The following is a 115,343-nucleotide window of genomic DNA, read 5'->3' as shown; positions in this document are numbered from 1 at the left end:
TGACGTTAACCATTGCCGCTGCATCGGTGTATTCGCAGGAAAATCCATCACAATATTATTCCCAGCCTGTATCAATTGCTCAATATGGCCTTCTAATACTTGCTTCACTAGGGTACTTTTTTCAACATAGTGAGCCAGTTCAGTGATTTCATTAGGATAAAGGGCGGCAAGCCATTCGTCTTCACAGAGCAAAATAGTACGGGGGGCGTTAGCCAGTTGTTTTGCTAATGTCGATTTCCCTGAAGCAATTTTGCCACAAAGAAAATGCAAACGAGGCGGTTTTTTTAATGATGGTGAGGCTTCTGTTAAATTCATAAATAGCTCCTTACTGAAGAATTAACCAGATAAGGACAAAAAAACCCGCCTTATCTGGCGGGTTTAGGATGTAGCTTATCCCCACCACTATGTGATGGTAATAATAATGCTTAAGCTAACAGTGCCTTGTAACATATAAATTTCCTAAATAGAATTATTACTAACTTATCAGCAATCTATACAAACCGTCAAACCTACTTGAATGACATTCATAAAAAAATGACCTGAATAAATTCAGGTCATTTTTCTCTAACTAATGTTTACCATTTTTATGGTGATTAAGCGTTTCTTCTTTTAAATCAAGTTCATCACGTAAACGGTGATATACCCTTTCATTGATATTTTTGCTTTTACGCATTTGATATAACGCGTCCCGTTTCGCTTTTAACGCTGATTTGGACATCTCACGTTCCATATCAATCATTTTGTGTAAATCATAGACATCTGATTCAGTTTCATCTGAATTATCGAGTCGTCTACCATAAATTTCTAATAATTGAGCCCCAACCTCAGTACGCATGGCAATTTCATCCATATCATCCGATGGGTGATTCATCAGGTCACGTAAATGTGCCATTGCAGCTTCATTTAAGGCCAAGCGCGCTCGAATTTCGTCATTATCATAAGGTAAGTCTTGTACCAACCCTTTCGTTAAAATAGGCAGTGCAATACTGGCAATCAGTAGTGAACATAAAATCACCCCCATCGCTAAGAAAATAGCCACGTCACGATTCGGAAATAATGAACCATCAGGCATCAATAAAGGTAACGTGAGAATACCCGCTAATGTAATCGCTCCACGCACACCCGCTGTCGCCATCACCGCCATCATGCGAATATGCATAACATCCGCTTCTTTACCGCGACGGCGCTTATGGAAGACGGTTAAAGTCATCGAGATCCACACCCAGCTAAAGCGTAAAACGGCCAATGCCACGGTAATAATTGCCACATAAACAAATAGCATCCAAGGATGGCTCGCACCCGCGGCCTCTGCTACAGCAGGCATATTTGTCCACATACCCGGTAACTGTTCGCCTAACAAGATGAAAATCATCCCGTTCAACGCGGTTTGTACCGTATCCCACACCGCTTTACTTTGCATACGAGTGGCGGCTTGCATACGCCCTGCGATTTTTTCATAGTGCATGGCAATACCGGCAACCACTGCCGCTAAAATACCAGAAACATGTAAATGTTCAGCTAACAAGTAAGCCGTAAATGGCATCAATAAGCTGATCATTATCTGAATAGCAGGTTCTTCCCCTGTACGCTTAACCAATAATTGGTTTAACCAACCAATTGCCCAAGCCACTAGCAAACCAATTAAAATCCCGCCAAACGCCACGAATACAAATTGCCCAGCCGCTGAAGCAAGAGAAAATGTGCCAGTTAATGCAGCAACTACCGCAAAACTGAAACACACCAAACCCGTTGCATCATTCAGCAATGACTCCCCCTCTAGGATATGCGCCATTCGCGATGGCAATGGGGAATTGACCGTCATGGCAGACACGGAAACTGGGTCTGTAGGCGACAAAATAGCTGCCAACGCAAAAGCGACGGCCAAAGAAATAGCTGGAATTAACCAATGTATAAAAAAGCCCATACCAATAACCGTTACTACCACTAGACCAATAGCTAACGACATGATCGGCTTAATTTCTTGAAATAAGGCTTCTTTAGGAATACGCCAGCCATCAAGAAACAATAAAGGGGGAATAAATAAAAACAGAAATAGATGAGGTTCAAATTCAACTGTAAAACCGTATAAAGACAAGCCAGCCCCTAGTGCTATCTGGATCAGGGGTAATGGAATAATATCTTTGAGCAGTCGTGAAACAAAAACGCTCACAACAACGGCTAATAAAAAAACGAGTACAAGTGTCACTACTGACATTGATTGCTCCATGTTTAGCTAATCATTAATTATCAGTTATGAAGTAAATAGATAAATTGAATCAATGTAAAGTGGCAATTAATCAATCGATACAAAAATAATAAAATTAAGAAATAGCCTATCTATCATCAGGTTGCGAAAAATCATCACTGACTTAAATACCCATAAAAAACTTATTTATCTATTTGATAAATAGATAGTTAAACGCAATATCAATAATAAGCTGTGTATTGCCATCAAAAATAGGACTAAACCATCATTAATCGACTACTTTGTTGTTTCTTTGGATAAATTTTGACTGCCTGATTTTTTCCTTTTTACCATTTTTGCATTATTTTTATCCGAAGTACTTTTATCAGCTGTATTGGTGTTTTCTATACTGTGCCGCTCAACAAGTTCTTGTAGTACTTGCTTAAGGAGCTTACTTTTACGCAACCCCAAAGGGGCTAAAACGGCTTCTTCGTGTTGCTGAGCTGCAACAAGTAAACCATCGACCAGTGACATTCCACTTGATGTCACACTAACAAGTGTTATGCGCTTATCACTTCCATTATGGTTACTGTGGCGAACCACGTGTCCCTGCTGCTCTAACCGTTGTAGTACGCGAGTAATTGTCGGTTGTTTGCTGACCGTTTTTTGTGACAGCTCAGTGATCCCCATCGAGCCATTGCCTGCTAGTGTGGATAGCACTCGCCACTCTAAGACTGACAACCCTTTTTTTTCAACAATGGCATGAAATTCCGATGAAACTAACATCCAAGCCTGCCCCAACAGGGCAGGCAAGTAATTATCAACAAAAACCTTTGAGTTTGCCATTCGCTCCCCTTGATAAACTCTTGAATTATTGCATTTGATTACAACCGCTCAAGAGTAGCAGAAGTCGGCGATAATTCAGCTAAAACTTTCCACTCAACAAGGAACCAAACCCATCAACACGAGTTTCTAAACCCAGCTTTTTTAGCATCATATAAGTAGTTGCCACCGAAGAAGACAGTACTGGTAAACCAACTCGGTCTTCAATTAATTGTATTGAGGGTAGCGAAGGCATTTGTACACATGCAGAAGCCACAATTGCATCTACTTGGGTGTTGAGTTTTTTCGTAATTTCCACTGGTGCTAATGGGTTTTGCCGCCCCACGTCTAAATTATCTGGAATTTCCAATGAAATACTATCTACCACTTCAATGCCTTCGCTTTCAATATAATCAATCACTAACTGCGTCAACGGCTTCATATACGGCGTTAAAATAGACACTTTTTTAGCCCCCATCGCATGTAGGCCATCAACTAATGCCCCTGCACTCGTCACTACAGGTGCTGGATGGCCGTTATCTACCGTACGTTGAAATAAACGTTTTTCTGAAATGCGATGGTAACCTTTCCCCATGCTCATAATCGCAACTAAACAGGCATATCCCAGAACATCAACTGCAGCATCTGACAATTCAATAGCGCAGCGGTCACTATCGGAGTCCATTTTTGCCAACTCCTCTTTGGTAACTTTTTGCATACGCATACGGCTTGAATGAAAGGTAAAGCGCTCCGCAAACAGCGCTTCTCTTGCCCGTAATATAGCCGGAATTTCTGTTTCCATCGTGGTATTTGATGACGGGACAATCTGCCCGATACGATATGTACGTGCTAAACTCATATCTCGTTCTCCCCAAATGACTCACTTGATTCTGGAAATGTGTTTAAAGCTTCACTTTCTTGCCCATTACCGTGAAAACGTGCTGCCGTTAATGGTCGGCGGTTTACTTGTAAATCAAAGATATCAAAACGGTTATAATGCCCTGTAATATCATGCATTTGTCGTGGCTGAATACAGCGGTTCAAATCAATTTCACCGTAAACAATCCCTTCTTTGTCAATCAAAGGTTGGCCTACAACCCGCCCATCAGGACCGATGATCCCTGAGAAAGCACTGTTTGGTCGAGCCAGTAACTCACGTGCTTCTGGATGAGTTGCAGACATTGCATCAATAATTTCTTCTGACACTGTCGAACACGAAACAACCGTAAAGACTTTGCCTTCAAAACAGTGGGCTGAAGCACGTAAACGGATCGCCTCGGCCATGTCATAATCTTTTGGTGCAACGGGTAAGGCGATATAGCTCGCAATATGGACTAACTCGCCTTGCGCCAATAAGGCAAAGCGGGCCAATGTATTGGTATTTTCCCCACACGCCAACGCCCCAAGTGGCCCAATACTGGTTTGGTGAACTTTTAGTGAAGAGGCATCTCCATTTGCCCACGTCAATTTTTCTGCCCATGTTGGGACTAATTTACGATGACGTCCCAGAATTCTTCCTTCATCAGAAATTGTCACTAATGTATTATATAACGTAGCAATGCCATTAGGATTTCGCTCATTCACACCAATCACAACATTGATGTGATGGCGTGCGGCAGCTTGAGCAACTTTTTGTATTTCAGGCCCCGGGACTTCAATGGCAGATTTACACAGTTTTTCAAACCATGGGCTGCCATCTATCGGGTTCATCACCCAACTCCAATAAGGGTAACCAGAAATAAAAACCTCTGGAAATGCCACCAATTTTGCTCCGTTATCAGCCGCCTCTTCAATTAAATGGCAAACTTTATCTACCGTCGCATTGGTATCAAGAAACACCGGAGCAGCTTGTACCGCAGCGGCTTTAAATGTCTGCAAATTAAGCATGCTTCCCCCTTAAACGGCGACAACTGGATGGCGCAATTCACCAATATTCTCAACATATGCTTCAATCACATCGCCTGGCCATACCCATTCTTGTGGCGTTCTCCCCGCGCCGACCCCTTCAGGGGTACCTGTGGCAATAATGTCACCGGGTTCTAATGTGATCCCTTGGCTAATATCTTCAATCAATGTATTCACATTAAATAGCATATGGCGTGTATTTGAGGATTGTTTGGTTACACCATTCACCTTCAAGCTTAGCTCTAAGGTGTGAGGATCTGGGATCTCATCAGCAGTCACAATGCAAGGCCCAAATGGCGCATAGGTATCTTGCCCTTTTGAGTAAATCCACTGCCCTGCACGGCGGCAATCACGCGCACTCATATCAATCATCAAGCTGTAGCCAAACACATAATTAAGCGCATCTTTTGCCGCGACACTTTTCGCACGCGTGCCGATAATCACTGCCAACTCGACTTCCCAGTCTAATTGTTGGGTAATTTTGGCATTATGTTCAATAGCATCTCCCGGTCCAATCACTGTGGTTGGTGGTTTAGAAAAAATAACGGGTTGTTTTGGAAGCTCTTTTGAAGTGTCTAGTGTGCGGCTGGACTCCGCCACGTGTTCAACATAGTTCAAGCCAATACCAAAAATATTTTTACGTGGACGGGGGATCGGTGCCAAGATTTTCACATTTTGTACCGGCCACGCAGTCCCTGCGGGGAATTGCCCTTGATATGTATTTAGAAGTTCTGTACCAACACGCACACCTTGTGGACCTAAATCGATAAAATCCAACATGTTGTCAGGCAAGTACAACCCTTGCTCTTGAGCAAGAAGAGCTAAATCAACTACTTGATGGTTAACAATTGCTCCTAAACGAGCTGCCGCGGTCACATCAGAACGATAAGTTATTAAGCGCATTCTCTTTCTCCTTGAATGAGGTGGTTGCCTCACTCACTTCTTCACGTAAATTGGAATAGTAAAATAATTAAATTAATCAATAAGAAACATGACATTCACCTAGGTAACGACTTTCTGGTGCCCCTCATTTTCGACTAGAGCTTCTTCATAGTAGAGCCCCAAAGAGTGCATTACGGGTAAGTCATTAAAGCAAAACAGACATGCATCTTCGGTTTGTGAGGTATTCACATGTTCATGGAACATCCACGATGGCACGCAGAAAATATCACGCTCTTGCCAATCAAAACGTTGTCCATTAATCACGGAGTACCCTTGCCCTTTCGCCACTTGATAAATAAAACTCCCCGTATGGCGATGAGCCTTACCTACAAATCCCGGACGCAGTAATTGCATGCTTGCCCCAATAGTTGGCATCACAGGTCCGCCAGTTAGTGGGTTGGTGTAGTGCATTAAAATGTCATCAAATACTGAGCCATCCGCTGCTTTCGCCGCACGGCATAATGCCTCGTAGGTTGGCCCCCATTGGTATTTAAATAACGGTGAATAAGGTTTATCCCAGCCAATATCGTGAGGGCGTAATGCGGTTCCACCCCACATGCCAACTGGGTAGTCGATAGGTCGTGTTTGCACTTGATGCAAGTCAGGATGCACTTTATAAAACCCAGCTTCCATGGCATTGACTAAGGGGATATCTAACCCATCTTGCCAGATACAGGGTAAGCCATCCTCCGCAACACCGTGTTCATGCCATGTCCCATTCGGTGTCAGTACAAAGTCATTGGCTTCTAGCATCATTTTTTGCCCTTCGACAATAGTGTATGCCCCACGCCCTTCCATAATAAACCGCAATGCGGAGGACGAATGGGCATGAGCCGAAGCGGCTTCTCCTGGGTGCATGACTTGTAGACCTGAATATAACCAACCGACTGCAGCAGCGACATCTTGGCGGCCTGGGTTATTTAAATAAATCACGCGACGCCCCGCTTTTTCTGGTGTCACCAGTTCAACTGAGCGCAACACATGTTCGCGTAAATCACGGTAGCGCCACAACACAGGAACTGAGCTTGATTTGGGCTGCCACGGTTCAATCTTGTTTGCAACCGTCCATAATGCACCTGTCTTCAACGCATCTAGTTCTTGGTAATACGCCACTAGCTCAGGGGTGTCTGCCACATCAGCGCGCCCTGCCACATTTTCTCGATATTGGTCATGGGAGTGTGTACTCATGCTGTTTTCCTCTTTGTTTGCCAAAGCCTTTAACGCGATTTCAAGGATTGAACGAGTTGCTGACGCCCATATTCATACGATGCCGGCCAACGAGTTTCCCACCCATAACGCGCACATTCATGTAGGACCCATGCAGAGTCAGAAAGTAATGGTCGAGATAAAGCACATAAATCCGCCCGTCCAGCGGCAATAATGCTGTTGACTTGGTCTGCATCAGTAATAGCCCCTACAGCAATAACCGGTATTCCAGCTTCATTACGAATACGGTCTGCCATTGGTGTTTGGTACATCCGACCATAAACTGGTTGCTGTTGCGGTGACACTTCACCTGAAGAGCAATCAATCATATCGGCCCCCGCTTGCTTTATTGCACGACCAATTTCTACTGCGTCATCAACTGTCGTCCCACCATCCACCCAGTCCGTCGATGAAATACGAACAGTCAAAGGTTTTGACCACACTTGACGCACAGCACTAATGACGGCTAACGGAAAACGTAAGCGGTTTTCCAACGTTCCACCGTAGTTATCTGTACGCTGATTAGTTAACGGCGAAATAAAGCTTGAGAGTAAATAACCATGCCCTGCTTGCAGTTCAAGCCAGTCAAAACCCGCCATTTCCGCTCGTTTTGCTGCAGCAACAAATTGGTCAATCACCGTAGTCATTTGCGCCTCGGATAGCTCTACCGGTGTTTGTGAGATATTCGGTAAATAAGGCAATGCTGAAGCAGAAACTAACGGCCAGTTATCTGCATCCAGTGGGTGGTTTTCTTTCTCCCACCCACGCTGAGTTGAACCACGACGTCCCGCATGGCCTAATTGAATGCCAATTTTGGCATCCGTTTTTTGATGAACGAAATCAGTCACTCGCTGCCAAGCAATAACTTGTTCGTCATTCCAAATACCGGCACAGCCTTTTGTCACACGGGCATCGGGGGCTATAGCCGTCATTTCAGTCATCACTAGACCCACACCGCCTAATGCACGGCTACCCAAATGTACCAAATGAAAATCGTCGGGTACGCCCTGACTAGCGCAATACAATAGTGTCGGTGATGCAACCACTCGGTTATTAAGCGTGACACCCCGTACGTGATAAGGCGTTAGCATAGGCGGTGTTTTTGCCGTTGAAGTGACACCGGTTTGTGCTGCAAACCACTGCTCATAGTTTTCCAACCATACAGCATCACGCACACGCAAATTCTCATGGGATATACGCTGTGAGCGTGTTAAGAGGGAGTAAGCAAATTGCTCTGGTGCTAAGTTTTCATAACGACAGACATTTTCAAACCATTCTGTCGAATTGCGTGCCGCATTCTGAATTTTTAGTACTTCGACACTGCGAACCTTCTGGTAATGCTCAAGCCCTTTACGTAAATCACCCCCTGAAGTTTTCAAGCTTTCACACAGCTCGATAGCATCTTCTAGTGCTAATTTAGTTCCAGAGCCAATAGAGAAATGGGCGGTATGAGCGGCATCGCCCATCAATACTACGGGAACGTCTTTACCTTGTGTGGGCTGCGTCCAATGCACCCAATTTCCACAAATGACCCGAGGGAAGCGGATCCAAATTGCGGCACCACGTAAATGCGCTGCGTTAGCAATCAGTTTTTCACCATCAAGCCACGGCGCAAATAGTTTTTCACAATAAGCGATGCCATCCTCTTGGGACATTTGGTCAATACCAGCTTTAAGCCAGGTTTCTTCCGTCGTCTCCACAATAAAGGTCGATAACCCTTCTTGAAATTGATAGGCATGAACTTGAAACCATCCGTGCTCATTTTTAGCGAATAAGAAGGTAAAGGCGTCAAAAATCTTCTTTGTACCTAGCCAAACAAAACGGCAACGACGTTGGTCAATATCGGGTTTAAATACGGTTTCATAACGCGTACGTACCGCACTATTAATGCCATCAGAAGCGATAAGCAAATCAGCTTGGTACTCACGAGCAATCGCTTGGTCATCCGTTACTTGGGTTTCGAATACCAGCTCCACCCCCAATTCCACACAACGGTCTTGTAATATATTGAGTAATTTTTTACGCCCAATGCCGATAAACCCATGACCACCGCTGCGGTTACATACACCTTTAAAGTGCACATCGATATCATCCCAGTGACTAAATTCTGCAGAAATCGTTTTGGCAGAAACTGGGTCCGCTTGGCGCAAATTACTGAGCGTGGCATCAGAAAATACCACTCCCCAGCCAAAAGTGTCATAAGGACGATTACGTTCCACCACCACTACACGGTTCTTTGGGTTCTGTAGTTTCATCAGCAACCCGAAATAAAGCCCTGCGGGACCACCGCCAATACACACAATATTCATGGAACTTCTCCTTTACTTACACTGGTTGCTGAGCGGTTAATGCCTGATACAAGGCGTCTGGAATGGGGATGGCTTGATGCGTTTCTAATGACGTCGTGACATAAGTTTGCGTCACTTGCATGCGCAGTACTCCATCAACACCGACACAGCGTTGATGTAACGTCAGAGACTTGCGACCAATACGCTGTACATGCAGCTCTAGCATCACGTTATCCCCCATTTTGCTAATGGCCTTGAACTCCGCTTCTAGGTGTACCGTCGGCAAACCAAAGCGCTGTTCCATGATGTAACCCGCAAAGCCTTGAGGGACTAATTCATCAACCCAACGTTCAAGTAAATTGTTAAACATCACGAAATACTGGGGGTAAAACACAATCCCTGCGGGGTCACACTCCGAAAAATGAATTTTATGTGGCTTAGTAAATGTCAGTAAACTCATGATGTTATCCTTAATTCATCGCTAAACGTTGACGGCATTTTTCCAATTCTTTCCCATGTTCATCGGCCAATGCGGCTTCACGTAGTTCACGTAAATTAATGGGGGTGAGTTTGTTCCCTTGCTGCGCAACGATGTCCATTAAGATTTTAAAATTACGCAACCCTCTCGCATGAGTGTCGCTATACCCCTTAACCACGCGTTGGCATTGGGTAATTTCGGTTGCAAGTGCAGGGTTAGCTTTCGCTGCTTCAATTACAGCCGCTAGCCACTTTTCAATACGCTGCGTTTCTAGTTGATAACGTAATGTCGAACGCCGACCTTTTCGCCATGTGGCTAATACATACAACTGTAAAAAACCAAATAAAGAACTGGTAGTGATCGTGCGCCCTTTTTCGGTCATTTTGCGAAGCGCTTTGTGTAACCAATGTGGACGCATTAACCAACGACCTAAATTTTTGGGAAGCGTTTCGCAAATCTCTTCAATTCTTGGATGCATGAATTCATTGATATCCAACAATTGGTTATCTTTTGCCTGTACTTCATTACGAACGCGAGCAAAACGGCTATCACGAATTTTAAGATCAGCCACTCGGATAGTGTCTTCATAGGACATCCAAAGGGCTAAGTGGCGCGCAAGCGCACGTTGCAAACGCTCATCTTGCCCACCTTTTTGGGCAAAGAGGTTATTGAGGCGTTCCAAATACAAAGTGGCATAAGCAAGGTCTTGGTAATCGATAAGTCGTCGAGTCCCTTCAATCACGAGATACTGCACATGAGGAGAGAATTCATGTTGGATACGAGCTAATAATTGCGATACCTGTTTATTTTTTGGTGAATATATGATGTTCTTTGTGGATTCCGGCTGATATGCATCTTCGGGTTTAGCTGCTTTTTCTGCTCCTAATGTAAAAGCTCGCAAACTTGGTTTTACGCCAACGCCCCCACGTACAATCGTTTCTTCAAATTGTGCGCGGCTAAATGGTAAAACACCGGAACCAAACAGCGCACCAAATAAAACAGCACTAATCACACTGCCACTTTCTTGTGCTGCTTGAGCCATATCAAAGTAAATAAACTGACGCGCAGATGCCGCAGTGTGGCGAATTAATGCTTGGCTATCGACTCGCCCATCGCCCATAGCGGATTTTTCCGCGATGGAGTAAACGCGGTGTGTTGAACTAATCAATGTTGTGCGCTCTGGGGTAACAAAACCGCGCTGTACTGCTCTGCCTGCTTCCATTAACTCAGAGGCCAAAACGACATCAACATCACCGGGCATCGGCATAAGCGCTAATACAGGAGAAGGCGTTTGTGGGTTGTCAGCACCTGGGAATAATTCCACATAATAAATTGTGGCCCCCGTGCGCTGTGCCACGCCAGGCACTGAAGTCGTTTGAGCAAAATAACCGTTTTCTTCACCTAGGTTGACAACCCAGTCGGCAAGTACTCCACCACCTTCGCCGCCCATGGCTAAAATGGCAATTTTAATCGGCTGTAATGTGACTTTTGTTGATGGTAATGCAGTTGATAACGAATTCATGCATCCCCCTTAGAAACTAAATTGTTCACGACGACGTGCGTCACGACGCTGTAAATAGCCAATAAACCAACCACGTACACGATGGCGCAATTTGTCCCAACCATTAGGGTTAGTAATAATTTGAGCCTTAAAAAAAGAAGGGCACAAAACAGCAGCGTGAGAGACTTCGCCACATAGCCCACAACCAACACAGCTATCCATCACTGTTGCAACCGGGTCTGTTCTTAAAGGGTCTTGGCTGGGTTTAATTGATAAAGACGGGCAACCAGATAAACGAATACAAGAGTGATCGCCCGTACAGGTGTCAGAGTCGACACCAAAACGCTCACGTACCACTCGTTTGCCTGCGGCAACATCACTACGCACTTTTTTCTTTTCGCGGCGTTGTTTGTTCAACATACATTCGCTTTGCGCAATCAGAACCTTGGGCCCTTGCTCATCGGTTGTTAAAGCTTCACGTAACGTATTTGTCATGGTTTTTAAGTCATAGGTGTGTTTAATGGTTTTCACCCAATTAACACCCACGCCTTTCACCGCTTTTTCAATTTCATGACCAGTACTACGGGTTGGATTCAACGCCGTCGAAGAGAGAATATCTTGCCCTCCTGTCGCAGAGGTATAGCTGTTATCAACCACAATAGTTAAGTTATCACTGCGGTTAAAAACACTATTGGCAATACCACTGGTTAAACCGTTATGCCAAAAACCACCATCTCCCATCACTGAAATCGCGCGTTTCCCAGCTTTTGCATTCAAAGCCGCAGCCCCTGCGCCTCCTAACCCATAACCCATAGTGGTATTCCCCAAATTAAAGGGCGGTAGAATAGAGAATAAATGACAGCCGATATCTGCACTGACATGGTGTTCACCTAATTCACGCTCCACCAACTTCATCGCAGTGAAAATAGGCCTTTCGGGGCAGCCTGTGCAAAACCCTGGTGGGCGCGCATGGACAGACTCGTCTAGCGTTGGCTCAGCTGCATTCACATATTCAGGAAAGGATCCTTCAGATTTTTGAGTGGCAATATTAATCGTTGGAATACGGATCTGTTTTGCAGCCGCCTTGACTTGTGGAGCTATCTTTCCATAGCATTCAAAAAACGAACGTAAACCCGCAAGCACTGTTGCAGTATTATATTCCCCCGCCATTGGCAGCATATCTTTGCCATGTAGGGCAATATTAATCTTGCGTTGACGTAAAATATTCGCCACATTTTGCTCAACAAAATTTGGCTGGCCTTCTTCCAAGACTAAAATGGCTTTTTTGTGGCGACAAAAACGTTCAAATTCATCATCAATCAATGGATAAGCCACATTCATCACATATAAAGGAATTTGGCTATTACCAAAAACATCCGCTAGCCCTAGCTGATTTAATGCGCGGATCAACGTGTTGTAACAACCGCCTTGTAGCGCAATTCCAACATCATCCGAGTCTTCTGCAAAAAATTCATTTAACTTATGTTGTTGAATAAATTTAATTGCAGCGGGCCAGCGAGCTTCAATTTTTTCTTTTTCATGTAAGAAACTAGCGGGGGGTAATACTATGCGACTGACGTCTCGAGTTGGGTTCTCGAGTGCATCTTTCACTGTAAATTTAGGGGGTTGATTATCTGCGCAAACAAATTGTCCGTGAACATGACAAGAACGAATACGCATTTGTAACATAACAGGTGTATTACTGGCTTCAGAGAGTTCAAAGCCGTCTTTCACCGCTTGAACAATGGACGGCAAGTTAGGCCGAGGGTCGAGTAACCACATCTGCGATTTCATTGCGAAAGCATGGCTGCGCTCCTGCATAATAGAAGAGCCTTCACCATAGTCTTCACCAACAATAATTAAAGCCCCACCTAACACGCCACCAGAAGCTAAGTTAGCTAAGGCATCAGATGCGACATTCGTTCCCACGGTTGCTTTAAACGTCACAGCGCCACGTAGTGGATAATTAACTGAGGCAGCCAAAGTTGCCGCTGCAGTTGCTTCACTTGCGCTATTTTCAAAACGAATACCATATTCGGATAAAATATCTTGTGCATCAGCAAGGACATCCATCAAATGGGAGATAGGAGCACCTTGATATCCCGCAACGTAAGATACACCAGACTCTAACAGCGCTTTTGTGACAGCAAGGATCCCTTCACCGCTGAAGGTTTCACCTTGCCCTTGCCGTAATTTTTGAACTTCTTGTACAAACGATCGCTCAGCCATTTTAACCTCACCAATCAACATCAGAACGTTTTTATCTTTTTTGTGTTTCTTATTTGTATATCTTTTGTTAACACAAGGTCAATCCATGATTAATCATGGAAATTAGATTTATGCAGAGAGTGGATAAGGCTTGCAGATTGGGGACAAAACGAATTGAAACAGCTAGAAGGTAATCTCTTTCACAAAAATAGAGAAGAAAAGTTACCCATAGAAAATAAGTGAAAAGCATTCAAAATTATAAAATAGTAAGGGCTATACCCTACAAAAATAAAGGTTTCAGTTATTAAAACCTACATAAGCAAATTAAATAAATTATTGATTCAAAATATAGGCGAGTGACTAGGCAAATAGAAGCAACAATATGATAAATCATGAATATTTTACTATTCAAAAAATAAAATAACTTTATTTTTTATATTGTTATCAATGTCACAATAACCGTACAGTTTCTATTTTTTTGCATTATTTGGATAGTTTCTGCACACTTTTAGCTAGGTAACAAAAGTTGTTTATGTTATGTTCACCTCACATTAGGTTACACAATAATTAACAAAATGTTAAAAAACAAAGAGGGTTCTTAGATTATTTAGGCATCCCCTTACCTCTAACATAATCAGTCACTAAATTCTTTTCTACATATAATAATTATTTGAATTCATTGAGAAAACATATAATAAGCAATAAAGTCAGGCCAATACATGATCTTCTATGAAATAGGGCTGGCAAATAATTTTGGAGGTATCTCCGATGTTGAGCAACTCGTGGTCCCATTCAGCTGCACCTCAGATTGAAAATCAGCTCTGTTCTTCAGAGCGTTTACTATTTACATCGGCCGATCCTGAAGAGATAAAATCAATGGTTGGCCGAGTGATGAAACCACATCAGTTTAACTTACTCAATCCACACCAACGTCTCGATGCTCGGATGCACTATATTCCTATGGGGGATATTTCTCTAAGCCGTTTACGATACGGTGCTGATGTCTCTATTGCTCCGGGGCAATTACAAGATTTCTTTCTAGTTCAAATGCCGCTTTCAGGTAGCGCAATCATAGAAAGTGGTGGAAAATGCATAGAATCCACCCCACAAATGGCTTCATTACTCAGCCCTGAAGAGCCAACTACGATGCGTTGGAATAGCGATAATGATCAGTTGATGTTACGCATCTCTCGATCATTATTAGAGAGATCTTTAGTTGGCCAGCTTGGTCATACTTTAGATAAACCATTGGTTTTTGAACTTGGATTTGCATGGCAATCTTGTATTGCGTGGCGAACATTGATGAATTACCTCATTGAATGTGCTACTCGAACCCCAGATCTTTTACAGCATAAATTGATCGCCACACAAGTAGAGCAACTGGTCTCGGTGACACTTCTTTCTACTCAAGGTCATAATTATACTGAAAATCCCAGTTTGAGGAGAGCTACTATCCGACCTCGCCATGTTCGACGAGTTCAAGAGTATTTAGAAGCTCACGCACATGAACCTATCACTGTAGAGCAGTTAGCCCTTATTGCTGGTGTCAGCTTGCGTAGTTTATATGCAGGATTTAAAGAGTTTTTAGATATTAGCCCAATGCAATATTTACGTGATTTACGGATGGAGCGAGTCCGTGCTGAGTTACTTTCAGGAGAAGCTACCAGTGTCACTGGCGTTGCACTACGTTGGGGCTTTACACATATGGGGCGTTTTAGTGCTGAATATAAACAACGTTATGGTGAAACGCCGAGTAAAAGCATGAAAAAAGCCTAATTAGCTATAAGCTTAATTAGATATAACAGTCAGTTAACAACATAAAATTATTAATATCAAAAATACCATATATTATTTTCTATTTATAATATTAATTTAAAAAATATCCCCCCTTTCTAATTTATAGATTAAGGGGGTGATCGAAGGCCAAAAATGGAAAAGGACAACGTATATTCTTTATTTACTGGTATTATTACCTATATGAAATAGTCGTAATTGCAGAATTCATTGATATCTTAGATAAATTAATATCAGAGATTTTAACTGAATCAATCTTAGTTTCATTTTCATTTAATGAAGAAATTTGATAATAATGTTTTTTATTATTATCCCTCTCATTACAAGTTAATACTATATGGCTAACTGTTTTTTTATAATTACAAGGTTCTTCAAAGACATACCCACCGAAATAAACCTTCCCTCCACTACTTTCCATGCTGCATGTAAAAAAAGAAAACAAAAAAGAGAATAATATAACGATAACTTTCATTGTAACTCACTCTATTCATTGAATTAATTTTAAAAATCAGTTTATAAAGGCCGTATACAATCACATATAAAATTAAAAAAATAAAATTCAATGGTTTGAAAAAAACATTGCTGTGAAATTAAATTAACCAACAACCAAAAACGTATTTAAAAACTAAGTAATAATACGCTTTAAAATAGATTATATTTGACCTTAGTTAAGGCGAGTGGAATGATACTAAGTTAAATTTTCATGTCAACACACTTTTTAATAAATAATTACACTCTGTCGATTTAATTTATTTTTCAGAAGTAAAAAACACATTTATATTCAAATTACTAGACAAAAAAACATGCCTAAAAATAATTAAAAAAAATGGTTCTCTAATAAAAAGCTAGAGAACCACTCTCATTTAATTAATATAGATATATTTACTATAGATATATTTACTAATCGTAAGAAATATTAAAAATCATCTTAGCTTGTATTTTCCCTGGTGTTATTTCTTTTTTATATTGATAATATTTAGCTATGTAATTAAGATTTATTGCTTTTTCTTGAAGTATTCCCACGCTTCCTACCAAATATTTTTTATCCCATTCCAATGGTTTATCTTCTTTAGTCAGAACCTGTACCCCGACCCCATCCGCAGCTTGAAGCTCTGTTGAACTATTTTCAAGTACACCTTGAGTTTTATTTGTATCTGGTGCAAGTTCCCCATTAAATGACATATAAATATTAGATGTATTGGACGCATTAACACCACCACTACATAACATAGTAATCGCAAATGGTGTTAAACCTGCGGTTGATCCTAAACCTGTAAACTCACTTTTTTTCACTGATTTCATTATTACATTTTGGTTTACGCCAGAGGTTATTTTGCAGGAAGGAGAAACAATCGTGATAGCATCGGCATTCAAACGTGTAATCAATGCAGGAGATATCGAATCAGGTAAATAACCATAGCGGGTGTACTCTCCTTGATGGATTGACCCCGAGCCAGTGACATCTGCAATTTTAATCACTTGAATAGTAAACGTAGATCCTGCTAGTACAACATTTTTTGTACCTTCCCCAGGCACGGTATAATGGCCGGGATAAGTGATTTTTATCTTCCCGCCATCAGCATCACGAATAAACCGTAAGCCAATTCCAGGAACATTCGTTTCGATAATATTATCCCCAGACATAGGCTTACTTGCGACAACTTTCGCATCTAATACCGTACCGCCGCTACATTCGGCCCATACAGCTGTTGCCATATCCATATTCCATGTTCGCTCCCGAATTATAGTACCAACGGGTAATTCAGGGCTCACGACCACTCGACCTAACTCCATGTTAATATCTACGGGAGGCACTGAGGTACGAACACAGTCAGCCATCACAGGAGAGCTAATGCAAAAAATAGCGGAAAAATAATATAAATAAACTATTCGCATATTATGTTCCTATTCAATTCAATTTGTTTGTTAAGCAAGAATGAACACTCCCCCTCATGCCAAACAACCGTTGCCTTACCTTCATATTCATCATTAACAAATATATTACTACCTTGCCCAACACTGCCTATCGATGCACCCGAGTCCCCTTTGATTTCAGCACCAAATGGAAGTGGTTGATTGTTAATGCGTTTAACTTCAAATACTTTGCTCTTTTCAACTTTCGTACCAAAGCTGACTTTAACGATACTCCCTTCATAAGGAACTACGTTTTTAAGTGTATTTTGAAAAACAATATCTTCTGAGCTTCCTTTAGGATCGAGTTCAATAGTATTGACGCGATATGGGCGCATATAAGATGCGAGTGCATAGCCTTGACTATCGATATGAGTCCCCGGAGATCCTACAATTGAAGCTCCCTGAGCATCTTTCGCTTCTATCAAAGCCATCGTTTGGGATGTATTTGGCGAAAAAGTTACGCCATCAGCATGAAGCACCATTGAACCATTAGCCCCTAGGGCATACTGACGATAACGTTTTCCATGGCTATAACTTGCATTTAAAGAAGAGTAAGGGGTTCGATAAGCAGTATTTAATGCAATGTTATTATTACTATTATTTGAGAAAGAAGAGTTTATACCATAAACCCAATTGTTATCTTCATCGAGAGAGCCATTAATACCTAGTTGGGTTGCATCGAATGATGAGTTATTGAAGATAGTATTTGATGTCAATGAGATATGTTGGTTATCACCAAAATATAATGGATAACTAAGGTTAATACTTATCCTGTCGTCTTTACTGTTTTTATAATTGTCGGAATAAAGCCGTATAAAAGAAACGGAGTAAGATAACTTATCAAAATGATTATAATAGTTAAATTGGTATTGTTTTTCAGTGTCCCTATCATCCCAATAATCAACTATCCGCCCGGTAAAATAAAAACCGCCATAGCTTTCGGGAAGTTCTTGGTTAATTGTGTAATTGAGACTTTTCTTTTCATGCCGTAGTTGGCTAGTTGTTTGGCGCTTTTCATTATCAATAAGGTAAAGTGATTCATTCAGATCATAGTAAGACTCATTTGAGCGAATATTACCGCTAACAATAAAATTGGTTTTTGTATCTGAAAATAATTTATTCAGTGTTAATTGATGCTTAAAACCATTTTCTCGATGGTTTTGTGTTTTCACTCTTGCACTCGTAATGTCGTAAGCCAAAGCCCCGACTTGTGTATTAATAGCAGTACCCAGCATGTATGCTTGATAATCATCATACGCATTAACACCCGTATAGAATGTGAAATAATTATTGTAGCCATGCTGTAATGTCCCTTGAATAATATAGGGGCGATGGCGATAACTATTTTGATCTAACTTACCTGTTGCAACTTGGTAGCGGGTAAACTTAGGTCTTAAGAGTTGGGGTAATGAGGAATACGGAACAAAGAAAGAGCTTTCACTTCCATCCGCTTCTTTGATAGTCACTTCAAGGTCATTACCATAGCCTGACGGTGTCACATCTTGTAAATTAAATGGCCCGGGAGGAACAGTAGTTTGATAGATAACGGTGTTATTTTGTCGAACGGTGACTAGTGCATTACTTTGGGCTATTCCACGTATTTCCGGTGTATAATTTGTAACACCATCAAGGTACATACTGTCATCCGTTGCTATTTTCACCCCCCGTAAACTCACACTATCAAATAAGTTACCTTCGGTATAAAATTGCCCTACCGTCATGGTTGATTTCATAGAAACTAATGGCGCTTGGAGATAAGTTTGATTGCTATCCCATCGAAAACTGTCACCTTCCTGCCACGCGGCATTACCGATGTGTTTTAATTGCCAACCGTTATATGAAAAACCCGAATTAATGCCAAGATACATCGTGGAATAGCGTTCAATGGATGAGTCTGAAAGGTTATTACTATAAAAGTTAGCTTGATATGCTGTATTTAATGCAGGAATTCCTTTATCCCAGAATTCAGGCGGCACATAGCCAGCTTGCGACTGTATAATATAGAGTTGAGGTAGCGTTAAATCTAACCTGAGGCTGGTCGGGTCGAACGTTTCCTTAATATTTCTATCGTTGTTCCATTCCTTCAGAAAACCACACGACTGTTCGCTACGACTAAGTGTTGGGTTCAATGCGGCAGTGTTAATTGACAAGCTCATTAGCAAAGTATTTGAATAACATGCTGCTATATTTTGCTTACCTCTTTTGCTTAATTGAATTTCATGTCGACCTTTCCAATAGCCATTAACATAAAAATCAATCGAGTAAACCCCTTCCCTTAATTCATTTTCATTAAAATGGGTAAGATCGATACTTTCCTGGCTGCCTACAATAAAACCACTATTGAACTCATATATTTCATCTGAACTTTGCTCTTCAGCATGAGCCTCACTGGTTACAACCAATATAGGTATAATCGACAATGTGAAAAAAATAGTTTTATTTTTTTTAAATCGCATATTCATCCTTGCATCCGATCATTTCACTTTTATTTTTGCTGGAACCTCTGCACCATAATCATTGATATTATTGATTATTATATTATCTCCTGGATTTACGACTCCATTAATCTTGATAGTTTGAGATTCTCCCGGTGCTAACATAAATGCTTCTGTATTAAGTGTTGTCTTTTCGTCATTGATAGCAGTGATTGTAATAAAAAAGGGAGTGGGGTTTTTAACTTGGATATTTTGTTTACCTGCAAAAATCTGTAACTGTTCAGGAGCTAACTCTCTACTACCCAAATTTTTCGGACGATACATAAATTTAAAGCGAGAGCGGATTGCTAGTTGCAGCATATTTTGTGCAGCGTTTTTTTCTGATTTTGTAATTGGTGGAATATCCAATAAATTCAGCCAATATAAAGTCTCCTTATCTGTCGACAATAATGTTCTATCAACCAATTTTATTCGAATTGTTTGCCCGCCACTTGCAGAGATTTTTGATATTGGCGGTGTTATTTGAAAAGGAGTTTTAATTGTTTCAGGAAGGGCCTTTGGGTCACCTTCATCAAGCCAAACTTGAGCAACCGCAGGTCTATTTGCTGTATTATTTAGCTGGACCGTAATTTCTTTGTCATTTTCAGCGTAAATAAACCGAGTACCATTAACAATAATATTATTGGCAAAAGAAAAGTGACAAATAAATAACAAAAAAATATTTAATAAACTCAGTACTTTCATTTTCACCTCTTTTAAAGGCGGTAGTAAAACTACCGCTTGTTATAACAAAAATGCAAAAATTACTTATACGTTATTTCATAAGTTGCATAGCTATTAACTAAACCCGTTGTCACAATCGCAGGGTTTGGTGCCGAATAACCAATAAAATAAGTAAATCGAGCACCATCTTTAATCGATGTTAAGTCTGTAACAACTTTTGCTTGATTTGGATCACCAGGGATAATTTTAGTGCTGGATAAAGAAGAATCACCTTTTGTTGCTAACACAAGCTGGATATTTTTAGCTCCTGTTGACTCTGTATTTGCTAAATACCCTTCAGCTCCTGTAGGCGGATTCTGTAATATATTACCGCCATTCCAATATACACCAATTCGTTTCATATCTAATTTAACATCAACGTCTGCACGTGTTGATGTTGCTGTTTGAGTACAGTTTGTTACATCAATAACAAATGATTTCGGTTTTAAATATGTCAAAGCTGCGGCTGCTTTCACTTCTTTAATTGAAACTGGCGCTAAATATACGCTAGCGTTACTTCCTTGACCATCGACTGAAATAGTACAAGAAATATCAGTGACTTTACCAAAGAAATTCACCTGACCACCACCAACAGTATCTGTTGCGGCAAATGAATTTAATGAAAAACAACTTGTTGTAATCATCGCAGCTAATAATAGTTTTTTCATGATATGTTCCTCTAATTAAAGAGCAGTATTTACATTAGATTTTAATTAAACAAACTGAAGTAGGGTGTTTAATTATTAATAAATGTTAGCAAATGTTTCTTTATTAATACTTTGAAAACTAATACTAGATATTACTTCATGATAAAAAACCAGATTTAAAATAACCAGCGTCTGGATGACATTAATCATAATACATAAAATTACATCAAATAAAATGTTTTATTTGATATTTAATATTTATTTAATAGAATTTAAAAAATAACCAGAATAAACATAAAGATAAAAACTTAATTATTTAAGAAAATTAAATAGCGGAGAAAAACCCAGACAATAAATACACTAAAAACGGGTATAAGTTTAATATATCATTTAAGTTTTTATACATATAAAACACGTATATATACTTTATATTTAAAATAAGAATAAAGGGGATTTAAAATGCGTAGAATTACTATAAATTTAAGTATTAATAAGCATAACGCCGTATAATATTAAAACTATAAGGCGTTATAGAAAAAAGGAGTGTCTATAATTAGTTAGAATGGAATTGATGCTTTCAAATAAATTTGTGAACCTTCAGGCCGGTTTCTAACTTCAAAATCTTTTTCCCATTTTGCAGTAAATAACCACCCCTGAGGGTTTGCATAACGAATCGAAGGCCCTACTGAGTATGCGCGAGCTTTGCCTTGAGCTGAATTCGGGCCGCTATCATCAGTCATTTGCAAAAATGCATAGCCACCAATACCTGCCACCCAACCATTTCCAAACCCCCACCCTAGTGCATAATCAGCGTGAAATGCTTGCCCTGAGCGGGTTTTCGTATCGTTATTACGGAAGTTAAAGTCATACATCATTTTCAAATCTGCATTTACACCAACAGGCGGTATATAACTGATTGCCCAAACCGGTTGCAGCGCCCAATAATTTTTACCTAAACTTGATGGGTCTGTCTTGCTGTATTTACCTGTTGGGGCATACGCATCTAGCCCAACCACATAGTGTAAATCCGCCGATGGATGAAACCCTAATGCAGGGCCAAATGTGACATCGCCGAGACCCCGACTGGTCTCTTTTTGGCCTGCTGCTTTTGCGGTTACATCTAGCAACGGCACAATGGTATGGAAAGCCAGATCACCACCGAAAACTTTTTGATCAGTCACCCAAATAAAACGCGGTGCCAATACGTTAACATTCACACTAAAACCTGGAACCGGTATTTTATCCCCTTTATTATCACGAACGCTGTCATAATGTGCATTTCCCCCATACATCAGTACATGTACCCCTTGCGGTGGCAGTGCCCCTGACATAAAGTTTTCTAGCCCATCGGGATATACCCCTAAACCGCCACCTTCAGTGGCAATCGCACCAAACGAAAGTACGCTGAGACACGAACCTGCTACAAGCTTACTGATTGTTATTTTTTTCATCATATTTCCTGCCATAGTGGGTTGTCTTACTGTGTGTGCTTTACCTGTTATGTCGCAAATCCTTTGTCGATTTATTATGTCCTGCGTTTGACTGCTAATTTTTGGGCAACAAGGTAACCTGAACCGCCACCCAAACCGGGGCCGGGGTGCGTTGAAGCGCCAATATGAAAAAGGTTTTTGACTGCAGTTTGATGTGTTTTTGTCTGGCCAGTCGCTGCGAAAGGCCGCAACCAGAAGAACTGATCGGGGGAGCACGTCCCTGAATAAGGATCGCCACCAACAAGGTTACAGTTGTAGTTTTCTAAGTCAGCGGGAGAGATTGCCTTACGTCCCACTATCAAATGAGAAAAGCCAGGCATTACCAGCTCTAAACGCTGTTGAATTCGATCGGCAACAGCCTCTCGCACTTGCTCATTCCAACGTCCATCATCGGGTATTGAAATTTCACCAGCAGAATCCCCTTTTAAAATTCGAGGTAACTCTTGCATCTGGATCCATAAGATCCACCCACCATCGGGGGCTCGACTGGGATCAAGTGCAGTAGGTTGGCCAATACCAAATGTCGGTTTATCGGGTAAATAACCATTATTTGCCTGTGTCACCGACAAACACACCTGCTCCATGCTTTCAGTAAAATGCACCAGTGGTACATTTAACAGCTCAGGGTTGCACCAAGGGGGAGGGGCGCTTAAAGCAAAATGAATTTGCATGCCTGCACGCCCATAACGGTAACCTCTCGCTTTTTCCCTCACTTGTGGCGAAATATTTTCGAGTAATGAACCATACAACTGTGTTGGGGTAACGTTACAAACCACGCTTTCAGAGGCTGCAATGACTTGCCCATTCACCTTCACACCTGCTGCCCGTTGGTTTTTCCCCTCACCTGTGGTGATGATTTTTTCAACGTGCATACCCGTTTTTAACTGACCGCCGTGCGCTTCAATAACCTTTGCAAACGCTTCCACAATACGAGCGCTACCGCCTTTCACCACAGGCATGCCACCAGCGACCACCGCGGCAAAAGTCAATTTGCCAATTAATGCAGAACTGGCTTCATCCGGCCCAAGTCCGGTATGTAATACCCATGGCGCCATCAAAGCTCGGCTAAAATCGTGCTGTAATTCACGTTCTGACCAACGGCGAAAGCTTTCTATTCCAGCTTTTGCAAAATCAAGCAAGCCATCGACCCCACGTTTTCGCCATTCTGAAAATAATAATTTCAGCATATTGGCGCTGTATGGGTTTTGTCCCAATAGGCCAAATGTGAGCGCTGCATCTTGTGTAAATAGTTGTTCCGCCATCTTACGAAATGCAAGGCCATCCCCCGGAGCCAACTGGTCGAGCTGCTTGGCCGCTTCAGAAATATCGCGTTTTAGTGCTATTGATTGGCCATCCGGTTGCACTAGACCCGTTGAATAATCACATTGTGCAAATTCTAATCCATACTGCTTTAAATAGGGTTCGAGCTCTTGGTAGCCAGGGCTACCAACAAATAAGGAGTACCAACAAGAAAGGAGATCGTGGGTATAGCCCTCAAATAAATTTTCAGTGCGAATGCAGCCCCCTAAGCGATCATTTCGCTCAAGAACGAGGACGGATTTTCCACGTACTGCCAACAAGGCAGCACACATCAAGGAGTTCATCCCACTGCCCACCACAATGACCTGAGGGGTTGAGTTTGTTGTCATACCTCACCCCACAAGTGCGAGTACACGTAATGGGCTGCCTGAGCCACCTTCAATTTTAAGTGGCGCAGCAACAATCACGACACCAGTCGCAGGCAGTTTGTCGAGGTTCGTCAAACATTGCAGGCCATATTTATTGTGACCATGCATTAAAGTATGGCAAGGGTAAGGAACCGGCCAACTATATGACTGCCCTGCATCCGTATTTATAGTTTCAACACCAAACCCTTTAACATCACGCTGGTGAATAAGCCATTCTACCGCTTCTTGAGATGGCCCCGGCGTGTGCGCACCATCTTCACGCATACTGACGTAGGCAACTGGGTCATTCGCCTTTTTCGACCAATCAGTTCTAAAAAGTACCCAAGCGGCTTTAGGAATTGTGCCGTGCTTTTCTTCCCACTTTTGCAGAAACTCGACAGTTAATACCCAGTCAGGGTTTTGAGCCACTTCCGCACTGGCATCTACCACAACGGCTGGCGCCACAAAGTTTTCCACTGGAATGGTGTCCACCGTATTATTGATTTGGTCTTTACCGCTAATCCAATGAATTGGCGCATCAAAATGCGTTCCGGTATGTTCTCCGCAACTAAAATTATTCCAATACCATGCAGGGCCGTTATCATCGTAGCGAGAAATCTGTTCCATGCTAAATGACCAGACTTGCCCGAACTGTTCAGGCAATTGCAGAGCTGGAAATGAAGGCGATAACGTTTGTGTCAGGTCAATAACTTGAATGTTCCCTTCCTGCAATTGTGTTGCGAATGTCATTAATACTTGCTGGTTCATAGTCTCTTCCTCACTTAAGGCGCGTCATGTAATGCAGTAAAACTACCGCCATGGAACACTAGTGGCTTACCCGTTTCACTGCCGATACGGCGAACATGCCCCACCATCAATAAGTGGTCGCCAATCGTGTCTTGTTTATGGTTTTCACATACCAATGTCGCTATCGCTCCGTGCAATGCGGGAATACCTTCTGGTGTAAGGTGAGTCGCCACATCTTCAAATTTATTTTCGATACGCGGGTTCGCAAAACGCATTGCAAGTTCTTGGTGCCCGTGACCTAAGATATTGATAGTGAAATGAGAGCAATCACGAAATACGGATAAGTTTGGTGAATGGTTCACTAAGCTCCATAACACTAGCGGTGGGTCAAGTGATAGCGATGCAAACGAGTTGATAGTCAACCCAACATCACGGCCATCTGCAGTTCGAGTGGTAACAATCGCAACCCCTGTTGGATAGCACCCCAGCAGATTACGCAATATTTTTGATTCAAATTCGGTATCGCCCCATTCCCTATCACACATGAGTGTATCCTCTGCAATCATAGACATACTGATATCCCCCATTAAGCTCGAGCTTCTTCCATCATTTGCGATTGAATATAGGCCTCACAGGCAGCCCCATCTTTCCACCAAGGGAATAATACGGGCGGGTAATTAAAGGCATTGGCGATGGTGTGTGCTAAGGATGGCAACTGCTGGGCTGCATCTAATAAGTGTAAAATATGGGGCTCAGGAGGGGCGAGTAAGGAATTGGTCCATTCCACAACATGGCGGCCATACTTCCAGAACTGCTCAAATGTGTCATTCATCCACTCGGCAGTGTAAGGCTTATCACCATGGGCTAAAATAGCGTCATAATAGACTTTACAAGCCTTGGTGGCATTATTTGAACCTTGCCCCGTTAGCGGGTCATTGGTTACTAATGCGTCTCCTAGACCAAACACAATGTTGCCTGATGGTAGAGTTAACACCGGTTTTCTCACTGTTGGTGCAAATCTTCCGGCTAAAATGCCATTATCATCAGTTAACTCAACATGATGACAACGCTCTGCTTCCCAAGGTAAATAGGTATTGAGAATTTTTTTACTGTAAGCCAAGTGTTCCTGTGGAGTACGTGCGTCATTCCACTGATCCATCGGCCCTCCGGGGATCCCTTCAAACACCATAATGTGGCAATCACCGCTATTCGTCAGTGATGGGAATACAAAGTACTCACCAACACCGGGGATCAAGTTGAAAGAAACTTGTGAGAACTCTGGCGTTGGTAACATGCCATGCACATAAGTCAATGCCAAGGCGCGTTGTGGTTTGTCATAAGGTGAGCGGCTAGCATCGCGCTCAAGCAGTTTAACAATTTCCCCTTTTCCACCCGCTAACACGACTAAATCATGCGTTTGCGCTAAGTGTTCCAGTTCTGCGACACCAACATCTTCAATACGTAAATTACCGCCACGAGCAGCAAATAACTCCATCCAGTAAGGCATTTTGATACGTTGGTCGACCGCTTGGGCATAATTATCGAGGCGCGAACGCCAAGAAATCACTTTTTCCCCTGCTTTTTCGGGATGAGGAACGGTAAAACCAATGCCTTCAACTGGAGGGCACTGTTCTTCCCAAAAATTAATCCCTAAATCACGTTCAAATTGCAGTGAAATATCGAACATGCACTGGCTCGACATCACTCGGCCATTTTTAACATCATCTGGAGTGCGGTTTGTTGCAACCGTGACTTCATAACCTTTATTGAGTAGGCCTAAAGCTAATGGCATACCCGCTTGACCACCACCGACGATAGCAATACGACGCATAGTATTTTCCTCTACAAAATAGTTAAAGTGGTGTCTTACTGTGCAAGACGGGGAATTGCGGGTTTAGCCTGTTCAGGCCCCATAGCGGAATAACCGCCATCGACAGCGTAATCTGCACCTGTAACAAAACTGGCCAAATCAGACAGTAGGAATGCGACAACTTGAGCGACTTCTTCCGGGTCACCGACGCGTTTTAATAAGTGGTAATCAGCGGCAACACGGTCTGTTTTTTGACGGTCACCCCCCGTGATTTCATCCATAACTCGGGACCAAGTCCACCCCGGAGAAACGGAATTCACACGAATTCCTTCAGCCGCATAATCCATTGCTTGGCTGCGAGTTACCTCCAACATAGTGGCTTTAGAGGCGGGATAGAGCCAGCGGCCTGTTTGGGCGACAGAAGAAGAAATACTGGTAAAATTGACGATGGCGCCTTTGCCTGATTTTGCGAAATGCACTTTGGCAAACTGCGCTGCCATCACCGCACTCACCACATTGATATTCAACGCAGTAAGCCAATCCTGCCTTGTAGATAACTGGCCTTCATCAAGATAAGTGGCTGCCAGATTAACTAAAAAATCGAGTTGGCCATATTTTTGCGCAACACGATCAATGCCTTGTTTAAGTTGTTGGTCGTCAGTGATATCGACAGGAAGAAAATCAATATTGGGCTCACTTTGAGCTACCTTTTCACCATTCAAGGTATCAATGTCAAAAATCGTGACTTTAACGCCGTAGTCACTTAATACCTTCGCAACGGTTGCACCAATTTTGGTCGCTCCCCCAGTCACAATGGCAATCTTATTATTCAAGCCTTTCATCTTTGCTACCCTCTTTTCTTCTCACTTAGTTACAATGAGTTCACAAAAAATTAACATAACGAATAGTTACGCAAATATGTTGGAAAGGGGTAGCCGATGGACGCAAAAAATATCCACTATGTGCGGTAATTTAAATAGCAAGGTGATGATATAAATCGTTAAATAGCCACTTTCAGCAGTGGCTATCCAAATAATGAAAAGTATGATTAATCGCAGAAATTAATAAAGTAACTCATGGACGCTCTAAAATACGGGCACCGGGTCCTCTCCTACCAAGTACATCATCAGGGTTACGCAACGGACAGTCACTGAGTGATAAGCAACCACAACCAATACAGTTATCCAATTCATTACGTAAACGAGTCAATTGCCGAATACGCTTATCTAAAGACTTACGCCACTGTGTCGACATCTCCTTCCATTGCTCTGAAGTTAGTGCGCTATTTGCAGGGAAACGCCCTAATGCCTCTTGAATTTCATGTAATGGGATCCCCGTACTTTGTGCAACTTTAATAATGGCGATATAACGAAGGACAACAGAATGAAATCGTCGCTGATTCCCTTGAGTACGAGTACTTTGAATTAGTCCCTTTGACTCATAAAAATGGACTGTGGAGACAGGCACTCCAGCGCGTTTTGCCACCTCACCCACCGTTAATGCCCGCGTAAAATCAATTTTTCTCCCCTCATTTTTCTGAGGTTTTATCGTTTTTGTGTCTTTGTCCGCCATTTTAGCTCACCTTTGCTTGACCTCAACTTAACTTAAGGTTTTATAGTGCGACCCTGCTAGTTTGTCAATTGAGGTTATTTTTTAAAGGGGATAGGTTTATGCCATCGGTGATTACCAAAATGTTAGAAAGCAATAGCTTATGGCTTATTGCTCGCTTACTAATCTTGGTTTTATTTATTTCATCTGGTTTAGCCAAAGTTTTTGATTATGAAAATAGTCTGGCTGAAATGCGTGCTGCAGGTCTTCACCCAGATTGGTTTTTCAATATTGCTTCTGCTGCTGTCATGTTAGTTGGCTCCGTTCTTGTGCTATTTAATCGTCTTTTATGGCTTGGTACTGGGGCATTAGCCGTGTTTTTGTTCCTCACTATTGTGGTTGTCCACACCTTTTGGAGCTACACGGGAGAACAAGCTCAAATCGCGATGTTTTGGGCTGTTGAACATATCGCCGTTATTGGGGGCTTAATCGCTATCGCCATTGCAGGGCATTTTAGAGGTCTTTATTTCGCGCTAAAAGCGCAGAAATAGAAGGAAAATTTAATGAATAAAAAAACAATAATGACACTTTGTTCCGTTTTAGTTGCTGTTGGGGCGGGTAGCGCGATTTATTCGACCTATGCCCAAAATGAAGAAGACGAACAAGCAGCCTACCAGTATCCACCCGTAAAAGTGGCGTTGGCACCTGTTAGCTTAGATACCGCACCTCGCACTTTTTACGGTGTGGGTGAATTAGAAGCTGGCAGCCAAGTCTTAGTCGCGGCGGAAACCAATGGCCGTATTACGAAAATTGCATTTGAATCTGGCCAACAAGTCAAAAAAGGCCAATTATTAGTGCAACTCAATGATGCTGTTGAACAAGCTGATTTATCACGCTACCAAGCACAGTTGCGTAATGCGGCTCGCTTATACGAAAGAACCCGTTCATTATCTGCGCAACATTTAGTGGCAGAGGCTCAAGTAGATAGCACGCGTGCTGAACGTGATATTGCCCAAGGCCTGATCCGCCAAACCCAAGCATTGATTGCGCAAAAAACAATCCGCGCCCCGTTCGATGGGACAATTGGTATTCGCCAAGTTCATGAAGGACAATATTTAAACCCCGGTGAAGCCATTGCCAGCTTGGTGGATACCCAAACCTTAAAGCTCAATTTCTCTTTAGATGAACAGGCCTCACCGGAACTGCATCAAGGACAAATTGTTGATATTACGGTGGATGCTTATCCCAATAAAACATTCCCAGCCCGTATTACGGCCATTGACCCACTCATCGGTAAGTCACGCACTATCGCCCTGCAAGCCACTCTAGAAAATAGTGATGGCACATTAAGAGCCGGGATGTACGCTAATGTGAATGTGGTTCGCCAAGCCAGTAATGAAGTCATTACGATCCCAGAAACCGCTGTTACATATACCGCCTATGGCGATACCGTGTTTATTACACAAGGTGAAGGGGATGCGATGACCGTCAAGCGCGTATCTGTGAAAACAGGGCAACGTTGGGATGGCAAAATTGAGATAGAGCATGGCTTGAGTGCTAACGATAAAGTCGTCACCTCTGGGCAATTACGCTTAAATGACGGCTCTGCTGTCACCCCAGTTGCTCAAGATACATTGTCTGAACCTGTCGCTAACATGGCTCAAGGTTCATAAGGAAGGCGCAATGAAATTTACTGATATTTTTGTTCGCCGGCCTGTTCTGGCCCTCGTAGTCAGTGCGCTGATTGTCTTAATTGGTTTATTTGCGTTGAGTAAGTTGCCTATTCGCCAATATCCACAGCTAGAAAGCTCGACAATCACCATTGCTACGCAATACCCTGGCGCATCGGCTAAATTGATGCAAGGTTTTGTGACGCAACCCATCGCACAAGCGGTTTCCTCAGTGGAAGGCGTCGATTATCTGTCCTCATCTTCAGTACAAGGAAGCAGCCTTGTCACGGTACGAATGGAACTTAACCGAGACTCAACCCAAGCCCTTGCGCAAGTCATGGCGAAGGTGAACCAAGTTCGTTATAAATTACCGAAAGAAGCTTATGACCCTGTGATTGAGCTTTCCTCTGGGGAATCCACTGCGGTTGCTTATATCGGTTTTTCCAGTACCAATTTATCCATTCCAGCCCTGACAGACTATATTTCTCGCGTTATTGAACCAATGTATTCCTCAATTGACGGTGTCGCTAAAGTTCAAGTCTTTGGTGGCCAACAGTTAGCAATGCGTTTATGGCTGGATGCTGATAAATTAGCCGGCCGGGGGCTAACTGCGGCAGATGTTGCGCAAGCGGTTCGCCAAAACAACTACCAAGCAGCTCCCGGTAAAGTCAAAGGCGAGTTCGTAATTTCTAATGTTTATGTCAATACCGACCTCACTAATGTCGATGAGTTTCGTGATTTAGTGATCCGCAATGACGGTAACGGGTTAGTACGTTTAAAAGATGTGGGAACCATTGAATTAGGAGCCGCTTCCACAGAAACCAGCGGTTTAATGAATGGTGAACCCGCAATTTACCTTGGTTTATTTGCCACACCAACCGGTAACCCACTGGTAATCGTTGACGGCATGAATCAATTAATGCCAGACATCACCAAAACATTACCTCCCGGTGTTAAAGTCGAAATGGCATTTGAAACTTCGCGCTTTATTAAAGCGTCTATTGACCAAGTTATTAACACCTTAGTTGAAGCGTTACTGATTGTTATTGCCGTTATTTACCTGTGTTTAGGGTCAATTCGCAGCGTGATCATCCCAATTTTAGCTATTCCCCTATCAATGTTAGGTGCCGCAGCCTTGATGATGGCATTTGGGTTTAGTATTAACTTACTCACGTTACTCGCCATGGTATTAGCGATTGGTCTCGTCGTCGATGATGCTATCGTGGTGGTTGAAAACGTCCATCGCCATATTGAAGAAGGGAAATCACCGGTTTTAGCGGCTTTAATTGGCGCTCGTGAAGTGGCAGGTCCCGTTATCGCTATGACGATCACCTTGGCAGCGGTATATGCCCCAATAGGGCTAATGTCTGGGTTAACGGGTGCTTTATTTAAAGAATTTGCGCTCACGTTGGCTGGTGCGGTGATTGTTTCCGGTATTGTAGCGTTAACCCTCTCCCCTGTTATGAGTTCCTTCATGTTAAACTCAAAACAGAATGAAGGACGTATGGCGCGTATGGCAGAAACTTTCTTTTCTACCTTAGCCCACTACTATACCATTGTATTGAATTTCTCTTTGAAAAACCGTTGGTTAACAGGTGTTATTGCCATTGGTGTATTCATTAGTTTACCACTGCTTTATCAATCTGCTCCTCGTGAATTAGCCCCTGTAGAAGACCAATCTAGCGTATTAACCGCTATCAAATCGCCTCAGCACGCTAACCTCGAGTACGTAGAACGTTTTTCACGTAAATTACATGATGTTTTCATGGAGTTACCGGAAACGGAGAGTACTTGGATTATTAACGGAACCGATGGCCCTTCCGCCAGCTTTGGGGGAACTAACTTGACATCATGGGAGCAACGCGACCGCGTCGCGTCTGAGATCCAAGGCGACTTACAAGGGCGTGTTGGTGATGTCGAAGGGAACAGCATTTTCGTTTTCCAATTGCCCGCATTACCCGGTTCAACCGGTGGCTTACCAGTCCAAATGGTTCTCAGAAGCCCGCAAGATTATTCGGTACTCTATAAAACCATGGAAGAGATCAAGCAACAAGCACGTGAAAGTGGCCTGTTTATGGTGGTAGATAGTGATCTTGACTACAACAACCCAGTAGTAGAAATCCGCATCAACCGTTCAAAAGCGAATAGCTTAGGCATTCGTATGCAAGATGTCGGTGAATCGCTGACCTTATTAGTGGGAGAAAACTATATTAACCGCTTTGGGATGGATGGCCGTTCCTATGATGTGATCCCGCAAAGTATCCGTAGCCAACGCCTGACACCGGAAGCCCTTTCTCGCCATTATGTAAAATCGGAAGCGGGAACGATGATCCCACTCTCAACCGTGGTCGATATCAACACCCAAGTGGAGCCAAATAAACTCACACAATTTAATCAGCAAAATGCTGCAATTTTCCAAGCAATACCAGCTCCTGGCGTCACGTTAGGCCAAGCTGTTGCCTACTTAGACGAGATAGCCAATGAGCTACCCGCCGGTTTTAGCCATGACTGGCAATCCGATTCGCGCCAATATAAACAAGAAGGAAACACCCTCGCCTTTGCCTTTATGGCGGCGCTCATCATTATTTACTTAGTCTTAGCCGCACAGTATGAAAGTTTAGTCGACCCATTGATTATCTTGATTACTGTTCCACTTTCAATTTGTGGTGCGTTAATTCCATTGGCACTTGGCTATGCGACATTGAATATTTACACCCAAATCGGCTTAGTCACATTGATTGGCTTAATCAGTAAACATGGGATATTGATGGTTGAATTTGCCAATGAATTACAAACCAATGAAGGATTAGACAGGCGACATGCCATTCTCAAAGCGGCACAAATTCGTTTACGCCCAATATTAATGACAACCGCAGCAATGGTGATAGGTTTAGTTCCACTACTCTTCGCCACTGGAGCGGGAGCGAATAGCCGCTTTGGTTTAGGCTTAGTAATAGTCACCGGAATGTTAGTTGGCACACTATTTACCCTGTTTGTTTTACCGACCATTTATACCTTACTCGCCCGTAATCACAGTGCAACCGCGCTAACACCAAGGCGCTATGAGCTTGCCGAAGCGAATCGCCTAATCAAAGAAACTGAGGAGACGTCCCAATGAGAAATACGTTAACTAGCCGTCATCAACGTAACAACCGTACAATCGACGAAGTGGAAGTGAATGCGATGAGCAATAGCATGGCGATGCTATTAATTTATCATGGTCTCCCCGCGGGTCTGGGAAAACCCCATTCCACCTCAAACTCGAACACCTTAAATAAGCCTACGCGCTAAATGTAAATAGCCGCCAAACCTAAATGGTATGGCGGCTATTATCAAACAACATCCCAACCTACTATCGCTATTGGCCTTCATAAAAGGCTAAAACAAGATTACCTTCCCGAATAATAATTGGGTTGCCGGGTAATGCGTCCAACAATTCACGTTGGGAATTTTCTACGACAACCGCCACATCTTTATAATGATAATTTTTTAATAAATCAGGTAGCTGTTTTAAGCTATAAAACCGATTAGCGGCATCTGGGTATTTTAACCCGTAGCCTAACTCCCCAGTTTGGTGAAGCATCGTAATATCACTGCGTTTAAGTACCCATGCTAATGCCGTACCTAACCCGACATTATTGGTTAACAGTATAGGTTTATCCGCTAACTGACGATGATACTTCGCAATCACCTCTTGCGGGGTATTATTACTGGCAATACGCGATGGGATGATATGACCCACCGTTAAACTAATTGCCACCGTACACATTGCAGCTAAATACCAAAACCGTTGTTTGAAAGAGACCAAGGCAACCAATAACCAAAAAATAAACGCGCCCGCGGCTAACCATAACTTCCCACTTTCATCGGCCTGAAACACGCTCAATTTAGGGTAATAAGCAGAAGCAATAATTCCCCCAGCAATAACGCCACCTATCAGTGTGTTAATCAATGCATTCAAACGAATAGGCCGTGTTTTTTTCTCCGTAAGTATTTTTTCAATGTAGGCAGCCATAAGAACCGCAATTGGTGCAATACATGGCAAAATATAGGTCAGTAATTTCCCTTTAGTAATACTGAAGAAAACAAATGGCACAATAAACCACAATAGAAAATAAATATGTAACCCTTTTTGTTGCCATGCATGGCGTAGCGCACCAAAAAGGTAACCTAACCAAGGTAATACCGCGGCGAGCAAAATAGGAATATAAAACCAAAATGGGGATTTATTTTGCGCATTATTCGCCATAAAACGTTGAATATGCTCAACCCAGAAGAAATAATTCCAGAAATCAGGCTCACGGCTGGCAATAACAAAAGCCCAAGGCAAGCACACGACAAAAGCAGTAAATAGCGAGACAAATGAAAAAATAAACACTTCTTTGAATTGCTTAAAGTAAATAGCTGCAACCGAACAAACAAGCACAGGCAGCACTAACACAAGAAAGCCTTTTGTTAATACCCCTAACCCACAAGCTACCCCCATCATGATAAAAGCGAGCAATTGATGAGAGAAGGATTTTGTTGTTAACCCCCATTGGAAAAAGAAAATTACCATTGTGATAAATGCTGTCACGATGGGGTCAAGAATATTGTAGGTGCCGATAGTAAAAACCATCAACATGGAAAGATAAATAAACACCGCATTGAAAGCGAGCCGTGAGTTTTTCCAAGCCATTTTGGCACTGAGGTAAACAAATAGCCCGCTGACTAATGTGCTAAATACCACGCCAAGGCGAACCGAAACGTTGTTTTCACCAAATAACATTTGGAAAATAGCCCCGACCCAATAACCAAAAATAGGTTTTTCAAAATAGCGGATATCTAAAAGTTCAGGAACGCTCCAATTATAACTAATAATCAATTCCCGGCTAATTTCTGCATACCGTAGTTCATCCGGTTGCCACAATAACCTACCGTTTAACGGTAAAAAATAGGTTACTAGAACAAAACCAAATAACAGACACCATTTTAGGTAGGCAACTTTATTGTTTGCCATAATCATCTCATCTCAACCATTCTTGTTATTGATATTTAATAATTTTATTTCATCTGAACAAACATACTCTTTTTATGTAGCTATTATCGTTATGCCAATTAAACCCCATTTAAACAAGTCAAAAGTTGATTGGTATAAATATCGCTGTATATAAACAATTAATAAATGGAAACTCCATTTTATCGATAAAGAGATAAGAATTGCAGATTAAGACTAAATATATAAAGAATAGTTCAGTCTTTAAAAATAAGGTAAACATTAATGTGTTCTTAATATTAACCATTAATACAGAAATGTGTACCGCGGTCTATAAACAACAAAACCGGTCAGGGCATTCGCCATAACCGGTTATTATTCATACCAAATAGTTCTATTTAGCCGCGACGAGTGCTTGTTCAAGGTCGGCTAGAATATCATCGATATGCTCTATTCCAATTGATAAGCGGATCATGTCTCGGGAAACCCCTGCTTGTGCTAACTCTGCATCATTAAGTTGACGATGCGTCGTTGATGCAGGGTGGCAAGCGAGTGATTTAGCATCACCAATATTCACCAACCGCACAATCAGTTTCAAAGCATCAATAAAGCGCGCCCCCGCTTCTTGTCCACCTTTAATACCGAACGACATAATACTGGCTGGTTTACCGTTCATATATTTTTGCGCCAAACCATGTTCAGGGTTACTCGGTAGCCCTGCATATTTTACCCACTCTACTTGTGGATGATTTTCGAGGTAGTTCGCCACTTTTAGCGCATTTTCGGTATGCCTATCCATTCTTAGCGCGAGGGTTTCTAAACCTTGTAAAATCAGGAATGCATTAAACGGTGATAATGCAGCACCCGTTCCGCGCAATGGCGCAACACGGCAACGAGCAATAAAGGCCGCTGCGCCAAAATGTTCGGTATAACTGACGCCATGATAAGCCACATCCGGCTCTATCAATAACGAAAAGCGATTCGGGTATTTTGTCCATGGGAACTTACCTGAATCAATAACCATTCCACCAAGTGATGTGCCGTGACCACCGATATATTTGGTCAATGAATGAACCACGATATCTGCGCCATGTTCAAATGGACGACATAAATACGGTGTCGCCACCGTGTTATCGACAATCAAAGGAATACCATGGCGGTGCGCAACTTCAGCGAGTGCTGCAATATCAACAATAAAGCCCGCAGGGTTTGAAATCGACTCACAAAAAATAGCCCGCGTCTTATCATCAATCAGCGCATCAAATGCAGCGAGATCGTCATGCTCCGCAAACCGTGTTTCAATGCCTAAGCGCGGCAGAGCATGGGCAAATAAGTTATAGGTTCCACCATACAATTTAGCGACAGAAACAATGTTGTCCCCTGCTTGTGCGATAGTTTGAATCGCATAAGTAATTGCCGCCATACCGGAAGCAACAGCTAAACCAGCGACACCACCTTCAAGCGCAGCAACACGTTGCTCTAGAACATCATTCGTTGGGTTCATAATTCGCGTGTAAATATTACCCGCGACTTTTAAATCAAAGAGATCGGCACCGTGCTGAGTATCGTCAAAAGCATAAGAGGTGGTTTGGTAGATTGGCACGGCAACGGACTTAGTGGTAGGGTCAGGAGAGTAACCGGCGTGAATCGATAATGTTTCTAATTTCATTAGTTATCCTTGTTACGACGCACTGGAATAGGTACAGCCAGAGGTAGTGATTACGTTATTATGATGCTGTGATAACCTTAGATATTACCTAAGCCGCTACACCGAGCAACTACTTGCACTTGAAATTATTTCACATTGATAGATGTGGTGAGGGTGATTATCACACTCTTCAGCTTAAAAATTAGTTATATCAATGTCTATCCTTATAACCTATTTCATATTGATATAAAAAAAGCCACAACCTTTACAGGTCATGGCTCTGCGTCTTATAAAACTTTATTTATAATTATAGAAAAGCACCATAAATAACTGAAGTAATAGAAGCTAGCCCACAAATAAAGGTGAATATTTGGGCAGGCTTTGACGTACTGTATTTCTTCATTGCAGGAACAATATTCATCGACACAACAGGTAGAATGAATAGGATAGCGGCAATCATTGGTGCCCCCATCGTTTCAATCATGCCTAAAATACTTGGGTTACGAATAGTCACAATCCAGGTTGTAATCACAATAAACAACATGGATGCCATTTCAATTTTCTTCACAGAGAAAGAAGAACGAGATTTAATTAACCCAACTAAACCTTCGTGAGCCCCTAAGAAGTGACCAAAGTAACTCGATACAATCGCAGCAAAAGCAACAATTGGCCCTAAATAAGACAAGATTGGCGATGGATTGATATTCGCGATATGTGATAACACACTGATATTTTGTTCTTTCGCAACGGCAAGCTCTGCTGGGCTTAGTGATAACACCACAGAGAAAACGAAAAACATCACAAAGCCTGTCAGCATTAATGCAGCACCACCCGTGATCATATCTGTTTTCACAATAGCATTATTACCAAACTGCTGACGTTGGTCTTTAGTAAATTGACTGATGATTGGGCTATGGTTAAATGAGAATACGATTAGTGGGATCGCCATCCAAACAACCACAGGCATTGCACTCCAATCAGGAGCCACCTCTAACATTGACGTATTCCATTCAGGAATTAAATATAATGATAAAGCTAATAAAATGAACACCAAAGGATAAACCATTAGAGAAGTAAGCTTTAACATAAGCTCACGACCAAACACCACCCCAGCAGTCATTGCAGCAATCAGGACCCCAGACAGCAACCATCGTGGCAGTGGTTCTATTTCGAGTTGATTTACCAAGAACGAATCAACGGTATTTGTGATACCTACACCGTAAATCAATACGATAGGGTAAATAGCGAAGAAATAAGCAAACGTAATAATATTTGCGCCTACTTTACCAAAGTGCTCTTCTACCGTATCTGTAATATCAGCATTTGGATTTTTTGAAGATAAAACAAAGCGTGCTAGCCCTTTATGAGCTAACCAAATCATTGGAGTTGCAATTATTGCCAATATTACTAATGGCCAAAACCCCCCGGCCCCTGCTTTAATTGGTAGAAATAAAACACCAGCCCCCACTGCGGTACCGAATAAAGAAAGTACCCAAGTAAAATCCTTATAGGTCCACTTACTAACAGGTTTATCTGCTGTATCTACTGTTTTTTCAATTGTGCTCATCTTGTGTTCTTCATCATTAACGTTATTAAAATAAGATGTGCAGATTTTGCATTAAATAAGCAACAGTGCCTAATTTAATTACGCTATTTTTTTCAACTTTTTGGCGTAGATCTCGTTAATAACGTAAAAAAAATAAATACCACGTAATTATTCTGTGAATAAATAATTTCGCAATTAATTAAAAAAGTAAATTTTAGATATAAAGTATTTAATTTTTAATTTGAAAAATGGCTGAGCCATTTGCTCAGCCATTTTTTTACCTGAAAAACTGAAGTTTTATAGGTAGACTGGAACTAATATTTCTGTCGCAATCACCACCACAACCAATCCAACTAATACTGGAATTGACGTTCTTTTTACCACTTCAAAAGGAGAGATTTTTGCCATACCAGATACGGCCACGACCACACCTGATACAGGCGATAAAGTCCGTCCTAAGTTAGAGGCTTGCAACATTGGGATCACTAAATAAGCAGGATTGACGCCCATTTGTTTTGCTAAATGAGGGATTAGCTCAACAAACGCATAGAACGGTGCATTCCCCGAGCCCGTTGTCATCGCAGCTAACATCGTAATCACGACCAAGGCAATCATCATCACAATTGCACCTGAACCAAATGATTGTGCGAGGTCAATTAGCCCTTTGATGAAACCAATGGTGCTTAAACCCTGAGCAAAGACCCCAGCGGCGACTAACAACATCACAACCGTTGCAAATGCATCGGCCATTCCTCTATAACAAACTTCTAAACCACCATAGACGTGTTTAGCGCTGAAGCTGCGTAAGAACTCAATGACTGCCGCTAAAATAATGCAGCCAACAATAATAGTTACAATATGCAATTCAGGCGCCCATTTACCATCAAACACTTAAACACCGATAATTGGCGTAAAAGGTAAGATAGCGTAAAAAGCAGGTGCGTGTGTTTTGATTTCATTGACGTCTAACATTTCTGTTTTGACGTTCTCTTTTCTGTCTAAATAACGTTGCCAGAAGAAGTGTGCAATTGACATTGCCACAATTGCCGCAATAGAAATCGGTAAGGTTGTTTTAAACGCAAAATCAATTAATGGCATTTCAGCTGCTTTTGCCGCCAAAATAACGTCACCGGATGTTGGCGCTAAAATAATTGCCGCTGGCGATGCACAAATTGCCGCTGCTGCACCACGACTGATCCCAACATTCACCATGACAGGGAATAACGTCGCCATCAGTAATACACCAAGGCCTGTCGCAGAGGAAACCGCTAACGACATCAAGCATGCCACAATATAAGCGGCAACCATCAACAAATAGGGGGAGTTGATCATTTTTAATGGCTTAGAAGCAATTTTTACCACAACATCATTTGCCCCAATGTGAGTCATATAAGATGCAAACCCACATAACACCATGATCATCATACCAAGGTCGCCACCTCGGCTCATTAATAGGAATTTTATGTATTCCAGAATATCTGTTACGCGCCACCCCGTCGTCGGAACAGAACCTGGTAAAATACTTTTGCCCATAATCGCAGTAATGATCAGAAGTAAAATACCCCCTGTCATTAGCACACCCGTTGCGGAATATCCTTTTATGATATAACGCCCAACTCCAATGGCGACAATAACGCCGATTAAGAGCTCAATCATTTATTTCTCCTGCCTGTCTTATTTTGTAATTATAAAAAATCACTCTGCCTAATCATTAAGCAAAATTCACTGACTATGATCATATCAACAGATGATTTTTAATATAGAAATACGTTAAAACACAAGAGGAATAAATAAAAAATCTTTTTTAGGCGGCAGTTTACAGTCGATATCCCCATATATTAATAAAGAATAGGAAGATCAGCTTAGTTTAGCTATGTCATGTTTTTCACATTAAGGGGGGAAATTGATTAACTAAATAACTCATAAATCATATCACCAAAAAAACCGCGATATTGCAGATAACGAATTTGCTTACTTTTTTCTTTAAAGTCTTTAGGAATACTATCCCCAAATTTCTTACTGCGTACCAGTGCGGCCTTTTCAAACCAATCTACATCTATAGTGGCAAAATGTTTTTCCACAATCGTTTCAGTAAAACCTTTCTGTCGCATTTCTTGTTTTATCCGCAATGGCCCATATCCCTTGCGCAGATAACCTTGCATTAATAGCCCTGCGACACGGTCGTCATCAAGAAAATGTTGCTCACTTAATCTTTCAAGCACCAATTCAATTAAAGGCTCATCAATAATACCTTCATTTTTCTCATACATACGCCGTTTCATACGCGCAAATAGCTCAGCTTTCCCATAATCACGGCGGGAAAGCATAAACAAGGCATATTGGTAAAGCTCGGTTTCATTCATGGCGTTAAACTTTCATCATTAAATTGGGCGCATTGCGCGCCCAGTCTAACATAAACCTTTGTACTCTAGCTTGAATAAGTATGTGATTCGGATGGCGGAGCTCAGTCAACCCCCATGCAGTTTGAATCGTGACACGTATATACTCTAAATAATTCAAGTTGCATGTAGGCGACAAACGAAGACAGACCGATGAGCATACATAAGTATGTGATTCGGCTGGCTGAGCGCAGTCAACACCCATGCGGTTTGAAGTATGACGAGTATGACAAGTTAGTGAACTTGAGCGCCACTTAACAATTTATATATCGTATCAGGAGTATAACTGCCATCTTGGAAATAAATTGTCCAATCCGTAATATCGTCGCGCGTTAATGGATAAACTTCCCCTTCTTGCATATTTTTCACATAAAAAGGATGGTTAATTAAACGCCCTTCAAACTGGTCACCATTCCAAGAAACGGGTTCAAACCACATATGTTCATGACCATCGAAGTCTTCTTCTGCGTCATGATAGCCAATACCGCATTTCACCAAAAAGCGCCATTCTGAATCTTCAGCTTCCTCGTTTTTACCGAGGAATTTGGCAAAGAAACCTTTCTTCTGAGCCACTGGCTTTGGCCCGTAGTTATCTAACATATGCGTGAAATATTCCCAACGTAATTTGGCTTTACGGGACATATCAGCGGTTTCTTCATCTGTACGCATAAACATCATCGCGTTTTGGTCTTCAAAGCCTTCAAAGAAACTTTCTAATACAGGGTTTTCTTGTGTCACACGGAACAACATCGCGGATGGGTGCTGATGAGATTCATCTCTATCATGCCAATCTCCCATAAAGCGCTCTGATGACGCATCTCCAAACTCGAAATTCATCTCTTCAAGTGGCTTCAAGTCATCAATTGGCGTTGATTTACCCACGTGCAACAGACCTTCTTCGAACGGTACTGCAACTAAATACTCATAGCCTGCTTGGGTTTGACCAATAAAAATAGGTTCATTAAACACGATTTTTCCGTGAGTAATACTGTTATTTACGAAGCTCCAAAACAGTTCGGGAATACCATAATAAGAAGCGATCGGGTGAGGTATAATAATTTCCGCTTCAGATAAACCACAGCGAGCCAAACCGTGCGTATGGAACCAATACATGGTCGGGGCGCGCTCTTCTTCTGGCTTGTCTTCATTATCTTCTTGGTCATAAATGGCATGAACAACATATAAAGAATCAATACTTGGCATTAAGTCATCAATGAGTTGGAAATTAAGCCACTCACGAGTAAACACTTTCCCTGCGGCAGAAATATCCAGGCCCAGTAATAAATCGGGTACCAAGATTTGAATGACCTTCAGCTGCTGAAGGTAATTAACCAATGGTTGCCCTTGAAATAAGCACTCAACAATCACCGCTTGAGGGGCTGCGCTTGCCTCTGCGTACAGTTCGGGGCTGATTGGGTCAGTGGCAAAATAAGGGTTGATAGTATATTCCGGGTCGCTATCCACTAAAGCGATATAAAAACGTAATTCTTCTTCATCTTTTTTGCAGCTAAAGAAAAAGCCGCCGTCCTCTGGAATATAATCTATTTCGCCATCAGTAAAATACGTTTGCTCTTCTAAACGCTGCTCAAGTAATAAAGACGTCAGCTCAGAGCCTGGGACAGCAACCATCATTGATGCTTCTTTTTCGCCCTCACCTGCTGCGGTATCAAGGTAATATTGTTTATTATTCATTTTCAGACCTATTAATAAGTGACTCTGGCGAGGATATCAGCTTATATTCATTAAGAATATTGTGATTATTCTTAACAAACAGAGATTGTGATTTGATCCTTCATATTGTAACTAAGTTAATAAATAATCATTATTCGACAATCAGTTATTCTACTTTTCATACTGTATTGACTGAGGCACAATAATGCTCTTTCTTTAGTTTGCTTTAAATTGATAAAGCAAAAAGTTCTATTTCAATAAAGGTAATTCAAATATGGCTGATTTAACCAAAGCACAAAAAGAATATGTCGATGACCTCGCAATGCAACGTGTTTTCGATATGAACAGCGATGAAGTGTTGGTCAACGCCTTAGAACAAAAAATTCACCAAATGGAAGACCATTTGAAAGCCTATTTTCATGAGCGTGTTAAGTTTCATCAGCAAACTAAAAAATAGCCTTTTCCCCGCTCAGTGCCGATGCTGTTTATGATATCGGCACCTGTTTTGCCCCTTTTGAGCGGCTATTCTTAAATAAACAATAAACGCATATTTATTTGGTTCTATTTATCAACAAAAAAGCATTAAGCGCCATCTAAAAATGGGCCTCTAATGATAGAATTATCATCATCACTGTACGACTAATAACAATTTATCTATTACACTTCTTTTTTGTCCAAATATTGAGCCAATTTTATGAAACGCATTCAATTCAGTACTGCACTGATCCTTTCTTCTATTATGAGCATGTCTGTGAGCTTTGCTGATAGCGATCGCCCATTATTTTCAGTCTCTGTAAGTGAATCTGGAGTACCCCAAAATAACAGCGAAGGCGGCATTACTCGTTCTTCTACCTCAGAGTCACGAGTACTGCCGATTTGGGGCGATGAAGCCCGTGCTCGAGGGTATGATTTACCGGAACCATTTGGGGCAAGTTATGGTTATATGAATCTCCGCCAAGACATTATCGTCGATAAGATTGGCTTTAACTCTGATACACGATTAGGACAAGGCCTTCTTTCTAACATTTTAGTTGAAACAGGTCATACCCGAGAAAAAAATGAATCACATATGCTAAAGCTGGATGCTTGGGTTCTACCATTCATGAATATTTACGGTGTTTATGGAAAAACAAAAGGTTCATCTAAAACTAATATCTCTGGTATATATATGAAAGGGCAACCTAACCCAATGTGGGAGAACTTACCTTTTTCATTGGATTTTAAAGGAAAAACATACGGAGGTGGGGTAACCTTTGCTGGTGGATATAACCAATTTTTTGGAACATTAGACCTAAACTACACTAAAACAAACCTTGATATCTTAGATGGTGATATTACCGCTTTTGTTATGACACCCCGTATTGGATACGAATTTGTGTTCGAGCCATTGATTAGTGGTCAAGGGAATACCAAAGTTCAAATTTGGACTGGTGCCATGTACCAAGATATCACTCAGCGTTTTAAAGGTGACGTTAGTAAATTGAACCTTCCCGAAGAACTTGATTTCTTCATGAATGATCCTGCAATGAAACCCATAGTAGGCAATGTTAAATTCGATGTTAAACAGCATCTTGCCCATAAATGGAATAATACCGTTGGTGCTCGAGTTGAACTGACTCGAAATTTTAATGTATTAACCGAAATCGGCTTTAACAACCGTAACAGCTTCTTTATTTCTGGGGAATTCCGTTTTTAATGTGGCATTCGGCAATTATTCAAAGGCTGGCCTTGCTCAGCCTTTTTATTATTTTTCCCGCTAAAGCTGATTTCCTTCCCGATCGCCAGCAAATCGATGGCTGGCTAAACGATCTCGGGGGGGAAAATAGCTTTGATGAAAGTAAAACTGTTGATTGGGGCATATTGCCAGGGCCATTTTATACCCCCGAAATGGGCATTGGTATTGGTACCGCTCTGGTTGGTTTATATCGAATAGATAAAGAAGATAAACAAACCCAGCCATCGTCTATTGGCTTAAGCGGTTTTGCGTCGTCTACAGGTGCATTTGGCTTAAATTTTACCAATTATAATTTTATTGATAACGACCAGTGGAGATTATTTATTTCCGGCACAATTAACAATATTCCCACTTATTATTGGGGTAAGGGATATTCTGCAGGGAAAAACGATCACAATAAAGAAAAGTACCATTCCCAGGAGTTCCAAATAACCCCAAGAGCCTTATACCAACTGGCTGATTCTACTTATGTTGGGCTCGGTTGGAACTTTTCGTCAATCAACGCCAGCGATCCTGATGATGGCGCCAAACACTATTTCTCCAATTCAATTGGGGGTCGCTCGGTATTAAATTCAGGCATCAGTGCATATTACAGTTATGATACTCGTGATTTTTTGCCTAATGCCTACCAAGGACAAGCTTTCGAAGTGGTTTATACCTATTTTGCCCCAAATCTAGGGAGTGACACTCGTTTTCAAACCACCCAATTGCAATATGCGTACTATCATCAGTTAGCCGAAGAGACTGTTATTGCGTTCGACAATTATGCAAGGTTTTCAAGCGGAAATGTGCCGTGGAACCAGCTATCATTACTCGGTAATGGTAACCGTATGCGCGGGTATTACGAAGGCCGCTATCGTGATAACAATATATTCACCAGCCAAATTGAACTTCGCCATAAACTCGATTGGCGCCATGGTATTGTGGGTTGGTTAGGAACAGGAACCATGAGTGATACGGCGTCCGAATTAGGCCAAGGGCATTGGTTACCTACCGTAGGTGTAGGCTATCGTTTTGAATTTAAACCAAGAATGAATGTCCGTTTGGATTTAGGTGTCGGCCGCAACAGTACAGGGATCTATTTTCAGGTTGGGGAGGCATTCTAATGTCCAAATGGGTTACACCAATAGGGATTGCGCTTTTATTAGCCGCCTGCCAAAACCATGACAAACTAGAATTGCCCACTATTGAGCCAGTCGTTACCCCTTATACCGTTGAGGAGGCCTCACAAGCTTGGCCTGTTATTGCTTCTTTAGCCCCTCCACAAGGTTTACGGGCTTGCTGCGCTTTCGGCTACAACTTGCAAGCTGAACTATGGGGACTACCTGTCCCGTTTTACACTATCGATAATATCGTTGAAGCAGATAGCCTCGGTGAACATCATTATAATGACAGCTTTTTAGGTGCCTCTGCGGCATTAATGGGGCTCAGTAATGAAAAAATAGGCTTACTCTATACGGATAAGAGCGGGTTTATTGATATTTCCCATGTCAGAGATACTGCAGATTATACTTTTTACTTATTTAGCCAAATTTATCCACGCCTTGGTCAACAATGGTCGCTATCTCTTAGTGAGGAGCTAGCGGATAGACAAATACATTTCAGCGCATTTGAACCGCCACAATCTGCTGAGCAGCGCTATACCCTTAGTGCCTATTTAGCCGCAAAATTAGCTTTTCAACTCGCTGTATGGCATGAAATTGCGCAGTGGTATGGTTACCAATCTGTACCAGGATTTTCTGAAGGGATTTCCGCATTTTCCCCTGAAGACCTGTACTCCAACTTACTCGGTTCTCGTCTGGCCTTAACCCTGATACTACAAGGCCGAGCTGGCTCTTTAGCCACTTACTCTCAATCAATGGAAAAGATTCTTCCACTGGCTCTTCACCAGCTAGGCAGCAAAGATAGAAAAACCACACGGAAAACATTTGATAGCGTTGATGGTTTGTGGTGGAACAGTTACCGTAGAGTACCGGAGAAATTTCTTGTTTTAACAAGAGATTACCATACAAATGACCAACGTTATCCTTTGATGCCCCCACAAATTATGCCATCTGAAGGTTTACTTTTAACCTTGCCCGAACGCTACCTCAAATATGATTTGTCATTACTCGCGCAACTGCGCTTGCTCCCTACTGACAATATGAAGCAACTTCCCAAGCCTGTCTCTTATTGGACGGTGGCCGATTTTCCAAAGTTGGCGGAAGATGCGAAGCAACAAGATTTACTGCAACAAGTTTTAAAGCCTTAATCAGCAGATTTGTGATATTCATGTAAACCGCTTTATCGGACTTTGTCCTGTCATTACCGCACTTAGAATTTTAAGTTAAATGTCACTTTTTACTCATTTGCAGATAATAATGTTATTTCACTTTTACCGCCTCGATAGACTTTAATAAAACGATGAAGATCTCATTTTGGTTAAAAAATAGACATTCAATCGCTTATTTTTCAGACAAAATAACCCTATAATAACTGAATGAATAGTATGAATTTTAATCAAATTTAACTTAAGTTAACGCTAAGCGCCACGAGAATAAACAGTTTAATTTATCATTCATCACATGAAAATATACCAATAGAAACATTCAACCATGCAAAAACAGCAAGATCATAATAATTGAAAAAAGTCTACAAAATAATACAGAAATTTCCCTAATGTCACCCGGATAAATGTAGCTCGTAAAAAATTAATCTGCTAATATTCGCTCGAATTTTGTTCAGAGATACTTAGGAGAAGCAAATGCCCTCTCGAACGATGAGGACAAACGCCGTCTTCGCTTTCTTATTTTTACTTTTATTTTCGAGCCTGAGTATGGGCTCCACCAGTACCAGCACAATGCTCAATAAAGAGTATACTAATAAAACTGTGCAGCAGAATGTAAGTCAGGCTAAAACCTCACTCCCTGATTTACGTAAATACCCTTCTGGTACGCCTCGAAAGAAAGCATTTTTGAAAACGGTTGTCCCTGTTATAGAAAAAGTGAATAAGCAGATTATGGCTGAACGTACTTGGTTGTTATCAGTACGAGCTAACAAGAAGTGGAGCGCCCAAGAGTTGCGCCGTCTTGAACAAATCTGTAATAGCTATGGTATGAAATGTAGTAATCCAAAACGTTTAAATTGGAACAAACTATTGAGTCGAGTCGACATCATGCCAACACACTTAGTTGCAACACAAGCAGCAACAGAGTCTGGTTGGGGTACATCACAACTCGCTCTGCAAAACGGTAACTTATTTGGTATGCGCTGCGGTAGTGGCTGCCAGACCAAACAAGGAAAGATTAAAGGCTATTCTACATATTCTTCTGTAGAAGATACCGTTACTGCTTATATGAAAAACATGAATACCCATAACGCTTATGAATCTCTACGAACTTCACGAGCAAAGCAGCGTTTATCAAAAGATGAGCTGGATACGAAAAAGCTAATCAATGATATGAAGGGGTACTCAGAGTTAGGTTCAACCTATAACCGCTATTTACAAGAGATGTACGCGAGTAATGAAGAATTGATTACACAAGCTCAACAAAGAGCAGCCACTCGCATTTAATGTTGTATCACCAGGTACAAGACATGAAAAATCCACTTAACTAAGTGGATTTTTTTTATCCCTCACAAACCGCATTGAACTTATTTTACTCATTCAACCAATTCAGTTTTTTAGATTTACTCTATTGCTCTAAATAGTTCGAGTGGTGGCGAGGCGGCAAGAGAGGATATCCCTAGGAGCATACATAAGTATGTGACTAGGGTAGCTGAACGTAGCCAACAAAGTCACCGCTCGAAATATGACGAGCAATATGACAAGCAATATTCTGATTGCATAGAAAAAGAGATCAAATATCATATACCCTAACCTTCTAACAAAATAATTAACATCTTTGAGTCTAATATGAATTTCTTCTCTTTTGAGTTTCTTGGCTCTTTCTTGATTTTTTTTCTTATTTATTGGGGTTGTCAGCCCAGTGCAAAGTTACAAAATGGCTTATTAATCACTGCTAGCTATTTTTTTGTTTATTCATTTAGCCCTGACTTTGCTTATATCTTATTTAGCTACACACTGATTATTTATTTGCTTACCAATGTGGCAACTAATTGGCTTTCGAGTAGATGGATATACGGTATTCTTACCGCGGTCATTGTTGGATTCTTTACCACCTTTAAATATTATTCATTCTTCCAAGAGACCATTCAGCAAACTCTCGATAAATTTGGTTTTAGTGTTGGTCTTCCTATATTGGAAATACTCGCACCACTTGGGCTGTCCTTTTATGTATTCCACTCGGTTAGCTATACAGTATCGGTTTGTCGCAAAGAAATTCCTAAAGCCGATTTCTTTGATGTAACACTGTATCTTGCATTTTTTCCGAGCATCGTCGCAGGGCCAATCAACCGCGCAAAGAACTTTCTTCCCCAAATACAAGCGGAAAGCCGTGAGATTTTAGATCCTCGAAAAGCCATATTGCTTATTTCATTAGCACTAGTGAAATTGTTTTTATTTAGCTCATACTTGTCTGAAAATTTTGTCAACCCAGTCTTTGACGCTCCCGTGGGTTACAGTGCGGGGGAGATCCTAGTAGCAACCTATGCCTATGCTTGGAATATTTACTTTAACTTCTCAGGTTATACCAATCTGGTGACGGGCATCGCGTTATTATTAGGATTTAGAGTCCCTGTTAACTTTAATGCGCCTTATTTAGCTGCAAATTTAAAAGAGTTTTGGGCCCGTTGGCATATCAGCTTATCGACCTTTATTCGCGACTATGTTTATATTCCTCTTGGCGGTAACCGTAAAGGTTTTAGCCGTATGAACACCAATGTATTCCTTGCGATGGTCATTTCAGGATTATGGCACGGCGCAGCAATGACATTTGTCGTTTGGGGAGCCATTCATGGACTAGGAATTGTGCTACTCAATCTTAAGAGTTTATGCATGGAAAAACTAGGGTGGACCCAAGTAATCCCAAATAAGACATTATCAGTTTGGGTATCACGAATTATAACTTTCCATTTCGTTTGTTTTGCGTGGATTTTCTTCCGTAGTGCCTCATTTGATGATGCACTGTTAATGGTCAATCAAATCATTGCCCCTGGTTTTATCGCTTCTATTAATGCAAGCTTAGGGTTATTAGTCGCGTTTTGGCTACTGTTGATTGCCTACCCTTATTTTGTACAAGGCTACCATTATGTGGCAAAAAAATACCAAACCATTCCTTGGTATTATTATCCTATTCCGCTCGCGATTATTCTAACCATTATGTTTATGCTTTCTCCTTCAGGTATGCCGGGGTTTATTTATGCTAACTTCTGAGTTTAAAAATACCCTAATCAAAGTTGGACAGATTTTATTTATTGTCCTAATTGCTGGCCTATTATTAATTTGGTTGAATCAAAGCTCGCTAGAACGATTTTGGCAACAGAAATATCACCAAGATACCCCATGGGCGAAAATGGCAGGTAATCCTATCTGGGATTATGGCGCTTACTTACATGATGGCGCGCTTGAGGCAGGAAGCCTATTCACTTACTACGCATCAGGACAAAAAGCGCAGGAAGACAAACAGGCCGCGGCGCTCGCACTGGCCAATAAAGATAAAAAACTCAATTTCCCCAAAGAGTTTCAAATTGGTCTTCACTTCGTAAATGGCTACATTTATCCGGCTGAAAGCTTATCGGTTACCTTCCCTGAACGGCTGAAACGACCACAAGCTTGGGAGAAAAACCAGAAAATTAGCTTTGGCGGTTTCACAATCAAGAAAGATCAGCCAATCGTGGCAAAACATATTGCCAATATCGAAAAAGGCCAACAAGTTCTGTTTGCGGGGGACTCCATGATGCAAGGCGTCGCTCCACATGTTAAAAACATGCTCTTGAAAAAATATAATATCGATAGCATTAATCTAAGTAAGCAAAGCACAGGGCTGGCATATCCACGCTTTTTTAATTGGCCCCAAACCATTGCCAAGGCATTGAATGATAACCCCAACATTAAGGTTTTAGTGGTTTTTTTAGGGCCTAACGACCCTTGGGACATGCCACCACAAACGGGTTATAAATACGTCAAATTTAAAAGTGAAGATTGGGAAAAAGTGTACCGTGAGCGGATTAGTGATATAATATCGACCGCTCGCCAGCACAATGTTGATGTTATTTGGGTTGGCCCACCTAATATGCGTAAAAATACGCTCTCCGATGGTATGAAATTCTTAAGTAGCCTCTATCAATCTGAAATTGAGGATAACGGTGAAATTTACTTTTCGGTCAATGACGTCTTTAAATATCAAGGCGATACCTATTCTGACTATATCGGTGATGCAAGCAGTACCATTAAATTGCGAAGTGGTGACGGGATCCATTTCAGCGGAAAAGGCCAACAACTGATTGCTGAAAAAGTATTCTCACTCATTCATTTCGAAGAAGAGGAAGAAAAGGAACCTCATGAAACTGAACAAACTGTGTCAAGCTAAGTCCAAAATATTAGCGGGTAGCGTGATTGCGCTTTTGTCGCTGGGATTATTGTCTTGCCAGAACACATCAGACAAAACTCGCACAACTAGCTTGCCTAAAAACCAGCCTGCGGTTGCACAAGGGCAGCTGGTCAATAACGCAGAGCCTAATTTGCCACAGTTGGCGAATAAGTTACGCCAAGGCAACCAGCAAGTACACATTGTCCAAATTGGCGACTCACACACCGCTGCTGACTTTTTCAGCGGCAATTTAAGAACATTATTTCAGCAACGCTATGGGGATGCAGGCCCAGGTTTCATTCCTCCTATATCAGTGCCGGGGCAACGAACAGCAACCATTAACCGCACGAGCGAGAAGAAAGAGTGGTCGCTGGCTTCAAGTCGTAAAGATGAACGCTTTGATTACCCACTTGGTGGGCTAATCGCTGAGCCGCAAGCAGCCAACAGTAAAGTGGTGCTCAAGCCTTTACAGCCTGCGCTAGGGGCTTATCAGTTACAAACTCTATACCAAAGCACAGGTGATTCACAAATGCGTGTTGCTCCTGCGGTTTCCCCCAATGTTGCATTGCCAGCCACAGGCAACCAGTGGGTATTTTCGTCCCCTGTCAATACCCAACTTCCGGCTCAGGTTACTGTTAATAAAGGTAATGGGTTAAAAATTGGCGGGTGGTTAGTGCGTTCGCAAAAGCCAGGAGTCATGCTTTCAGCTCTTGGGCTCAATGGTGCAACATTGAGTATGACAGATAAATGGCAGCCACAATGGAGCGAAACCTTAGCGCAAATGTCCCCTGATATGGTGATTTTAGCCTATGGTACCAATGAGGCTTTTAACGATACGTTAGATTTAGCCGCTTACGAGCAAAATTTGCGCGCTAAAATTCGCTTAATTCGCCAACAAATGCCAAATAGCGTTATTTTACTTATCGGCCCGAATGATTCACTTAAATTTAATGATGCGGCGAGTTGCCAAGCTCAAATGCCAGTGAATTTAACGAGTGTGATTCAAATTCAAAAGGCGGTGGCCGCTCAGGAAAATACGCTATTTTGGGACTGGCAAGCCTTTATGGGAGGCCCTTGTTCAATTCGTACATGGGCAGCACAAGATTTAGCACGACCTGACAATGTGCATCTCTCCGTCGAGGGTTATAAGAAGAGTGCACAAGGGCTATATAACCAGTTAAGCCAAGTATTAAATTAATTACGGACTTAACACACAATGAGGCAGAGGTATTTTCAATATCCTCTGCCTTTTGATTTGTGACTATTTTTAATATTTAGCGCCTGAGCTTTGCCATTTCACTTTGGCTTTTTTCTTACTTATCTTTTTGTCACCCTAGAAATTCAATTCCAACATTAAAGTTAAAATAATTATTTCAAATAAAAACAATACATTAAGAACACTAAATTTGGAATAGTACGGACTAATTGCGAATTTATTGCTCCCTCTAAAAAATATAAAAAATCGTGACCATTAATTAAATCAATATACCCCACATAAAATTAGTATCCCTACGTTCCTTTTAGTAAATCACATCGCTGTACGTTGAAGTTTATTAAGTAAGGAGGTAATAACAAATCGTTTTTCAGCTTATCCAAGCACATGGTTTGTTGTTAAAAATATGGAAACCGTGAACAATTCTTTGACACAACCAGAATAATTTTACGGTAGCAATCGTAGGTAATATTTATTTAGGTTCAAAAAATGTCGACTAATTTCTGTGTAAAATCGTTTCATTCTTATATTGAAAACCTATCCAATAAAATAAAAAATAGCTTTTATCTAACTCACTCTCTACTGTTTAAAGTGAGCTCAGGTGAAATTGAAATGCGGATAGAAGAAGGCCAATGGCAAAAGCTGACAACATCAGATATCTGTTTGCTTCCTAAAGGATCTTCAATTGAGATAATTAATCGTGATAGTCACAACCCGCTGGCTGCAGATGTACTTCCCATGACCTCAGATATGTTAAAATCCTTTTACCAACAACATGCTGCATTATTTGTTGATAAGAAAATTGTTAATAAGAAAAAAACTCCCTCAATAAGTCAAATTTGCTGTACTAGCTTACAAGAAAACCCGATTATTGAAGATGTATTTCACGCTGCAATTAAAGAAGTTAACGCCCCTTCCAGCCATAATGTTATTCATATTCATTTAAGTTTTATTCTGTCCTTTTTTTTATTAGTGAATGAATTTACCTCTACACTATATGCATCAATCAATATCTCGATAAAAGACAAAGTGTATGACTTAATTTTTCATAGCGCTGGAAAACAGTGCCATACCCTAGATACTATTGCGAAAAAGCTCCATATGAGTTCCTCAACCCTTAAACGAAGACTTGCCAGTGAATATACAAGTTTTTCCAAAATTAGCTTAATGTCCCGAATGAATAAAGCGATGATATTATCGAGAACAGAAAATATGCCGATGACGCGTATTGCTCAAGAAGTCGGCTATGATGATGTTCCTTATTTTTTACTGGCATTTAAAAGTTTTCATTCCCAGCCAAATCTCACCTACCCTCTGTTTTAATACGCGATATCCCTTTTAATCATCTTCTATAAATACTTGAGCCTCACCATTTTCATGGTAGGGCTCTTATTTAACTAAAAATAGTGATTATCAATATCTATTGGTATCAACGTAGAATCTATTGGAGGAATATCAACCTGATTCACTTCGATATTATCTACTGGTTTTGGGGTTACGGTCGCATCGGGTAAATCGGAATAAATAGTAATACGACTTTTAACCTGTGCCTGATTTCCTGCCTGATCATATACATTGACTTCATAGTCATAAATGCCATCTTTTAAGGGGTTATTCATAGAGATTTCCCATTGGCCCACTTCATTTGATTTTTGCTTATAGGTTTGATTACCAATAGTCAAAAATACCATGGTGTCAGCCTCTGTTACACCACTGAACTTTGGCGTATTGATACTGGTGATCTCATCCTGTTTATCCGCTGTATTCGTTGAGTCATCTAAATTCCCACTCAATTCAGGTGCCTTAGTATCTATCATGACTTTCCCTGTCTTTTCCGCGCTATGGCCTACTTTATCCTTTACCTTAATAAGATAATCATAGGAACCATCGTTCAGAGTTTCTGTTACAGGAATTGTCCATACTCCTTTTTCATTGGCGCTCTCTTGGTACGTTTTTTGATTGATAGTGAACTCAACCAATGCATTCGGTTCTGTTACTCCACTGAATGTTGGGTGATTATGGTTAGTCACGGCATCATTTAATAGACCGGAGTCAGTCATCACATCTAGGCTGCATTCCGTAATTTCAGGGGGTGTCGCGTCAACGGTCACTGTGCCGGTTAAACGTTGTACTCCTATGTTACCCGCAATATCAATTGCCTCAATTAGATAGTTATAATCAGCGTCTTTAAGTGAATGAGGTAAAGTAAACGCCCACTCACCACCTTCATTCACCTTAATATCTTTATAAACCTGTTGGCCAATCGTTAGCCGTACATAAGTTTCAGGCTCTGCAATTCCTGCAAAAGTCAGGACAGAAACATCGGTTAAAATATCCTGTTGAGTGGTAAAGCTTACAGGGTCCACAACACCACCAATAAGGTAGTCAGGCGCTGATGTATCAATCACCAATTGCCCTGAAACTTGGCCTTTAATCCCCTGAATCTTATCATTTGCAAAAATCACATAGTCATGAAGACCATCACTCAATTCAATATCAACAGGGAGCGTCCATTCGCCTTTCTCATTGGCGATAGTTTCAAAAGTTGAAGAGACTTTGTTATCAAAAACCAATCGAATTTCCGCATTTGGTTCAGTAATTCCGCTAAATGTCGGCGTATTTACATTTGTGTGGTTATCGTCCTGAATCCCCGAATCTGAATCTGATGTTAACCCTCCCGCCGCTAAAGCGATGGTTTTTACTTTAAAATCGCCCAATATGGGTTGCAAACTAATTTGGCCCAAAATGTCTCGGGCTTCGATTTCATAAGAGTAAGCCCCCTCAGCAAGCGCCTCTGTATCAGATAATTTAATTTGCCAGTTACCATCGTGACCCGCAGTTGTATGATAAGTCTTTCCATTTATCGTCAAGCGTACTTCCGAATTAACTTTGGTTGTTCCACTAAATGTTGGTTGGCTAACATGGATAATACCTCCACTCGATAGCGGATCATCTAATTCCGCAGTTAATTCAGGAGGAGAGATGTCATAGACTAAATCAAACTCAAACTGCGTTTCACGATTAACTAAATCCTTTGCTGTAACTGATAATTTAATATTTTCACCATCCTGAATACCGACAGGGACGATGTCATTGGGTAATTGTATTTGCCAAATCCCCTGATTATTTGCTTTTGCCGCACCCAGTATTTTTCCATTTATGTCTTTGATGGTAACTAGGCTTGCGACACTCGTCGTCCCCGTGAGTGTTAAGTCATTTTGGTTGAAAAGTAATTTACCGTCCTTTGCAGAAATTAATTGTTGATTATTCACACCAAATTCAATACTTGGAGCGGTCTTACCGGACTCGTCACTGAGCACTTTAATAACCACTTCATGCTCTGTTTTATTTCCAGCAATATCAAATGCAGTTATCTTTGCTACATGCTCACCGTCAGGTAAGGCGAGTTCATTAGCAAACACCGTTTTAGAACCATTATATTTAGTTTGTAGCTTATTATGTCGAGTGGTTTTCCCATTCACGTTTATTAGGTAATAATCCATGTTTCCACGATAAGTGAAAACCAGTTTAGGATTGGTTACATTCGCAACTTGCGTACCTGCATGAAATTGCTTATCAACAAAACCAAAGCCATTAAACACCGGTTCTGTGGTGAGGATATTGAGTGTTGTTTGCCCTACTGAAACTGTACCGTCATCTTGGATAAAGCTAATATGGTAGGCTCCATCCCCTTTAATAGGAACTTCGAAACGCCACTCTCCCTTATCATTTGCTTGTATAGGATAATTATGGCCATTTACTTTCGCTGAAATCGTACCACCGGCTGTTATTTGTCCTTTATAAACGGGTTTTTTATGATTGGTATAGTGGTTACCGATTTCACCTGAATCCGTATCGGGGTCAAGGTAAAATTTAAAATCACTGATTATTACGGAAGAAGAAAACTCCCTTACCGAGCCATAAACGTCTTTAAATGTAAGAGTATAGGGGACTTCCCCTAGAGGGAGTTGAATATCTGCTGGAACCTTAAAATCCCAATTTTTTCGACCATTAGTCAAATTAACCGAATACGTTTTACCACATATCAGTATAGTTGCACTGAGTTCATCTCTATCCGTCGCTCCTGAAATCACGCCCTGTAACTTCGGTGAACGACTTGAACTCAATGAGTTATCAATTTCCCCCGTACTACTCGACTCTGCCGCCACTTCAAATGTTACATTTAAAACACAATCCTTTATTTGAATACCTTTTTCTTCAATCACCTTTTCTGTCTTCAACCCAGCAGGGGACGTGGCAATTAATGACATATTATCAAGGTCATAACGGCAGTCTACTCGAAGAAGACCTGAAGGCAAACTAAAAGACCAATTCCCATCTTTATCAATGTCGGTAATGGAAAACGCATGCTCATCTGTATTACTCAATCTAAATTTAAATTGTAAACTTGAACCAGGGGTTACCTTGCCTGTAAAAGTTGCCTCTAAGTCATTAGTCGATTTATCATCATGGAATTTACCTTTCGTCCAAGGTGAAGCCAGAGCAGCATCGGTTATCTCTGGGGGATTAGAATTAATTATCAGTGTATCTATTTTTTCAAATTGATTATCTGCCGCATCCGTAACAGTAATTTTATAATCACCAATAAAGTTTTTCGGTAATTCATTGGAAAGCTTTAAGCTCCACTTGCCATTATTATCGGCAGTCGTTGGAACTAACTCATTATTTAATTGCAATATAACTTTACACCCCGGCTCCCCTCTTCCCGTAAATACAGGGTTGCGATGTGCGGTAATAAAATTTCCTTTGGTTCCTGTATCCGTTTCTGCACTTAATTCAATCGTGGATACAGGGGCGGTGGTATCAATAAATATATTTCCAGAAACATCCGTTGTTTGTCCATTTACCGGGTGCTCAGCCGTCACAAGGTACTGGCTATTTCCTTCCTCGAGTTCTTTAACTTTAACTTCCCAGTTTCCAGTCACTTTATCTGCCACAGTAGGAAAACTTTCATTCCCGATTACCAGTGTAATTTTAGCCCCTGGAGTCGCAATCCCAGTAAACTTAGGCGCTTTGATATTGGTGATATAATCACCTTTATTTCCACTATCACATGCCGCGTCTAATGTGACTATAAGCGCCGGAAGCTCCGCATTCCCACCCTCTAATGATGGGGGCAGGTACGTAAAGCTCTGACTAATGGTATTTTGATTACCCGCGGTATCTTCTGCGACAACCTTATAGTGGTTATCCTTACCGACATTCGCATCGACATCAAAAATCAGAGACCATTTTCCTTGGTGATCCGCATAAACTATTTTAGTTTGTCCTTTAAATTCCGCAGTGATTTTACTTTCAGGATCCGATGTGCCACTGATTTGAGGGCGTTTTAGGTAAGTTATTAAAGCATTCGAATTCTCTTGGCTTGCAGGATCTAAGCCTGCGGTCAGGATAATATGGCTATCTACAGTGAATTGCCCTTTAGACGTCTCGACATTTCCAATGATATCTGTCACTTTCACCTGATAATCATACACACCGTCTTGCTTCACTGCGGGTAGTGGTATTTGCCAATACCCGTCTTTATCCGCAGTAGCGCTGTACTCCAGCCCCGCAAACTGGACCGCGACCGTCGATTTAGATTTGGTTTTGCCTTCCAATGTTACAGTTTTTTGTTGGGTGATATTGTCACCTTTGATACCTGAATCACAACTCTCGTTCAGATTCGCTTGCGCAACAGGTGGCGTGGTGTCTACCCACACCGTCTCGCTGATTTTCTCGCTATTTCCTGCAATATCGGTAACGAGCACTTTGAGTGGGTAACTTCCCGACGTGACTAATGAGGTGGCCATAAATGACCAAGCACCCTGTTCATCGGCCACCGTTGAGTATTTTTGTCCGCTCAGAGAAATCTCTATCTTTGCATGGGGCTCAGATTGCCCTGACAGGGTGGGAGTCAATTGGTTAGTGACAAAATCAGACTGATTATTAAGTTGCAAAATTGTCGGCTGCAATGTGGTTTTGATCTGCACGGACTCAGTAACTATAGTGGTGTTGCCTGCCACATCCATTACCGCTACTTCGTAATGATAGATACCGTCGGCTAATGCTTTTTGAGCCGCCACGGCCCAATCCCCATGGCTGTCAGCAAAGGTTTTTAACTGTTGCCCATCAATCGTCAACTCAATACGGCTACCCACTTCTGCTTTGCCAGTAAAGTGTGGACGCGTCTCTTTGGTGATATTATCACCGATATTGCCACTATCAGACTGCGCTTCAAGGTAAACAGATAAGCGATCAACCTTAGTATCTACGGTGAACTGCCCTTCAGACGCCCCAATGTTTCCGAGGGTGTCTATCACTTTCACGTGGAAATCATATACACCATCTTGCTTCACTGCGGGTAATGGTACTTGCCAGTGCCCGTCTTTATCCGCAATAACGCTATATTCCTGCCCCGCAAACTGGACCACGACCGTCGATTGCGGTTTGGTTTCGCCTTCCAATATTACAGCTTCTTGTTGGGTGATATTGTCACCTTTGACACCCGAATCGCAGCTCTCTCTGAGCTTAGCTTGTGCAGGGGGTGGAGTGGTGTCTACTAGTAGGCTTTGGATAAATATGCCCTGATTCCCTACACTGTCTGTGACCTTAACCTTTAATACATATGAGCCATCCGTTAGATTATTATTGATGGTGAGTGACCAATCACCTTGCGCATTAGCTTTGGTGAAGTACTCTTTTTCAGCGACCTTAACGACGATACTGGCATTAGGATCTGTTTTCCCCGTAAGCGTTGGCGTCACTTTATTGGTCAAAAAAACTGCCGAGTTATCAAGCAGTACGCTTGCATCGGGCAGGGAGGTTTTAATAGTCACGGTCTCAGTGATGGTTTTTTGATTACCCGCTGCATCCACTGCAGTGACTTGATAGTCAGATACCCCATCAGCCAATGGTTTCTCGACAGTAATTCGCCACCCGCCTTTATCATCAGCAACTGTCGATAAAATTTGTCCTGCAATTGTTAGCGTGACTGAACTACCGGCTTCGGCTTTCCCAGCAAAAGTAGGAACCTGATTATTCGTTTGTCTCCCACCCAATGTTTCGATATCCGAATGCCCATCAAGGCTAACAGAGAGGTTATCAAGCTGAGTGTCCACTTCAAATTGACCATTCACCGTCACTGGCTTACCGCCAACGGAGGAAGCCACTAATGAATATTCATATATTTTATCGTCTAGCGGTTCTGTGATTTTTAATAACCACTTCCCGTCTTTATCTGCGGTGATCGGATATTTTTTATCATTAATCGTCAGATAAGCCTGACTATCAGGAGAAACAACCCCAGTAAATGTCGGTGTATTAATATGGGTAATATTATCGCCCTTTTTCCCTGAGTCAGACTCTTCGCTTAGTTTCCCCTGAATAAAAACCTGTGTTATCGGTTTATCTATTTGGGAAGCTGCGGGTGGCTTATTTGCAGACTGAGTAGATGATGACGAGGCGCTTATTGGCATAGCCACAGGTGCGGGTGGTGGAGAAAAACTTAAGTCATTATCTTCTACCGGTGCTTTCTCCGATTTATTTTTCTGATTTAGCTGTTTTTTCGCTTCTGTAAGCTTTGTTAAAGACGAGCTTAGTAATGCTTCCTTTTCGTCTTTTTCAGAAGACAAAGTCTGAAGCGTCTTTTCTAGTTGCTGATTTTTTTGATTTAACTCCGCTAGTTTTTTGTTGAAACTTTGCTCATCGTCTTGCCGATTACCATCTTGCTGTTCCTCACCTTCTATTTGCTCACTATTATTTTTTGAGGCTTGGTTATCAGTATATTCGACGATATCACTCGTTAATTGCTCTTTGATATAAACGGCATCGGCTCCCACGTTTAAGGTTATTGATGATAGGATTTCATCTTGTGAAATAATCGTTCCTTGCTCAGTCAATAATGTCATGTTTCCTAAGATAACTTCAGACAACCCATTTTTAATGTTCTCAATAGAACCATCGGGTTTAGTTACAATTAAATCAAACCCTTGAACTTTAAACTTTTGAATTTCTATGCTTTTTAATTTATCGGTGATAGTTTTATCGGTCATATTCTATATCATTATATTAATAAATGGATTTATCAGCTAATACTCACGCGCTGCCGTCAATAAAAACAATTATATCCATTTAATTAAAAATAAAACGTCATTTAATATAATGTGGTCTGACAACCTTTTTTTTTGAGCTCAAATTCAAGTGAGTTCATTTCAATAGCGATTATAATAAAAGAATGAATTAACAAAGTTGTTTCTAAAATGAAAGAATAAAATAATGGAAGAAGATGATGATAACTCTGATGAAGAACTAGCCCCAATGGTTGATGGGTTAAGTGGAACACTATGCATAATTATTTTAGTTTCTATGGTGTTTATTTTTAGTGGTATGAAAGCCGCAGAAACCCATATCAATTATGGCCAGTTAAACTTTGAAAAAATAAAGATGGATATACCAAACAAACGTCTTTTCTTTAAAGGTGGCATTCATTTATCAAACAATGAAATTTCTTTAATAAAGAAAGAAATCATTAAAAACGAGAGTAATAAAATCATTATCAGTGGTTACATTAATGATAAGGTCAGCCACAGTAAAGAAAAAAACACCTATAACCTTCTTTATATGGCATCACTAATTAAGAATATGGGCATTAATAAAGAGATTGTTCTAAAACAAGGGACAAGTGAACATTGCCCAGGTTGGAACTCATGTATTTATTGGGATTAAAAATAACATGTATTATATTGGATTATTTTTTTATGCAGCAACGTTTATCGCTTGTTTTTTATTACAATCGGTACGTGAAATGGTTCAGCAATGTCTATTGCTTGCTCCTGAAATCAGCTACACCATGATTGGGATTTATATTTATCCTTTAATTATATTTTTATTTCACCGAGTATTTAATAAAAACAAACAAAGCAACTATACATTGCTTTCAAACCAAACTAAATTATCTGCATCCGTCACTGTATCATTAGGGTTAATCGGAACATTTATTGGGTTAACAGGGATGATCACCGCGATCTCAGCATCGCTTGGGGGAGAAGGTGATATCTCAGAAAAAATGAATGCCATGATTTCATCCATTTCAATGGCACTTAATTCAATGTCTTTTGCATTCTTAACCTCCATTCTGGGAGTGTCTATTTCAGTTTTATTGTTAGTTAGTTTGAATTTCTTTCACTTCTTTTATCAAAAAGAAAATAAAAAAACTAAACAGCAACTATCTAAAAACGACTCAGAAGAACTTAATCACATTCAAGAAACCCTGAATTCATTACAAGAAGTGAATATCAGTATAGCGCAAAAAATGGTTTCCGTGACTGAAAGCAATGAACTTGCGACTGATATTTCTTCATACCTTCAGGCCTTATCTACCACTGCACAAGATCACTTAGCAGTTTTACAATCAATAAAAGAAGCTGATGACGACTGGAAAAGAAAATTAGCGGTCTACTTATTAGAAGAAAAAATAAATAAAAGAAATGAAAATGAAAAAATATCAGAAGAAATTTTAAAAATAGATCAAACTACACAATGGCTAAAAGAAAACACCATTGAGAGCAGAAAAAAATTATTAACATTACTATCAATGGAGTAAAAAACGTGCGCCTCATCACCTTTGGTTTTTTATTAACACTATTATCACCATCTTATAGCTTGGCTAGCCAAGATGTAGAAAATTTCCAAGCCTTTATTAACCGAGTATTAGAAAATTCCAATCCGGTTCAAATAAAGTCATTAGAATTAGAAGCTGAAAAGCTCAGAGCAAAGCAAACAAACTATTATTATCTACCAAAAATATCAGCATCAGGAAAAATAAAAAGCCATGATGGCAGTACCAGCAGTAATATTACTGCCAGTTCATTAGTCTATGATACGACGCTAACTCATAAATTTAACGAAAAAAATTTAAAATTAAAAATATCAACGCTCTCACTAAACAAAGAAAAAGAAGAGCTTTACACCTCAACAACTAATAACTTAATTGGCATCTATTATCTCAATGAGTTAACAAAAACGACAGATGATTTAAATAAAAACGCTAAAAATATTTTCAAACTTATTACCCACCGCTATAAAAGTGGTATAGCGAAATACAGCGATGTTGAACAAGCGTCCTTATTGATGCAGAGGATTGAAACAGAGCTACAGAATATAGAAAAAGAAATTGAACAATATAAGTCAAATATTGAGCTTTTATCGGGGATCACCTTTCCATCTAAAGGCGTACAGGTTCCCAAAAACTTACTAAAAAAATTGCAAAAAACTATTATTGATAGTGAAAACGCGCAACAAAATAGCGAATATAACTTGCTCCGCATGCAAGCTGATGCAATGAAGGAAAATGCTTATCAACAAAACCCATTCTTGAATGTTAATGTTATCGCCGAAGAACGATTTGTTGACCAAGTTCGAAGTCGTAACGAGTCTTACATGGGAATGGAGGTAAAACTAAATATCTTTGACCTTGATAAAATACTGAATGAAAAATCTCAGCTAAAACTGTATGAAGCAACAAAGGGAAAGGCTGATTATAAATATAAAGAATCAACCGCTAAAATTAAAAATTTAAAATTAATTGCTAATTCAAATGCGACTGAACTTGCAGGGTTACATGCACAACGTAAGACCATGCGTTCGATAGTTAAGAGCCAACAAAGGGAATATGAAATATCACAGTCTTCTTTCTATGAAATGGTTAACACATTATTTGATATGTTAACAATGGAAAGGCGCATAGCTGAACTAATGATTGCTGATATGAAAAACAAAATGGAATACATACAATTAACAGGGAAGTTAGCTGAAATTGAAACGTTATCTAAATAAACTGAACCAAATCCCTAAAAAATTAAAAATATTCCTAGGTATCACATCATTGTTCATCGGATATATTTTATTAGCTGAAATAGAAATATCCTCTCCTGGAGAGGGTATCATCTCAGGGGTCTCCAATCGGCTAGAAATAGTAAGTCCTGCATCTGGATTTATTAATCAATTCGCGATTAAAACCGGCGATAAGGTAGAGAAAGATCAGATTTTATTTTCCTATACGAATCTAGATGCGTTTCATCAAGAAAAAACCTTAACCAACCTCGTTACTTTTGCTAATGAACGCATTGATGAATTAGAAGAAAATAAAAAGCTATTAAATAAAATCCTTGATGGAAGCATAAGTACAGAATCTGAATATTTTTTCTTTGCAAAGGGCTTACAGAGTCAAACGTTAAGTGCTTATAGAGAGCTTTATGGTCACGTTCTCTTACGCATGGAGATAAGCAACTTAAGAGATAAATATATCTCACAAGTTAAAGAGTCTAGTGAATTAGAGAATCAGATTAACATATTGAAAAAAAAGGACTTATTATTAAAGAATGCAAGAGCTCCTGAAATTGAAAAACTCAATAATAATGCTGAAATTAGCCGTACCACCGCATTGATGACATCAGGTGAATTAAATGCTCAAGGGCTATTGCGAGAAATCTCACTGCTAGAAAAGAAATATACAGCACGGCTTATCGGTGAAATCCAAGAAAATGAAACTCTACTTAATCGGCTAAAAAAAGAGAAATTAGAAAACAGCGGCCAGATGGAATTACTTCGCAATAAAATAAGAGCAAATAGCGTACTATCGCCAGCAGATGGGGTTGTATTAAGTATCGAAAAAGATTTAGAAAAAGGCTCTTACGTTGAAGCCTCAAATTTAGTCATGGTAATTAAAAAACAGCAAAATACACGGGTCATTGAAGGTAAAGTATTAGCGAAATATCGTCCTTTTATAACGCAACAGTTGCCAGCAAAAATTGTGGTGAACTCCCCTGGATTTAAAAAAATCATTAACGGAAAAGTCACAAAAATCAGTGCTGACTCCTTTAGTGATAGGGAACGAGCCAACCAAGAGCGCTATTATTCCGTACAAATTACACCGGAACAAAATACTGTGCTCCTTCCAGAGCATGATGGCCTACCGGTGATGCTCTATATCTCGAGTAAAGAGATTTCAGTGCTTCATTATTTAACCGCATTAATTAGCGATAACATTACATTTAACGTTTGGTGACCTATGTTAGGTTTTATTTCTGCATTATCTGCTGCTGTAGCAACCATGACATTACTTATGGCCGTACTTTTAGCAAATGTGTTATCAAGTACGATGGCCGCTGAAGAAAATAAAGGTAAAGCAGCATTGATAGGAATTGATAACAGCAACACTGAAGCTTCTGCATCTATAAATACCGATAGTAATAATGGCAATGGCAAGAACATCATGAAGTCGTTAATATTTAGCCATGACACCATCAAATTCATTGACCATAAAAAGGTTAAATCTATTGATATCTATTGCAGTTATGGAAATAACATCTCTTTTGATGTGGCAATGACCTACACCATTTATAACACCGTATTAATTAAGAAAAGCACGCCTAATGTACACATTAAAGCATTGAAACCTATTGAAGATAATCAAGGTGTTAACGCTTGCTTCCTGAAGAGTGAAGAAAATGAAAGAAAGTAGTTTCCATGATGTCATTAACCAATATTTTAAGATATTAGGGGAGTCATTTATCTCTCCCGCCCTATCGTATGATAATAAATATATATTAAATAATATAAATGAATTTATTAATAATGATTTTTTCACTTATCAATATGTTTCCATTTCTGATTTTAGTGAAAAAAACCTGCCCGCTCTCTTCATTATGGAAATAGAAAATGGAAAGTACATTATCATTAAAAATCATAAGGGCCAGCTAACCAACCTCACAACTGACACCACAATAACGCACCAACTAATTGAAAGTAAAAACTTATTTTCATTCTCTGCGAGTGAAAACACATTGAATGAAGAGAGTATATACACATCACTAATTAAGTTAACCCCAAAATCCAGTTTATTTTCATTACCTTTAATTGTATTTGCACTGTTATTACCTTTATATTCAAATCTTTTTAACTCACGATTAGTTTACAGTGAGTCCATAAGCTCAATCTTATATATTAGTTTTATTTTCATTGTTGTTATTGGCTTAGAGTTCTTTATTAAACACATCATTCATGAACAGAATATAAAAAAAACAAAGCTTAACATCAGCATTTTTAATCGTTACTTTGTTAATTTATTAAAGCAGTCTAGTTGTAAAAGTGCCTCGATTAAAGTGAGAACTGCCGAAGCATCGATTTTACAGGTATGGGAAATCAAACCACAAATTATTTATGATATCGGTTTAGCCATTTTATTTTCATTTTGTATTTTTGGCATGCTAGGTTTTTATTCATTATTGCTATTGAGCTATTACGCTGGGCTTATCTTTTTATGTCTACATGTCCGCTTCCTTTCCTATAAAAATATGCTTCGAGCGAATACCTTAAACTATGAAAAATCAGCCATGTACTACTCGTTAGAACAGAAAAAACATGAGCTGTATTTCGCCAGAGATAACCACTTTAAGCAGTACATCAGTACAAAAACCAATGAAGATGAAAAAATAAAATTAAAACTGAATGAGGCAAACCACCATTGGATGGAAATCATCAAAGTAAATACGTTTCTATCCATGATTATCATGTACGTGGCTAGCTATTTAGCTATTGGTGAAGGGAGTTTAAGTTTAGCCTCCGTTATCGCTGTAATGATCATTAATGGCCGACTTTCAGGTGCAATTACAAGTGCAATTAATCGCTTATTTATGGTGAAAACACATCTATTTCATATCAAATCCAGTATTGATCAGCTAAAAAACAATCCACTTATCCATTTCAAAGTAGATGGCATAACAACAGATTCGATAAAGCATTTTAGTGCAAAAAATCTTAGCGTTAATATTAATGGTAAAACCATTATTAACCAGCTCAATATTGAAGCCAAACCCGGTGATGTTATCGGTATTACTGGTATTTCAGGGGTAGGAAAGACATCTTTAATGAAAGCATTATGTGGGACTTCGGAATACTCTTCAGGGGATATTACAATCAATAGTATTGGAATTGATGAAATTTCCCAATCCTTTTTAACAGAAAAAATTGCCTACCATAATGGTATTTCAACATTTATTCATGGCAGCATACGTGACAATTTTAATTTCTACGGTGTTTTCGATAACAATACGATTGTTCGCCTGACCAAATTATGTTGCCCAACCTTACTGATTAGCAAAGAAACCTTAGACGACACACTCGTCACCGACATCGCTGCCTCTACAGGGGAAAAACAAAAGTTACAGCTCGTTCTTGCACTGATAAAACAACCTGAAATGATATTCTTAGACGAATCAACATCATTTATGGCAACCTCTGATGCGCTCTCATTTTTACAATTAATAAAACAAGAGTTTGAATTAGATAAATCAATTATTTTCTTTTCTACTCACGACTTAGGGCTGACCTCATTTTTTACGAAGCATATTGCGCTATCACCGGGCCATGTTAAACACATTAACGCCCCACAACCCCACAATGAAATTATCATTCCTAAAATTAGCTTAAGCTAAACAAAAACGCCCACTTGATTGTGGGCGCTTTGATTACCTTTTTATGAAGCACATTACAAGAACATAAAGAACACCATGCCGACAATTGCCCCTGTCGTACCAAGGATAGTTTCCATTACCGTCCACGTTTTTAGCGTTTGTGCTTCAGTTGCACCAGTAAATTTCCCATATAGCCAGAAGCCAGAGTCATTCACATGGCTTAAGATTAATGACCCACCAGAGATGCAAACGGCTAATGCTGCCAGCTGTGCGCCTGAGTAGCCTAACTCACTGATAACAGGTAACACTAAACCTACAGCAGTTAAACATGCAACGGTTGCTGACCCTTGAATAACACGTACCGCCCCCGCTAATACAAAACAAGCAACCGCAATAGGTAAACCTGCACCAATTAAAGAGTCACCTAGCGCGGGACCGACACCTGAGTCCACCAAAATTTGTTTGAATACGCCACCAGCACCGGTCACAAGTAAAATGATCCCAGCAGGTTGGATCGCAGCAGAACAAATCGCCATGACTTTTTCTTTATCCATACCATAACGGAAGCCTAGGCCATAAATCGCCAGTAAACACGCTAACAATAAGGCAGTGAAAGGGTGACCGATAAACTCTAACCAATGCTCAAGAGTAGTTCCTTTTTCAACTAAATGAGTCCCGATTGTTTTTAAACCCACTAATACCAATGGGAAAAGCACTAAACACAAGCTAAATCCAAAGCTTGGCATTTTGCCATGTTCTGTATTTGGCGCTTGATAATCCGCAGGGATATCAATATGAACATAATTACTGATAAATTTACCAAATAAAGGGCCTGCCAAAATCATGCCAGGGATAGCAGCACACAGGCCAATTAAAATCATCCAGCCATAATCCGCGCCCATTTGTGATGCAACCAACATCGGTGTTGGTCCCGGTAATAAGAACGCTGCCGCGGCGGCAACACCAGCAAATAGAGGGATAGCAAGGCGGACAACGTTATGGCCAGTACGGTTTGCAACTGCAAACACCACGCCAATTAACAAGACAATAGCCACATCAAAGAAAAGCGGTAGCGCACAAATCAACCCTGCGACCCCCACTGCATAGTGAGCATTCTTTTCACCGAACAGATTAAGTAGCTTATTCGCTATTTGGTCTAACGCACCTGTTTCATGTAAAATTTTACCGAACATTGCCCCAAGCGCCACCACAATAGCAAGGAAACCTAAGGTTCCCGCCATACCTTTTTGCATGGTTTCAGTGATCTGTTGTACTGGCATGCCGGAGAATAAACCCGCGCCAATAGAAACGATCATTAGCGCGACAAATGCGTGTAAACGAGCATACATCACTAAAAAGAGCAGTAAAACGACAGAGCCAACTGCCGTTAGCACGAGCGTTAACGTGCTTAATGTTTCTGGGGTATTCATTAGTTATCTCCAGCGACAATCTTACGAATAGTAGAACACGTATTTTCAATCACGTTCTCTAAGGATGGTCGAATATCAACAACCTGCACATCAGGTTCATCCGCACCAGGTTCTTGTAAAGCATCAAATTGCGATTTCAGCATTTCAGGCTTAAAGAAATGCCCTTTACGTGCTTTCAATCTCTCTTCAATAACAACCGCATCACCTTTTAGGTAAATAAAATAGAGGTTATGGTTCCCCTCTCTTAAGATATCGCGATAGCTTTTTTTCAGTGCGGAGCTAACCACCAGCGATACCTTATTGGTTCTTTGCATTGCAAAAATGGCATTATTTAATGCGACTAACCAAGGTTTACGGTCGTCATCATTTAATGCGTGACCCGATGCCATTTTTAAAATATTTGATTTAGGGTGAAGAAAGTCACCATCAAGGAAGGCAGCTTGTAGTTGCTGTGCAACACCGGTAGCAACAGCAGACTTACCACTACCCGATACCCCCATTAGTACAAATGTATAGTTTTGTTTTTGGGTATCATTCATAGGAAACTCCTCAGATATTCACTATTGTCCTGGCTTTAGTTAAAAACCGGCATTTGTTACCGGTAACAAGTTACGGGTAACATTATCATCAGTGCGGATTTATTTGGCAATCAAATTGGTGAAGAAGAGAACAGATCTGTGATGATACTCTCAATCTGACTTCAGAAGAGGCTGGTGAAGAACAAAGCAAAACTCGCAATGCAATATAGAAACAAAAGACAAAAAGACAAAAAGACAAAAAGACAAAAAGACAAAAAGACAAAAAGTATATTTAAACTTTATTGCTCGTCTTAAAACATTCCTCTAAATAATTCGTGTTGTCGCTAGGCGCCAAGCGAGTCAAGCCCTAGGAGCATACATAAGTATGTGACTAGGGTTGGCGAGTACAGGCAACAACGCGACAGCGCGAAGGATGACGAGGAATAATTAGATACTTTCGCCAGTAAGGACAGAAAACCCCACATCAAAATGCGTATCCGTTAGCTTCTTACCAGACATTCTCGCCAACAAGACTTCTGCCGCCTTACGCCCCATTTGGTCCCTTGGCGTCAAAATACTCGCCAGTTTTGGAGTCATCACTTGCCCTACATCATGGCCGTGGAAACCTGAAATAGCGAGATCTTGTGGAATTTGAATACCTAAACGTTGGCATTCAAAAATAGCCCCTATTGCTAAGTCATCATTGGTACAAAATAAGCCGTCAGTATCTGGATACTTATCACGACAATCGTGCAACAATTGAGCGCCTAACGAATACGATGAGCTAGCCTGTGTCATCACATTACGTGGTTCAAGATTGGCATCGAGCATGGCCTGCTCATAACCTTTCAGGCGGATAAAAGTACGCTCATCATGCCTTGCGCCTAAATACACAACCTTACGGCAGCCGCGCTCAATCATCGCCCGAGTCATTTGGCGGGACGCTTCAAAGTTATCAATACCCACTGCAATATCTAGGCAAGGAGAAACGCTATCCATAATTTCAACCACAGGGATCCCCGCAGTTTTAAGCATACGTAGCGTTCTCTCTGTATGGGTTCGTTCAGCTAAAATCACACCATCAATATTATAAGAAAGTAACGAAGTCAGCCGCTCCTCTTCTTTTTCGGGCAAATAGCCATAGTGAGCGAGCATGGTTTGGTAGCCATGGCGGTCTGTCACGGCTTCAATTCCACGGATCACTTCGGCGAAAACTTGGTTAGTTAATGAAGGAAGCAACACCCCGATGGCATGGCTGGTTGCATTCGATAAAATATCGGGAGCTTTATTCGGAATATACCCGGAAGCCTCCACCGCCTGAGCAATTTTATCACGCAGAGCTTCTGAAACCTGCTCTGGGTTTCGTAAAAAACGGCTCACCGTCATTTTCGTGACGCCAACTTGGTCGGCAACATCCTGCAAAGAAGGTCTTCTTTTCTTCATAAGTCCAAAGTCATATTCAATTCGTTAACGATAACAATGTTCTGCTATCCATCAATAGATAGCAATCTTTGTTACTGATTTACATCACATAAACGTTGATTTTTCTTAACCAACCCACTTTTGTAGTTGACTCTCTATCATGACTCCGCTAATTTTCGCGCTATATAATTATTATCATAACGAATAGATGAAATTAGACTATGGCTATCAATCGTAGACAGTTTCTTAAATCCAGTGCCGTCCTCACTGCTTTTTACTGCTTACCAAGCTTCGCACAAACTCGCCCAGAAGTTGAAGCCGCGATATTCGGTAAACTCCCAACACCCAAGGATATTCATCGCGTCATCAGCTCGGGGCCCCCTTCCGATTTACTGATGTTTGCCTTAGCCCCAGAAAAAATGGTGGGTTTCGCCTCTATTTCATTGAAAAAAGGGCAAACGGGCCTTTTTGCACCACAATGGCTTGAATTACCGGTTTATGGCCGCTTGGCAGGCCGTGGTAGTACCCTTTCCCTTGAACAACTGTTGTCTTATAACCCTGACTTAATTATTGACACAGGAAACATTGATGAAACTTATCGCTCACAAGCAGAAAAAGTCGCCAAACAAACCCATGTTCCTTATTTGTTAATCGCAGGTGGCCTAAAAGACTCACCGCAGCAACTAATGCAACTGGGTGAAATCTTAGGGGTTTTACCACAAGCACAACAATTGAGCCAACTTGCTCAACGCTATATTGATGATGCTGCCTTATTTGCTCATCAAAACCAACAGAAATCACTGAGTTTTTACCTCGCGAGAGGGGCAAAAGGTTTAGAAACTGGCGCTAAAGGCTCAATTCATACTGAAGCGATTGAAATGCTAGGCTTACGCAATGTAGTGGATATCCCTAATTTTCATGGCCTTACTACGGTTTCTATGGAGCAGCTCTACCAATGGAACCCTGACATCATTATAACGCAATATGACGAAGCCATTGAACTGATGACAAGTTCTGCATTATGGCAAGGGCTTGATGCTATTGCTAATCGCAAATTACTTGTATTTAGTGGCATGCCATTTGGTTGGTTAGATGGGCCTCCAGGCGTTAACCGCCTACTGGGAATGAGGCGGCTACAAAGCCATTTTGATAAAAACATTGCCATGAATATTAAACATGATATTGCTGAGTTTTTTACTCGTTTCTACCATTCATCATTAACGACACAGCAAATTGATTTGCTCATGGAAAAGTCATGAATGATGTTTTGAACAAAAAGGGAAAATTCCTTTTATTGGTCATCATATTACTGATTAGCTTTGTTATTGCGTTAACAAGTGGTAAGTACTCACTTACACTTAATGAACTTTATCGACTATTTGCCAGCCAATTATCATCTCACAGTGAATTGAGTAACCCACGCCATGAAACCGTTTTCTGGCAAATACGCTTTCCACGCACATTAGCCGCTATTATTATTGGCGGAGGGCTAGCGATTGCAGGCGCAGCTTACCAAGGGATGTTTCGTAACCCACTGGTTTCGCCTGATATTTTAGGTGTTTCTGCTGGTGCGGGCGTGGGAGCTGTCATTGGTATTTTCTTCGGCCAATCTTTGTTTTACATTCAATTAAGTGCATTTATTGGTGGGCTAATTACCGTGACTTTAGTGTGTTTTATTGCCCGCCTAGCACGGCAACATGACCCTATTTTATCTTTGGTTCTTGTCGGTGTCGCTATCAGTGCATTATGTGGTTCCGCCATCTCCTTAATGAAGATCCTTGCAGACCCCTACACCCAGTTGCCTTCCATCACTTTTTGGTTATTAGGTGGATTGTCATCGATTACCCAAGCAGACTTAGTGTCAGTATTACCACTGATGATTATCGGTATTATTCCACTATTATTATTGCGCTGGCGTATGAATTTACTCAGCTTATCGGATGAAGAAGCCAAAAGCCTTGGGATCAATGTCAGTTTAACCCGCGCTGTTTTCATTGTTTGTGCCACATTACTTACAGCAAGCGCGGTGTCAATCGCAGGAATTATTGGTTGGGTGGGGTTAATTGTTCCACACATCACTAGAATGATAGTGGGTGCTAACTTTCGCTATCAGCTCCCGGCATCACTGGCAATTGGTGCCATCTTATTGCTAGTTACTGACACCTTAGCACGGACTATTGCTGCAATTGAATTACCAATAGGCATTTTAACCTCCGCAATTGGCGCCCCCTTCTTTCTGGCTATCTTATTGCAGACAAGGCGGGTGAAATGAGCATTCTGTCTTTGCAAAAGGTCGCAATTGGTTATCATGGCACTGCCATCATTGATGGTATTAACCTTTCATTACCTAAGGGGGAGATTAGTTGCTTGTTAGGCGCAAATGGCTGCGGTAAAACCACCTTGATGAAAACATTACTGGGGTTATTACCCGCAATTAAAGGTGAGATCCTACTCAATGGGCAAGACATTCAAGGTCTTAACCCCCGTGAAATAGCCAAAACTGTCGCTTATGTTCCCCAAGCCCATGATACCCCCTTTACTTTCACTGTACTTGATATGGTGATGATGGGTTTAACACCCCATATTTCAATATTTTCAGTCCCTAAAGAGGCCGAAAAAAACTTAGCATATCAACAACTAAAGCATCTGGGCATTTCACACTTAGCAACACGTCTATACAGCACACTTAGTGGCGGAGAGAAACAACTAGTATTGATAGCAAGGGCTTTAATACAAAAACCATTACTTCTAATTATGGATGAGCCGGCCGCTAGCCTTGATTTTGGTAACCAAATTCGCTTACTTGAGCAAATCGAAAAGCTTAAATCCCATGGTATGACGATATTGATGTCAACCCATCATCCACAGCATGCCGCAGCTATCGCTGATAACGTCATTTTGCTTGATAAGCACCACAAAGCGAGGCAAGGGTTATCCAAATGTATGTTAACACTTACTAACTTGGCAGCACTTTATAATGTGGATGAGCGCAGCATTCAAGCTCACTTCCAGCTTCCATCAACGTTTTCTTGTTAAGGTCAGGGATCATGTTAATCAATCAAATCGATTTTTCAAAAATGTACCAACAGCACATGCAACAGGCACAACGTAGCCGCAAAGAACCAGAGCATTGGGATAAAAAAGCACAACAAATGGCACAAAACTGTGCTAATCCTCATGACCCATACTTAGTACGGTTTCGTGAATTAATGGATTTAACAGGTGCTGAAACCTTACTTGATGTCGGTTGCGGCCCCGGTTCCATAAGCCTTTGCCTAGCGAATGAATTTAAAGATGTGATTGGAATTGATTATAGCCGTGGCATGCTCGAAATGGCTGAACTACGGGCTAAAGAGCTCGCTATCCCACATGCACGCTTTGAACAGCTCGCATGGGAAGATGATTGGCATTCATTGCCAAAAGTGGATATTTCTGTGGCATCGCGTTCAACGCTGGTTGATGATTTAAAAGCTGCTTTATTGAAACTTAATAACCAAACAAAGTTACGGGTGTACACAACCCATACCGTCAACCCCACATTTATTGATGAGAAAATAATTCGCAAAATAGGCCGTGAAGTTGTTCGTTTACCTACCTATATTTATGCAGTGAATATTTTGCATCAAATGGGTATTAATGTGCGTGTTGATTTCATTAAAAACCCCAATAAAGGTGGATTTGATAACTTTGAGGCTTTCGCTGATAGTGTCAATTGGTCCCTTAAAAATATCACGCCAGAAGAAACCTCCGTCTTACGTCAATACTATGATGAACAAACCGCTTTAGGCAAAACAGTCCCTTATCCTTCCAGAGATTGGGCGATGGTATCTTGGGATGTGGTAGATGAATCGGAACTGACGTTATGATTTACGTGCCCGATGCATTGATCGACCAACTGCTGCTAGATGACATCCAATATGGGGACCTCACCACACGGGCACTTGGCCTACAATCCCAACTGGGTGTCATGACCTTTGCATCCAAATTTGGCGGCTGTGTCAGTGGGATAGCTATCGCCAGACGCATGTTAGAAAAACTCGGTATCACTTGCGAGTGCCACAGCCAAGATGGCCAACAGGTTGAACCACAAAGTATTTTAATTCGTGCGACTGGGCCTATTGAAGCCTTACATCAAGGCTGGAAAGCGGTGCAAAACGTGCTTGAATGGTGTGGAGGTGTAAGTCACTACACCCAGCAAATGGTCAGTATTTTGCGTCAATATCAACCAGATGGGCAGCTTGCTTGCACCCGAAAAACCATTCCACAGACAAAGCCCCTTGCCTTAACTGCGATTTTGGCTGGGGGTGCTATTATTCATCGTGCAGGCAGTGCAGAAAGTATCCTACTGTTCACCAATCATCGCCAATGTCTTGAAAAACCAGATGATTGGGCGGGCCATATTAAAGCACTACGCCAAGCCGCCCCTGAAAAAATGATTATTGTTGAGGCTGATGACTACGAGCAAGCCATTCTCGCCATCAATGCGCAAGCCGATATTATTCAGCTGGATAAATTGCCCATTGAACAAATTCAGCGACTACAAGAACTCGCCAAGCAACAAAGCCGGCCTTGTCGACTATCCATTGCTGGTGGAATTAATTTAAAAACAATAGAAACATTCGCACAAACAGGGGTGCCATTATTGGTTACGTCAGCCCCTTACTACGCAGCACCACGAGATATCAAAGTGAAGATTTTTAAGCAGTAACCAAAGAAGTTAGCGTCAAAAAAACCATTTGCAAAAACAGCCTACCCCGTAGGCTGTATCCACTTATGGTTAATGACGCACATCGTTATATAAAAAATAATATATCGTTATTTATGAAACTGGAAAGAGATAATGAAAATAAAACAAATTACCTATTTAGTCGGGATGGCTTTATTCACAGCACAAGGATACGCCGCCTCACCTAACACCGAAAAAAATACCGATGTAATATCCGTTTGGAGTACCCCGCTTGCGGCTGATGCAAACATCATCACAGAGAGTCAAATGAAACAGTTGAATAAAACCAACGTCGCACAGGCGCTGAGCACAATGCCAGGAGTTTCCATTCAAAAGTCAGGTAACCGCAATGAAACCCAAGTCAATGTACGTGGTTTTGATAGCCGCCAAGTGCCTATTTTCTTTGATGGTATTCCAACCTACGTACCTTACGACGGCACATTAGACCTCGGGCGCTTTATGACTAGCGAGCTGGCCAGTGTTGAGTTATCGACTGGCTATACCTCTCTATTACAAGGCCCAAACCTAATGGGCGGAGCTATTAACCTAACCACCGCCACGCCTAAAAAACCCTTTGAAGCCAATATTAGTTTGAATCAAGGTTTTGCTCGCGGTGCCGATAATGCCCACAATATCAGTGCGCGCTTAGGTGGACGTAATGATCTAGGCTTTATCCAAGTGAGTGGCAGCCAATATAAACAACGTTTTATGGGAATACCGGGGTCTGAAAATAACAATCCATTAGCAGGAAATAATGGCCGTCGCCCGAATTCAGCTACTGACGACAAGCGCATGATGGTGAAAGTGGGCTGGACACCTCGTGAAGCCGACGAATATGTCATTACCTATCTCAAACAAGATGGAGATAAAAATAGCCCCCCGAGTGTGACAAATACCAAGCCTCAAATATGGCAATGGCCAGCCTATGACAAAGAAAGTTTTTATTTCAATGGCACAACCCAAATAACCAATGATATCGCGTTACAGAGCCGTCTGTACCACGACACATTTAAGAATACCCTTCATCAATATAAGTCTATCAAAGATTATGAAAAAGGTATCTATAACTACAGCCGTTATGACGACTACAGCAACGGGGCTGATATGCGTGTTGACTTCACCGTGCGTGAATTAGATATGCTGTCATTTGCTGCCCACTGGAAAGAAGATGTTCACCGTGCACGTGCAAAAAGAGATGTCCCATTCGACCGTTATAAAGACAATACCTATTCTATTGCTACAGAATATCAATGGGTTGCCATGGATAACCTTGATATTATCGGGGGTATCGGCTATGACTGGCGCAAGAGTGCTGACGGCAAACGCTATGACTATAAATCAGGGGATTTTGAGAAATACGATGGTAACAGCCAACATGCCTTCAACTGGGAAGTGATGGCTCGCTACCACTTAGAAAATGAAGATACAGTACAATTTTCGATATCAGAAAGAAGTCGTTTCCCAACGCAAAAAGAGCGCTATACCAAAGAAAAAATGAAAAGTGACGACACTTTCGTCATTAACCCACATATCGATACAGAACGGGCACTTACCTATGATTTGACTTACAAGGGACATATCTCACCCACTTGGTCATATACTTCAAGTCTCTATTATAACCATGTCTCTGATGCCATTATGGCGCATCGTGTTGGCACGAATAAGAATGGAGGCTATATACTCGAAAATCGTAATAGCGGAAAAGTCGATTACTTTGGCATTGATTTAGGCACCACGGGTCAAATTACGGATTGGATGGAAGCCGGTTTAAGCTACGGCTATATTCATGCGGATCCAAAACATTACAGTGTAAAACACGTCACCGAATTACCGACTCATAAAGCCTTTGCTTGGGTGAAATTTACCCCTTATGAGCCATTCAGTATCACAGTAACAGAAGAAGCCAGAAGTTGGGCCTTCAACTATGTTGATACCGATAGCAAAGTACGTGGCTATGCTAAAACTGACCTGCGCTTAGATTATGATTTTGGCCAAGGTGTTTCTGTTAACACCTCAGTGAACAACTTATTCGATAAATCATATGAATATACTAATGGCTATATTGAAGAAGGCCGTAACTATTGGCTAGGTATTGAATATAAATATTAATCATTAATATATTAGGCAGAGAATTAAGTTCTTTGCCTAATATTTATTATATAGACTTAAATTAGTTAACATTGAAATAATTAAGTAATAACACTTAAGATATTTCCTATAAAAAAATGTATTTCTACATGAACTGATTTATATAGATTATTATATCTTTTTAACTACAAATGTGATTAACTCACCACCTTTAAGGCTTTAAATATACCATTAAATAGTTTTTAATAACATTTAAGCTGTCAATTCAATAAATTTGCTAATTCATTACAAAAAAGCTCACCTCACAATACTTGCAGTTAATTGATTCCGTATTTAGACTATAAGCATAATAATAAAAGTCAAAACAACATACTTTATCCAAAATTAATTCCCTTAATTTAAATTTCCTATTAGTCATTTTAATTAGAGAGAGCAAACAGTATTTATGATCGAAATGCATGATTATACTATTGATGAAAAATATATTTTCGAGCAGAAAACAAGTTTAATATACCTAAAATATGATCGAAATCAAAATATTGAATTATCTAAGCCTGCGGCAAGGTTATTCAATGAAATCATTTTATTAAATTTAAAAAAAGGAATTGCAACGCGAGATGAACTCTTAACTAGTGTATGGGAGGAATATGGGCTGGTTGGTTCTAATAATAATTTAAATACTTATATTAGTGAAATAAGAAAAAAACTTGAACAAATTGGTATCGACCCTAAATCGATCGTTACCGTACCTAAAAAAGGCTTTCGACTCGATAATCATATATCTATACATGAAAATATAGAAACTGAAGATAGTAATGTGAAGGAAGATGTTATTTATCTCAATGATAAATATGATTATATTGAAAACCCAGAATATTTCCCTCAGCCAATTGATAGCCAATTAACGACCCAGCCCCCGCTCATCACTACTATTGATGAACCATCATCCCCTATTGATGAAACGAAAAATAACCATATTTATAATATGGATATTAATGAAGCCTTATCGCTTCAACACCGGAAGGATGAGGTAATAGAAAAAAGTGGTAAAAAACCCTTAAAGATATTATTCCTAGCTATTTCAACGTTTACAATATGTTATTTAATCTATTTATTTATTCAGCACCCAATGGATAATCCAAATCCAATCAATAATTATCTGACTGTAAGTACAAATGAAAACTGTGTAATACAAACACCGGTTGATATGGTCGGTAAAATTTCCAGCGATAATATTGCTACCGTAAATAAAAAGCTGAATAAATACAACATCCCATGTGATGAGCCAAAAAGAATTATTCTTTTATCGGATTTAAATAAATCCTACTCTATCGACAAAAACATATCTATTAGTATTTGCAAAGAAATCAATAAAAAATTTGATTGTATCTCAATCAATGATCAGAGGATTTAAATGAAAAAATATATTTTAACTTCACTGTTTTTAATTGCAACTGCATCAACTGCATCACTGATGATCAAAAAAAGTAGCCATGATGTCCAAATTTGCCATTCCGAAATATTATGGATTAAAGATAATAATACTCAAGATGGCCTGAGTTTAAAATCAAAAGTTAATGTCCAACTTTCTGCACGCCAACAAGGGCGAATGAATATGTATGGTTACTTAAAAGATAATAGTCAGATTTACCGACTAGATAGAGCTCTTTACTTTGATTATCAAGATGTTGACCATAAAGGTAACTATGCCGTCACCTTTACTTCATCATCTGTAACCAATTCAGATAATATACCAGAGAAATTATTTTCTAACTTTATTCAATTAGAAGAAGACAAAATAAAATATTATGTCAACATTACTAAAATGGAAGACAATATTTATATTATCAAAGATGAATCCTATTCCGCTTTTACTTGCCAAGTTCAATAAAAAAAAGCCTACCAACAATTACGTTTAAGTAGGCAAAACCGTCAACATGGGAAATGACGAATCCAAATATCTATTTAAATCATGGAATAGTTAAAACGAGGGTAATGCGACCACTAAATTTCCCCGGTGCAACAGCGCCATTAGTTTTTAAGGTTGACGCCACCTGCACAGGCCATACTTGATTTGCTCTTACTGACTGAACCACCCCTTTTGCTGCCGACTGATTATTTAATGTAACATGGGACTGCAATTCTCCATTCGGACGCAGATAAACATTATCTTGCTGCAAGTTTGAAGAAACCTTCACACTCATATCTTTATTACATTGAATATAAAATAACCCCGTCTCTACATCGCCATTGAGCTCATCCGCATTTAAAGGACCGTGATCTAATTCGAGAGAATTCGCATTACCAGTCGGAGAAGTAAAGTAACATTTTCCTGCTGGAGGAGGCGCTATCCCGCAAATTCCGCCTGGTAACATTTTACCTTGAGCTCCTTTTGATGTAGCTAGAAAGATCCCTACACATTCATCCGTTGTGATTGCTCCACTATGTTGACTACTCCCTGTTCGAGGAAAAGAAAGGCCACAAATCGCATTGGCATCTCTGATAATTGCGGCCATTGTCGTGTAAGTTGCAAAATTGACATCACACGACCAATCTGCACGAGAAGCTATCCCCCCAGTCTCTTTCCCTGAATGTAGGTGATTAATCGTAAAATAACACCGTTTTGCCCCTTTACTGCCAAGTACGGATTGACATGGGTTACCTTCATAAGGTGAGTTTTCTTTCCAATATTCGATAACAAAATGATAAATATTTTCATGCTTCGATAGTGATTCGACTTCTTCCACATACGAAAAATAGGTTGAACCATAACTTCCCAAACCAAAGAACAAAAATGGTATGGCTAATAATAATTGCTGAATTCGTTTTCCCATTTTATATCTCTTTATATTCATTTTAATGTTTTGATATCAGTACCGGATAAGGTTCTGAGAATGAAATTACTCGTACTCAAATAAAAAAGTGGCTATTGCAGCAATCTGCCCTGTTTTAATTTGTTTATTGTTGATTGCTTCAGGGGTTGCCTTGAGAAAAGTATTAAATTTAAGTTCATTTTTCCCAGCTTGAATGATTGGTACTAGCGAAGAAAACTTATTCACTTTAATTTCTTCACCGCTAGCTAGCTCAATGCCAATCCCTAATCCAGGGTTGTGTTCCGTATCTGTTAATGCCAAATATCCTGACATTTGCCTATGTTCAGCTCCGGTAAACTTCACTTTCATTTTTTTCGCAATAGTTAAGTCGCAATTAGATAATACCAACGTTAACTCTCTGCGAGGCAACTCGTAAGTCGGGTCGTAAATATCTAATAACCGAATATCGCCAAAATCTACTTCCATCATTTTATTTTCCGGCAGAACAACACAAGGTGAATTCACCAGTGTCCCTTTCACTTTGACATTATTTTTAGCGGCAAAGACAATATTGCTACTTAAAAATGCCGTACTTATCAAAGTAAACAGTGTCCCTATTAATAGTGAGGTCGTATTTTTCATTATTGATACTCCACAACCATGGTGCCATTAGCAATAAAATCACCCGTCTTTAGTTCATTATCGCCATTCCTGACTAATACGGCCCAAAGTACACCGGGAGAGCTAGGGTTAATAAGGTATTTCTTACCTAACTCCAATTCGGTATCCGCAAGCTGAAATTTTACTGCTAGATTATTAACTCCAGTATTTAACCCATTTATATCAAAATCACTTTTTATTCCATCTAACATCAGATACATAGACCAGTTATTTTTATTTTCACCACATTGGATCTGGTAATTAACTTGCCTTTTTTGGTCATTACCTTGGATTGATTTTATTGATACATTACCAAAATCAACTTCAATATCTTTACCATCATCAATATGACAAGGCGGTGGTGTAATTAAATTACCTTTAATATTAATCCCTGTTTCATAGTCTTTTGCGGTTGATGTAAAAGATAAAATGGCACTGAGGAACACCAAACCGATTATGTTATTAACAGTCTTCACATCTCAGCCCCTTATTGATACACCACTTTCAACGTTGCATTTGCCGTAAAACTTTTTGCGGGTAAATCTGTACCGCTTTTTTTCACTAATACGGCATACAATTTCAATGGATTTGCAAAGTTAAAAGCAAGTTTCTTTTTCAGCGGGAAATCGCTGGTGTCTGCTTTAAATAACACCGCAAGGTTATCAATATCCGTTTTTAATAAGCGCTGATCAAAACTTGCCGATATTCCCTCAATAAAAATGTTCAGTTTAGGTTGGACGCCATCTTTACACGTCACCGTGTAGTCAATGGGTGCTTTATAAACCTCATCTTGGACACGTGTTGTTAATACATCGCCAAAATCAATTTCTATTGTTTGCCCATTATTAATTGAACAAGGCTTTGATAGTACTTCTCCTTTAATATCAATGTATAGGAATCCTGAAAAACCAAATACACTCGATATCTGTAAAGTGAGCAATAACACAAATACCTTTGTTAATGTTTTAATAGACATCATGGCGTCAAACCTTATTTTCTTGGCAGCACTGAGCATTCAGCTGACTGACAGCTAAATTTCAAATCCATAGTTCCACCGAAGTCATTGAGATAAACCAAAGTTGGAGATGAACCTAAATCTCCAGTAACTTTGCCTAAACCCGCTTCACTAAATGGAGCAACCATTACAGGTTCAAAATTTTGAACTTCAGTATTGCCTTTTTTCAGTTTTGTAATGGATAAAAAGTAAGGTGACGGGTTTTTCACAATATAATTCGCCCCCTGTTTAAGAATTTTCATATCATTTTCTTGAGGGATCACTTCCATTCTATCTTTAATTACAATTGCTGCTGGGCGGTAAAAAAGCTTAATTTTTGTCTGTAATGCAATTTGCAATACATTCACTTTCTCACTACGAGGTGGAATCTCTCTCACATTTAAGTAGTAAACACTTTCCCTATCTTTAGGTAACTGCGCTACTGCAGGGATTGCCTGTATTTTAATTTGGCTTTTTGAATTAGCTTCAATACGATGCACCGGAGGAGTCACAATAAAAGGTGAATTTACTTTTTCATCTTTGTCATTTTCTATCCATGCCTGAGCTAAATACGGGCTAGTTAAATGTTCGTTAGTCAGTCCCATACCGACAGTTTTGTCTTGTTCATTATAAATAATACGAGTTCTATCTAGTGCAATCGCTGAATAAGCCGATTGTGCTAATAAAGAAAGACTTATCGCTGTTACAATTTGAACTTTATTTATAAATTTCATATTTTCACCGTTGACGTTAAAACATATTTATAATTATTTGCATGGTAATAACATTGTATGTTCCATGCCACTTTCTATTTTTTCAGGTAATTGAATGTGACAAGATGAATTATTTCCCCAAGTCACTTCAAGAACATCTGATGGGTTAATACCCGCTAAGTAAATAAATCCGTTATCTGAAACGATGCCAACTTCAACATTATTTTCATTTTTGACGGATGCACCAAATGGTGGATAACTATTATTTGCAAGATGAATTGTTCCCAATATTTTTTCACCTTGAATGACATTAAACTTCCGGTATCCAATAGCCCCTTCCGTTAATGTCGCATGCTGTGTCGATTGAACTGCTTCCGCATTATCTGGCACTCTATTTAAATCTATTCGAATATTATTGCGGTTATAATCCATAACACTGGTAATAACGGCTTTACCATATCGATTCGTGCGTATCGGCGTTACCCCTGTTTGCACAGGAATATCAGCAACACCACTCGTATCTAACAGTATCCTTGACCCACCATTGATTGAGGTATTACGGTGTAAAGCACCACCTTCTTGGGTCATGGTCAGTCCCCCTTTCAACTGCATTGAAAGAGTAGATTGATTATCTTGAATATAAGTTCCACTCAAATTAAGTTGTGCGGTATCACCATCATAGTTATACATACCTGATGTTGTTACCTTGTCTTTATCCCATGTACCCGCTGAAATAGAATAAGTACTACGTTCATTTATACGGTCATAATAGTTAACGTTATGACTGTTCGTATTTCCTGAATAAGAACCTGAGTAACTAATACTTGCTTGGTTATTATCCAATGGTACATTTAAATTTAGATAAACTCCGTCATCATCATTTTGGTCTGATTTTGTTTTGTAAGCTGTTAAGCTAAGACTTAAATTTTTTATTTTTCCAAAATCAAAATAATTAGAAACTGTTAGATTATATTGATCCGATGATGACCTATTCCAATAAGTTTGATGTGAGTAATTTAAATACATATTAGTATTATATTCAGGGAATGCAGTACCAAATATAATAGTATAAAGCTCTTTACCACTATCAACCGTACTTTCGTTATAGCGACGGTCGATAAATTGGCTCATGCTCATATAATTTTTTTCAGAAAAACGATAGCCTGCGAATGTAATTTGGCTGTTAATATCATCAAATTGTTTGGAATAAGTGACGTTATATGAATTACCCGTCAAAGTTTGGTTATTTTCGGTTCTGCCCATTTCAGCACGAGAGATACTTAAGTTCCCTGACAATACGCCAAATGGTGCTAAATCACGCCCTAAACCAATCGCAATGTTTTGATATTCTGATGAACCAAGCATACCACCATAAACGGTTGTATTATTAGTTACCCCCCATGATAAGGAGCCCAAACTAAATGCAGGACCTTGAGTATCATGTTCATTTTTAGTCGGTTTACCAACGACAAACTGGTAAATCAGCTGACCCGGTCGAGTCAATGTCCCTAAACGAGATGTTTCCACTTTATAGTTAGTCACACTACCATCTTGTTCTTGAATAGAAACATCTAACGTACCGCCACCAAAAGAGTTCACATCCTGAATACGAAATGGCCCAGGACTAACTTCTTTTTGATAAATAATACGGCCATCTTGCTTCACAATGACGGTCGCATTGGTTTTGGCAACCCCCGCAATTTCAGGTGCATAACCTTGTAAACGCGGTGGTAACATAGATTCATTGGTTTCTAAACTAGCACCAATATAACGAATACTGTCAAATAGCGTTGAAGACAGATATTGTTCACCAAACGTTAACCTTGAATTTAAAGAACGTATGGCGCGATACGCATATAACTGATTCCATGACCATGATTGGCCGCCTTTATTTAATTGGCCTTTTTGCGTTTGCCAATCACCTCTAAAACGCCAAGCACCAATATTTGTCCCCATTGTCCCTGTCGCTGTAATACCTGAATCCGTTCCTTTGTCACCCGTTTCTTTTTTAACAACCCGACCCGTCGCATTGTAGTCGATAAATGCACCTAGAATGCCATCATCCCAACGTGACGGAGGATCCCAATTTGGGTCTTCATATTCCATATAAGCTTGTGGGATGCTGATTTCGACAATATTTTTTGCAAGATCACCTTGAGTCCGCATTTCTGGTACAGAGCGAATATCTAAACATTTTCCATCAAGTAACCAAGTTACTTTATTACTCCATTCTGGCTTTAATCCTAGTTGCCCATATAACTCAGGTGTAATGCAAGCTAATGATATTTTTTCATCATAATTAGGCGTAAAGAATATAATGGACTGCTCCATGGAAATTTTGACTTTATTTACAGCAATAGCTAAAGAGTAATTTCCAGGTGGAATATAATTAGCATGAGAAAACTTACTAAAATCGACATTTTCAGTGCTGTCTGCCTCTAAAAAATCAGTATTGAAATCAACTGCCTCCTCAGAAAATGCAACCATCGGCGTTAATATTAAAAGCATTAATTTTGTAATTAAATTGAGTTTCATGCTTTTCATTCAACTATGCCGCCTATCAGACTAAAAATGAAAAAGAAGGTAGAAACATATGGCGTCATGAATACGCCACATGTTTTTACTTAACTAAGCTTGAACTTATTGGTAAATAATTTTGAAGTTAGCAACAGTGTTAAAGCTACCTGTTGTTGCTTTCGCATCCGCTGCTTCGTTACCTTTAACGTATGCAGAGAAGTGCAGTGTAGTTTGTTTTCCATCACCAGCATTTAATGCGTATCCATCACCTGTACCTGGGAATGCTTTACCAAATTCAACAACTTTGTCAGCACCATTAGTGATTACAATACCGGCATTTTTAACTTTTCCACCTAAGCCAAGTAAGTCACCGGCAAAACCTTGGAAACCATTAATAGTTTGGCCAGTAAAGGTGATTTTTGCGTTTTTATACGTTTCTGTTGAACAGTTTTTCAATACGATATCGAAATCTCTGTTATCTGAACGATATTGGTTAGATGTCAGTTCATGTAATGCAATTTCACCAAACTCAACTAATTGTTTTAAGTTGTTTGCATCAATTGAACATGGAACATCGTTAATGAAACCAGTGAAGCGGACTTCACCTTGTGAACTTTCAACTGTTGGTGGCGTTACTGGATCTTCAGCCACTGCAACACCAGAAATTCCAACACCTAAACCTAAAGCCAGAGTTAACGCTAATTTATTCAGTTTCATAAACATTTCCTTTAAATGAGTAGGAAGTAGCTGCCTCTTTTCTGATTTTTATTGATAAGGAATCAGTTTTATTTTTTTGATTACTTAACAGTGAAATTCTTCAGTCATCCAACATCATTAATTTCATTCAGATTAGAGGTGAATATATAAATAAGATCCCTTTCATCTATAATTTTTAAAATACCTAAAATTTTTAATTCTTTATTTTCTATTCAATATTAATTATTCCCATGAGGGGTAATTCGCTAAAATTGACATAGAAATAGAAAATGACTTTTTACACATGCCTTCCGATACTTTCTGATGTCAATTCTACATAACCGATATTTATTGTCAAAACAGACACATAATTAGAGTTAACAAAGAATAAATAACTAGCAAATTCAAAAGCAACAAAATATAAAATCAAAACGCTATCAAAATATACATTTCAAATTTATTACTTAGAAAAACTTATATAAAACCCTCATTTTTCACTTACAAATATCTCAAAATATGTCAAATTACAGATAGATTTATGTCGGAATTTAAATCTATATTTATCAACAAAGATAGACATTAAGACCAAACAATAACAGAAAAGCCGCAATTAAAATCCAAACAAGACAGAAAAGAAGCGACAAAAAGAATATTAGAAAGTGAGGTTAAGATAAGTCTTAATTGAAATTGCATCAAATTGAAACGGAATATTTCAATTAATTGTTCACAATGCGTTGCGCTTTTATCATGCATTTGTTTAATATTTGTTTCTATTTCCTCTATTTAATTTTAAATATCATTTTTTATATTTTTTATTACCCTCATTTACTTTCTTTATTAATCAAAAAAATACTTAGCAAGGTTAAAATTTTTTGATGGTAATGCTTTCATTTCTTGATTCTCTATAGTTCAAGAAACTGTGATAAACTTGTGAACAGTAAACATTTGCATTTTTCAACGGGTGGGTCAGTAAAATGGAAAAGATGAGTGAAAAAAAAGTTCTTGCGATGGCTGAACATATTTGCCAGTCAAGAGGCGTCAGGTTGACACCACAAAGAGAAACGGTATTGCGCTTGATAGCACAACAACATGGTGCAATCAGCGCTTATGATTTACTCGACTTACTACGTGAAATTGAACCTCAAGCTAAACCCCCTACGGTTTATCGTGGCCTTGAGTTTTTAATGGAGCAAGGTTTTATCCATAAAATTGAATCAACAAACAGCTATGTCGTCTGCCATCATTTTGATAACCCAAGCCATATCTCTGTTATGTTGATTTGCGACCATTGCGGAAGCGTAACGGAAAGTGACTGTACAACAATAGAAGCTGCCATTATTAATTTAGCCGACGAACACCAATTCCGCTTAAGACATACCGTGGTGGAAAACCATGGCTTATGCAGAAGTTGTGACGAAGTGAATAGCTGCCAAGATCATGAACATTGTCATCATAACCACGAACAACCTATAGCATCAAAAAAGAAATAAATTACTGTATTGCTAAATAGTTTGATGAATACAAAAGAGAGAAGAGAGAAGAGAAAAAATATAAGGAAGGAAACAAAACAGGCAGACCTCAAAATAAAGCAATGAAATCTGCCTGCAATAGTCATTCCCAGGTGTAACCTACCATGACAGCTGGCTACTAGCGGAAATTAATACCAATCACTGTTACGGATAACCCCAACAGCTAAACCTTCAATAGTGAAGTTTTGCTGACGTAAATCAACAACAATAGGTTCGAATTCTGGGTTTTCTGCTATTAATTCAACGCGGTTACCCTGTTGCTTAAAACGTTTAACCGTAACTTCATCTTCGATACGAGCGACAACAACTTGCCCGTTATGTACATTTTGCGTTTTATGCACAGCTAATAGATCGCCATCCATAATGCCAATATCTTTCATGGACATCCCATTCACACGCAATAAAAAATCTGCATGTGGTTTAAACAGCTCCGGGTCAACTTGATAGTGGCTCTCAATATGTTCCTGCGCTAATAATGGTTCGCCAGCGGCAACACGCCCAATCAGAGGTAACCCCTGATCTTCGGTTTCTTCTTCAAGAAGCAGACGAATACCTCGGGATGCGCCTGAAACGATTTCAATAACCCCTTTACGTGCTAAGGCCTTTAAATGTTCTTCTGCCGCATTAGGCGAACGAAAACCAAGGCTTGCTGCTATCTCAGCACGTGTAGGTGGCATACCTGTCTGCGAAATGTGATCTCGCACCAGATCGTAAACCTGCTGTTGTCGAGCCGTCAGTGCTTTCATTCCGTTCCCCTGTTTGTTTATACAGTCAAGCTGTGAGTATATACAGGTAAATGAAGATTTGAAACAGTTAAATCGCGCAATTTAAGCATTTGTTATCGATTTACTCTCTTTTTGCCCGATTAAGTAACCAAACACCTTAACCAGAAAAATAACGCTGCCATAATACCAGCGCCCAAATGAACAGCGCTAAACCGATACTCACAAATACTGCAGCAGAACCAATATCTTTAGCTCTTCCTGAAAGTTCATGATACTCACTACCAATACGATCAACTACAGCCTCTACCGCGCTATTCAATAATTCGACTATTGCCACCAGCACAACTGAGCTCACTAACAAAATCCTATCTATATAGCTGATATCTAAATAAAATGCGATAAAAATTGCGATGATTGCTGCAACTGATTCCTGCCTAAATGCTGCCTCATTAACCCAAGCAGCTTTCAAACCTTTAAGGGAATATCCTGCCGCTTTAATCACTCGCGTGAACCCCTTAACTTGACTCGCCATATTTATTCCTTAAAAAATACAAACAATAATCGATTTTTACGGTCAAAGTGAATTGTCAGTAACAGATCTAACCAGGTATTTCTGGTATGATTGCACAGCATTGTTAACAAGAGGCTATAATCATTTATGTCACTATGGCGTAAAATATATTACAACACGTTGAATTTGCCACTTAAATTATTGGTAAAAAGTAAACTAATTCCTTCGGATCCCGTCACTGAGTTGCAGCTTGATGTCAACAGGCCAACTCTGTACGTATTACCTTATCATTCGAAGTCTGACCTCCTGACGCTACGGCATCAATGCTTAGCTATCGGTCTGCCAGACCCGCTAGTCGACAATGATATCAATGGAACGAAGCTTCCGGCTTACGTTTTTATCGATGATGGCCCACGTGTTTTTCGCTATTATTCACCGAATCCACGTAAGGATTCAGTAAAAACATTCCATGCTTATTTAGATTTGCACAAAAACAATCCAAATCTAGATATTCAAATGCTACCTGCATCCGTGATGTTTGGGCGTTCACCTGGGCGTGAAGGCCATACTCCAGCACCGCCACTGAAGCTGTTAAACGGTATCCAAAAGTTCTTTGCAGTTTTATGGTTAGGGCGTGACAGCTTTGTGCGTTTATCACCGATTGTCTCAATTGGGAAAATGGCACAAGACCACGGTACAGACACTATTATTGCCAACAAACTCGCTCGTGTCGCGCGTATTCACTATTCGCGCCAACGCTTAGCAGCAGTTGGGCCAAAACTTCCTGCACGTTATGAGCTGTTTAATAAGCTATTGACGTCAAAAGCGATTGAAAAAGCCGTTGAAGACGAAGCGCGCAGTAAAAAAATCCCACTCAAAAAAGCCCAGCAAAATGCCGTTGGGATGATGGAAGAAATTGCGGCCAATTTCTCTTATGAAGCCGTACGTTTAACCGATAGAGTTCTTAGTTGGACTTGGAACCGCCTTTATCAAGGTATCAATGTTCAGCACGCTGAACGGGTTCGCCAACTCGCACAAGACGGCCATGAAATCGTTTATGTCCCCTCTCACCGCAGCCATATGGACTACTTACTGCTCTCATATGTGCTATACCATCAAGGGCTAGTGCCGCCTCATATCGCAGCGGGGATCAATCTTAATTTCTGGCCAGCAGGGCCAATTTTCCGTCGCTTAGGGGCCTTTTTTATTCGCAGAACGTTTAAAGGAAACAAACTGTATTCGACTGTTTTCCGCGAATATTTAAGTGAACTGTTTGCTCGTGGTTACTCCATCGAATACTTTGTGGAAGGTGGGCGCTCACGTACCGGTCGTTTATTACAACCGAAGACAGGTACTCTCTCAATGACATTGCAAGCGATGTTGCGCGGTGACTCACGCCCTATCACTATTGTTCCTATCTATATTGGGTATGAACATGTCATGGAAGTAGGAACTTACGCCAAAGAACTTCGTGGTGCAGAAAAAGAGAAAGAAGGCTTTTTCTCAATGGTTCGCGGGTTACGTAAATTGCGCAACTTAGGTCAAGGGTATGTTAACTTCGGTCAACCTATTTCTTTACCTCATTACCTCAATCAGCGTGTACCTGATTGGCGCGACTCTATCGATCCTATCGAACCACAAAGGCCGACCTGGTTAAACCCAACGGTCAGTTCGTTAGCTGATAACATTATGGTTAATATTAATAATGCAGCCGCAGCCAATGCGATTAACCTCTGTGCGACCGCATTGCTGGCATCTCGTCAACGCTCGCTCACTCGTGAGCAACTGATTGAACAAGTCGAATGTTACCTGCAATTATTACGCAACGTGCCATACACCGCAGATGCAACAACCCCAAATAAAACAGCAGAGCAATTGTTAGAACATGCTTTGCAAATGGATAAATTCGAAGTCGAAAAAGACAGCATGGGGGATATTATTATCCTTCCTCGTGAAAATGCCGTCTTAATGACCTATTACCGTAACAATATCCATCATTTATTGGTATTACCATCTCTAATAACTAGCATTGTGTTACACCATGAGCGCATTAGTCGCCAAGATATTCACTATCAAGTCGGTCAAATTTATCCGTTCTTAAAAGCAGAACTGTTTATGCGTTATAACAGTGATGAGCTACATGAAGCGGTAGATACGCTGATCGATGAACTGAATAACCAAAAACTAATTTGCTTAAGAGAAGACGATATTGTGGTGTTAAATCCTCGCCGTATCCGTCCATTACAGCTTTTAGCCGCTGGTGTACGTGAAACCTTGCAACGTTATGCAATCACATTATCATTACTCAACGCGAGCCCTGAAATCAGCCGTAATACGTTGGAAAAAGAAAGCCGTATCCTTGCGCAACGTCTTTCTGTCTTGCATGGTATTAACGCTCCTGAATTCTTTGATAAAGCGGTATTCTCGACATTAGTCGATACCCTCAGAGAAGAAGGCTACATTGATAATAATGAAAATGATATTTTTGTTACCAATGCACAAAAACTGTATGCCGTTCTGGCCCGCTTGATGTCACCGGAAATCCGTTTGACCATTGAAAGTGTTAGCCAAGATGATGAGTTTTCTGAAGAAAAGCCGAGTGAAAGCGCGCAGTCTCAGGAACAAGAGAAAAGCTAATCGCGTTTTCTCAGCTCAATAAAACAAAAAAGGTCATGTTAGAAATAACATGACCTTTTACTTTGGCTCAATAAAGGCAATTTAAAAATAACTGACAAGAATACCAATGAACAAAATTAAGCCAACAAAGTTATTATTCATAAAAGCTTTAAAGCAAGGCGCACGTTCACGATTAGCCATTAATTGCTGCTGATAGATAAATAGACCCGCTACGAGCACCAATGAAATATAATAAAGAGTACCTAAACCCGCCAGTGAGCCTATCACCAATAAGAAGCCAACCATCAGTAATTGCAGTAACCCAATAATTAATTTGTCATACTGCCCGAATAAAATAGCGGTTGATTTCACACCAATTTTTAAATCATCATCACGGTCTACCATCGCATACTGAGTATCGTAGATCACAGACCAAATAATATTAACTAAAAACAGTAACCAACAAACAACAGGTAAAGTTTCGCCAACAGCAGAGAAAGACATTGGGATTGACCAACCAAAAGCCGCGCCTAATACCACTTGAGGTAAGTTACTGACCCTCTTAACAAAGGGATAAACCCATGCCAAGGCCAAACCGGCAACTGACAACCAAATAGTCATTGAATTGAGTGTTAAAACCAGCAGGAAAGAAAGGCCAACAAGGCTTGCAAACAATATTTTTGCTTCTTTTTCTGTCACGTCACCACTCGGGAGAGGGCGGTGTTTAGTCCGCTCTACGTGGCCATCAAAATGGCGGTCAGCAAAGTCATTAATGACACAGCCAGCGGCACGCATAAAAAATACGCCAGCAGTAAAGACAATTAAAAGATGTAAACTTGGCGTACCTTGAGCCGCAATCCATAATGCCCAATACGTCGGCCACAGTAGCAACAGTGAACCAATGGGTCTATCAATACGCATTAAACGGCTGTATGCATGCCATTTACTTAGCGTCATACTTCCCTCCACTTTGTCGTGCTCCTTTTCGAATTCCATCATACTTCAAATTGGGTATATTTTAATACCACCAAACTCTACAACTTACTGATTTATATTTGTTGGCATAGTGTCATTGCAGAGACCTGAAAATTCAAAATACTTAGGATAGTTAACGATATGCAGGTGATTCAGGTAAAAATATTTCTGTTAATAATAAGGGTTTATCCGATAGCCTTAACCGAGAACAACGCACCCAACGATTTGCGCAAGAACCAATATGGATATAATCTCGAGTTAAACTATCGCGGCTAAATAAATAACGTCCTAATGGCATTCTCCCAATATCCACCAATTGCTGGTCATCATCGGTCAGTGTCTCTTCAGGGATTACAGTTCGGCCCAGTAACCAAGGGATACCATCACCATACATGACAACTTCTCTGACCCAATAGCGCTGGCTTTTAGGTAAAGACTGCACTTCATCTGCACTCAGCTTATCTTGCGATACATAGCACTCTAAATAAGGTATCACGGTCACTTGCTGGCTATGCTGCTCAAAACGCTTTGTCATTGAGCCAAGCTCTAATAGCCAATCTAATATATTAGCAGGCACTATTTTATCGTTTTTATCGTTCTCCGCCAGCCAATGAATCGGCTGAGAAGTAAAAAGCGTTTCATCCATTACTTAAAATTCCACCATGGGTAACATGGTTATGATTTACTGTATTTCTTACGCAATAGGATATCACGTTGTTTTACGACAAGGTTAAAGTTAGCTAAAAATTTATATAAAAAGTCACATTTTCAACACAAAATGTAAAAATATAGTGAAAAATATTTTAATTACTAGCGAGTTACCGATAATAATAAAATTTATTAACATCATAATAAATTTTATTTAATTGCTTGAAAAACGAACAATTTAACAATGGTTTGTTGAACAATATAAGGCAGGAACTCCCTACCTTATATTGAAGTATTTAAATAATACGTTGTTAACTTATCGCCAAGCTTTATAGCTGTTAATCAGACCATTGGTCGAACTATCATGGCTACTCACCGTATCACTATTTTCTAATTCAGGCAGAATACGGCTTGCGAGCTGTTTGCCTAATTCCACACCCCATTGGTCGAAAGTGAAAATGTTTAAAATCGCCCCTTGGGTGAAAATTTTGTGCTCATACATCGCAATCAATGCACCTAACGAATAAGGTGTGATTGATTTCAATAAGATGGAGTTAGTTGGGCGGTTACCTTCAAACACCTTATAAGGCGCAACATATTCCATATCTGCGACATTCTTCCCTTGCGCAGCAAACTCGGCATCAACCACTTCACGAGTTTTACCAAATGCTAATGCTTCCGTTTGCGCAAAGAAATTAGATAATAATTTTTCGTGATGATCCCCTAACGGGTTATGGGTTACCGCAGGTGCGATAAAATCACATGGGATCATCTTCGTTCCTTGGTGGATCAACTGATAAAACGCATGTTGACCATTGGTTCCCGGCTCCCCCCAAATAATCGGGCCTGTTTGATAAGTAACAGGTTTTCCATCACGATCAATATATTTACCGTTCGATTCCATATTGCCTTGTTGGAAGTAAGCGGCAAAACGATGCATGTATTGGTCGTATGGCAGAATCGCTTCAGTTTCCGCTTCAAAAAAATTGTTGTACCAAATGCCAATCAAACCTAACAACACAGGGATGTTCTTTTCTAGCGGCGTTTGGGTAAAATGTTTATCCATCGCATGGGCACCGTTCAATAATTGAACGAAATTATCAAAGCCGACCGATAAAATAATGGATAAACCAATCGCTGACCATAATGAATAACGGCCACCAACCCAATCCCAAAATTCAAACATATTGTTGGTATCAATACCAAACTTCGCGACTTCTTCGCCATTTGTGGAAAGTGCCACAAAATGCTTAGCCACTTGGCTTTCATCTTTTGCCGCAGCCAAGAACCAATCGCGAGCAGAATGCGCATTAGTCATGGTTTCTTGCGTTGTAAAGGTTTTTGACGCAATTAAAAACAGGGTTGTTTCTGGGTTCAGCTTTTTCAGTGTTTCCGCAATTTGCGTACCATCCACGTTCGATACAAAGTGCATGTTTAGATGGTTCTTGTATGGACGCAGTGCTTCTGTCACCATGAATGGACCAAGGTCTGAACCACCAATACCGATGTTCACCACATCCGTAATCGCTTTACCGGTATAACCTTTCCAATCACCACTAATAATGCGCTGGCTAAATTGCTGCATTTTATCCAATACCGCGTTCACTTCTGGCATGACATCTTTGCCATCAACATAAATAGGCGTGTTATCACGGTTACGCAAAGCGGTATGTAGTACTGCACGGTCTTCAGTACGGTTAATTTTCTCACCTTGGAACATACTGTTAATAGCGCTTTCTAGCTCTGTTTCTTTTGCTAAAGCCAATAAATGTTCCAATGTTTCTTGAGTAATTCTATTTTTGGAGAAATCCACTAAGATTTGACCATCGAACGTCGCCGAAAAATGAGTAAAGCGGTCTTTATCCTGTGCAAACAAATCACGCATATGGACATTTTTCATTTGCGCAAAATGTTGCTCTAGCGCCCGCCATGCAGCCGTTTGGCTTGGATTAATACTTCTCATGGATAACACTCTCCAAATAATTTTAAATAGAAATAGATTGTACCCCGTCACGAAAACGAGACTTATCGGTTTTCTGCGTTATATTGATATTCCCCAATTCTGCCGCACTTTTCCAGACTTAATTGTCCCTTTTATTGAAATACGCACTTTCTAGACCGATGAGTATACAAAAGTATGTGATTCAGCTAGCTGAACGCTAATCAACACCCATACAGCTTGAAGTATGGCGAGTATATACCCTAAATAATTCAAGTTGCATGTAGGCGACAAGCGAAGATAGACCGATGAGCATACAAAAGTATGTGATTCGGTTATCTGAGCGCAGTCAACACCCATGCAGCTTGAAGTATGACGAGTATGACGGGTACATTGAGAAAAGCGATAATAAATTACCTATCATTAGAATTACTGATTTCCTTCGATTCCTGATTGACGCCATCCTATTTACCCGATAAATCTATATAAAGATTAGGTTTAACCAAAGGGATTGACACCATGAATATCGCAGCGTCTTCAGCAGACAACCATCCGTATGTTATCGCCAAATTTGGCGGTACCAGCGTCGCTAACTTTGAAGCAATGAATAACAGCGCCAATATCGTACTTTCCAACCCAAATGTACGAGTTGTGGTACTTTCAGCTTCTGCTGGCATTACCAACTTATTAATCGAACTGGCCGAAGGCTGCGACGCAGATAAACGCAATGAACTGCTGAAAAAAGTGAAGGATATTCAATACACAATTATTGATAACCTACAAACTGCTGATGTTATTCGTGAAGAAATCAATCGCTTACTCGATAATATTGCTCATTTAGCTGATTCGGCTGCTTTAGCCACTTCTGACGCATTAACGGATGAAATGGTGAGTCACGGCGAATTAATGTCAACCTTGCTATTTGTTGAAGTACTGCGCCAACGCAACGCTAACTCCCAATGGTTTGATGTACGCAAAGTAATGAGAACCAATGATAGCTTTGGCCGTGCTGAACCAGAACTTGCTCAGCTAAAAGCATTATCAGAGCAGCAACTCATGCCACGCCTTGCCGAGTCAGTTGTGATCACCCAAGGATTTATTGGCCGTGATGAAAAAGGCCGCACAACAACTCTTGGTCGTGGTGGAAGTGACTACACCGCTGCCCTGTTAGCCGAGGTTCTTAATTTATCACGTGTCGATATTTGGACTGATGTTCCTGGAATTTACACCACTGACCCTCGCGTCGTACCGAGTGCCCAACGCATTGATGAAATTGCTTTCGATGAAGCGGCTGAAATGGCGACCTTTGGCGCAAAAATTTTGCATCCTGCAACACTCCTTCCTGCAGTACGCGCAGGGATCCCTGTTTTTGTTGGTTCAAGTAAAGCGCCCGAAGCTGGCGGCACCATTGTGTGTGATAAAACCACTAATCCGCCGCAATTTAGGGCATTAGCACTGCGCCGTAAACAAACGCTACTCACCTTGCACAGCCTAAAAATGCTGCACGCACGCGGTTTCTTAGCGGAAATTTTCACCATTTTACTGCGCCACAATATTTCAGTGGATTTAATTACCACTTCAGAAGTCAGTGTGGCACTAACCTTAGACACAACAGGCTCAACAGGAACTAACGGTAGTTTACTCACCAATGCGCTAATGACTGAGTTATCCGCATTATGTCGTGTCGAAGTGGAAGAGGATTTAGCGCTCGTCGCAATCATTGGTAATGAGCTATCGCAAGTGAATGGCCTAGGAAGGCAAATTTTTGGCGCACTTGAGTCATTCAATATTCGCATGATCAGCTATGGCGCAAGTAGCCACAATATTTGTTTATTGGTACCCGGAAATGATGCTGAAGAGATTGTTCGTACCTTGCACAGTAATTTATTTGAATAGTGTGGAAGTTTGATCAAAATACCAGAAGGCGATCGTGACGATCGCCTTCTATATTATGCAGTTAATCCCCTCCAGCCTGTTTGCTGGGTTGTGTAACATTGCTGGTGTATTGCAGCATCTTGCCCGTCACACCGTTATTCTGTTTTAAAAGCGCCAAGTTCCCTTTTGCAGTTTCATTACCGAGTTCTACCGCTCGTTCAAACCACATTACCGAACGGAAAATATTTTTTTCACCGCCCTCGCCTCGTGCATACATCACCGCAAGGTTATTTTGAGCATCGCTATTCTTTTTAAATGCCGCTTTTTCCAGCAATTGCCGTGCTCTGTGTGTGTTTTTCGCCACACCTGTTCCCGTTAAATAAAAGATAGCTAACTGGTTTTGAGCCTCAATGCTATTTTCTTGAGCAATCAGCAACCAACTCAAAATGTCATTCACATCAACATTTTTCAGCTCTCCAGACACATACAGTTCTGCTAACTTAATTTGAGCCTCTTTACCATCACTGTTGGCAAGTGATATATACCACTCAACAGCCTTTTTGGGGTCTTTTTTAACCCCGCCTAACCCTTTTTCATAGAATTCAGCTACCTTCATTCCTGCATCTTGGGATTCATTTTGTGCAGCACGTTCATACCAGATAAAGGCTTCAGCAAGGTCTTTGCCAACGCCATTGCCTTGTTCATAGGCTTTCGCAATCGCCAATTGAGCCGCAATATTGTTCTGTTGCGCCGCGCGTTTATACCAGTACATTGCTTGGTAGCTATTTTTTTCTATTGCGCTATGGCCTTCTTGATAAAAGTCCCCCATATTTACTTGCGCTGTTGCAGAGCCCATATTGGCGGCTTGGCGATATAAGTAAATCGCCATTTCATCATCCAGTTCTACGCCTTCACCATTTTCATACATCACCGCTAAGTTATTCACTGCGGCTGCAATATTATTGCCCGCACTTCTTTCATACCACTCACGCGCCTTTTGGTAGTCAATACCACCACCTAAACCATCATGGTAAAATAGCCCCATGGCAAACTGTGCGTTAGCGTGTTCTTGCTCTGCGGCTTCTGCATACCATGCTTTCGCTTGCTTTAAATTTTGCTCAACCCCAATACCATGTTCATATAAGTAACCCATCGCATATTGGCAATAAGCATCGCCTTTTTCGGCACCTCGGCGATACCACTTTTCCGCTTGTTGGTATTTTTCCTGATTTTGCAGCAACATCCCTAAATAATAGTCTCCATCCGTATTATCTCGGTCAGCCACTTTTTTAAACCAGCGGTAAGCCTCTTTCTCATTGACCGCTAAAAATTCAGTCCCATCCATATAGGCAAGCCCAACATCTACCATCGCCTCTTCATCACCAGCATTCGCTAGCTTTAATTTGGCTTTGAACTCATCAGGCATAGGCGTACTTTTAGGCTGTGCCTGTAGCGTATCCGGTTTATTTTTCGTCGAAGGCGCTTCAACGATATTGCCAGCTTGCGCAAGGGAAATACCGCTAACATAGAGAACTAACAGAAAAGAACGTAATTTCATCACCATGACCCATTTATTGGCGTTATGTCATTAACATATCATTCCAATAAAAAATTCATAAGGGATGTTGGCTGAAAAAGTAGAATTACAAAGGAATTATTCAGAAAACGGAGGAGACGCCAGTTTCTTGCTGAAACTTTTGTCTCCTTAATAAGCTACAGTTCTTAATTAACGCGGTAACCACCGTGTTTGCTGGCAAATAAATTAAATTTACCCCACTCAATTAGCAGAGCTTCCAATGTGCGATAGCTAATCTTACACAGCTCAGAGATCTGAGAAACCACAAAGTGGTTTTCGCTAACCAGCTCTGGTGAAAAGACTTCGGCAATCCATTCACACTCTTTCGTAGTCACCAGCCAACCATCATTGGTCGAAAATTTATGCACGGGTACCATACCGTCTTTAGGGCTTTCTTGGGATAACAGCTTATTTTCATCGAGTTGGGCTTGATGAAAAGCCGTGATTTCCTCCTCTGAAGGGATAGGTTCCACCGCTAAATTTTCTTCTAAAAACAGATAAATCTCTTCTGCTCTCGCAGGCGTTAGCTCACTTCTTAACCAAATCTGATTAAAACAGTGCTCACCCAGTGAATCATCGGTATCAAGCTTGTCCATGATTTGTAACACACTCATCATGGCACTCACCGCATCTTCACTCATCATAAAGGTTTCAGGCGCCGCGCTGTTTTGGATCTGATAAGGAAAAACTGCCGAGCGTGGCAGTTCTTCTTCAATAATAAATTCATAGCTCATCATTGGACCCCTCTAATGTATTACCTATAAGATGGTGCCGAATACATGAAAAATCAATATATTGATCTTGTTTTAATCTTCAGGATCATAAGCTAAGTTTGGCGCTAACCAACGTTCTAACTCTGTCACTGACATCCCTTTACGTTTTGCATAATCCTCAATTTGGTCTTTTTGTAGCTGAGCTACCGCAAAATATTTACTTTCTGGATGACTAAAATACCAGCCTGACACTGAGGCGCCTGGCCACATCGCATAAGAACTGGTGAGCTGCATACCAATTTTTGCTTCCACATCAAGTAACTGCCAAATTTTTGCCTTTTCTGTATGCTCAGGGCAAGCCGGGTACCCCGGTGCAGGACGGGTTCCTTGGTAATTTTCACGAATAAGCTCTTCATTACTCAAGTTTTCATCAGCCGCATAACCCCAATAACGCATACGGACTTGTTGGTGTAGATATTCAGCAAACGCTTCCGCTAGTCTATCCGCCAGCGCTTTAACCATGATTTTATTATAATCATCATGCTGTTGTTCATATTCATCAGCAAGCGCATCTTCTTCTAAGCCCCCAGTCACAGCGAAAGCCCCAATATAGTCAGCTTTACCGCTATCCTTTGGCGCGACAAAGTCAGATAAACAATAGTTTGGAAATTCCGTTTTTAAGGTTTGTTGGCGTAAATTCAGCCCCATCACTTGCACCTGGTTTCGCGACTCATCGGTATAAATTTCCACATCATCCCCAACCCGGTTTGCAGGGAATAAGCCAAAAATACCTTTTGGTGTTAATAAGCCGTCTTTATCTAGCTTATCTAACATATTATTAGCGTCTTTCAATAGCTTACGAGCTTCAGAACCCACCACTTCATCTTCTAAAATTCGCGGATATTTACCTGCTAAAGACCATGTCATAAAAAATGGCGTCCAGTCTATATAGCCTCTCAAGGTTGAAATAGGTGCTGTGACTTCTTGAATACCAAGGAATTTTGGTACCGGAGGTTGGTAATTTTGCCAATCAATCTTCACGGCATTCGCTCGCGCCACATCCAGTGCTACAGGAGGGGTTTTTGGCCTTCTACGGCCATGTTGCTGACGAACGGTTTCATATTCACGACGAGTGCGCGCCACAAAATCTGCTTTTTGTGTTTCTGATAATAATGCAGCCACCACTCCCACGGTGCGTGAAGCATTTTGCACATAAGTCGTTGGCCCACTATAGTTTTGCTCAATTTTTACAGCGGTATGTGCCTTTGATGTTGTTGCTCCACCTATCAATAATGGCAAGGTAAACCCTTGTCTTTCCATCTCTTTTGCCACATGCACCATTTCATCAAGCGATGGCGTGATCAACCCAGACAAACCAATGATATCAACGTTCTCTTCACGTGCTGTTTTTAGAATAGTTTCACACGGAACCATCACACCTAAGTCAATGATTTCATAGTTATTACATTGCAATACAACCCCAACAATATTTTTACCAATATCATGAACATCGCCTTTTACGGTAGCGAGCAAGATTTTTCCTGCACTACTACCTGATTGCTTAAGCTCTTGAATATAGGGTTCTAAATAGGCTACAGCTTGTTTCATCACCCGAGCAGATTTCACCACTTGAGGTAAGAACATTTTGCCTTCCCCAAATAGGTCACCAACCACATTCATACCGTTCATTAAAGGGCCTTCAATCACTTCGATTGGGCTGGAAGCACGTTGGCGAGTTTCTTCCGTATCTTCAATGATAAATTCGGTAATCCCTTTCACTAGTGCATACTCAAGGCGCTTTTCCACTTCCCAACTACGCCATTCTGCTTGTTGAACTTGTTGCTCTCCAGCCCCTGCTCCACGGTATTTTTCCGCCAGCTCAAGTAAGCGTTCAGTGCTGTCATCACGGCGGTTTAAAATCACATCTTCAACAGCATCTTTTAATTCCGCGGGTAAATCATCATAGATGGCAAGCTGCCCTGCATTAACGATCCCCATATCCATTCCATTACGAATGGCGTAATACAAGAAAACAGCATGAATTGCTTCACGGACAGGGTCGTTCCCTCTAAATGAAAAGGAGACGTTGGAAACCCCACCAGAAATCATCGCATGAGGTAACTGAGCCTTGATATCCTTACAGACTTCAATAAAATCAACTGCATAGTTATTATGCTCTTCGATTCCGGTGGCTACGGCAAAAATATTCGGGTCAAAAATGATATCTTCAGGTGGGAAGCCCACCTCTTCGGTAAGGATCTGATAAGCACGGCGGCAAATTTCAATTTTCCGCTCACGTGTATCTGCTTGGCCAACTTCATCAAATGCCATGACGACCACGGCAGCACCATATTTACGCAATAATTTAGCGTGCTCAATAAACGCCTCAACCCCCTCTTTCATTGAGATTGAGTTAACTATCCCCTTACCTTGTATACACTTAAGCCCCGCCTCGATCACTTCCCATTTTGAGGAGTCAATCATAATCGGCACGCGTGCAATATCTGGCTCGCCAGCAATTAGATTCAAGAAACGTACCATCGCTGCATGGGAGTCCAGCATTCCTTCATCCATATTGATGTCGATGATTTGTGCACCATTTTCAACTTGCTGACGCGCTACATCTAAGGCTTCTTGGTAATTTTCTTCTTTAATCAGCCGCTTAAATTTTGCCGAACCAGTCACGTTGGTTCTTTCCCCAACGTTCACAAATAATGATTTTTCGCCAATATTTAGTGGTTCTAAACCGGATAAGCGGCATTCAACAGGGAGTGACGGTAATTGACGTGGCGTGATGCCTTTTACTGCTTCTGCCATTTTTTTGATATGTAATGGCGTCGTTCCACAACATCCACCAACAATATTCAGGAACCCTGCGGTTGCCCATTCATGAATTTGTTCAGCCATATTTTGTGCATCAAGGTCATACTCTCCAAACGCATTTGGTAGCCCCGCATTAGGGTGCGCGCTAACATAACATTCAGCAATCCTTGATAATTCAGAAATGTACTGACGAAGTTCATCAGGGCCTAATGCACAGTTCAAGCCAAATGATATTGGCTGCGCATGGCGCAACGAGTTATAAAAAGCTTCTGTTGTTTGCCCTGATAATGTACGGCCAGAGGCATCCGTGATCGTACCCGAGATCATAATTGGCAGAGAAACACCCAAAGCTTCCAGTTCGGTTTCTACCGCAAAGATCGCGGCTTTCGCATTCAATGTGTCAAAAATGGTTTCGATCATGATCAGATCCACACCGCCTTTCACTAAGGATCGTGTAGATTCGCGATAAGCTTCAACGAGTTGATCAAAGGTAATATTGCGATAAGCCGGATCATTTACATCAGGAGAAATAGACGCGGTACGGTTTGTCGGGCCTAATACGCCAGCGACATAACGCGGCTTTTCAGGGGTTCTATGTGTCCACTCGTCGGCACACTCACGGGCAAGGCGCGCAGCAACTTCGTTAATTTCAGCGGAAAGCGATTCCATTTTATAATCAGCCATCGCAATGGATGTTGAGTTAAAGGTATTGGTTTCAACAATATCCGCCCCAGCTTCAAAATATTGAGAATGAATATCACGAATGATATCTGGTTGAGTTAAGACTAATAGGTCGTTATTTCCCTTTAGATCACTCGGCCAATCCGCAAATCGTTCACCGCGAAACTGGGCTTCCGACAACTTATGTTGTTGGATCATTGTTCCCATTGCACCATCTAATACCAATATACGTTTTTTTAATTCTTGTTCTAATTGATTAACTTTTGCGGACACTGCACTGCCCTCCTGAAATGGAACACTGAGAAATAAGTCAAATTTTTACTTTTAACATCCTATCACAACTTCTCATGCGAAAATTCGCTGTTATGATGAGAGTTTTTCAAGGTTGCACAAGAGCACACTTTTCACTGATCCGATGAGTATTTTCAGGTGAAATAGTTCATAATAGAAGCAAAATGACAGTCAGGAGAGACTTAATGGCAACGGCACCAATTACTAAGAAACTTAAAAAAGCAAAAGGGCCGGCGAGTGGCGCAGCTGCAGCAGGACAAGTACAGTCATTAAGTCGTGGCTTAACACTGTTGGAATATATTTCCGAATCAACAGGGGGGATCGCCCTCACAGACCTTGCGATGCAAGCTGGCTTACCAAACTCAACAACACACCGCCTATTAATGACATTAGAACAACATGGTTTTGTTCGTCAAACGGGTGATTTAGGCCTATGGGTTATTGCTTCTCATGCTTTTATCATTGGTAGTAGCTTCTTAGAAAGTCGCAATTTATTAGCCCTTGTTCACCCGATACTGCGCCGCTTAATGGATGAATCAGGGGAAACCGTCAACTTAGCGATCCTAGACCATACCGAGTACGATGCCGTTATTGTTGACCAAGTACAATGTAATGCGCTAATGAGAATGTCAGCACCGATCGGTGGAAAACTGCCATTACACGCCTCGGGGGCAGGTAAAGCATTCATTGCTAACTTACCGGAAGATAAACTAATTCCACTTTTAAGCCGTAAAGGTTTACATGCTTATACGCCTTATACATTAACTAACCCATCAGCCTTAAAAGAGAATTTACAACAGGCTAAAAAACAAGGCTTTTCTTATGATGACGAAGAGCATGCTTTAGGGTTACGCTGTATTGGAGCTTGTATTTATGATGAGCACAAAGACGCTTTTGCAGCCATTTCTATTTCAGGCCCATTATCTCGAATCACCGATGACCGCATTACTGAATTAGGCGCCATGGTTATCAAAGCTGCAAAAGAAATAAGCCATGAATATGGCGCAAACCGCTAACCAAACAGTAAAAGTGAAATACGAAACAACTTGTATTTCACTTTGAATCAACCTAATAGAGCATTTTCACTTCCTGCTAGTCGCCTTGCTGATTTGTCGAAACATTAGGCAACTGCGAGGTCTTCTCAAATAACTTAAATTTTTGCATATCACGATACTTTTCAATGAGTGCTAATGCGATAGCCTCTGTTTCAGCGTCCGCTTGTCCTTCAATATCCCGCGGGCGGAAATGCAATTGGAAAGCACGTAATATTTTTTTCGTCTGTGGATCTAACTTACCTGATAACGGAATTGTTGAATAACCATAATAATTAAGCGCTTTTTGAACGCGTAGCACGTTTGCAGGCTCATTGGCATTACGCCCCGCTAGAAATTTAGTCACTGTGTTAGGGTCTGGCCAAGCGCCTATTCCATTTTGAGCAAGACGTTGCCATGGAAATGCCTTACCCGGATCTTGCTTGCGCAGTGGAGCAATATCACTGTGGCCAATAATATTCTCTGGGGGAATGTTATACCGCTGCATAATATCTTTGACGAGAGGGATCAAGGCAACAATTTGCGCTTCATTATAAGGGGCCCAATGCAGTTTTCCTTTTACATCCTTTTGCAATCCTGCATTGACGATTTCAATTCCAATAGAAGTATCATTCAGACCATTATGCTGTCGCCAATAGCTTTCACCTGCATGCCATGATTTTAACGATTCAGGAACGAGCTGTAACACAACAGGCAGACCATTTTTAGTTTCAGGTACACTCGGAACAAGGTAATGGGAACTCACTTTGCCTTGTGTTAGCAGAGTTATAGAATGCGCATCATCAGAGACTGTATAGTGAATAATGATATATTGAATACGTTGACTACTATTTTTTGATGGGTAACGGTTATCAAGATAGTAACCGTTGTTCGAAGCCGAACAGCCTAATAGCAAAAAGGCAAATAATATCCCTATATACTTGAACATCGAACCATAACCTTCATCTATTATTCATTAAGCTTTATTTAAGCATTGTGTCGTCAGCAATACTATCAATTTTCATGCATCAACAGCACTGCGACGCCTTTTATTCATAAGAATATAGATAAGAGACAATAAAATAAATCTTTAAATACATCATGTTAAAACCTTTTTAGCTCATATTAGAAACAAAAAAGGCTTTAATATTTACTAGAACGGTCTCCTTACCTAAAATGGCAGGAAACATTGGAAGAAACAGAGATAAACTCCAGAAAACTTGTCATTATGAACACTAATAAATTCACTTTAAAAATAAAAAAACATGAAATTGATTATTCTTATTTCTATAATTTAATTCCAAATTATTTTCAATTTTAAATACTTACCATAAAATTTATTTTTCTAGCGTTCTGAAAAATTAATCATCTAGTTCCCTATACGTATAAGTGACACCCCATTCTTATACTAAAAACCTTTAAAGAAAATAAATTATTTATAATAATTTCATAAATAGAAAATAAAAAGCATTTTACTTTGGTTACCACTAACTCATTTTTTCATATTCAACCTGCTTAGCAATAATTTTAGTAATTTCATTAATATCGATGTCTAAAAAAATCACAATTTCAATCAGTTTATCTAAACTCAACTTATTAATACCTAACTCATATCGTGATACTTGCTGTTGACTCAAATGAATAATTTCGCCTAACTCATTCCCTGATAATCCTTTACTTACTCTAGCCTTACGTAAATGATTACCTAATAATGCATAAACATTTTTATTTTTAGCGATATGCATAACCATCTCCTAAATTTAAATAAGACAAATAATTTAGCTAGTATTACTCATTATAAAATTAATTATCACCTTTTAAAATAGTTATGAACAATCAAAGATGGCAAGAACAATAGGTAAACATCATCTTTATATACAAAAAAAAGAGACCCCAGTCATATTTACAAAGTAATCCATTGCTTTATAAAAGTTTTTCTCTTTTTGGTATAAAATAATATTTATATATATTTTTTTTGATCAAATCGATATTTTAATATATTTTTACATTTTAAATGTAACTAGCAATGATTAGCAACCAATAAAAACAATTGTATAATTTTCATTATTAAACTATTTTATTGCATGTATTGATTTTATTTTATGTATTGATTTTATACATACATAAACTTGAGTTTACTTATTTTTTATATCAAAAATAAATAGACTAATTATCTGATTTAGGTCTAAAAACAACAATACCAGACTTTCCTTTTAAATAATCACTCAATTCAATATCAATGACCTGAAGATTTCCACGTAGTGAAGAAGCATTTCTAAATATTGTCTTGTTCCCCCTACGTATTACAACCCCCACATGGCTGACATCTAACCCATTATCCTTTGAATAAATACCAATGTAATCCCCTGCATTCAACCTCAACACCAAGTCATCATCTACATATTCTGTTGGAATATAGGTTATTAACCTATTTTTAACCGGCAATCCCGATATATACATCTGATTATGGTTTTTAAAATTAAGTCGTTTATTTACCTTAACTGCATGTGAACTTATTTCATTGGTAATATCGACCACAATCGCTTCAGGCTCTTGTGCCCAATCAGAAAAAAAATGCCGACGATGTTTAAATGTAATATTTTGACTGATATAACGAATATTGATTAAATTTAAAACAAACTGTTCATAGTTTTTAGAACGCTTAAAAGCTTCGGTGTACTCTATAAATGTCATACAGTCCATTTCTTTCAAATTAATGACTAATTCTTCGGCTGATAACGGGCTCATATTCAATGTTTGCTTATTATAAGGCGTCGTTAAAAAACGTTGAGTCATTGCATCAATTTTGTCTGCTTGTGACGCATTATGTAATTGCATTGCTGCTTGCTCATTAAAAACTTCATTTAAGACTTTATATGAGCCCGAAACTAAAATCACTTCAGCCCTTACAAAATTTGCCAATAGCAATATACATGCCGCTATAGCTAGCCTTAACATTCTTGCGCTCTTCTCATTGATACGACCTAACCTTCTGTAATTATCTAATTGAATTTGATGATAAAATAATCAATAAAGCCACTATAGCATGCTTATTTGTCTATTTTCTACCCTGTCCATACCATAATATAAATTTGATTCAGATCACAGATAGCTTCGAATATTCATTTTCCATATTGCAACGCCTCCATTTTCATTGAACAATGTTACCGGTAACATTGATGCTATAGTACTCGAGCAAATAACGATAGGTACACCCCAAATTGACTTGCAGTTTGATTCACCATTTTACTGCGCTATGGAGCAATTATCATGAGCATGACCACCTCTAAAGTGACAAATCCTTCGGTGATCAATAAAGAACTTGATCGCATCACTCAACGTATCATTTCTCGTTCCGTGAAAACTCGAGCCGCTTACCTCAAGAAAATAGAGCAGGCTCGTAGTATGACTGTTCATCGAGCATCATTAGCTTGTGGTAACCTTGCCCATGGTTTTGCAGCCTGTCAAAGCGAAGAAAAACAAATTCTTAAAAGCATGACTCGCTCTGATATTGCTATCATCAATTCCTACAATGATATGCTTTCAGCACATCGTCCATACGATAAGTATCCAGAACAACTCAAAAAAGCATTATTAGAATCCGGCTCGATTGGCCAAGTCGCTGCAGGTGTTCCCGCAATGTGCGATGGTGTAACCCAAGGTCAAGATGGGATGGAGTTATCGATGTTAAGTCGAGATGTCATTGCCATGTCAACCGCCATTGGTCTATCCCACAATATGTTTGATGGCGCACTCTATTTAGGCATTTGCGACAAAATTGTTCCTGGTTTAATGCTTGGTGCACTTTCATTCGGCCACCTTCCCGCAATATTTGTTCCAGCAGGCCCAATGGCTACGGGTTTACCAAATAAAGAAAAAGTTCGCATTCGCCAGCTGTATGCTGAAGGCAAGGTTGATAGACTCGCTTTATTAGAGGCTGAGGCTGCGTCTTACCATGGGATAGGTACCTGTACTTTCTATGGTACGGCTAACTCAAATCAAATGATGATGGAAGTGATGGGGTTACATCTACCCGGTGCGTCATTTGTACCGCCCGATTCTCCACTACGAGATGCATTAACAGAAGCCGCCGCACGACAAATTACACGTTTAACTGAGCAGTCAGGCCAGTATTTACCTATTGGTCAACTGGTTGACGAAAAAGTGATTGTTAACGGTATCGTCGCATTACTCGCGACGGGAGGCTCAACTAACTTAACCATGCATCTTGTGGCTATAGCAAGAGCCGCAGGGATCATTATCAATTGGGATGATTTTTCTGATATTTCTGCCATTGTTCCACTCATTTGCCGTATCTATCCTAATGGCCAAGCAGATATCAACCAATTCCAAGCTGCGGGTGGTGTAGCTTTACTTATCCGCCAGCTATTACAAAAAGGTTTATTGCACAACGATGTCCATACCGTCGCAGGATTTGGTCTAACAAATTACACCTTGGAGCCTTGGTTAAACAATGGCCAACTTGCATGGCGAGAAGGACCAGAGTCCTCATTCAATCTGGATGTTATTGCTGATATAGACCGCCCTTTCTCTCCTCATGGAGGCACAAAATTACTGTCTGGTAATTTAGGACGCGCAGTGATGAAAACATCAGCTGTTCCTGAAGAAAATCAAATTATTGAGGCTCCAGCAGTCGTATTTAACAATCAAAATGAGATTGCCGCACACTTTGAAGCAGGTGAACTCAATAAAGATTGTATCATCGTTGTCCGCTTCCAAGGGCCATCTGCAAATGGCATGCCTGAACTTCATAAGCTAATGCCGCCTCTTGGTGTACTTATGGATAAAGGCTACAAAGTCGCACTCGTTACTGATGGCCGCTTATCTGGAGCGTCTGGCAAAGTACCCTCCGCAATTCATGTCACGCCTGAAGCTTACAATGGTGGACTGTTAGCAAAAGTAAAAAATGGCGATATTATTAGGGTAAATGCATTGACCGGAGAACTACAATTACTGGTTGAAGAAGAAGAACTCAATAAACGCCAACCCTTTGAGGCTGATTTAACTGCTGAGCGTAGTGGTTGTGGAAGGGAACTTTTCGGTGCATTAAGAAGACACTTATCAGGTGCCGAAGAAGGCGCTTGTAGCATTGATTTTTAATCTATTTTCATTGAATAGGAATAGAAAATGAATAATTGGAAAATGACCGCTGAAAGCGTATTAAAACAAGGCCCTGTCGTCCCTGTTATTGTTATTAAAAAATTAGAACAAGCGGTTCCTCTTGCAAAAGCATTAGTCAAAGGTGGTGTTAACGTTTTAGAAGTCACTTTACGCACTGAATGTGCTATTGATGCTATTCGCCTCATTGCGAAAGAAGTACCTGAAGCGATTATTGGCGCAGGCACTGTTATCAATGCAAAACAACTTGCTGAAGTCACTGAAGCTGGAGCACAATTTGCAATCAGCCCCGGCTTGACGGATGAATTGCTCAATGCCGCCACTAAAGGAAATATTCCTTTAATTCCAGGTATTTCAACCGTTTCTGAACTTATGCTTGGTATGCAATATGGCTTGAAAGCGTTTAAATTTTTTCCAGCAGAAGCCAACGGTGGGGTTAAAGCGTTAAAAGCCATTGCCGGCCCTTTCTCACAAGTCAAATTTTGTCCAACGGGTGGAATATCGCTAGCTAATTACCTTAGCTATTTAGAATTAGATAGTGTTCTGTGCATTGGTGGTTCTTGGCTCGTTCCTGAAGAAGCACTGAATTCAGGTAATTACGAAAAAATTACCCAACTTGCACAAGAGGCTGTACAAGGCGCCAAAAGATAGTGCCCCGAAAAACGGCTCAGTCACTTGCTGGGTCGTTTTTGACCCTCTTTAATTAATACGATTAAAATTATGCAACCTCATTGAGTTTATGACAAAAACGTAATTCCTCACGATAAGCATAAACATCTTCTACGTGCCCCGCCAAAATCCTATTTTGTAACTTTTGCCAATAATCTGCGGAAAATAAATCTGCATGATATTGTTGCAAGTAATGACGAATTTTCTCATTTTGGCAAATAAAAGAAGCAAACTCTTCAGGAAAAACATCTTGCTCACCAATGCTATACCATGGCTCACTCGATAACTCTTGCTCAGGGTATAATGGCTCAGGAATTTTACGAAAATTCACCTCTGTCATATAACAGATTTCATCATAATCATAAAAGACAACACGGCCATGACGCGTTACGCCAAAATTTTTAAACAACATATCTCCGGGGAAAATATTTGCAGCCGCTAATTGCTTAATCGCCAAACCATATTCATTCAATGAATGATGTAATTGCGCATCAGTGGCATTATCCATATAGATATTCAATGGGATCATCTTTCTTTCCATATACAGATGACGAATCAATATGTTATCGCCTAAATCTTCAATTTGAGATGGAGCTTCTTTCAATAACTCCGTCATTAGTTCATCGCTGATAGCAGATTTGCTAATCACAAAATTTTCAAACTCTTGGGTGTCAGCCATGCGACCAACTCTATCGTGCTCTTTAACCAAACGATAGCATTCTAAAACCCGTTCTCGTGTCACCTGTTTTTGTGGGGCAAATTGGTCCTTAATAATTTTAAAAACACGGTCGAACGAAGGCGATGTAAAGACTAACATCACCATTCCTTTCACGCCTGGAGCGACGGTAAATTGCTCTCGTGAAAAATTAATATAGGCGAGATACTCTCTGTAATACTCTGTTTTTCCATGTTTTTGACAGCCAATTGCCATATATAATTCAGCAATTGACTTGCTGGGTAAAATCTCCCTCAACCAAAAAACCAGAGCTGCTGGAAAAGGGGCATACACCATAAAATAGGACCGAGCAAAACCAAACACAATACTGGCTTCATCAAACTCAGTTAAACAGGTATCGATATAAATGTACTGACAATCATCATGATGAATAGGGAGTAAGAATGGATAAACCTCATCATTAATATAAATTTTACCGACCAACCAAGCTGCCTTATTACGATAAAATAGCTCATTTGCGATATGGAAGCTGACTTTTTGGTTTTCAATATCGGGAAATCTGATTTCCAATACATTGATAATACAATGAATATCGAAATCCAGATTCCGCCACTTTAGCCTTAGTGGTAATCCACTTAACATTGTAAACAATAATCCCTCTAAATTATTATTAACAACATATTCGCGAGATAACGGCCTAGGCGAAATAGAAAAGCGCCTCGCAGGCTGAGACGTAAAAATAAATAGGTTATCTTGTGTCAGCTCCCGATGCTGAAATAGCCGACAATAAACGGAATTAAAAAAGCTTTCTGCTATTTCAAACCTTGGGTAATCCGGTAATAAGGTTTTATAAATATTTTTTATTTGTGCCAATTTATCAGGGGTTAAAGATTGCACTAACCCCATAAACTGTAGCTGAGCGACAACTAAGCCAACATGATGGTCATACAATTGAATTCGTCTTTTCATCGCATGCTGAATGGCATGCCAATCTGCCTGTTCAAACCTTTCTTGTGCGCCTGAGGTTATTTCAAGGAAGCGGCCATATTGCGCATCAAAACCCTGTAAAATGGTTTGCGCTATTATCTGTTCTGTCGTCAATATCATAACCACTCCTATAAGAATACAGACTCACTTTGAATAAAAAACAGGCACTAAACGTGCCTGAAAAATTAACAGATATAGCTAACCAATAAAGACACCAGAAACACCGATTGAAAGGAAAATAATCTAACTAGAATTGCTCTTCTTCAGTTGAACCAGTTAAAGCCGTTACTGATGAAGCCCCACCTTGAATAACGGTTGTCACTTTATCAAAATAGCCGGTTCCTACCTCTTGCTGATGTGAAGAGAAGGTATAGCCTTTATTCATTGCAGCAAACTCACATTCTTGAACTTTTTCAACATAATGTTTCATGCCCTCACCTTGTGCATAAGAGTGAGCCAAATCAAACATGTTGAACCACATGCTGTGAATACCTGCTAACGTAATGAATTGGAAGCGATAACCCATTGCTGAAAGTTCGTCTTGGAAACGCGCGATCGTGCTGTCATCTAAATTCTTTTTCCAATTGAAAGATGGAGAACAGTTATAAGCCAATAGCTTACCTGGATATTTAGCATGAATAGCCTCAGCGAACTGTCTTGCTGCTTCAAGGTCAGGTTTTGACGTTTCGCACCAAACAAGATCTGCATATGGTGCATAAGCGAGCCCGCGGCTAATCGCTTGCTCAATTCCTGCTTTAGTACGGAAAAAACCTTCAGAGGTGCGTTCCCCAGTAACAAATGCCGCATCATAATCATCGCAGTCAGATGTTAAAAGGTCTGCAGCATCGGCATCCGTTCTAGCAACCAAAATAGTTGGTACACCTGAAACATCCGCCGCTAAACGAGCTGCAACCAGTTTTTGAATCGCTTCTTGAGTAGGAACAAGAACTTTCCCACCCATATGACCGCATTTTTTAACCGCGGCTAATTGGTCTTCAAAATGGACAGCTGCGGCCCCCGCTTCTATCATATTTTTCATGAGTTCGAAGGCATTTAATACACCACCAAAACCCGCCTCCGCATCTGCGACAATAGGTAAAAAATAATCAATATACTCTTTGTTGTCAGGGCCAATACCATTCGCCCACTGAATTTGGTCTGCACGACGAAATGTATTATTAATTTTCTTAACTACTGATGGCACTGAATCAACAGGGTAAAGTGATTGGTCTGGATACATACTCGATGACGTATTTGCATCCGCAGCAACCTGCCAACCTGATAAATAAATAGCTTCAATACCTGCTTTCGCTTGTTGTAGCGCTTGCCCACCCGTTAAAGCGCCCAGTGCATTTACATAGCCTTTCTTTGAACCACCATGTAACTGATCCCAAAAACGCTCTGCACCTTTGCGCGCTAAAGAGTGTTCAATATTCACAGAACCACGTAATTTCACCACTTCTTCGGCTGTATATGGGCGAGTAATGCCTTTCCAACGTGGTTTTTTCCACTCATTTTCTAATTCGGCAATTTGTTCTAAGCGCGATGTTGTCATGATCCACTTCCTTTATAAGAATATGTAGGGTTTATCGAATTTTTTATTTACTATGCTTAATCTAATAATTGGTATCCGGGGATAGTTAGGAATTCTATAAGTTCATCCTGTGTTGTAATGCGCCTCATCAGTTCTGCAGCCTCACGAAAACGACCGCTTTGAAAACGCTTATCACCAAGTTCTTTTTGAATAACTTGTAATTCCTCATCCAGCATTTCTTCAAATAAAGCCTTAGTGACTTTCTCACCGGTGGACAATGTTTTACCGTGACGGATCCACTGCCAAATTGAAGTCCGTGAAATTTCTGCTGTCGCAGCATCTTCCATCAAACCATAGATGGGTACACAGCCATTCCCTGAGATCCATGCTTCAATGTATTGAACCGCAACACGAATATTAGCTCGCATGCCTGCTTCTGTTCGCTCACCGGCACAAGGCTCTAATAGCTGGTCAGCCGAGATTTCTTCATCGAAATCACGGGATACATGTAGCTGGTTTTGCTGCCCACCAAGAGCTTGATTAAACACGCTCATAACGGTATCCGCTAAGCCCGGATGTGCAATCCAAGAGCCATCGTGCCCATTTTTCGCTTCTAACTCTTTGTCTGCTTTTACTTTCGCTAAAATAGTTTCATTTTCTTGAGGATCTTTACTCGGTATAAAAGCAGACATTCCCCCCATCGCAAATGCACCACGGCGATGACACGTTTTAATTAATAAGCGCGAATAAGCACTTAAAAATGATTGTGTCATTGTGACAACTTGGCGGTCTGGCAAGACGCGATCTGCGTGCTCCTTCAGAGTTTTGATATAACTAAATATGTAGTCCCAGCGCCCGCAATTCAGCCCCACGATATGGTGGCGCATGTGGTACAAGATTTCATCCATTTGGAATACTGCGGGTAATGTTTCAATCAGTACGGTTGCTTTGATCGTGCCCCGAGGTATCCCCACCAAATCTTCAGCCATACTAAAGACATCGCTCCACCATTTTGCTTCCTCCCAAGATTCAAGTTTTGGGATGTAAAAATAAGGGCCACTCCCTTTTTTTAATAACGCTTGATAGTTATTAAAGAAGTAAATAGCGAAATCAAATAGGCCACCAGGGATCGGCTTCTCTCCTGATAAAACGTGTTTTTCATCTAAATGAAGGCCACGAACACGAGCAATCAAAACAGCAGGATTAGATTTTAATTGGTAGACCTTTCCACTTTCATTGGTATAAGAAATATCACCACGAATCGCATCCCCTAAGTTGACTTGACCATCGATCAATTTTTCCCATGAAGGAGACAGAGAATCCTCAAAATCCGCCATAAATACTTTCACATTAGCATTCAAAGCATTAATCACCATTTTACGCTCGACCGGACCAGTAATTTCGACACGGCGATCTTGCAAATCTGCTGGGATACTTTGAATCTTCCAATTCGATTTTTTTATGGAATCAAATTCCGAAATAAAATTAGGCAAAGAGCCAGCATCGATCTTTTGCTGTCTGAGCACCCTATCTTTTAATAATCTCTCTCTACGAGGAAGAAACTCTTCAACTAACTTAGAAAGAAATACAATAGAATCAATAGATAAAACTTGATTTTCTAGCTGTTCAATATTCTTTGTGAATGTTAATTCCGATACAGGTAGTTGCTGCTCCATCGACCAATCCCTCATTCATCGTTGACTATGAATTAAGCATAAGATCAAAACAAAAATAAATCAAAAACGATTTCCATTTGATTAAAATAAACATGTAACTTATTAATAATAATATATTTTTAAAGAATTAATGAATTGACCATCCATTCCTTTACTTTAAATAAAATGTTAAATAGTCGTTAAATCAACTAATTATAGAAAGCTGTACTTTTGAAATTTTTCGTTGGAAATAAAAAAAGCAGCTAATAAATAGCTGCTTTCAGACTAACTGTGACACCTGTTTCTACGATATAAGCCTAATTTAAACTGGTATAACCAGTGAAAACACTTATTTTATTGTCATTACTAAATTTATATTTCTTTTTTTAATCTAGTGTTGGTTCCATATTAGTAAGATCAAAAGGTGTGATCTGATACACATAATAATTCAACCAATTTGAAAACAACAAGTGACCATGGCTACGCCAACTCACCATTGGGGGATTATTGGGATCATCATTTTTGAAGTAATTGCATGGGATCTGAGGCGAAATTCCAGCATCTAGGTCACGCCAATATTCTTGTGCAAGCGTATCTCCATCATATTCTGGATGGCCTGTCACAAATGCTAAGCGCTTGTCTTTTGACCCAAATAAATAAGCACCTGCCTCCTGTGAACTTGCTAAAATATCCAGATCCGTATGCTGACGGATAAGATCTTCAGGAAAATCGGCATAACGAGAGTGAGGCGCATAAAATGATCCATCAAACCCTCTTGTCAGCAAAGCATATGGCTCTAATGTATCATGCTGGTAAATACCAGATAATTTTTCTTCTCTAGTCCATTTTGGTAAGTCATACAGCACCTTTAAAGCGGCTTGTACAGCCCAACAAACAAAAAGGGTTGATGTTACATGTTGCTTTGCCCAAGCTATCACCTTTTCTATTTGCTGCCAGTATAGTACGTCATCAAACTCAACCAGTCCTAGCGGAGCACCCGTTACAATTAAGCCATCAAAATTCTGATCCTGTATGTCTTCAAAATCACAATAAAAGGTATTCAAGTGCTCTGTCGGAGTATTTTTTGACTCTCGTTGATCAATTCGTAATAGTTGAATATCAACCTGTAATGGTGTGTTTGACAGTAAACGAAGAAACTGATTTTCAGTTTCTATCTTTTTCGGCATCAAATTGAGTATCAACACTTTCAAGGGGCGGATCTCTTGATGACTAGCTCTTGTTGTTGTCATAACAAAAACATTTTCTTCTTTCAAGAAATTAACTGCCGGTAGTTCATCTGGTAAACGAATAGGCATCATTCATCCCCCTTTTTCCGTTTATACGTTTAGACTTCTAGAATGCTAAATAATCTAACTAATGTTATTCGTCTTGTCGAGTGTTTCAAGGTTAAATGAAATAATTTCAAGCACTAGAACTTATTACTTATTCTCAATGAGTATATCCAACAATCAACTCATTGATTTCCCATATTTTATATTGAGAGTTACTCATTTTTATTATCTACAAATAATAAGAAGGCTTTTACATAATTTATACTCAATAATTAGCTTTAAAATCTATCTCTACATTATCCCAATTATTTCAATTCATTCTGTAGTGCCAGTAAGTTGTTACTCACTACTTTGCGTTTAAAATATCCATCTGTCACGCCAATATAACCGCTTTTCTTCCATTGCTCCTCCTAGCTCCCATCACCCCACCACCATCACCAGTAACCACGGTCCCACCTCAACAAGTGAGTTGTTACTTACTACTTTGTATCTAAAACATCCATTCATCGCGCCAATACAACCGCTTTTCTTCCATTGCTCCTCCTAGCTCCCGTCACCCCACGACCATCACCGGCAGTCACAGTCCCACCTCAACAAGTGAGTTGTTACTTACTACTTTGTATCTAAAACATCCATTCATCACGCCAATACAAACGCTTTTCTTCCATTGCTCCTCCTAGCTCCCGTCAACCCATCACCATCACCGGCAGTCACCGCCCCCTTCAACATGT

The 115,343-nt window shown here is 40.3% G+C and carries 88 protein-coding genes and 1 pseudogene (1 of these 89 running past the window's edge); 34 read left to right on the top strand and 55 right to left on the bottom strand.

The window, feature by feature from the left end:
- From PR800_RS06545 to PR800_RS06495, 11 genes are all read right to left on the bottom strand, one after another.
- A protein-coding gene (locus PR800_RS06545; RefSeq protein ID WP_102139142.1) for an AAA family ATPase crosses the window boundary here: on the bottom strand, positions 1–315 show its 5' portion. The gene continues 198 nt to the left of window position 1, outside the view; only the first 315 of its 513 coding nucleotides appear in the window; the start codon lies at positions 313–315; the stop codon falls past the left edge of the window.
- A gap of 253 nt (positions 316–568) precedes the next feature.
- Positions 569–2,215, bottom strand: coding sequence for a Na+/H+ antiporter (locus PR800_RS06540; protein ID WP_195698137.1), 1,647 nt, complete (start codon positions 2,213–2,215; stop codon positions 569–571).
- Positions 2,216–2,482: 267 nt separating this feature from the next.
- Complete coding sequence (locus PR800_RS06535; protein ID WP_102139144.1) at positions 2,483–3,031, bottom strand: MarR family winged helix-turn-helix transcriptional regulator; 549 nt, start codon at positions 3,029–3,031, stop codon at positions 2,483–2,485.
- 79 nt (positions 3,032–3,110) lie between these two features.
- Positions 3,111–3,866, bottom strand: coding sequence for a maleate cis-trans isomerase family protein (locus tag PR800_RS06530; RefSeq protein WP_272530425.1), 756 nt, complete (start codon positions 3,864–3,866; stop codon positions 3,111–3,113).
- A complete protein-coding gene (locus PR800_RS06525) occupies positions 3,863–4,894 on the bottom strand; it encodes a carbon-nitrogen hydrolase family protein (protein ID WP_272530424.1) in 1,032 nt (343 codons plus the stop codon). The genes PR800_RS06530 and PR800_RS06525 overlap by 4 nt, the downstream gene beginning before the upstream one ends.
- A gap of 9 nt (positions 4,895–4,903) precedes the next feature.
- On the bottom strand, positions 4,904–5,815 hold the full coding sequence (locus PR800_RS06520) for a fumarylacetoacetate hydrolase family protein (protein ID WP_102139147.1): 912 nt from the start codon (positions 5,813–5,815) through the stop codon (positions 4,904–4,906).
- Between the two features lie 99 nt (positions 5,816–5,914).
- The gene (locus PR800_RS06515; protein ID WP_102139148.1) at positions 5,915–7,042 is read right to left on the bottom strand and encodes a cupin domain-containing protein; all 1,128 of its coding nucleotides are present in this window, start codon (positions 7,040–7,042) and stop codon (positions 5,915–5,917) included.
- Positions 7,043–7,071: 29 nt separating this feature from the next.
- Positions 7,072–9,369, bottom strand: coding sequence for a bifunctional salicylyl-CoA 5-hydroxylase/oxidoreductase (locus PR800_RS06510; protein WP_102139149.1), 2,298 nt, complete (start codon positions 9,367–9,369; stop codon positions 7,072–7,074).
- A 16-nt stretch (positions 9,370–9,385) separates the two neighbouring features.
- Positions 9,386–9,808 carry an acyl-CoA thioesterase gene (locus tag PR800_RS06505; protein WP_102139150.1) on the bottom strand — a complete coding sequence of 141 codons (423 nt, stop codon included), beginning with the start codon at positions 9,806–9,808 and terminating at the stop codon, positions 9,386–9,388.
- A gap of 10 nt (positions 9,809–9,818) precedes the next feature.
- Positions 9,819–11,348, bottom strand: a complete 1,530-nt coding sequence (locus PR800_RS06500; RefSeq protein ID WP_272530423.1) for an indolepyruvate oxidoreductase subunit beta family protein — start codon at positions 11,346–11,348, stop codon at positions 9,819–9,821.
- A gap of 9 nt (positions 11,349–11,357) precedes the next feature.
- Positions 11,358–13,556: an indolepyruvate ferredoxin oxidoreductase subunit alpha gene (locus PR800_RS06495; RefSeq protein ID WP_272530421.1), complete on the bottom strand. Its 2,199-nt coding sequence runs from the start codon at positions 13,554–13,556 to the stop codon at positions 11,358–11,360.
- A 747-nt stretch (positions 13,557–14,303) separates the two neighbouring features.
- On the opposite strand from PR800_RS06495, the gene PR800_RS06490 reads away from it, so the two are divergent.
- Positions 14,304–15,311 carry an AraC family transcriptional regulator gene (locus tag PR800_RS06490; protein WP_166267241.1) on the top strand — a complete coding sequence of 336 codons (1,008 nt, stop codon included), beginning with the start codon at positions 14,304–14,306 and terminating at the stop codon, positions 15,309–15,311.
- A 193-nt stretch (positions 15,312–15,504) separates the two neighbouring features.
- Here the strand turns inward: PR800_RS06490 and PR800_RS06485 are convergent, their stop codons facing one another.
- The 12 genes from PR800_RS06485 to soxR form a co-directional block, all read right to left on the bottom strand.
- Positions 15,505–15,801: a hypothetical protein gene (locus tag PR800_RS06485; protein ID WP_102139153.1), complete on the bottom strand. Its 297-nt coding sequence runs from the start codon at positions 15,799–15,801 to the stop codon at positions 15,505–15,507.
- Positions 15,802–16,229: 428 nt separating this feature from the next.
- Positions 16,230–17,225 carry a fimbrial protein gene (locus PR800_RS06480; RefSeq protein WP_166267237.1) on the bottom strand — a complete coding sequence of 332 codons (996 nt, stop codon included), beginning with the start codon at positions 17,223–17,225 and terminating at the stop codon, positions 16,230–16,232.
- Positions 17,216–19,699 carry a fimbria/pilus outer membrane usher protein gene (locus PR800_RS06475; RefSeq protein ID WP_210848795.1) on the bottom strand — a complete coding sequence of 828 codons (2,484 nt, stop codon included), beginning with the start codon at positions 19,697–19,699 and terminating at the stop codon, positions 17,216–17,218. Before PR800_RS06475 ends, PR800_RS06480 begins: the two co-directional genes overlap by 10 nt.
- An 18-nt stretch (positions 19,700–19,717) precedes the next feature.
- On the bottom strand, positions 19,718–20,413 hold the full coding sequence (locus PR800_RS06470; RefSeq protein WP_407072559.1) for a fimbrial biogenesis chaperone: 696 nt from the start codon (positions 20,411–20,413) through the stop codon (positions 19,718–19,720).
- 68 nt (positions 20,414–20,481) lie between these two features.
- Positions 20,482–21,108: a fimbrial protein gene (locus tag PR800_RS06465; protein WP_102139157.1), complete on the bottom strand. Its 627-nt coding sequence runs from the start codon at positions 21,106–21,108 to the stop codon at positions 20,482–20,484.
- A gap of 536 nt (positions 21,109–21,644) precedes the next feature.
- Positions 21,645–22,538, bottom strand: coding sequence for a SphA family protein (locus PR800_RS06460; RefSeq protein ID WP_231068994.1), 894 nt, complete (start codon positions 22,536–22,538; stop codon positions 21,645–21,647).
- Positions 22,539–22,612: 74 nt separating this feature from the next.
- On the bottom strand, positions 22,613–24,226 hold the full coding sequence (locus tag PR800_RS06455; protein ID WP_272530415.1) for a phytoene desaturase family protein: 1,614 nt from the start codon (positions 24,224–24,226) through the stop codon (positions 22,613–22,615).
- A gap of 3 nt (positions 24,227–24,229) precedes the next feature.
- The gene (locus PR800_RS06450) at positions 24,230–25,012 is read right to left on the bottom strand and encodes a cyclase family protein (protein WP_102139160.1); all 783 of its coding nucleotides are present in this window, start codon (positions 25,010–25,012) and stop codon (positions 24,230–24,232) included.
- A gap of 14 nt (positions 25,013–25,026) precedes the next feature.
- Positions 25,027–25,563 (bottom strand): flavin reductase family protein, encoded by a 537-nt coding sequence (locus PR800_RS06445; RefSeq protein WP_242685819.1) that lies wholly within the window; start codon positions 25,561–25,563, stop codon positions 25,027–25,029.
- A 14-nt stretch (positions 25,564–25,577) separates the two neighbouring features.
- A complete protein-coding gene (locus tag PR800_RS06440; protein WP_166267227.1) occupies positions 25,578–26,822 on the bottom strand; it encodes a styrene monooxygenase/indole monooxygenase family protein in 1,245 nt (414 codons plus the stop codon).
- Positions 26,823–26,857: 35 nt separating this feature from the next.
- Positions 26,858–27,643: an SDR family oxidoreductase gene (locus PR800_RS06435; protein WP_102139162.1), complete on the bottom strand. Its 786-nt coding sequence runs from the start codon at positions 27,641–27,643 to the stop codon at positions 26,858–26,860.
- Positions 27,644–27,875: 232 nt separating this feature from the next.
- Positions 27,876–28,373, bottom strand: coding sequence for a redox-sensitive transcriptional activator SoxR (gene soxR / locus PR800_RS06430; RefSeq protein WP_102139163.1), 498 nt, complete (start codon positions 28,371–28,373; stop codon positions 27,876–27,878).
- A gap of 98 nt (positions 28,374–28,471) precedes the next feature.
- Between soxR and PR800_RS06425 the strand changes: the two genes are divergently transcribed.
- Genes PR800_RS06425 through PR800_RS06410 form a run of 4 tightly spaced genes read left to right on the top strand, consistent with a single transcriptional unit; the run spans position 28,472 to position 33,310 of the window.
- Entirely contained in the window at positions 28,472–28,900 is a 429-nt protein-coding gene (locus tag PR800_RS06425) for a DoxX family protein (RefSeq protein WP_102139164.1), read from the top strand.
- A 12-nt stretch (positions 28,901–28,912) separates the two neighbouring features.
- The gene (locus PR800_RS06420) at positions 28,913–30,022 is read left to right on the top strand and encodes an efflux RND transporter periplasmic adaptor subunit (protein WP_195698128.1); all 1,110 of its coding nucleotides are present in this window, start codon (positions 28,913–28,915) and stop codon (positions 30,020–30,022) included.
- 10 nt (positions 30,023–30,032) lie between these two features.
- Positions 30,033–33,137, top strand: coding sequence for a MexW/MexI family multidrug efflux RND transporter permease subunit (locus PR800_RS06415; protein ID WP_272530412.1), 3,105 nt, complete (start codon positions 30,033–30,035; stop codon positions 33,135–33,137).
- A complete protein-coding gene (locus PR800_RS06410) occupies positions 33,134–33,310 on the top strand; it encodes a hypothetical protein (protein ID WP_166267225.1) in 177 nt (58 codons plus the stop codon). Before PR800_RS06415 ends, PR800_RS06410 begins: the two co-directional genes overlap by 4 nt.
- 67 nt (positions 33,311–33,377) lie before the next feature.
- On the opposite strand, the gene arnT is transcribed toward PR800_RS06410, so the two are convergent.
- The 6 genes and pseudogenes from arnT to PR800_RS06380 all read right to left on the bottom strand — a co-directional run bounded on the left by arnT (position 33,378) and on the right by PR800_RS06380 (position 42,279).
- Positions 33,378–35,024 (bottom strand): lipid IV(A) 4-amino-4-deoxy-L-arabinosyltransferase, encoded by a 1,647-nt coding sequence (arnT, locus tag PR800_RS06405; RefSeq protein WP_102139167.1) that lies wholly within the window; start codon positions 35,022–35,024, stop codon positions 33,378–33,380.
- A 364-nt stretch (positions 35,025–35,388) separates the two neighbouring features.
- Complete coding sequence (locus PR800_RS06400) at positions 35,389–36,663, bottom strand: bifunctional O-acetylhomoserine aminocarboxypropyltransferase/cysteine synthase (protein WP_102139168.1); 1,275 nt, start codon at positions 36,661–36,663, stop codon at positions 35,389–35,391.
- A gap of 286 nt (positions 36,664–36,949) precedes the next feature.
- A complete protein-coding gene (locus tag PR800_RS06395; RefSeq protein WP_102139169.1) occupies positions 36,950–38,209 on the bottom strand; it encodes an aromatic amino acid transport family protein in 1,260 nt (419 codons plus the stop codon).
- A 276-nt stretch (positions 38,210–38,485) separates the two neighbouring features.
- Positions 38,486–39,844: pseudogene (gene dcuC, locus PR800_RS06390) on the bottom strand (anaerobic C4-dicarboxylate transporter DcuC).
- Positions 39,845–40,095: 251 nt separating this feature from the next.
- Entirely contained in the window at positions 40,096–40,551 is a 456-nt protein-coding gene (locus PR800_RS06385; protein WP_102139171.1) for a regulatory protein RecX, read from the bottom strand.
- Positions 40,552–40,821: 270 nt separating this feature from the next.
- On the bottom strand, positions 40,822–42,279 hold the full coding sequence (locus tag PR800_RS06380; protein ID WP_195698124.1) for a DUF4026 domain-containing protein: 1,458 nt from the start codon (positions 42,277–42,279) through the stop codon (positions 40,822–40,824).
- A 253-nt stretch (positions 42,280–42,532) separates the two neighbouring features.
- On the opposite strand from PR800_RS06380, the gene PR800_RS06375 reads away from it, so the two are divergent.
- The 9 genes from PR800_RS06375 (at position 42,533) to PR800_RS06335 (ending at position 52,999) form a co-directional block, all read left to right on the top strand.
- A complete protein-coding gene (locus PR800_RS06375; protein ID WP_102139173.1) occupies positions 42,533–42,715 on the top strand; it encodes a hypothetical protein in 183 nt (60 codons plus the stop codon).
- A 237-nt stretch (positions 42,716–42,952) separates the two neighbouring features.
- Entirely contained in the window at positions 42,953–43,954 is a 1,002-nt protein-coding gene (locus PR800_RS06370) for a hypothetical protein (RefSeq protein WP_102139174.1), read from the top strand.
- On the top strand, positions 43,954–45,099 hold the full coding sequence (locus PR800_RS06365) for a BamA/TamA family outer membrane protein (protein WP_102139175.1): 1,146 nt from the start codon (positions 43,954–43,956) through the stop codon (positions 45,097–45,099). Before PR800_RS06370 ends, PR800_RS06365 begins: the two co-directional genes overlap by 1 nt.
- A complete protein-coding gene (locus tag PR800_RS06360; RefSeq protein WP_166267814.1) occupies positions 45,099–46,244 on the top strand; it encodes a DUF4056 domain-containing protein in 1,146 nt (381 codons plus the stop codon). The genes PR800_RS06365 and PR800_RS06360 overlap by 1 nt, the downstream gene beginning before the upstream one ends.
- A 492-nt stretch (positions 46,245–46,736) precedes the next feature.
- A complete protein-coding gene (locus tag PR800_RS06355; RefSeq protein ID WP_102139177.1) occupies positions 46,737–47,546 on the top strand; it encodes a protein bax in 810 nt (269 codons plus the stop codon).
- 342 nt (positions 47,547–47,888) lie between these two features.
- Positions 47,889–49,307, top strand: coding sequence for an MBOAT family O-acyltransferase (locus PR800_RS06350; RefSeq protein WP_210848787.1), 1,419 nt, complete (start codon positions 47,889–47,891; stop codon positions 49,305–49,307).
- Positions 49,294–50,463 (top strand): SGNH/GDSL hydrolase family protein, encoded by a 1,170-nt coding sequence (locus tag PR800_RS06345; RefSeq protein ID WP_210848786.1) that lies wholly within the window; start codon positions 49,294–49,296, stop codon positions 50,461–50,463. The genes PR800_RS06350 and PR800_RS06345 overlap by 14 nt, the downstream gene beginning before the upstream one ends.
- On the top strand, positions 50,435–51,661 hold the full coding sequence (locus tag PR800_RS06340; RefSeq protein WP_210844380.1) for an SGNH/GDSL hydrolase family protein: 1,227 nt from the start codon (positions 50,435–50,437) through the stop codon (positions 51,659–51,661). The genes PR800_RS06345 and PR800_RS06340 overlap by 29 nt, the downstream gene beginning before the upstream one ends.
- A gap of 504 nt (positions 51,662–52,165) precedes the next feature.
- Complete coding sequence (locus PR800_RS06335; RefSeq protein ID WP_102139180.1) at positions 52,166–52,999, top strand: helix-turn-helix domain-containing protein; 834 nt, start codon at positions 52,166–52,168, stop codon at positions 52,997–52,999.
- Positions 53,000–53,073: 74 nt separating this feature from the next.
- Here PR800_RS06335 and PR800_RS06330 read toward each other — a convergent pair whose 3' ends face one another.
- The gene (locus PR800_RS06330; protein ID WP_272530406.1) at positions 53,074–59,730 is read right to left on the bottom strand and encodes an Ig-like domain-containing protein; all 6,657 of its coding nucleotides are present in this window, start codon (positions 59,728–59,730) and stop codon (positions 53,074–53,076) included.
- A 223-nt stretch (positions 59,731–59,953) separates the two neighbouring features.
- Here PR800_RS06330 and PR800_RS06325 point away from each other — a divergent pair, with 223 nt between their 5' ends.
- The 6 genes from PR800_RS06325 to PR800_RS06300 are packed head-to-tail and all read left to right on the top strand — an operon-like array spanning position 59,954 to position 66,171.
- Entirely contained in the window at positions 59,954–60,403 is a 450-nt protein-coding gene (locus PR800_RS06325) for a hypothetical protein (RefSeq protein WP_102139182.1), read from the top strand.
- Positions 60,360–61,280, top strand: a complete 921-nt coding sequence (locus PR800_RS06320; RefSeq protein WP_272530404.1) for a hypothetical protein — start codon at positions 60,360–60,362, stop codon at positions 61,278–61,280. The genes PR800_RS06325 and PR800_RS06320 overlap by 44 nt, the downstream gene beginning before the upstream one ends.
- A gap of 59 nt (positions 61,281–61,339) precedes the next feature.
- Complete coding sequence (locus PR800_RS06315; RefSeq protein WP_229597516.1) at positions 61,340–62,512, top strand: TolC family protein; 1,173 nt, start codon at positions 61,340–61,342, stop codon at positions 62,510–62,512.
- Positions 62,493–63,743 (top strand): HlyD family efflux transporter periplasmic adaptor subunit, encoded by a 1,251-nt coding sequence (locus PR800_RS06310; RefSeq protein ID WP_102139185.1) that lies wholly within the window; start codon positions 62,493–62,495, stop codon positions 63,741–63,743. Before PR800_RS06315 ends, PR800_RS06310 begins: the two co-directional genes overlap by 20 nt.
- 3 nt (positions 63,744–63,746) lie before the next feature.
- Positions 63,747–64,199 (top strand): hypothetical protein, encoded by a 453-nt coding sequence (locus PR800_RS06305; RefSeq protein ID WP_102139186.1) that lies wholly within the window; start codon positions 63,747–63,749, stop codon positions 64,197–64,199.
- On the top strand, positions 64,186–66,171 hold the full coding sequence (locus PR800_RS06300) for an ATP-binding cassette domain-containing protein (protein ID WP_210844378.1): 1,986 nt from the start codon (positions 64,186–64,188) through the stop codon (positions 66,169–66,171). The genes PR800_RS06305 and PR800_RS06300 overlap by 14 nt, the downstream gene beginning before the upstream one ends.
- Before the next feature lie 53 nt (positions 66,172–66,224).
- Here the strand turns inward: PR800_RS06300 and gntU are convergent, their stop codons facing one another.
- The 3 genes from gntU to gntR form a co-directional block, all read right to left on the bottom strand.
- Positions 66,225–67,580, bottom strand: a complete 1,356-nt coding sequence (gntU, locus tag PR800_RS06295) for a gluconate transporter (protein WP_102140241.1) — start codon at positions 67,578–67,580, stop codon at positions 66,225–66,227.
- Positions 67,580–68,119 (bottom strand): gluconokinase, encoded by a 540-nt coding sequence (gntK, locus tag PR800_RS06290; RefSeq protein WP_102140240.1) that lies wholly within the window; start codon positions 68,117–68,119, stop codon positions 67,580–67,582. The genes gntU and gntK overlap by 1 nt, the downstream gene beginning before the upstream one ends.
- 426 nt (positions 68,120–68,545) lie before the next feature.
- Entirely contained in the window at positions 68,546–69,541 is a 996-nt protein-coding gene (gntR, locus tag PR800_RS06285; RefSeq protein ID WP_102140239.1) for a gluconate operon transcriptional repressor GntR, read from the bottom strand.
- Positions 69,542–69,741: 200 nt separating this feature from the next.
- Between gntR and PR800_RS06280 the strand changes: the two genes are divergently transcribed.
- From PR800_RS06280 to PR800_RS06245, 8 genes are all read left to right on the top strand, one after another.
- The gene (locus PR800_RS06280; protein ID WP_102140238.1) at positions 69,742–70,779 is read left to right on the top strand and encodes an ABC transporter substrate-binding protein; all 1,038 of its coding nucleotides are present in this window, start codon (positions 69,742–69,744) and stop codon (positions 70,777–70,779) included.
- A complete protein-coding gene (locus PR800_RS06275; RefSeq protein WP_231068852.1) occupies positions 70,776–71,792 on the top strand; it encodes a FecCD family ABC transporter permease in 1,017 nt (338 codons plus the stop codon). The genes PR800_RS06280 and PR800_RS06275 overlap by 4 nt, the downstream gene beginning before the upstream one ends.
- Positions 71,789–72,556 carry an ABC transporter ATP-binding protein gene (locus tag PR800_RS06270; RefSeq protein WP_166267839.1) on the top strand — a complete coding sequence of 256 codons (768 nt, stop codon included), beginning with the start codon at positions 71,789–71,791 and terminating at the stop codon, positions 72,554–72,556. Before PR800_RS06275 ends, PR800_RS06270 begins: the two co-directional genes overlap by 4 nt.
- Before the next feature lie 11 nt (positions 72,557–72,567).
- Positions 72,568–73,386, top strand: coding sequence for a class I SAM-dependent methyltransferase (locus PR800_RS06265; protein ID WP_166267841.1), 819 nt, complete (start codon positions 72,568–72,570; stop codon positions 73,384–73,386).
- Positions 73,383–74,228 carry a ModD protein gene (gene modD, locus PR800_RS06260; RefSeq protein ID WP_166267843.1) on the top strand — a complete coding sequence of 282 codons (846 nt, stop codon included), beginning with the start codon at positions 73,383–73,385 and terminating at the stop codon, positions 74,226–74,228. Before PR800_RS06265 ends, modD begins: the two co-directional genes overlap by 4 nt.
- A gap of 132 nt (positions 74,229–74,360) precedes the next feature.
- A complete protein-coding gene (locus PR800_RS06255; RefSeq protein ID WP_272530400.1) occupies positions 74,361–76,355 on the top strand; it encodes a TonB-dependent receptor plug domain-containing protein in 1,995 nt (664 codons plus the stop codon).
- Between the two features lie 424 nt (positions 76,356–76,779).
- Complete coding sequence (locus PR800_RS06250; RefSeq protein ID WP_210844375.1) at positions 76,780–77,748, top strand: winged helix-turn-helix domain-containing protein; 969 nt, start codon at positions 76,780–76,782, stop codon at positions 77,746–77,748.
- A complete protein-coding gene (locus PR800_RS06245; RefSeq protein ID WP_210844374.1) occupies positions 77,749–78,225 on the top strand; it encodes a FidL-like protein in 477 nt (158 codons plus the stop codon). It abuts the gene before it with no gap.
- Between the two features lie 79 nt (positions 78,226–78,304).
- Here PR800_RS06245 and PR800_RS06240 read toward each other — a convergent pair whose 3' ends face one another.
- The 7 genes from PR800_RS06240 to PR800_RS06210 form a co-directional block, all read right to left on the bottom strand.
- Entirely contained in the window at positions 78,305–79,168 is an 864-nt protein-coding gene (locus tag PR800_RS06240) for an MrpH family fimbial adhesin (protein ID WP_102140231.1), read from the bottom strand.
- Positions 79,169–79,234: 66 nt separating this feature from the next.
- The gene (locus PR800_RS06235; RefSeq protein WP_102140230.1) at positions 79,235–79,789 is read right to left on the bottom strand and encodes a fimbrial protein; all 555 of its coding nucleotides are present in this window, start codon (positions 79,787–79,789) and stop codon (positions 79,235–79,237) included.
- A complete protein-coding gene (locus tag PR800_RS06230; protein ID WP_102140229.1) occupies positions 79,789–80,283 on the bottom strand; it encodes a fimbrial protein in 495 nt (164 codons plus the stop codon). The genes PR800_RS06235 and PR800_RS06230 overlap by 1 nt, the downstream gene beginning before the upstream one ends.
- An 11-nt stretch (positions 80,284–80,294) precedes the next feature.
- Positions 80,295–80,786, bottom strand: coding sequence for a fimbrial protein (locus tag PR800_RS06225; protein WP_102140228.1), 492 nt, complete (start codon positions 80,784–80,786; stop codon positions 80,295–80,297).
- Between the two features lie 11 nt (positions 80,787–80,797).
- Positions 80,798–81,535, bottom strand: coding sequence for a fimbria/pilus periplasmic chaperone (locus tag PR800_RS06220; protein WP_195698113.1), 738 nt, complete (start codon positions 81,533–81,535; stop codon positions 80,798–80,800).
- Between the two features lie 33 nt (positions 81,536–81,568).
- The gene (locus PR800_RS06215; RefSeq protein ID WP_272530397.1) at positions 81,569–84,058 is read right to left on the bottom strand and encodes a fimbria/pilus outer membrane usher protein; all 2,490 of its coding nucleotides are present in this window, start codon (positions 84,056–84,058) and stop codon (positions 81,569–81,571) included.
- A 96-nt stretch (positions 84,059–84,154) separates the two neighbouring features.
- A complete protein-coding gene (locus PR800_RS06210; protein WP_102140225.1) occupies positions 84,155–84,748 on the bottom strand; it encodes a fimbrial protein in 594 nt (197 codons plus the stop codon).
- 953 nt (positions 84,749–85,701) lie between these two features.
- On the opposite strand from PR800_RS06210, the gene zur reads away from it, so the two are divergent.
- Positions 85,702–86,217, top strand: coding sequence for a zinc uptake transcriptional repressor Zur (zur, locus tag PR800_RS06205; RefSeq protein ID WP_102140224.1), 516 nt, complete (start codon positions 85,702–85,704; stop codon positions 86,215–86,217).
- 167 nt (positions 86,218–86,384) lie between these two features.
- Here zur and lexA read toward each other — a convergent pair whose 3' ends face one another.
- Both lexA and PR800_RS06195 read right to left on the bottom strand, forming a co-directional pair.
- Positions 86,385–87,002, bottom strand: coding sequence for a transcriptional repressor LexA (gene lexA, locus PR800_RS06200; protein WP_004915217.1), 618 nt, complete (start codon positions 87,000–87,002; stop codon positions 86,385–86,387).
- Positions 87,003–87,138: 136 nt separating this feature from the next.
- Positions 87,139–87,513 (bottom strand): diacylglycerol kinase, encoded by a 375-nt coding sequence (locus tag PR800_RS06195; protein ID WP_102140223.1) that lies wholly within the window; start codon positions 87,511–87,513, stop codon positions 87,139–87,141.
- A 126-nt stretch (positions 87,514–87,639) separates the two neighbouring features.
- Between PR800_RS06195 and plsB the strand changes: the two genes are divergently transcribed.
- The gene (gene plsB / locus PR800_RS06190; protein WP_102140222.1) at positions 87,640–90,129 is read left to right on the top strand and encodes a glycerol-3-phosphate 1-O-acyltransferase PlsB; all 2,490 of its coding nucleotides are present in this window, start codon (positions 87,640–87,642) and stop codon (positions 90,127–90,129) included.
- A gap of 81 nt (positions 90,130–90,210) precedes the next feature.
- On the opposite strand, the gene ubiA is transcribed toward plsB, so the two are convergent.
- The 3 genes from ubiA to pgi all read right to left on the bottom strand — a co-directional run bounded on the left by ubiA (position 90,211) and on the right by pgi (position 93,694).
- Positions 90,211–91,065 carry a 4-hydroxybenzoate octaprenyltransferase gene (ubiA, locus tag PR800_RS06185; RefSeq protein WP_239979012.1) on the bottom strand — a complete coding sequence of 285 codons (855 nt, stop codon included), beginning with the start codon at positions 91,063–91,065 and terminating at the stop codon, positions 90,211–90,213.
- A 151-nt stretch (positions 91,066–91,216) separates the two neighbouring features.
- Positions 91,217–91,729, bottom strand: coding sequence for a chorismate lyase (gene ubiC / locus PR800_RS06180; RefSeq protein ID WP_102140220.1), 513 nt, complete (start codon positions 91,727–91,729; stop codon positions 91,217–91,219).
- 318 nt (positions 91,730–92,047) lie between these two features.
- Positions 92,048–93,694 carry a glucose-6-phosphate isomerase gene (gene pgi, locus PR800_RS06175; protein ID WP_102140219.1) on the bottom strand — a complete coding sequence of 549 codons (1,647 nt, stop codon included), beginning with the start codon at positions 93,692–93,694 and terminating at the stop codon, positions 92,048–92,050.
- 495 nt (positions 93,695–94,189) lie between these two features.
- Here pgi and lysC point away from each other — a divergent pair, with 495 nt between their 5' ends.
- Entirely contained in the window at positions 94,190–95,566 is a 1,377-nt protein-coding gene (lysC, locus tag PR800_RS06170) for a lysine-sensitive aspartokinase 3 (RefSeq protein ID WP_272530395.1), read from the top strand.
- Positions 95,567–95,627: 61 nt separating this feature from the next.
- Here lysC and PR800_RS06165 read toward each other — a convergent pair whose 3' ends face one another.
- From PR800_RS06165 to metH, 3 genes are all read right to left on the bottom strand, one after another.
- Complete coding sequence (locus PR800_RS06165; protein WP_102140217.1) at positions 95,628–97,103, bottom strand: SEL1-like repeat protein; 1,476 nt, start codon at positions 97,101–97,103, stop codon at positions 95,628–95,630.
- A 164-nt stretch (positions 97,104–97,267) separates the two neighbouring features.
- Positions 97,268–97,858 carry a hypothetical protein gene (locus PR800_RS06160; RefSeq protein ID WP_181490022.1) on the bottom strand — a complete coding sequence of 197 codons (591 nt, stop codon included), beginning with the start codon at positions 97,856–97,858 and terminating at the stop codon, positions 97,268–97,270.
- Between the two features lie 69 nt (positions 97,859–97,927).
- Positions 97,928–101,611, bottom strand: coding sequence for a methionine synthase (gene metH / locus PR800_RS06155; protein WP_272530393.1), 3,684 nt, complete (start codon positions 101,609–101,611; stop codon positions 97,928–97,930).
- A gap of 203 nt (positions 101,612–101,814) precedes the next feature.
- Between metH and iclR the strand changes: the two genes are divergently transcribed.
- Positions 101,815–102,645 carry a glyoxylate bypass operon transcriptional repressor IclR gene (iclR, locus tag PR800_RS06150; protein ID WP_102140214.1) on the top strand — a complete coding sequence of 277 codons (831 nt, stop codon included), beginning with the start codon at positions 101,815–101,817 and terminating at the stop codon, positions 102,643–102,645.
- Between the two features lie 76 nt (positions 102,646–102,721).
- Here the strand turns inward: iclR and PR800_RS06145 are convergent, their stop codons facing one another.
- From PR800_RS06145 to PR800_RS06135, 3 genes are all read right to left on the bottom strand, one after another.
- A complete protein-coding gene (locus PR800_RS06145; protein WP_102140213.1) occupies positions 102,722–103,609 on the bottom strand; it encodes an N-acetylmuramoyl-L-alanine amidase in 888 nt (295 codons plus the stop codon).
- A gap of 538 nt (positions 103,610–104,147) precedes the next feature.
- Complete coding sequence (locus tag PR800_RS06140; RefSeq protein WP_232368222.1) at positions 104,148–104,405, bottom strand: helix-turn-helix domain-containing protein; 258 nt, start codon at positions 104,403–104,405, stop codon at positions 104,148–104,150.
- A 421-nt stretch (positions 104,406–104,826) separates the two neighbouring features.
- On the bottom strand, positions 104,827–105,618 hold the full coding sequence (locus tag PR800_RS06135) for an N-acetylmuramoyl-L-alanine amidase-like domain-containing protein (RefSeq protein WP_102140212.1): 792 nt from the start codon (positions 105,616–105,618) through the stop codon (positions 104,827–104,829).
- 318 nt (positions 105,619–105,936) lie between these two features.
- Here PR800_RS06135 and edd point away from each other — a divergent pair, with 318 nt between their 5' ends.
- Together edd and PR800_RS06125 are read left to right on the top strand one after the other, a co-directional pair.
- Entirely contained in the window at positions 105,937–107,781 is a 1,845-nt protein-coding gene (gene edd, locus PR800_RS06130) for a phosphogluconate dehydratase (RefSeq protein ID WP_407072558.1), read from the top strand.
- A gap of 27 nt (positions 107,782–107,808) precedes the next feature.
- On the top strand, positions 107,809–108,450 hold the full coding sequence (locus tag PR800_RS06125) for a bifunctional 4-hydroxy-2-oxoglutarate aldolase/2-dehydro-3-deoxy-phosphogluconate aldolase (protein ID WP_102140211.1): 642 nt from the start codon (positions 107,809–107,811) through the stop codon (positions 108,448–108,450).
- Between the two features lie 67 nt (positions 108,451–108,517).
- Here PR800_RS06125 and aceK read toward each other — a convergent pair whose 3' ends face one another.
- From aceK to metA, 4 genes are all read right to left on the bottom strand, one after another.
- Positions 108,518–110,251, bottom strand: coding sequence for a bifunctional isocitrate dehydrogenase kinase/phosphatase (gene aceK / locus PR800_RS06120; protein WP_166267872.1), 1,734 nt, complete (start codon positions 110,249–110,251; stop codon positions 108,518–108,520).
- A 127-nt stretch (positions 110,252–110,378) separates the two neighbouring features.
- On the bottom strand, positions 110,379–111,686 hold the full coding sequence (gene aceA / locus PR800_RS06115; RefSeq protein ID WP_102140209.1) for an isocitrate lyase: 1,308 nt from the start codon (positions 111,684–111,686) through the stop codon (positions 110,379–110,381).
- 56 nt (positions 111,687–111,742) lie between these two features.
- Positions 111,743–113,341, bottom strand: coding sequence for a malate synthase A (aceB, locus tag PR800_RS06110; RefSeq protein WP_206277035.1), 1,599 nt, complete (start codon positions 113,339–113,341; stop codon positions 111,743–111,745).
- 365 nt (positions 113,342–113,706) lie between these two features.
- Positions 113,707–114,636: a homoserine O-acetyltransferase MetA gene (gene metA / locus PR800_RS06105; RefSeq protein ID WP_272530441.1), complete on the bottom strand. Its 930-nt coding sequence runs from the start codon at positions 114,634–114,636 to the stop codon at positions 113,707–113,709.
- Between the last annotated feature and the right edge of the window lie 707 nt (positions 114,637–115,343).

Source organism: Providencia sp. PROV205 (genome assembly GCF_028479505.1).
Classification (GTDB): domain Bacteria; phylum Pseudomonadota; class Gammaproteobacteria; order Enterobacterales; family Enterobacteriaceae; genus Providencia; species Providencia huaxiensis.
This window is presented reverse-complemented; position numbering and strand designations above follow the sequence as displayed.

Coding starts and splice junctions, on each gene's coding strand:
- PR800_RS06530 (WP_272530425.1), bottom strand. CDS start 3,866: ATGAGTTTAGCACGTACATATCGTATCGGGCAGATTGTCCCGTCATCA.
- PR800_RS06510 (WP_102139149.1), bottom strand. CDS start 9,369: ATGAATATTGTGTGTATTGGCGGTGGTCCCGCAGGGCTTTATTTCGGG.
- PR800_RS06195 (WP_102140223.1), bottom strand. CDS start 87,513: ATGGCGAGTCAAGTTAAGGGGTTCACGCGAGTGATTAAAGCGGCAGGA.
- lysC (WP_272530395.1), top strand. CDS start 94,190: ATGAATATCGCAGCGTCTTCAGCAGACAACCATCCGTATGTTATCGCC.
- PR800_RS06540 (WP_195698137.1), bottom strand. CDS start 2,215: ATGTCAGTAGTGACACTTGTACTCGTTTTTTTATTAGCCGTTGTTGTG.
- PR800_RS06350 (WP_210848787.1), top strand. CDS start 47,889: ATGAATTTCTTCTCTTTTGAGTTTCTTGGCTCTTTCTTGATTTTTTTT.
- PR800_RS06340 (WP_210844380.1), top strand. CDS start 50,435: ATGAAACTGAACAAACTGTGTCAAGCTAAGTCCAAAATATTAGCGGGT.
- PR800_RS06385 (WP_102139171.1), bottom strand. CDS start 40,551: ATGAATGAAACCGAGCTTTACCAATATGCCTTGTTTATGCTTTCCCGC.
- PR800_RS06355 (WP_102139177.1), top strand. CDS start 46,737: ATGCCCTCTCGAACGATGAGGACAAACGCCGTCTTCGCTTTCTTATTT.
- PR800_RS06460 (WP_231068994.1), bottom strand. CDS start 22,538: ATGAAAAAAATAACAATCAGTAAGCTTGTAGCAGGTTCGTGTCTCAGC.
- PR800_RS06480 (WP_166267237.1), bottom strand. CDS start 17,225: ATGCGAATAGTTTATTTATATTATTTTTCCGCTATTTTTTGCATTAGC.
- pgi (WP_102140219.1), bottom strand. CDS start 93,694: ATGAGAAGTATTAATCCAAGCCAAACGGCTGCATGGCGGGCGCTAGAG.
- aceA (WP_102140209.1), bottom strand. CDS start 111,686: ATGACAACATCGCGCTTAGAACAAATTGCCGAATTAGAAAATGAGTGG.
- PR800_RS06305 (WP_102139186.1), top strand. CDS start 63,747: ATGTTAGGTTTTATTTCTGCATTATCTGCTGCTGTAGCAACCATGACA.
- aceK (WP_166267872.1), bottom strand. CDS start 110,251: ATGATATTGACGACAGAACAGATAATAGCGCAAACCATTTTACAGGGT.
- PR800_RS06420 (WP_195698128.1), top strand. CDS start 28,913: ATGAATAAAAAAACAATAATGACACTTTGTTCCGTTTTAGTTGCTGTT.
- PR800_RS06125 (WP_102140211.1), top strand. CDS start 107,809: ATGAATAATTGGAAAATGACCGCTGAAAGCGTATTAAAACAAGGCCCT.
- plsB (WP_102140222.1), top strand. CDS start 87,640: ATGTCACTATGGCGTAAAATATATTACAACACGTTGAATTTGCCACTT.
- PR800_RS06505 (WP_102139150.1), bottom strand. CDS start 9,808: ATGAGTTTACTGACATTTACTAAGCCACATAAAATTCATTTTTCGGAG.
- PR800_RS06520 (WP_102139147.1), bottom strand. CDS start 5,815: ATGCGCTTAATAACTTATCGTTCTGATGTGACCGCGGCAGCTCGTTTA.
- PR800_RS06245 (WP_210844374.1), top strand. CDS start 77,749: ATGAAAAAATATATTTTAACTTCACTGTTTTTAATTGCAACTGCATCA.
- PR800_RS06280 (WP_102140238.1), top strand. CDS start 69,742: ATGGCTATCAATCGTAGACAGTTTCTTAAATCCAGTGCCGTCCTCACT.
- metA (WP_272530441.1), bottom strand. CDS start 114,636: ATGCCTATTCGTTTACCAGATGAACTACCGGCAGTTAATTTCTTGAAA.
- PR800_RS06435 (WP_102139162.1), bottom strand. CDS start 27,643: ATGAAAGGCTTGAATAATAAGATTGCCATTGTGACTGGGGGAGCGACC.
- PR800_RS06440 (WP_166267227.1), bottom strand. CDS start 26,822: ATGCGTCGTATTGCTATCGTCGGTGGTGGTCAAGCGGGTATGCCATTA.
- PR800_RS06330 (WP_272530406.1), bottom strand. CDS start 59,730: ATGACCGATAAAACTATCACCGATAAATTAAAAAGCATAGAAATTCAA.
- edd (WP_407072558.1), top strand. CDS start 105,937: ATGACCACCTCTAAAGTGACAAATCCTTCGGTGATCAATAAAGAACTT.
- PR800_RS06335 (WP_102139180.1), top strand. CDS start 52,166: ATGTCGACTAATTTCTGTGTAAAATCGTTTCATTCTTATATTGAAAAC.
- PR800_RS06370 (WP_102139174.1), top strand. CDS start 42,953: ATGAAACGCATTCAATTCAGTACTGCACTGATCCTTTCTTCTATTATG.
- PR800_RS06395 (WP_102139169.1), bottom strand. CDS start 38,209: ATGAGCACAATTGAAAAAACAGTAGATACAGCAGATAAACCTGTTAGT.
- PR800_RS06215 (WP_272530397.1), bottom strand. CDS start 84,058: ATGAAAAGCATGAAACTCAATTTAATTACAAAATTAATGCTTTTAATA.
- PR800_RS06525 (WP_272530424.1), bottom strand. CDS start 4,894: ATGCTTAATTTGCAGACATTTAAAGCCGCTGCGGTACAAGCTGCTCCG.
- PR800_RS06535 (WP_102139144.1), bottom strand. CDS start 3,031: ATGGCAAACTCAAAGGTTTTTGTTGATAATTACTTGCCTGCCCTGTTG.
- gntK (WP_102140240.1), bottom strand. CDS start 68,119: ATGAATGATACCCAAAAACAAAACTATACATTTGTACTAATGGGGGTA.
- PR800_RS06300 (WP_210844378.1), top strand. CDS start 64,186: ATGAAAGAAAGTAGTTTCCATGATGTCATTAACCAATATTTTAAGATA.
- PR800_RS06135 (WP_102140212.1), bottom strand. CDS start 105,618: ATGTTAAGGCTAGCTATAGCGGCATGTATATTGCTATTGGCAAATTTT.
- PR800_RS06240 (WP_102140231.1), bottom strand. CDS start 79,168: ATGGGAAAACGAATTCAGCAATTATTATTAGCCATACCATTTTTGTTC.
- aceB (WP_206277035.1), bottom strand. CDS start 113,341: ATGGAGCAGCAACTACCTGTATCGGAATTAACATTCACAAAGAATATT.
- PR800_RS06270 (WP_166267839.1), top strand. CDS start 71,789: ATGAGCATTCTGTCTTTGCAAAAGGTCGCAATTGGTTATCATGGCACT.
- PR800_RS06275 (WP_231068852.1), top strand. CDS start 70,776: ATGAATGATGTTTTGAACAAAAAGGGAAAATTCCTTTTATTGGTCATC.
- arnT (WP_102139167.1), bottom strand. CDS start 35,024: ATGATTATGGCAAACAATAAAGTTGCCTACCTAAAATGGTGTCTGTTA.
- PR800_RS06515 (WP_102139148.1), bottom strand. CDS start 7,042: ATGAGTACACACTCCCATGACCAATATCGAGAAAATGTGGCAGGGCGC.
- gntU (WP_102140241.1), bottom strand. CDS start 67,580: ATGAATACCCCAGAAACATTAAGCACGTTAACGCTCGTGCTAACGGCA.
- PR800_RS06360 (WP_166267814.1), top strand. CDS start 45,099: ATGTCCAAATGGGTTACACCAATAGGGATTGCGCTTTTATTAGCCGCC.
- PR800_RS06500 (WP_272530423.1), bottom strand. CDS start 11,348: ATGAATTCGTTATCAACTGCATTACCATCAACAAAAGTCACATTACAG.
- PR800_RS06485 (WP_102139153.1), bottom strand. CDS start 15,801: ATGAAAGTTATCGTTATATTATTCTCTTTTTTGTTTTCTTTTTTTACA.
- iclR (WP_102140214.1), top strand. CDS start 101,815: ATGGCAACGGCACCAATTACTAAGAAACTTAAAAAAGCAAAAGGGCCG.
- PR800_RS06465 (WP_102139157.1), bottom strand. CDS start 21,108: ATGAAAAAACTATTATTAGCTGCGATGATTACAACAAGTTGTTTTTCA.
- PR800_RS06210 (WP_102140225.1), bottom strand. CDS start 84,748: ATGAAACTGAATAAATTAGCGTTAACTCTGGCTTTAGGTTTAGGTGTT.
- PR800_RS06250 (WP_210844375.1), top strand. CDS start 76,780: ATGATCGAAATGCATGATTATACTATTGATGAAAAATATATTTTCGAG.
- PR800_RS06455 (WP_272530415.1), bottom strand. CDS start 24,226: ATGACAACAAACTCAACCCCTCAGGTCATTGTGGTGGGCAGTGGGATG.
- ubiC (WP_102140220.1), bottom strand. CDS start 91,729: ATGGATGAAACGCTTTTTACTTCTCAGCCGATTCATTGGCTGGCGGAG.
- PR800_RS06255 (WP_272530400.1), top strand. CDS start 74,361: ATGAAAATAAAACAAATTACCTATTTAGTCGGGATGGCTTTATTCACA.
- PR800_RS06220 (WP_195698113.1), bottom strand. CDS start 81,535: ATGAAATTTATAAATAAAGTTCAAATTGTAACAGCGATAAGTCTTTCT.
- PR800_RS06265 (WP_166267841.1), top strand. CDS start 72,568: ATGTTAATCAATCAAATCGATTTTTCAAAAATGTACCAACAGCACATG.
- PR800_RS06380 (WP_195698124.1), bottom strand. CDS start 42,279: ATGAATAATAAACAATATTACCTTGATACCGCAGCAGGTGAGGGCGAA.
- PR800_RS06145 (WP_102140213.1), bottom strand. CDS start 103,609: ATGTTCAAGTATATAGGGATATTATTTGCCTTTTTGCTATTAGGCTGT.
- lexA (WP_004915217.1), bottom strand. CDS start 87,002: ATGAAAGCACTGACGGCTCGACAACAGCAGGTTTACGATCTGGTGCGA.
- PR800_RS06160 (WP_181490022.1), bottom strand. CDS start 97,858: ATGATGAGCTATGAATTTATTATTGAAGAAGAACTGCCACGCTCGGCA.
- PR800_RS06445 (WP_242685819.1), bottom strand. CDS start 25,563: ATGTCTATGATTGCAGAGGATACACTCATGTGTGATAGGGAATGGGGC.
- PR800_RS06415 (WP_272530412.1), top strand. CDS start 30,033: ATGAAATTTACTGATATTTTTGTTCGCCGGCCTGTTCTGGCCCTCGTA.
- PR800_RS06400 (WP_102139168.1), bottom strand. CDS start 36,663: ATGAAATTAGAAACATTATCGATTCACGCCGGTTACTCTCCTGACCCT.
- PR800_RS06140 (WP_232368222.1), bottom strand. CDS start 104,405: ATGCATATCGCTAAAAATAAAAATGTTTATGCATTATTAGGTAATCAT.
- modD (WP_166267843.1), top strand. CDS start 73,383: ATGATTTACGTGCCCGATGCATTGATCGACCAACTGCTGCTAGATGAC.
- ubiA (WP_239979012.1), bottom strand. CDS start 91,065: ATGACGCTAAGTAAATGGCATGCATACAGCCGTTTAATGCGTATTGAT.
- PR800_RS06450 (WP_102139160.1), bottom strand. CDS start 25,012: ATGAACCAGCAAGTATTAATGACATTCGCAACACAATTGCAGGAAGGG.
- soxR (WP_102139163.1), bottom strand. CDS start 28,373: ATGGCGGACAAAGACACAAAAACGATAAAACCTCAGAAAAATGAGGGG.
- gntR (WP_102140239.1), bottom strand. CDS start 69,541: ATGAAGAAAAGAAGACCTTCTTTGCAGGATGTTGCCGACCAAGTTGGC.
- zur (WP_102140224.1), top strand. CDS start 85,702: ATGGAAAAGATGAGTGAAAAAAAAGTTCTTGCGATGGCTGAACATATT.
- PR800_RS06475 (WP_210848795.1), bottom strand. CDS start 19,699: ATGCGATTTAAAAAAAATAAAACTATTTTTTTCACATTGTCGATTATA.
- PR800_RS06490 (WP_166267241.1), top strand. CDS start 14,304: ATGTTGAGCAACTCGTGGTCCCATTCAGCTGCACCTCAGATTGAAAAT.
- PR800_RS06495 (WP_272530421.1), bottom strand. CDS start 13,556: ATGGCTGAGCGATCGTTTGTACAAGAAGTTCAAAAATTACGGCAAGGG.
- PR800_RS06365 (WP_102139175.1), top strand. CDS start 43,954: ATGTGGCATTCGGCAATTATTCAAAGGCTGGCCTTGCTCAGCCTTTTT.
- PR800_RS06225 (WP_102140228.1), bottom strand. CDS start 80,786: ATGATGTCTATTAAAACATTAACAAAGGTATTTGTGTTATTGCTCACT.
- PR800_RS06410 (WP_166267225.1), top strand. CDS start 33,134: ATGAGAAATACGTTAACTAGCCGTCATCAACGTAACAACCGTACAATC.
- PR800_RS06325 (WP_102139182.1), top strand. CDS start 59,954: ATGGAAGAAGATGATGATAACTCTGATGAAGAACTAGCCCCAATGGTT.
- PR800_RS06165 (WP_102140217.1), bottom strand. CDS start 97,103: ATGAAATTACGTTCTTTTCTGTTAGTTCTCTATGTTAGCGGTATTTCC.
- PR800_RS06375 (WP_102139173.1), top strand. CDS start 42,533: ATGGCTGATTTAACCAAAGCACAAAAAGAATATGTCGATGACCTCGCA.
- PR800_RS06345 (WP_210848786.1), top strand. CDS start 49,294: ATGCTAACTTCTGAGTTTAAAAATACCCTAATCAAAGTTGGACAGATT.
- PR800_RS06425 (WP_102139164.1), top strand. CDS start 28,472: ATGCCATCGGTGATTACCAAAATGTTAGAAAGCAATAGCTTATGGCTT.
- PR800_RS06235 (WP_102140230.1), bottom strand. CDS start 79,789: ATGAAAAATACGACCTCACTATTAATAGGGACACTGTTTACTTTGATA.